The sequence below is a fragment of the Vibrio sp. 10N.286.49.E11 genome, from assembly GCF_041469505.1.
GTDB classification, from domain to species: Bacteria; Pseudomonadota; Gammaproteobacteria; order Enterobacterales; family Vibrionaceae; genus Vibrio; species Vibrio crassostreae_C.
This window is the reverse complement of record NZ_JBFRKQ010000054.1, coordinates 1-100,938: the sequence shown is the minus strand read 5'-3', so window position 1 is coordinate 100,938 and position 100,938 is coordinate 1. Positions and strand designations below refer to the sequence as shown.

The following is a 100,938-nucleotide window of genomic DNA, read 5'->3' as shown; positions in this document are numbered from 1 at the left end:
ATCCGCGATGAACCTTTTTTGTTGGCGATCTATGACTTCTTCTTTGTACTCGACAAAGTAAACTGATTAATCAGCGATTCAAGATGATCAGATAGCTCTTCTAAGTCATTGCTGATGTTGCGAGTTTCAGCCGCGGATTGCGATGTGTTGTTGGCGTGAGAGGTGATGGTTTCAACCTTTTGTTGAACATCTTGAGTCGCTTGTGTGGTGGATTGCGTTTGCTGCTGAATATTCTGTGCGTGAGCCAGCACCTGTTTCATCTCTTCGACCACACCATTCATTTCAATTGAAAGTGCGTCGATATCGGTTGAGCTTTGATGGGCTTGTTCGCAAACGCGATCGGCAGAAGTCAGCGACTCTTCGCTGCCTTGCTGGAACTGATGAATGATTGACTCAATACTGCCTGTTGCTTCAGCGGTTCGTGATGCAAGATGGCGAACTTCATCAGCCACCACCGCAAACCCACGACCTTGTTCTCCCGCACGTGCCGCTTCAATTGCTGCATTCAAGGCCAGAAGATTGGTTTGGTCAGCAATGCCACGAATCACACTCAATATTGAAGAGACCTCTCCGGTTTGCTCATTGAGTGTCAGTATTTTGTGTTTCACTTCTTCTATGCTGCTAACGAGGTTTTTTATCTCACTGCTTGCTTCGTGTGCTTGGTTGGCACTCTTACACGCCACATCAGCGGTGTGATTGATAAGCTCTGAAGCTGTTAAAGTCGCTTGTTCTACATTGACTTGCTGTGCCTGTATTCCTTCGACATTATGTTGCACTTCGGCGGTTTCGCTTTGCTGGTCACTGGCGGCTTGCTCGGTAATTTGCGCGACACTAGTCAGTTGGTTGGCAGACGCATTCAGTTTGTGCGAGGTGTTTTGTACCTTTTCTAAGCTGTCGGATACGGTTCCCATGAACGAGTTGATGGAGTTAGCCAGCGTGCCAATCTCATCCTTGCTTTGTTCCGGCAGGCGAGTGGATAGGTTTTTATCGTTGCTGACTTGGGTCATAAAGCGAGAAGTCTGTTGCAGCGGGCGCACGATAATCTTACGAATTAATCCCATCGTAAGGACAAATCCGGCAAACGAGATCACTGCCATAATGCCAATAGCAGCCATGGTTTGAGTGTTAATCAGCGAGTTAACATGGTTAAGGTTATATTCGAGACGAATCGCACCCAAGACTTCACCTTCTGGTGCCATATGACAGGCGACACAATTGGTTCCTCGGTAATCTTCACTCGACTTCATTGGCAGAGCAATAACCAAGCCTTTGCCCCAATCAGCAGAAAAAGGTTCGATAACGGTTTCGCCCGCTAGCGCTCGTTTATCAATATCGTCAACCGGTGTTTGGTTGTCATTACCTGGGCCATATAACTTGCTGACAGCGTCGGCGCGTAAAACACGAACGTCTTCAATGCCTTCTTGAGCCAGTGCTTTCTGACGAAGGGTCTCTTTTTGTGCCATGGTGCCGGTGAGCATCATCATATTGAGGCTATCGAAGTAGTTACTTGCTTTGTCGTGAAGCTGCTCACTTAACACTGAGTTTACAAGTTGCTTTTGTTGCGAATATTGGAAATAGGTCGATATTGCCAGCAAAAAGGTGAACACGATGGCGAGGGCCACTAGGATTTTAAAGGTGATTGTTGAGCGCATAAGGTGTTTGTTTTTATTAATTATAATGACGCAAATACTGTACTAGTAAGAATTCCTACCACCTATGGGGTATAACGAATTGTGTGACCACACTCCGGTTGTGGTTATGTTTCTGTGATGTAGCGAGTTTGTGTCGTGTCTGATGTTGAAATGGAACGCGCTTCAAGCTCCTCGTTGTTCTTAAAACAGACTGTTGTTTTGGGAAAATTGAAGTGCAGCATCGAGTTTTGATTGTGCTGATAATTAGAAAAGCCTAGGTTGTTAATTAGCTCGATGTATTTGTCCGCTTGTCTTTTATCAATAAAGACTATTGTTTTAGACGACTTAGTGGTCAATTTATATCCAAATGGTTGTTTTGTTCAATTTAATAGCAAAAATTGTGGTTATAGCGTTGTGTTTCGAGGCTCATTCGATAAGATGAAAAGACCTCTATGATAGAGGTAGGGCAGCAACGGATACGCTGCTTCAAATACTATGGAATGTGACTTATTGGACACATACATGAAATTCAAGATTACATCACCGATTATTGAACCTACGGAAGGTTCACCACATCAGTTAATGCTTACTCACGCTTCTCGTTTTACCTCTTTTAAGACAAGCTCCCCTTTGAACGCCCTGTTCGACAACGTCTCTGCACGCTTCTTTACCGCTTATCGCTCCTATTGTTATTCGTTTTATAACTTTATTTCTATCTGAACTCCTTTGTCATCCGCTCGATGAACGAAGACTCACATCTATAAAAACTAAACAAATAAGTTAAAAACAATGAATATTAAAATGATGGGTAGCTCCCTAATTATCGCTGGTACCGCTCTCGGTGCTGGTATGCTTGCGATCCCAATGGTATTAGCTCAATTCGGATTGCTTTACGGCACACTGCTTATGGTACTGATCTGCTTCGGTACGACTTACGCAGCATTACTACTTCTAGAAGCGACCATCAAAGCGGGTGGCGGTCTAGGATTAAACTCTATTGCCCGAAAAACCTTGGGTAAACAAGGTCAGTTGCTTACCAACGGCTTGCTATACGCGTTGTTGATTTGCCTATTAATGGCTTACATTCTGGGCGCAGGTGACTTGCTGAGTAAGTTACTGTCTAACTTTGGCGTCGAAATTACCGCGACTACCAGCCAAACCGTGTTTACCTTGCTTGCTGGCGCAGTAGTCGCAAGTGGTACTGGTGTGATTGATAAGCTCAATCGAGCATTGTTCTTCGTGATGCTTGCTAGTTTGTTTGCAACCATGGCCTTCTTAGCGCCGAGCATGACTCAAGAAAACTTGATGCAGGTAACCAGCCATGACCACGTTGACCTAATCAAAACCAGTGCCATCCTGTTTACGAGCTTTGGCTTTATGGTGGTGATTCCAACCTTGGTTTCTTACAACCACGAAGCGACAGACAAACAGCTGCGTAACATGGTGATCATCGGTTCTCTGATCCCATTAGTGTGTTACTTGTGTTGGTTGTTTGCGGTAGTGGGCAACTTGAGTGAAGAGCAATTCAGAAGCTTTGAGAACGTATCAGATTTGATGGCGGCGTTTGAGGCTCAGTCTCCTTGGGTGGGTAACGTTCTGTCTACCTTCACAGGCTTGGCGTTGTTGACCTCTTTCTTTGGTGTGGCGATGGCGTTGTTCAACCAGAACAAAGACATGTTCAACCAAAATACAGCGGTAACGTACTGCATTAGCTTTATCTTGCCGTTGGCTGGTTCATTGCTTGCGGCAGACAAGTTCCTACAAGTACTGAATTACGCAGGTATCATCTTGGTGTTCCTAGCGGTGTTTGTTCCTCTGGTTATGGTCCACAAACAGCGTTTCATGAAAGTTGCTGATGACCGATACCGAGCAGAAGGTGGCAGCGCAATGATGTTGTTCTCACTGCTGTTTGGTTGCTTCCTGCTTATCTCACAAGTGATCTAGTTCTTTGGTCCATTATCTAAGATGCGAATCGAGCATCTTAGATATAAGTGGCCGGAATTCAGATACAAAAAAGGAACGCATCGGCGTTCCTTTTTATTATCTTCTGATTAAAAACAGATTGATTCAAAGGCTATCAACAAACAACCTTAACAGCCAAACCACCTTGAGAAGTCTCACGGTATTTAGCGTTCATGTCTTTACCTGTTTCTAGCATTGTTTCGATAACTTTATCTAGAGAAACAGTAGGAGCAGAAGAACGACGAAGTGCCATACGAGTCGAGTTGATTGCTTTAACTGCAGCAATACCGTTACGCTCGATACATGGTACTTGTACTTGGCCAGCAACTGGGTCACATGTTAGACCTAGGTTGTGCTCCATGCCGATTTCTGCAGCCATACATACTTGCTCAGGGCTACCACCCATAAGCTCAGCAAGACCAGCAGCAGCCATAGAGCATGCCACACCAACTTCACCCTGACAGCCAACTTCAGCACCAGAGATTGAAGCGTTACGCTTGTAAAGACCACCGATCGCGCCAGAAGCTGCGAAGTAACGGATGTAATCTTTCTCTGTCACTGTTTGGATGAACTTATCGTAGTAAGCCAATACAGCAGGGATGATGCCACATGCGCCGTTTGTTGGTGCCGTTACTACACGGCCGCCAGCTGCATTTTCTTCGTTTACTGCGAAAGCAAACATGTTTACCCAGTCAACAACCGACATTGGATCATTGGTTGTTTTTTCTGAAGTCATTAGCTGTTGGCGAAGTGCTGCTGCACGGCGAGGAACACGTAGTGGACCAGGCAGGATACCTTCAGTATTCATACCGCGATCCATACACTCACGCATAGTTTTCCAGATGTTAGCGAAGTAAGTGCGAGACTCTTCGTCTGAGTGGAACGCTGCTTGGTTTTTCATAACCAGTGTACTGATAGAAAGACCGCTTTCTTTGCACTGATTAACCAGCTCTTCAGCTGTTGTGAATTCGTAAGGTGCTTTGATTGGGTTTTCTTCTTCTTTGCCGAAGTTCTCTTCGTCAACGATGAAACCGCCGCCAATTGAGTAGTACGTTTTTGAGTATGCAACTTCGTCACCAACCCATGCATGAATGCTCATGCCGTTCTCGTGTAGAGAAAGGTTGCTAGTGTGGAAGTTCATACCGCCATCGCGTGGGAACGATACTGTATGACAGTGCATGCCAACAGGAAGGCGCTCAGTTTCTTCTACGCGAGCAATGAAGCCAGCAATAGAATCGATATCAACACGCTCAGGAGTATTGCCAGCAAGACCCATGATGATTGCGATATCTGTGTGGTGACCTTTCCCTGTCAGTGATAGTGATCCATATACGTCCACGGTGATTTTAGTGATGTCGCGCAATTTTCCCATTGAACGTAGGTCATCAATAAATTCTTTACCCGCTTTCATTGGTCCAACTGTGTGTGAGCTCGATGGACCAACACCGATTTTATAGATATCAAATACACTAATCATAGCGATTACCTCAAAAAGAGAGCCTCCCAAGGGGGGGCGGGAGGCTCATTTATTATCATTATATTTTTTGTCTAATCTCGCGATATAAGATGGATGCCATCTTATAAAAACGGCTTGAGATTAAAGAGCGCCGTAGATTACAGAACTAATAGCCGCTAGACCACATAAAGCTGTAAAGATTTGTACAGGTGCTGAAGTTTTGTACTTAGCCATTGCTGGTACTTTTTGCATCGCGAATACAGGCATTAGGAACAGGATAGCTGCAATCATTGGAGCACCCATTGTTTCAATCATACCTAGGATACTTGGGTTAACTACCGCAACAATCCAAGTAGTAACAACGATGAACGCTAGAGATGCTTTTTCGATAGTGCTTACTGAAGAACCAGAGCGAGACTTGATTAGACCAACAAGACCTTCGTGAGCACCTAGGAAGTGACCGAAGTAGCTAGAAGTAATCGCTGCGAACGCTACTAGAGGACCCATGTAAGAGATAAGTGGAGACTCATGTACGTTTGCTAGGTAAGAAAGAACAGAGATGTTCTGTGCTTGTGCTGTTGCTAGTTGCTCTGGAGATAGAGAAAGCACTACAGAGAATACGAAGAACATTACAAAACCCATCAGCATCATTGCTGCGCCACCAGTGATCGCGTCAGTTTTCTTAACTGCGTCATCACCGTATACACGACGTTGCTCTTTAGAGAACTGTGAAATGATTGGGCTGTGGTTGAAAGAGAACACGATGATTGGAATAGCAAGCCAGATAATAGAAGGCATTGTTGACCATTCTGGGCTTACGTCCATCATTGAAGTGTTCCAATCAGGAACTAGGTAAAAAGATAGCGCTAGTAGGATGAATACTAGTGGGTAAACCATTGCTGAAGTTGCTTTAAGCATCAGCTCTTTACCGAATACAACACCTGCTGTCATAGCAAGGATAAGTGCACCAGAAAGAAGAGGACGAGGAATAGATTCCATACCCATTTGGTTTACTAGGAAAGAATCAACTGTGTTTGTGATACCAACACCGTAGATAAGAACGATCGGGTAGATAGCGAAGAAGTAAGCAAAAGTAATAATGTTTGCGCCAGTCTTACCGAAGTGTTCTTCTACTGTATCTGTAATGTCAGCTTCAGGGTTTTTAGCAGACAGTACGAAACGAGCTAGAGATTTGTGTGCGAACCAAGTCATTGGTGCCGCAATTAGAGCTAGGATAACTAATGGCCAAAAACCACCCGCACCAGCTTTGATTGGAAGGAATAGTACGCCAGCACCAACTGCTGTACCGAATAGTGATAAACACCAGGTAAAATCTTTATAGTTAAACTTGCTTGAATCTTTAACGGCATTTGCCGAAGAAGTTGTTGTGTTCATGTTAAATTACTCATTTTTTGGGAACAGGAAATAAGTCGGGGCTAATTCTGCAGAATTTTCTTCTGCAAAAAATAGATCTAAATCATGTAATGAAACGGCGTGTCACATGATATGCGAAAAACGAATTTTTGATCACGAAAATAGCGTGCTACATGTGATTTATGTTTATGCATGGTATTAGTTTTATTTATGCGAAAGGCGGGGTTGTATAGATTTATACCAGGGAAACGTTTGCGTAAAATTGCATTAATAAATCTGTTCCATAGAAAGTCTGGATTTTGTTAACAGAGATTAAACAAAACGTAGTTGCTATGTGATTCATTGCAGTACTTGTTGCTGCAGCGATTGGATAATTTGCGCCGTAACGCCCCAAATTAGGTGCTCTTGGAAAGGCATCGCAAAAACCCGATGCTTGATTTGTTTAAAGTTAACAGTGTGGCTGTGTAACTTGGCTTGGTCTAAAACATAGCTAGCGGATACCTCAAAAATTGAGGCAACTTCGTTCTCATCAATGATGGCTTCATAGTCAGGATCGACCATGGCAATAATCGGCGTCACAGAAAATTTACTAATAGTACTCAATGCTGGTAATTGCCCAATAATTTTAACTTGATCCGATCGAATTCCCACCTCCTCATGGAGCTCTCTGAGTGCAGTGAATTGCATAGAAGGGTCAGAAAGTTCGTGTTTACCACCAGGAAAGCTGACTTGGCCGGGGTGATGCTTTAAATGAGCCGCTCTTTTAGTAAAAATGACATGTAAACCATCTTCTCTTTCAACTAAACCTACCACCACTGCCGCTTTACGTAATTGCTCGCCACTGATGTGCGAAACACGCTCTACTGACTCAGGATGATAGCCAACGGTAGGGTTAAGTTGGAATTGCTGAAGGAAGTTTTCTTTATTCATATCAAGCCAATATATTGATTATTATGATTTTAAGTATAGACATAACCGTGGGTTGATTACCAATATCGAGTTTTTCTTCATTCACTTTCCCTCTTTTAGTTATCAATTGGGCGTCATGAGAGGCTGTTTACCGATGAATCTCCTCAAAATGACGATTTTTGCTATATTCAATATGTGCATACAGGCGAGTAAGCGTTACCCATGTCATAAAATTGGGTGACGAAACGTAGATTTTTTGTTTAAGAATTTGATAACAATAACTTAGTGGACCATTCTAAAAAGAAATAGAAGAAAAGGTATGAGATGAAAGGAATCATATTCACCGAATTTTTAGAGCTTGTTGAAGACAAGTTTGGGCTAGAGCTTTTGGAAGAAGTTCTAGAAATGTCAGAAGATGAAGGGATCTATACGTCGGTCGGCAGTTACGACCACAAAGACCTTGTCAGGTTGATTATCAACTTGAGTAAGAAAACCGATATTGATGCGGCAAGCTTGCAACGCGTGTTTGGGCAGTCTGTATTTAAGAACTTACTGGCCTCATTACCGAATAAAGCGAGCCTTGCTCACAGCAATACCACCTTTCAATTTATTCAGCACGTAGAGCGTTACATTCATGTTGAAGTGAAGAAGCTCTATCCAGATGCTGAGCCACCTGAATTCAGTTTTATCACCACGAACGAAGCACAACTTGTTTTTGACTACAAAAGCGCAAGGTGTATGTCTCATGTTTGCTTAGGGCTTATTGAAGGATGTGCTGAATACCACGGTGAATCTATCGCGGTGGAGATGACGCCACAAAATGATGACCAAAGCGTGGTTAGGTTTAATCTCAAAGTAGAAAAGTAATATGGATCTGGCATCTGCCCTAGAGAAGAAGCTTAAGCGTCAAATCGCGGCAAGGAAAGCGGCTGAAGGATTGTTGGAACAGAAGAGCCTCGAACTGTTCGAGGCTAACCAACAGCTTGAGCTTGCTTTGCGTCAGTTAGAAAAGCGCTCCAACGCGAATATACGCCGCATTGAATTCCAAGAACAAATCGACAACCTGTTGATTGATTTTGGGCGCGCGTTTCTAAGAAATGATCTCGATGATGTCATGCTATCTGAACTAACGACCAACGTGACTAACAGTTACTTAATCGAAGCCAGTCGTTTGATTCTACCTCCCAAGCTCATCCCTCAGTTACAGACCTATGATTATGGCGATGAGACTGTCGAGGTGTTAGAGCAAGACATTCAAGAACCTCATTGGCAAGACAACCTACTGACCGTGCCCTTAGAGGTTGAAAAAGTCATAGTTGGTGCGTTAATCGTCAGAGTCAGGTTGTTAGACCAAGACTACGAGTTTATCCAAAGCCAACTGTTGTTGGTCACGGACCTTATCTGCAGTGCCTTAACCCATCAACTAGCAATCAACCGAAATATTGAATCACGTAAACGAGCGGAAGAGTCCGAAAGGGCAACGCGTGACTTTGTGGCCATGATTAATCATGAGTTAAGAACTCCACTTAATGGCTTACTAGGCAGTGCCGAGTTGATCAGTGATACCGAACTGAATAGCTCTCAGCGTGAGATAGTGAACAACCTGAGCCAATCTGGAGAGTTTCTCCGAACCATCATTAATGATCTATTGGATTACAGCAAAATTAACGCAGGGATGTTAGAGCTTATTCCAAAGAAATTTGCCCTACGTGATTTGAGAAACACGATTGAAAGCATCTTCGTCAATCGAGCAATTGAGAAGCAGCTCGAATTCAATATCAGTGTTACGTCAAACGTTCCCTCCCATTTCCAAGGCGATTTAGAGCGCATCACACAACTGTTTGTGAACTTAATAGGTAATGCGATTAAATTTACAGAAGAAGGGCATGTGAATGTTGATATTGAGTGGGACAAAAACCAATTTGTTTTCTCTGTAGAAGATACCGGAGTCGGAATCGCTGAATCGGCGCATAAGACGCTGTTTGAACCTTTTACGCAGGCAGATAACTCAAGTAGTCGGAACTATGAGGGTACAGGACTTGGGTTAGCGATTTGTCGCAAACTGGTGGCTCTGATGAATGGTGATATTGGGGTGACCAGTGTCGTTGGTTCAGGCACGACGTTTACCATCTCGATTCCTCTTCAAGTTGTCGATGTTCCGGCAGAGAGTGATAGTGTCGCCAAGGGCTTTGAGTCTGAAGCGGAATTGTCACTACTTAAAGTGCTGGTGGTTGATGATATTAAGATGAACCAGATCATCATCCAACAGATGCTTCGTAAACATGAGATTGAACCAGCTATCGCAAGCAATGGTGTCGAAGGGTTTGAGCTCGCGTCAGACAACGAATACGACATTGTATTCATGGATTGCAGAATGCCTGTTATGGACGGGTTTGAAGCAACAGAGAAGCTAAGAGAGAAGGGTTACGTTAAATCTATTGTGGCACTGACCGCCGGAACGACATTGGAAGAACGCGAACGTTGTATTCAGTGTGGAATGGATGACATTTTGAGTAAGCCTTACACCGCCAACGATCTGAAAGAGATGCTCAAGAAGTGGGGTGTCTCAGCGGTGAAGGTCGCTTAAACACGCGAATAAAGCGTTGTGAGTTATGTACTCTAACTTACAGACTAAAAAACCGAAGTGATCTTACGATCCTTCGGTTTCTTTTTATATCGAACTTTTGCTAGCCGTTAAGCTACGGAACTCGTCATTAAGTCGCGGAACTCGCAGTTAATGACACTAGGTTTAGCAATCTTCAAGTACCGGTAGAATTCGACTCAGCTTATCCAGTGTTTCTTGGTATTCAGAAGCACAATCACTATCAAATACCACACCACCGCCAGCCCAAGCATAAAGCGTGTTGTTCTCGGCGACTAATGTACGAATGGTAATACTGGTATCCATTCTGCCATTTCGGCTGATGTAGCCAATACTGCCGCAGTACGCTGAACGTCGATGCGGTTCTAACTCTTCAATGATCTGCATCGCGCGAACTTTTGGTGCGCCAGTAATCGATCCTCCAGGGAAACAGGCTCTCAGAAGGTCAGTTGCAGAGTATTGGTCATCAAGGTCCGCTCGTATCGTGCTCACTAAGTGGTGCACGGCAGGGAAGCTTTCAATATCGAAGAGCTTTGGTACATGCACTGTGCCCGGTTTTGCTACTCGGCCAATGTCATTACGAAGTAGGTCGACGATCATCAAGTTTTCCGCCTGATCTTTATCGGCGCTTGCTAGGTCTTGCGCGTTGGCATTATCAATCATCGGGTCCTCAGAACGAGGTCGTGTGCCTTTGATTGGCTTGGTTTCAATGACGTTGTCTTTGAGTTCTAAGAAACGCTCTGGCGAAACACTGATGATTGCGCAGTCGGCCAAACGGATAAAACCCGAAAAGGGCGCTGAGTTGTACTGTTCTAACTTGTCATAAGCCAGCCATTCACTACCTTGGTATTGGGCATTGAAGCGCTGAGCTAAGTTAATCTGATAGCAGTCCCCGGATAACAGGTACTCTTGAACACTATCGAACTTAGTGGCGTAGCTCTCTTCGCTCATATTGGATTGCCACGGTGTGGTTAACCCAAAGGGCGCATGTGATAGGTGTGATTGAGCCATCTGCTGCATTAGCCAATCATGATGTTCATCGATATTGCTACCGACAATACACGCCGTTTTCAATTGGTGGTCAACGATAACAGCCCATTCATACAAGCCAACTGCCATGTCAGGTGCTTCAATATCACGCTTTGCGAGTGATGGAAGTGTCTCGACTCTGCGCCCTAAATCATAGCTAAAATAGCCTAAAGCGCCGCCAACGAATGGCAACTGAGTGTGCTCTTTAGTCGCAGGCAATAATTGTTGCTGATATTGGTCGAGTAGTTCGAAAGGATCAGAGTCTGAAACCTCGCACGTCTCATTAACATTAACGGTCGTTTCTGCACCGATTGTCTCGAAGGTGGCGATGGGTTGAGCAACTAAAATATCGTATCGACTATCAACGTGGCTTTCTGAAGCGGAGCGTAATAGCATTGCCCACGGCAGGTTTTCAATATGGAAAAACAGCTGTTTAGCTAAAGTTGATTGATATTCAAGCGGCTTGATTTGGATAGAGCGAAATTCGTTGTTATTCATTTGTTTAATTTGTGACAAAGAGTTCGATCACTGCATGGCGTGTGAGAGGAAGCAAGAGTATCATAAATTGAAAATAAAATGGGTTCTTGATTAGAACGGAGTAATCCAAGTGGTTTAGTTTAAAGCTATGCAAGCGATTGCTAAAGCAACTAAATACAGCTCAACACAATAAAAAGCTAAACCACCTAATTCGATTTGGCACATATAGTCAAACTGTGAACCCACATGGAACCAGAACAATAAAGAGGCATGCAATGACGGTTATTCGTAAGCAAGATGTGATCAGCAGTGTCGCTGACGCACTTCAGTACATTTCTTATTATCACCCTTTAGACTTTGTCCAAGCCCTAGAAAAAGCGTACGAGAAAGAAGAGAGCCAAGCAGCTAAAGATGCGATCGCTCAGATTCTTATCAACTCGCGCATGTCTGCGGAAGGCCATCGTCCAATTTGTCAGGATACGGGTATTGTTACTTGTTTCGTGAACATCGGTATGGATGTTAGGTGGGAAACGGATCAAACAGTACAACAGATGGTTGATGAAGGCGTTCGTCAAGCTTACAACAACCCAGATAACCCATTGCGTGCATCTGTCCTAATGGACCCTGCAGGTAAGCGTATTAATACCAAAGACAACACACCAGCGGTTGTCCACATTAATATGGTTCCAGGCAACAAAGTTGAAATTCAAATCGCGGCTAAGGGCGGCGGTTCTGAGAACAAAACCAAGATGGTTATGTTGAACCCTTCTGATGATATTGCAGAATGGGTAGAGAAGACGCTGCCAACAATGGGTGCAGGCTGGTGTCCACCGGGTATGCTAGGTATAGGCATCGGCGGTACGGCTGAGAAAGCAGCTGTGCTAGCGAAAGAATCTTTGATGGAACACATCGATATCCAAGAGCTTATCGAGAAAGGTCCTGAGAACGCAGAAGAAGAGCTTCGTTTAGACATCTTCAACCGTGTAAACAAGCTTGGCATTGGTGCACAAGGTCTTGGCGGTCTCACTACTGTGGTTGATGTAAAAATCAAAACAGCACCAACTCATGCTGCTTCTAAGCCTGTATGTTTGATCCCGAACTGTGCAGCAACGCGTCACGTTCACTTCACACTAGATGGCAGCGGCCCAGCAGAGCTAACGCCACCTAAGTTAGAAGAGTGGCCAGACATCACTTGGGAAGCGGGCGCAAATACACGTCGTGTTAACCTTGATGAAGTGACTAAAGAAGACGTACAAGAGTGGAAGACCGGCGAAACGGTTCTTCTGTCAGGTAAGATCTTAACCGGTCGTGATGCTGCTCATAAACGTATTCAAGGCATGCTAGAAAGCGGCGAAGGCTTACCAGCCGGCGTTGATTTCAAAGGCAAGTTCATTTACTACGTGGGTCCTGTTGATGCTGTAGGTGATGAAGCGGTAGGTCCTGCGGGCCCAACAACTTCAACACGTATGGATAAGTTCACTGACATGATGCTGAACGAAACTGGCATTATGGGCATGATCGGTAAAGCGGAACGTGGCCCTGCAACGGTTGAATCAATCAAAGAGCACAAAGCGGTTTACCTAATGGCGGTTGGTGGTGCAGCTTATTTAGTCGCAAAAGCAATTAAAAAAGCACGCGTTGTTGCGTTTGAAGATCTCGGTATGGAAGCGATTTACGAGTTTGAAGTTGAAGATATGCCTGTAACGGTAGCGGTTGACTCTAACGGCGTGAACGCACACCAGATCGGCCCTGACACGTGGAAAGTGAAGATTGCTGAAGCTGAGACAGCGTAATTAATCGACGCCAAAAAATCGTAATTGTCGCTAACTTCAGCGTTTGAATTGCAATTTTTGACAGAAAGTTAAAGACAAAAGTGCAGCATTATCTGCACTTTTGTCTTATTATCAATGATATAGTGATAAACACATAGTTTGATATAAGAACATAGGAGAGAGGAATGCCTCGTTTTATTCAGATCCTACAGATTATCTTGGCAGTGGTGATTGGTGCTTTTGTTGGCTACGACCTGATCTTGAAAGGGATCAGTATCTTTGATAATAAATACGTGACGATTACATGTGCGCTTTGGCTAATTGCAGAGATTGCGCTGTTTGTTATCTACAAGTTGATTGAAGACGATTAAACGTCGGATATCGTGCAAAAATTCTAAAGCCCCTGATTATGAATGTAGTCAGGGGCTTTTATTCATCTAGCATTAAGAATGTGTATTGCATACTCATCAACATCAACATCAACATCAACATCAACATAAGCAAAAGCATACAAACTATCCCAACGGGGAAAGAACATAGGCTTGCCTTTCTATTATCATAACCAGCTAGCCTAACTATCACGGAGTCGTTCAAATGAAACACCTAACTCAAGAAATGAGTGACTTTATAAGCAGAGGAACGGATTCTCATATTCGAGTAGCGGTCACGGGGCTCTCTCGTGCGGGTAAGACAGCATTCATTACTTCGCTGGTTAATCAGCTTCTTCATACGTCTACCCACAAAAACTTGCCACTGCTTGCATCTGCGAGAGATGGAAGAATTATTGGCGCAAAGCGCATCCCGCAACACAACATGATGATTCCACGCTTCTCTTATGATGAAGCGATGGAGTCGTTGAATGCACAGCCACCAGAATGGCCGGTACCAACGCGTGATGTCAGTGAGATTCGTTTAGCCATCAAATATAAGCCTGCGAAGGGCGCAAAGAAGCTACTGAGTAAAAACAGCACCCTTTATCTCGATATTGTCGATTATCCAGGTGAATGGTTGCTTGATTTGCCGTTACTGGATATGGACTTCGATACCTGGAGCCAATCTCAGTTTGCCGCATTGAAAGGCGACAGAGAAACTTACTCGCAACAGTGGAACGTAATGCGTGGTGATATCGATTTGCTAGCAGAAGCGGACGAAAAGAAACTGGTCGCGATTGCCGATAGCTACACCCAGTACCTTCATACTTGTAAAAGTAACGGACTGCATTGGGTACAACCGGGTCGATTCGTATTACCGGGTGAGCTTGAAGGCGCGCCTGTGTTGCAATTCTTCCCGTGTCTCGCACCTGAGGGTAAGTTCTCAAAAACAAGTAACTATGCGGTACTGAAAGCGCGTTATGAAGAGTATCAACAGAAGGTCGTGAAAGCGTTCTACAAGAATCACTTCGCGACGTTCGACAGACAAATCGTGTTGGTGGATTGCTTACAGCCACTTAATGCGGGCTATGACTCTTTCATGGATATGCGTGGCGCGTTAGAACAGTTACTTAAGAGCTTTAAGTACGGTCGAAGCAATATCTTAAGACGTTTATTTGCGCCGAAGATCGACAAGATCTTGTTTGCAGCCACCAAGGCTGACCACGTGACACCGGATCAACATCCGAACTTGGTGTCACTGTTACAACAGATGGTACATCCGGCTTGGCAGCAGGCGGCGTTTGAACACATCGACATGAGTTGTATGAGTATCGCGTCTATTCAAGCGACCAGCGCGGGTTATATCTCGTCTGGCTCAGACAATGTTCCGGCGTTGCAAGGTGTGACTTTGGATAATGTCCCTCAAACCATGTATCCGGGAGAGGTGCCGCGTAAGTTGCCCAACAAACAGTATTGGGAAACCAACCAGTTTGATTTCACGAGCTTTAGACCGATGGAGCAACATTCCGATGAGCCTTGCCAACATCTAAGAGTCGACAAGGTTTTAGAGTATCTCATTGGCGACAAGTTGAAGTAATTGAGGCAATCAAAATGAGTGAATTAAAAACAAAGCAGGTCTTTAATGAACCGTTGAAGACCTCTTTTGATGAGCAAGACAAGACCGACGTTGGCCCGGATTTAGGTGCTCAACAACTGTTCACAGAGCAAGAGAAATTTGTCCCTGTCGCACCGCAAGTGGAAGCCGAACTTGATGGTGAAGCTGAGCAGCAATTGGAACAAGTGATTCGACCGAGCAAAAAGAAGAAGTGGTTTGGAACGGGTTTATTGGTCGCTTTTTCTGGCCTAGTTGGATGGCAAGCAATTGAATCGGTCATTACCGCAATTCAAACTGCTGATTGGCTTGCGTTAGGTTGGGCAGGCTTTATTGCTGCCATTGCTTCATTGGGTTTAGGCGCAATAGGCAAAGAGCTGTGGAAACTGCGTTCACTTAAAGATCACTTTAGTGTGCAAGAGCAGAGTGAAGAGCTACTCCAAAGTCAAAGTGTCGGCAAGGGCAAAGCGTTCTGTGAAAACATCGCCAAGCAAGGTGGCATTATCGCTGAGTCTCCTTCGTACGATAAGTGGCGAAACAGCATTAACCCAGCACACAGTGATGCAGAAGTGTTGGATATGTACGATGCGTTAGTCGTGAGTCAACAAGACAAAATAGCGACTCAAATCGTCACTAAGTTTTCGACCGAATCGGCGGCTTTGGTTGCAGTGAGTCCATTGGCGGCGGCTGATATGTTGCTGGTGGCTTGGCGAAATTTCACCATGATCGACAAGCTTGCTGATGTGTATGGCATTGAGCTTGGCTACTGGTCTAGGATTAAGCTATTTAAATTGGTGTTAATCAACATGGCAGCAGCGGGAGCCAGTGAACTCGCAATTGATGCAAGTATGGATCTCGTCTCGATGGATCTTGCAGGCAAAGTCTCAGCTCGAGCAGGGCAGGGGCTAGGTGTCGGTATCCTTACTGCAAGACTGGGCTTAAAAGCCATGACATTGCTGCGTCCTATGCCTTGGCATAACGAACGAAAAGTAAAATTGGCAGACCTCCGCAAAGCCGTCCTATCTGAAATAAAGCGTATCACTCTCAAATAACAATACCGCACCCACAAAATGGGTGCGGTTTATTTAAATTGTTCTTTTGGCAGAGACTAAAAATGCATGATGAGCTGAGCAGAAGCCCCGTAGTTATTATCTTTGCCTGCTTGTGCCGCTAAATCGAATCCAAAGATACCGAATGGTTTAAAGCCTAAGCCTACAGTGGCTAGGTCATCTGCATAGTTAGTTAAACTATGCATATAGCCTAAACGAAGTTGAGCCCAACTGAATGCATCAAGCTCAGCGCCCACTTTTGCATACTGAGTTTTGTAGTCGTACTCTTTAAAGTGCTTGACGGCGTTTAAATCAATATCCGCTGTAAGGTTGTACCACGATTTATCATAGGAAATACCTAATACATATTCTGGTTCAACAAGTACCGTTGCTTTTTGTCCCATGTGAGTTTTAGTTTTTAGCTTTTGTGACAGGAGGTTCTTAGCAGACAACCCAATAATGGTGTTATCTCCCCATTCATAAGCAGCACCAAAATCTATGTTGAATGCGGATTTTTCTACGTAATCCTCTTCAATATCAAAGTCGTCATCTAAATCATCCAGTGTTTCAACGTAGTTCAGACCATAAATTCGTTGGTATTTGGGTGAAATACCCAACATAAAATCGTGTTCTTGAAAAGTAAATGTATCAGCAAAAGTAAAACCTACATCAACAATTGCTATACCAACCGCTTGACCACTTGAGAGCAGTTCTGAATCTGTAGGGTTATCATTTTGTAAGTCATCATCATTCACATTGAATCTAGCAATGGTGGCTACTTGAGATTTAATGAAGAAGTTGGTGCTCAGGTGTTTATTTGGAATAGCGAATACTGTACCTAGATTAGCTTCTACGTTTAAGTTTCCGTTATCTAGTTGTTTTAAAGCTTTGCGCCATTCCTCTAATAGTTCTTCATTCCCGGGATCAAATTGCAATCGATCATCAATATCTTGGAAGTGATCCAACTTGTCGATCATGTCATCTGCATCATGAACCCTTGCTCCGAGAACGGGAAGAATTAACCCAAAGTTATCTCCTTCTTTATAACGAGCCGCTAAAGCAGGATTATGAAAACTGGATGTTAGGTAAGAGGCTGACGCAGCTCCAGTGCTGCCCATGCCAACACTTCTTGTATCGAAAGAAGTCATTGCAAAACTAGACGCAGAGAAGGTACTGATTATTGTGAGGAATAGTTTAGAGTATTTCATATTTAAGCCGATGTTTTTATACGGAACAATATAGGCTATGGGTGATTTGACTTTAGTTCCATAAAATAACCATTTATAAAGTAAGGGGATGTTGCGATGTGTTACGGTTGGAAATGTTGATAAGTGTGGTGAATGGTTTTAGATCTTTCTAAGGTGTTGATATCTAAAAATTGAATAGATATATGATAACTCTTCTTCTTGACTGAACTCAGAGCTTAATCCACACTACTGTCAACTTATCCTGACACCTATAATAGGACTATTTGTGCGTCTCGAAGTATTGTGTGAAGACAGACTCGGCTTAACGCGTGAGTTGCTCGATATCTTGGCCTCAAAAAGCATTGATTTAAGAGGAATCGAAATTGATGTTAAAGGTATTATTTATCTAAACTGCCCTGATATTGATTTTGATGCTTTTAGTGAACTTATGGCTGAAATTCGCCGAATTTCAGGTGTGAAGGATGTACGTAAAATCCAATTTATGCCAAGCGAAAGGCATAACACAGAGCTGATTGCTCTGCTGGCAAACCTACCTGATCCTGTTATTGCGATTGACCTTAAAGGCTCAGTCGATATGGCTAACCACGCTGCATTGAACCTTTTTAATAAGCAAGAAGACGCAGTCATCGGTGAACCGCTAGCGACGTTTGTTCCTAGCTTTAACTTTGCTCGCTGGATCGAAGGCGATGTAACGCGTCATCGTGAAGTTGTCGTGTTAGATGGTTTAGATTTCTCTATTGAGATCCTGCCGATTTACCTTGGTGGTGATGTCAACGAAGCGGTACTGGCAAGCGCAGTAATGACGATTCGCTCTTGTAATCAAGAGATGAACTCGCCAGATTCAATCCCAGAACAGAACAACCTAGGTTTCGAACACTTTGTTGGTGTCTCTAATCGCCATAAAGCCTTGATCAGCCAAGCTAAGAAATTGGCTATGCTGGATCAGCCTCTATTAATTGAAGGCGATACAGGGACAGGCAAAGAGATGTTGGCAAAAGCGTGTCATAACCGTTCAAATCGATCGTCTTTCCCATTCTTGATTCTAAGCTGTGCATCGATGCCTGATGACGTAGCGGAAACGGAATTGTTTGGTCATGCGCCGGGTTCATTCAACCATGAGCAAGGTCATAAAGGTATTTTCGAACAAGCGAATGGCGGTACGGTATTTTTAGATGAAATTGGCGAGATGAGCCCGCATCTTCAAATCAAGCTGCTGCGTTTCCTACAAGATGGTTCATTCCGTCGTGTTGGTGAAGAAGAAGAGATGCACGCGGATGTTCGTATTATTGCATCAACGCGCCACCGTCTTTCTGAATTAGCCGACTCGGGTTCGTTCCGTGAAGATTTGTTTTACCGCTTGAATGTACTGACTCTGTCTATCCCTGCATTGCGTGAACGCTCAAACGACGTAGCGCCACTGTTGGAACTGTTCGTTGCAAAGTACGCGCAGCAGTTAGGTATGTTAAAACCAAAACTGACTCAAGAGCTGATCGACCAGCTTGGTAATTACCAATGGCCGGGCAACATTCGCCAGTTAGACAACATGGTTCTACGTGCACTAACAGAGCTAGATTCAGACACACTAACGGTTGAGCAATTCCATTTGCCACAGCTTGAAACAATGACGGCTGGAATGGCGAACCTGAGCTTAGACGGCTCGCTCGATGAAATCATGAAAGACTATGAATCTCAGATTCTAGAGAAGCTTTATCAGTCTTTCCCATCAAGCCGTAAGCTAGCAAAACGTTTGAATGTATCTCATACCTCAATTGCGAATAAGCTTCGTGATTACGGTATCAGAAAGAACTGATCGAATAAGAACAAGATTATGGAAGATTTGAGTACACCAGAGCGCATTTATAAGCATGATGGTAATCTGATTCTACGCACGGCTGAAATCGATGATGCTGGCATGATCAGCGAGTACTTTCAGGTTAACAGAGAGTATCTGAAACCTTGGGAACCGATTCGCGAAGACGCGTTCTTTGATAGAGCGAGTTGGGCGCAGCGACTGATCAAGTTAAACGAGCTTCATAAAATGGGGCTAGGCTATTACTGTTTACTGATTAACGCTGACTCTAATGAAATGTTAGGCACCATATCGTTCAGTAATTTGTCTCGTTTCCCGTTCTACGCTTGTAATGTCGGTTACTCATTGGCGCAAAGTGCACAGGGCCACGGTTACATGCGCAGAGGTTTGAACATGGCCAAAGACTACATGTTTGATGTGCAGAACATGCACCGCTTAATGGCGGGCTACATGCCTCACAACGAACGCAGTGCTGGCGTATTAGAACATCTTGGTTTTGTCCGAGAAGGTTTTGCTAAAGACTACCTACAGATTAACGGTAAATGGGAAGACCATATACTGACAGCATTAGTTAACCCAAATTGGGAAGATAGACGCGTTATTTAGCGGCAATATTGCTAAGACGTAGTACTAGTTAAAGGCAAATAGCTTTTAAACGTAAACAAAATTTAGACGCAGCGTATATCAAGCTTTGCTAATCGCCGCTGCATCAAAAAGAACAGATAGGCATGGTAAATCCATCAGCCTGAGCAGATATTTGAGGAATTTTGATGTCATACACAACTTTGGACGAATACCAAAGAAAATGGATTTTCACACACCAGTCAATGCCGCTTCCGGCAGAGGACTTGGAAAAGATTAAGCCAATGACACAGGCGAGAGCATCTCAGTTCTGGAAAGAGAACGTGAGCCCTCAAAGCCCAGACGCAGAACGACTGAGCTCGCAAGACTGGCCAAGCAAAGCATCGAACTGGAATGAAGAGATCAGTTGGATGGCGCATTGGGAAGCGGATGAGCCTGAAATGCCAGAAGAGATTCTTAACTTTATTGATTGGCAAGATGACGTAACTGTTTATTTTTGTTACGAAAAGTACAATGTTCTTGAAACCAAATGGGCGATTTTCAAGAAGCATTGGAAGAACTTCTTGTTCTACGATGATGGCCCGATTCTAATCGGTCGTCGTCGTTCAGAAGCCCTTTGGTTTGCTACCAATGGCAAGGTGAAAATTGGTAACCGTGCTTAACCTCGGTGTGATTTAATCGAGCTAGTGCTGGTAATCCGAGCAACAGATAGATAAACAAAAAGCGAGCATCGAGCTCGCTTTTTTTGTGCCTAATGATCTTCGAAGATCATGGGGAAAGACCCACTATTTGAGCCCAACTAAAGGTGACCATATCCACTCATTTAAAGCGAGTGAATTACGAAATTGAGATCGCTATCTCATTGGGTTAGTTGAAGTTTCATGGGGTTGAGCTATGTTTATATTACTGCCTTAGTGGAGGTGAAGTATTATGATTTGGGATACTCTCGAACGTGTAAATAAACTTCGCAAGGAAGCAATGGAGGATCCAGAGTTTTTGGATTCAGCAAAAATGCATGAGGAATGGCTTTTAAGCGAAACTCATAATCAATCGAACAAAGGAGCAAAAGAGAATAAACCGAAAAAACTATCTGACATTTATGAAAATACGGATTTTCCTATCAACCCAACTGGAACCAAACATTAACAATGATGAACTGCAACACGGCTAAGGCTCTTAACCAAAAAGCTATAAGTCGATTACACATACCAGCCTTAAGCCACCAATAAAAAAGCCACTTTCAACGAATCGAAAGTGGCTTTTTCTTTTCTTGCTAGCTTCTTTACCATTAGCAACGAAAGATAATCGTTTTCAAACCTAGTTATTGATTAGGCTTAATCCGCTTGGTAACGCATCACCAAACACACGCTTAGATTCACTCTCAGAAAGCTCAGTCACTTCACTCACTAGTGTTAACCATGAGTCAGGTACCTTGCTTTGCTTAAGCTTCTCAATAACTTGATTGCGATAGTCGTCAGAGATATCAAACTGACGGTCACCGGTTTTTCGACAAATCATCACCGCTGCAAAGGCAATCATCTGCTCTTTATGCCAGTTCTGCTCAAGTAGTTTCGGCAACCACTGTTCAGCTTGTTCTCTAGGAATCACGCTGTGTTGGCTACCATACAAAGGTGTTCTTGAAGCCAATCGACCCAGAGCCCACCAGTGCGCTTGTTCAAATTGGTTATGGTTGATCGCTTTGCTTAAGAACCAACTTGCCAGCAGAACTTTGTCTTCCACTTCAAGTTGCTCAAGTGATGCCGCTAAACGAACCATGGCTTCATAGCCATTGTCTTGTGCATCTTTGGCTGTCTTAGGGTTTTTCATTGCCCCTGGATGAAGGTATTTAGCGATGTCAGCCAAGATACTCTCTTGCTGCTCTTGGTTTAATCCACCGGCAACACGACGCCAGAATACCCACCAGTCCGTCCAACCTTGGTGGTTCTGGAATTGAATGTTTTGTTGGTAAAGGCCCCAAATTTGTTCGATACGCCATGAGTCAGTCGGATCGCCAAAGCCTGGACGCAGCGAGTAACCCGCCAAACGCAGCCAGTTCTTCTCGTGTGCTTCTGAACGACGGCGGCGTTTACGACCTAATGAGAAGGTATCAAATAGATGACGAAGGGTCGTGAAGTCCCATTCATCGCGTTTACCTAGTCGCTTCTCAAGATCTTTCGATAGTGTTTTGATCTCTTTCGATTCAGCACTCTTCTTGTTGCCGCTGTACAGGCGAGAAATCAACTCCTTACACTCTTCCAATCTTGGGTGAAGCGCGGAGGTATCAGATTCATCGCCTTGCTTGTTTCTTACTTCAAACTCAAGCAACCAACGCTTAGAGTCATCTTCTATACTCACACACTCCATTTTCAATGTGCCGACTTCGGTTAACTGACAAGCGAGCAGTACTTCAACACGCTCTTTTTGGTTGGCTTGAAGTTCTGCAGTACCTGAGCCTTCCAGCGTAGAAATATACGGTGGGAGAGGGGAGAACAAGTCGGCATCCACATTGACCATCACACCGTTTTGAATGGCGGTGTCATGAGCAATTTGATCGTGTGTTGAAGTCAGAAGATTAAATCGTACTGGCTCACCTAAAGTCAGCGAGAAACGACGGCTGTTCAAGCGTATCTCTTGGCCTTCTTCGGTTCCTTTGGCAAGCAGACAAAGCGCTTTACCCATCTTGTTTTTCTCTTGCAGATGCAAGAAGTAAGAACGGGCAGCACCGCCACCGATTTTCAGCTGTGCACCGCGGCGTGCTTTACCAAAGGCAACCGCGCCAAGGGCAACAGACCAATCTGGATGAGGGTTATCAAGCACTGTGATAGGAGAACCGTTCCAGTTGCCCAGTAGCTGAGTAATTCGCTCTGTTACCAGTTCACTGTTAAACACACCACCATTGAGCAGCACGCCAACTGGAATTGCAGGTTTGGTATCATCAAACTCAACAGAGTCTGACTTTTCCAATGCGGCTTTAGATACTTGCTGATGTGTCGCTAGGAATTCGGCAACGTGCTTACTTACCGCAGGATCTGCTGCGTAGGGTAGGCCGAACTCTACCACCGCGCTGCGGCGTTTGTCGGGTACTTCCGTAAACTCAGAAAGCGGGAAGAAACCTTCCAGTGCAATCTGATGAACTTCTTGTTTGGTTAAACCAATACTCTTGGTACCGCCAAGTAGCTTTGAACCGCTGCCCAGCATGGTGATCTTCACATCGTCTGGCGCGTTAGCAGAAAGCAGGCTCTCTTTTGCGGCGCGAGTCTGTTGAATCAGTTTGGTTAGGCTCGAAGCATTCAGCTTTTTGTTTTGATTGAAGCGTTGCTCTGCAAGGTGGGCAAGGGCTAAATCTAGGTTATCACCACCGAGCATTAAGTGCTCGCCAACGCCGATACGGTCGAGTGCGAGTTCTTGGTCATCGCCATTGTTTGAGTTGAAGCTTGCTTCGATCAAACTTAAATCGGTGGTACCACCGCCGACATCACACACTAGAATCAGCGGGATCTGTTGAAGTTCATCGGCTGCGGTTTGTTGATGACGGGCATACCAGTCATAACAAACGGCTTGCGGCTCTTCGAGTAATAGAATCTTACCTAAGCCAGCAAGTGCTGCCGCTTCGAGTGTTAGCTTGCGTGCTGTCTCATCGAAGGAAGCAGGAACGGTAACCACAACATCTTGGTCTTCAAGCTTGTTGCTCGGGTTACGGTAGTTCCATGCTTGGCGAATGTGGTTGAGGTAGCTTGCACTCGCCACAACTGGCGAGACTTTATCGACATCTGCTGCGCCTGCCCAAGGCAGAATGTCGGAGTTACGATCCACCGCTTGGTGTGACAGCCAACTCTTAGCACTCGATACTTGGCGGCCTTCAACCTTAGCGCCTAATTCACGTGCCCATTCACCGACGATAACGTTCTTAATATCGCCTTCAACGGGGCTTGGTTCCCACGGCATTGTCAGGTCAGAAGGGGATATTTGACCTTGTGCTGGGTGGTAACGAAATGATGGAAGTAGGGGCTTGCGAACCACTTCACCGGGGCCGATGAGTTGGTCAATATCGAAAAGAGAAACGGGAGCATGTTGTAGGTCGTCGTTGATTTCACAGTAAGCGACAACCGTATTGGTTGTGCCTAAGTCAATGCCGACTAAAAAACGAGGAGTTGCCATACAAAACCTTATTCTTCCAGAGTGATGACCAGTTTTTTGATAGCTTTGGTCTTATTGTTGTTATTCGTAAACGTCATTCCTGAGAAACAGGCAGGACTAGATTGAGAAATGCATTGATAAAGTAACGGCACCCGCTAAGGTGCCGTTGATTCATTATGCTTGTTCGTTTGAGTTGTTATTCGAGTCTTCACGAACATCGAACTCAACGTGCCACTTCTGACCGTTGTCAGTAGCAATCGCTTCTAGGTGTAAGGTGCCTAGCTCAGTAACGCGAGAAGCCAAAGTCACTGGAACCACTTCACCTTCGCGACGGCCTTCAGAAACCGGCAATGTCACTTGGATTTCAGGAAGCTCATCAAGCTCTTCAGGCGCCCAGTGATCAAGGTGCGTACCCGCTTCATCTTCACGACGAATGGTTGAACCGAAGAACTGGAAGTGTACTGGCTGACCAATCACTAGACCGAATTCTTGGCTAGGTACTTGTACGCTTGAACCTTCTTCCATACCAAATGGTGCAACACACAAAGCTTCCATCGGAGGAGCCATACCTGGGATAGCTGGCATCGCGCTTTCAATTCCTACGTAGTAAGAAGAAGCGATACCACCGCGGATACGAACGCCTTGGCCACGACGAACTGCGCCGTAGTATGAAGCGCCACTTGCAACCGCAAGGTCTAAATCTAAACCTGAAAGCTGTTTTGCGAACTCTTCGTCAGCATTGATCAACCATTCGTTGATCGTATCTGAAAGACGATCAGCAAGTAGGTTCGATTTTAGAACACCACCATTGAACAGGATTGCTGTTGGCTTGATGAAGTCTGCCGCTGGCGCTTCTGACCCTTGCGTACCGGGCATACCGGGCATGTTTGCAAACGGGTTGAAATCTTGCTGAGCCGTTTCGCTATTTCCAGAAAGCGCGTTCGCTTGCTTAGAAAGGAATGCGGCAATGTGACGAGTAATACCTGCGTCTTGAGCGTAAGGCAGACCCATTTGAGTCAGTGCGCCACGCGTCTTTTGTACAGGGTGCTCAGTTACAGCAACTTTAGGGAAGAAGCCGTCCACTAATGTTTGTTGAACTTCTTGCTGAGTCAGTTCTGTTTTCAGTGTTGCTCCAAGCAGTTTAGAACCACGGCTTGGAACAACGATAGGCACAGATTGCAGTTCAGCATCGTTAAGCAGTGCTTCTTTCGCATCACGACATGCGTGAGTCATTGCTTGAACCTGCCAAGGAGCCAGTTCTTTGCCTTCTTGCGCCAGTTTCATCTTCAAGCGGTAAGCCAGTGCTAAGTCCATGTTGTCGCCGCCAAGTAGGATATGTTCACCTACTGCGATACGGTTCAGGCTTAGGTTGCCGTCATCTTGTGTTACTTCAACTAACGAAAGGTCGGTTGTACCACCACCGATATCGACAACAAGAACGATGTCACCAACGTTTACTTCATCACGCCATGTGTCGTTGCTGTTATCAATCCAGCTGTACAGAGCCGCTTGTGGCTCTTCAAGAAGCGTTAGGTGAGTGAAACCAACATTACGTGCAGCTTCTGCTGTTAGGTCACGAGCCGCAGGATCAAACGAAGCTGGAACCGTGATCGTTACATCTTGGTCTGCCAGTTTGTGTTCTGGGTTTGCGTGGTTCCATGCGTCTTTAAGATGCTCAAGGTACAATTCAGTTGTCTTAAGCGGAGATACTTTTTCAACTTCTTCAGGGCTGCCTGCAGGAAGGAAAGCATCGCGACGGTTAACACCACCGTGGCATAACCAAGATTTTGCACTTGCTACCAAACGGATAGGGGTTTTAGAACCAAGGTTACGAGCAATTGCACCCACTAGCGCTTTTGGCTCTGAAGACCAAGGAAGAACGCGAGAGCCCGCATTCATTTCATGTTCGTGCGGTTGGTATAGGAACGAGCCAAGTTGGCTGCGAGTTTCTACTGTACCTGGCGCCGTCAGTTGAGGGATTTGCATCACCTCAACGCGAGCGTCTTCATTGCTTGTGTCTATGTAAGACAAAACGCAATGTGTAGTACCTAAATCGATACCAACACTGAACTTGGGTACCTGGTTTTGCTCTTGAGAAGATGGCTCTTGAGCTGAATGACTTTGGTGTTCCATTATAGCTCCACCTCTGCCGGTGCAATTACAGATGCATCGTAGTTTTCAGCAAGCTTAGGCAGGTTCATGTCAGTTGCTTTCCAACCTTTGTGAACTAGTGTGCCGTTGAATGGTGCATTGCCTGTTACGTTGCCAGTTAGGCGAATTTCTTGAGGGTTGAAACCTTCAGCGATAGTGATACGTGTTTCTTCATCTTCAGTGCGGATGTGAGACAGCGTTACGTAATCAGCCAATACTTTTTGACCGCCAGTGTGAATAACACGAGCTGCTGCGCCAACTTCTTCATCAGAGAATGACGTTAGGTCTTCTTTTAAGAAGTCGATAAGGCGCGCTTCTTGCTGCATGATAGACAGTAGCTGCATTGCAGAGTCTGTTGGTGCTGTAGCAAGCTTAGATTCAACTTCTACTACTTTTTCGATCACACGTTCAACTTCTACTACTTTCTCTACTTCGACAATTTTCTCAACTGGCTTTTCAACTTCAACGACCTTTTCTACTGGTTTTTCTACGACTTTCTCAACCACTTTGGTTTTACGAGAAACGGCAATTAACAGTAGTAAAACGCTTGATGCAGTTAGGCCTGCGTGAAGCATATCAAACGTTTGTGGGATTAGGTTCAAATCAACGATCATAGTGATTTCTCTTTAAAATTGATTTAACGGTATATTCGTCGGTTCAAAGGAATATACAGGTTGGAAAGAAACTCATTGGCACTAAGCCGAAACGGTCACTTTCAAGCTATAAATATGGATGGATACTAGCATATTCAAGGCTTAAGAGTGGTATTTAATGTTTTTAATCAAGTGGGTTTTTGGTGTGTTAGCTTGAAATTTAGTCGAGATTCGGTCGAATATTGGTCGTCGAAGTGAGGGCAAGGTAAACAATGCCCGTTTTATGTCAGTTTTAAGACTAAACAGAAATGGAGCATGATTCCCTTCCGTTATATACTTTTAACTCATTAGAGGCTATTTGGAAGCCACATGCCGCACACTACCGACCCACTTACAGGGTTGAAGAGACGAACTCTCCCATTGGTCGTATTTTTGGTCAGTTTTTTGATTACTGTGTTGTGTTTTATATTAGTCGCGTTAAACCAAAACCGCGCGTTAAATATGAATTTGGATAGCTTTGCTACTCACCAGACACTGAGTTTGGAAGCGTTTATCGCTAATGACGTGGCTTACATTGGTTCTGGTGCTAATTTTTTCTACGCAAATGATCCTGAAAACTGGGATAAGTTTGATCGTTTTGCACAACAAACGATTAATGTTTCAAAAAGTCTAATTGGCTTGCAGTGGATGCAAAAAGTGGCAGCAGACGAGATTGCCGAGCATACCGCTAAGATGAAAGAAAAATACCCGTCTTACGAGCTGTTCACTATTCCAAAACACGAAGCCAAAGTCTTTGGTTACATCTTAGATGGTGAGCCGGCGTTCATTGCTAGTGACCTGTATCCCAACACACAAGCAAACGACAATGTACTTGGCTTTTATTTTTCTCGTGAGCGCTTCAAGCTGGTTTTAGATAATATTAAACAGACACGTAAAGCGAATATTTCAGACAAAGTTCGCTTGCTTCAAGACGGCTTAGATCAAAATACACCAAAGACCGGCATGTTGGTCTATCACCCTGTGTTTGAAGGCGAAAGCGATAATCTACTTGGCGTTGTGATTGGTGTGGTTCGAACGACTTACTACTTTGAAAATCTACTGGCTTCGGCAGTGGGAGACATGGATGTCTATATTCGTGTTACCGATACGGGTTTCGAAGCAGAAAACTCCCCAATATTGTTTGAAACCGAGGGTTATGAAGCGGTATCTGGGCACCACATTACCAAAACAATCTCACTGACCAATCGAGATTGGAAGGTCGATTACAAAATAGATTCATGCATCTCTTTCTATGGTTATCTGGTGTTAACCGGAATCGCGTTAGTCGGAACAACTATCTCATTGCTGTTGGCGTATATCGTTAATATGCAAATCCGAGAGAAAGAGCGCTTGTATCAAATGCTTGATAAAAGAACAGAAGAGCTTCGTTTTCTAGCCAACCACGACAGCCTGACCGAGGTTTATAACCGACGTGCTTTCAATAAGATGTTAGATAAAGCGATACAGCGAAATGAACCCTTTAGTCTCATCGGATTTGATGTCGACAAGTTCAAAGGCATTAACGACCAATTCGGTCACCCTGCAGGGGATGCTTTACTCATTCATGTAATTAAATTGATTTCAGTGAGCTTGAAAGAGGGGGATAACCTGTTTCGTATAGGTGGAGATGAGTTCTGTATCATTTCTAGTATTACAAACCATGAAGCCCTAGAACGATACTTACAATGTATTCTAAGAACAGTGAGCCAGTCTCATTGTGAGCACAAAGGTCGACAGCTCAGTTGTACTTTGAGTATTGGTGCTGCTATTTACGCTAATGAAAACACGGAAGAGATTCTGCAAAAAACAGACAGTATGCTCTATCAAAGTAAGTCGAATGGCCGAAATCGAGTGACAATTGCAGGCTAAATGAGCACTTGATACAACTAGGGTCGAGTTCTGTATTGGGCTCATGTACAATTTCACAAAATTTTTGACGAGAGAATTAGGCGACGTATGAATCACAATCGAGTTGTGTGTTTCGATTTGGAAATGTGCTGTTGGAGCGAAGACGGTGTGGGAACAACAGGAGAGATCATTGAAGTTGGTCTTGCTGAGATTGATCTAGCATCCGGTACTATCGTGAAGCGAGCACAATACTACGTTAAGCCAGAGAAAGACGAAGTCTCTCTATTCTGTGCCGAGTTAACGGGCATTACACCTCGTAAAATCGAAAAGCAGGGTCGCCCATTAGAGTCTGTCATCAAGTCGATGATTAAGAACTTTGGTGGTCCCAAAAAAATCTACGCAGCGTGGGGACGTGACGACCTCATTTTACACAAAGAGTGTATTGAAAAAGGCATTGAACCTCCGTTTAGCGAGTTCTTAAACATCGCAACGCTTTACCGTGTTCAGAATCGCTTGAAAGACAAACGCATTGGTCACCGCGCTGCTCAAGAAGCCAAAAATATTGAGTGGGAAGGTCGTCAGCACTCGGGTTATGTCGATGCTTACAATCTTGCGAAACTCACATTAACTATGTTGTAGCTAAATTTTTAGCTCCTCTCAGCCCTGTTTAGTCAGCTTTCAGTTTACCGATTCAAAAAAGCGACCGGTTTCTTAACCCGTCGCTTTTATTTATTTCAGTTTCCAATTCATTATTTCAGGCACTAATTTTCGCCTAAAACACTTAACTTACTCTTGATGAAGTCACAGTGGTCGACGTAGAGCAGTTCTGCTGTTTTACGGATCACAGAATCTTCGATAGGGTCAATTTCCCCGTCGGCATGCGCTACTTCCCACATCGCTTTGATTAAGTCGATTCGCACTGGCTGAGATAGGTCTCTGAGTTGCGATGTAAAGTCATACAGCGATACTGATTGCTCTACTTTCGGCTCTGCTTGCGCGAGCAGTACCTTTGCTTGTTCTTCATCTAAATCCAGCAAACGCTGCAGAAGCTGTAGCTTAGCGACTCTTTCTGATTCATTGATCTGATGGTCGGCACCCGCGACTTCACACAACAAACTCGCGATGGCGATATTAGGTGATGTGCCTTGGTTTTTGCTTAGGTCCTGACCTTCAATCAATTGTTTAAACATTGATGTGAGAGAATTGAACATAACGAGCTCCAGTTAAAATTTGTATCGAGTTCCGTAACGCTGATAGCTATTAACTATAATTATAACTATTGGGTCTACAGAGTGTGATCGCAAGCGTCTTTACTAAAAACTGACATTACGGATACGCGAGCGATAAGGAGCATTTTATCAATCGGGCTCTGGGAAACGGGTAATTTTACCGTCGCCACTGAGTGTCGTGATCGATTGCGGTTTCCCATCAGTGTCTAGCCTCAATTCTCCAATCGCACTGCGGTTTGAAAGGCGATAGAAGGTCTGATTGTCAGGGCTTCGCTTTTCGATCTTCAAGCGTTTACGCTTAGTGAAGTAGTTCAAAACTGAGCGAGGGCTGTATAACAGACGGTCCCATACATCGCAGAATTTAAGCAGCGGAGCAGGGAACTGATTTTTAATACCACTGCAGGTGATTTGATAGATGTTCGGGCTGTTGCGACGATACCTAAGCTTGATGTCATAAGCGAAGGAGTAGTGAACATCGCCAGAAAGTACCACGAAGTTGGTCGGTGTTTTGGTATGGGTAAAGATGCTGATCAGCGTATTAGCACTGCCCGGATGTGCCATCCAGTTTTCAGCGTCAATCACTAATGGCTTGCCGATTGTGGTCGCCATCTTTTGCAGTGTTTCAATAAACTTCACGCCAAACATCGGTGCAGCAGAAACGATCACCACTTTATCTTGATTCATTAACTGATGTTGAAACTCAATCAGGGCTTCCCAGTCCATCAAACCTGAAGGTTTATTCATGCGTGACTCTGAACGCCAACGACGCGTACGAGTATCCAACACAATGACTTTGGGTGAGGTATCTATTGTGTAATGCCACTCTTCAAAGCGACTCAGCATCTCAATAAAGGCTTGATGCTTGTCTGGCTCGATGTTGCCAATAGAGTGAGTAGTCGCTGCATTGCCGGCTTCATTATGAGTTTGTTTACTAATGCGCGGTTGTTTAGTAATGAGCGGTTGAGCGACAAAAAGCTGTTTTGCTTGATCGATGAACGTTTCGTCGAAGCTCTCCGGTTTGTTACCCCAACCCTGACACATCCAGTAAGCCGCAAGGCCGTTACCAATGACTTGGGTCGCGAACTGGTTTTGGTCGACGGCATGCTCCCAACCCACGGTAAGGTTCCAATCATCCGTCACATCGTGATCATCAAAGATCATGTACGTTGGAATATGCGCGAACAGACGTTGCACTTGCGGTAAGCCAGCAATGAAATCATCCATGATGACGCTTTCATCACGCCATTGTTGCTGCTCAGTCGGTGTTAATTGGCGTCCACCTTGAGTGAAGTTATTCTCAATTAAACGCTCTCGATTGACGCATTGCCACAGTGTCGGAGACCAAACCAATAAGTACATCGCGATAAACTCAGACAGCGTGACCAAGTGGTTTTCACAATCGGTAGAGCTAAAAATCGGCACGCCACGGTTCGGGAATAACTTATCGAGCATGGATTCTGAAGCAGTGTGGTGCGGCAAATAGTGATGACGCTGGTATAAGTGGTATTCACTGTTATACAGAGCGTCACTGTTGTTGATTTGTTTAATTTGCGAGTCAGTCGGTAAGCTTTCGCCTACAAGGCCAAGCAGGTGAATCACTTGTTGAATAGCATCAAGTGTTGGGCCTGCCACATGGTCGGCGTAGATCTGATCGCCGCTCATCATCAGCATGTCGGGTCTTTCAGCGACGGTTTGATCGGCCATCTTGTTATCGGCTGCAACTAGGCTGTCTTTGCTTGGATGATGCGGGTTGCGGCAAGAGCCATGAAGAATGTAATCAGCTGAGGTCGATATCTTAAACTCAACGCGAGATTTACCGTTGTAAACAAGGTGAGGGGCGAGCTCTTTTAGTGAACCTGACTCTGTGTGAATGTCATATTCAAGCAGCGTATTAGTCGGAAACTCACCTTGTAAGCGAATTAGCGTTATCCACGCATGTGTACCGATTTGAATCGAATCATGTTCTTCAAGCGATGAGGTATAAAACGGCTGGTCTTGTGCTGCTTCAGAATCGTCTATTTCTTGAGTATGAAGCTCGGCTCTGCCTGTAAGAGGCGAGCTGGTGGCTAACCAAAGTACCACTTCAGTCGCGGTGGTTTTTCTTAAAATGGGTCCGGCGAGTAACAGGGGAAGAGATGATGTCGTAGAGGGTTTCAATACGGTACCTAAAATCGTTGGTGGCTAGTCGTCGTGGTGTTCTTTTGTTTCGATCTTATTTGTGTCTGGCTTTGTGGTTTCAAGCGTTGATGCTTCAAGTTCTACTGAGTCAGATTCTGTTGTTTTAAACTCTGCAATCTCAGGCTCTGCCATTTCAGATTCTGTTGATTCAAGAACTTCGATAACTTCTGAGCTAGAAAGTTCATGGCCCATTAGAAATATTGCCAAAAGGGCATCGGCTTTGGTCTTGGTATCGGAAGGCTCGTCTAATAACAGTTCGAGCTTTTCTCGAATCATAGCAATCTCGTGCTCAACAAAGCCACGGCCTTCTTCATCCCCTTGATTGTCTTCAGGGGCATTATCGAATTCAAGAAATAGCATGTCACCGTCTAGGTTGGTATCCACCAAACGCTCAGGCAACCACGCCTCACCCATAACAATATCTGGATCGGAATCTTTGGGTAAGTGATCTATAATGTTTTGTAATTCGGAGACTTTCACAATACTTTCATTTAACCGAGAATATTCTACATTGTAACGGTCAATGCCGAGCAAACCTAAAAATAGTTAGCCGTCATGGTTAATAAATGTCTAATCAGTAACACAATATTTTTTCAAAGAGTAATTACACAAGAATGAAGCTCAAATATTTACCGACTCTTCCTTCATCTGGATTGGTTTTACTAGGTAGCGCTTTCCTAAGTGGCATTTTCGTAAGTGCTAATGCGTGGGCCGCTGAAGAGCAAGAGTGGGGCATCGCTGCAATGTTCCGTACAGCAAGCATCCCTTATGACACGTCTGGTGGCGACCAATCGGTTAGCTCATTCGTACCGATGCTGTTTTTCAAGAACGATTATGTGTTTATTGACGGTACTGAGATGGGGGCATACCTCTATCAAACTGACGATGAGAAGTGGTCTTTCAATGCTATCTCTCGCATGCGCTTTATTGATATTCCTGCATCTGAGCAGAACGCGATTGAAGGCGATACGGCGGACTTTGGTGCTCAACTGACCTACCAACTTGATGATTCTTGGTCTGTCGAGACGGAGTTAATGAGCGACAGTGAATACAACTTCCACGGTAACTTACGAGCTAAAGCCAAGTATGAAACTGGAGATTGGGAGTTTTACCCGAGCGCGACGCTGCGTTATAAAAGTGCTGATTTCAACAGTGAGTATTACTCCGCATCTAATGAAACCATTGGTGCTGGTGTTGACTTAAATGTTGGTGTTGAAACGCGTTACCATGTGGTTTCTAACTTGTACTTATTGGGTTCAACCAGTGTGACTCGATTGGACGATAACGCTTACGATTCTTCGATTGTTGAAGACCGTTATCAGGGGGAATTGTACCTTGGCTTTGGTTTCTTTAACGACAAAGAGAAAGCGCCAAAACCTAAACTGAGCAATGCGCCTTACTTACGTGTCGCACACGGCTGGGGAACGCCATCCAATATTGGCGACATCATGAAGTTCAATAGAGAAAAAGACGAATACAACAACCAGTTGACCTCGTTCTTCTATGGACACCCATTAACTGATGAGATCTTCGGCTTGCCATTGGATATCTATTTGACCCCAGGTATTGCCCACCACTGGAGCTCAGACGTTCAATCAAGCAGCACCGAATACATTATCGCAATCAAAGCGTATTACACCTTTGATTGGCCAACTCAGTGGCGTGTTGGTGTGGCAGAAGGTATGTCTTACATCGATTCGATTACCTACATCGAAGGCTCTGAGATGGAGCGTAAAGGCTACACAGCCAGTCATCTGTTGAACTACTTAGACTTCTCATTCGATGTCAACGTTGGCGACTTGATTGGCAAGAATGACTTGAACAACTTATGGTTCGGTTATTCATTGCATCATCGTTCTGCGATCTTTGAAAAATCCTCTCAGTATGGTCGTATCAAAGGCGGCAGTAACTACAACACGGTCTACTTCCAATATGAGTTTTAAGCGCAGTTTTTAACGTTAGCTTTAAACCAGAGTTGACTAAGTACGAATTACATTTGACCGCGCTTTCATAGCTCCTGCGAGTGTTAGCGAGATTAATCAGCCTGATAGCTAAAGGTTTTCCCTTTGCTGTCAGGCTTTTTTGTTTGAGACTTGTGATATAATCGCGCGAGTTTAATAAGTACAAGAATAGGACACGCTTTGACTTCGTCTCCGGAAAAAGCAGATAACAACAAGAATGCAGCACAGCCAAGTTCTTCACAGAGCAAAGCGAAACCAAACCAAGCTGCATCGAAAAAATCTGCTGAACAATCAGCGAAAAACAACAAATCATCTCAGAATAGCCCAGCCTCTCTTCGTAAAGCGCTCAACGAATGTATGATACGCGATCGCTTCCGTTTGAGTAAGCGAATTGCTGGTGCGAGCAAAATTAAGAACGAACAAGCTAAGCACGCTGTCTTTGATGAGATTGCGTTAGACATTGCTAAGTCGATGATGACGGCAACTCAGCGTGCGGCACAGAAACCAACGATTGAATACCCAGAAATTCTCCCGGTTAGCCAAAAGCGCGAAGACATCGCGAAAGCCATCGCTGAAAACCAAGTGGTTATCGTGGCGGGTGAAACGGGTTCGGGTAAAACCACTCAGCTACCAAAAATCTGTTCTGAGCTTGGCCGCGGCCGCTTTGGCTTAATTGGTCACACTCAGCCCCGTCGTCTTGCGGCGCGTTCGGTTGCGAACCGTATTGCTGAAGAGATGGAAACACAGCTGGGTGAGTTCGTTGGTTATAAGGTTCGATTCAACGACCAGATTTCTGACAATACCCAAATCAAACTGATGACCGACGGTATTCTACTGGCGGAGATTCAACACGACCGTTTCTTAAATCAGTACGACACCATCATTATCGATGAAGCGCACGAACGTAGCCTGAACATCGATTTCATCATGGGTTACCTGAAAGAGTTACTGCCAAAGCGTCCTGATCTGAAAGTGATCATCACGTCGGCAACCATCGATCCAGAGCGTTTCTCTAAGCACTTTAACAATGCACCGATCATTGAAGTGTCTGGTCGTACTTACCCAGTTGATACGCGTTACCGCCCATTAGGTGGTGATGAAAGTGATTCAGACCGCGACCAAATCGAAGGCATCTTTGAAGCCGTTGATGAGCTGTGTGATGAAGGCCTTGGCGATATCTTGATCTTCATGAACGGTGAGCGAGAAATTCGTGATACCGCAGATGCATTAAGTAAACGCAACCTTCGTGATACCGAAATTGTCCCGCTTTACGCGCGTCTATCGGCGGGTGAGCAGAACCGTATCTTCCAGTCTCATACTGGTCGACGCATCGTTCTGGCAACCAACGTGGCAGAAACCTCGTTAACCGTTCCGGGCATCAAGTATGTTATCGACCCGGGTACGGCGCGTATTAGCCGCTACAGCTATCGTACTAAAGTACAACGTCTACCGATTGAGCCAGTGTCTCAAGCGAGTGCAAACCAGCGTAAAGGTCGTTGTGGTCGTGTTGCAGAAGGTATCTGTATTCGTTTGTACTCTGAGGAAGATTTCGAGTCACGCCCAGAGTTTACTGACCCAGAGATTCTTCGTACTAACCTAGCATCGGTTATCCTTCAGATGACAGCGCTAGGCCTAGGCGATATTCAAGCGTTCCCATTTGTTGAAGCGCCCGATAAGCGCAACATTCAAGACGGTGTAAGGCTGCTTGAAGAGCTTGGTGCGATCGCCACCGTTGAACCGTCAGCGAACAAAAACAAGAACCACGGCGACGACAAGAAGAAGCTAACCGCGATTGGTCGTAAGCTGGCAAAACTGCCTATCGATCCACGTTTAGCGCGTATGGTAATTGAAGCGCCACGTAACCGATGCCTACACGAAGTGATGGTGATCGCGTCTGCGTTGTCGATTCAAGATCCGCGTGAGCGTCCATCAGATAAGCAACAATCGTCTGATGACAAGCACAAGCGCTTCTTCGATAAAGAATCTGACTTCATCACGTTTGTGAACTTATGGGATTACATCAAGCAGCAGCAAAAAGCGCTGTCGAGTAACCAGTTCCGCAAACAGTGTAAGCAAGATTACCTCAACTATTTACGTATCCGTGAATGGCAAGATGTGTACTTCCAAATTCACCAAGCAATGCGTGAGCTGGATACTAAGTTGAATACAGAACCGGGCAGCTACGATGGCATTCACATGTCACTGCTATCAGGTCTGCTTTCGCACATCGGTATGAAAGACCAAGAGAAGAATGAGTATCAAGGTGCACGTAATGCGCGCTTCCATATCTTCCCTGCGTCTGGCCTGTTTAAGAGGCAACCTAAGTGGATCATGTCTGCTGAGCTGGTGGAAACCTCAAAACTTTGGGGTCGTGTTATCGCGAAGATTCAACCTGAATGGATTGAACCACTAGCGAAACACCTGATTAAACGCAGCTACAGCGAACCACATTGGTCGAAGAAACAAGCAGCGGTAATGGCACACGAAAAAGTGATGCTTTACGGAATCCCAATCGTAACTAAGCGCCTTGTGAACTACGGCGCGATTGATGCCACCGTCAGCCGTGAGTTGTTTGTACGTAGTGCATTAGTAGAAGGTGAGTGGGAAACCAAACACGCTTTCTTCAAGCAGAACCGTAAGCTTCTACAAGAAGTCGAAGAGCTAGAGCATAAATCGCGTCGTCGTGACATCTTGATCGACGATGATGAACTGTTCGATTTCTATGACCAGCGTGTTGGTGAAGAGGCGGTTTCTGGCCGTCACTTTGATACATGGTGGAAGAAGACCAGTCAGAAAACCCCTGAGCTGCTTAACTTTGAAAAATCGATGCTGTTCCGCGGTGATGCTAGCCACGTTACCGATCTGGATTACCCGAACTTCTGGCACCAAAACGGTATCAAGCTCAAGCTGAGTTACCAATTTGAGCCGGGCGACGATAACGATGGTGTAACGGTACACATTCCGCTGCCTATCTTGAACCAGATCGACCAGAACGGTTTTGATTGGCAGATCCCGGGTCTACGTCAAGAGCTAGTAATTAGCTTGATTAAGTCGTTACCTAAAACGCTACGCCGTAACTTTGTACCTGCGCCAAACTACGCAGATGCATTCTTGGCACGTGTGACACCGCTTGAAGCACCGTTACTGGATTCTCTTGAGAAAGAGCTACGCCGCATGACGGGTGTGGAAGTGGTACGTGATGACTGGAAGTTAGACCAGATTCCAGAGCACTTAAAGGTAACATTCCGCGCTGTAGATCATCGCAAGCGTAAGCTGAAAGAACAGAAAGATCTGCATGAGTTGAAAGAGAGCCTGAAAGACAAGGTTCAAGAAACGCTTTCTAAAGTGGCAGACGACGATATCGAGCAGCAGAACCTGCACACGTGGAGCTTTGGTGAATTACCAAAAGTCTACCAACAGAAACGTGGTGGCTACGATGTTAAAGCCTTCCCTGCGCTGGTGGATACCAAAGACAGCGTAGAGATCAAACTGTTCGAAACCGAGCAAGAGCAAATCTCGGCAATGAAATCGGGTCAGCGTCGTTTAATCTTGTTGAACGTGCCATCACCGATCAAATACTTGCACTCGAACCTGCCGAACAAATCGAAACTTGGCTTGTACTTCAACCCATACGGACAGGTACTCGATCTTATCGATGACTGTATCGCTTGTGGTATTGATAAGCTGATTGAAGAGAAGGGCGGTTTGGTTTGGGAACCAGAGCAGTTTGAAGCTCTGAAAGAACACGTACGTGCAGAGCTGGGTGATACCGTAGTAGAGATTGCTCAACAGGTTGAAACCATCCTAACCACGGCATTCAGCATCAGTAAAAAGCTGAAAGGACGCGTGGATCTTTCTATGGCATTCGCACTTTCTGACATAAAAGCTCAAGTAGAAGGTTTGATTTTTAAGGGTTTTGCCACAGAATGTGGGTGGAAACGCCTGCCGGATATTCTACGCTATATGAGAGCGATTGAACGCCGCATGGAAAAACTGCCAATTGACCCGAATAAAGATCGTCTTCACATGATCAAAGTTGAGTCAGTAATGAATGATTACAAAGAACTGCTGAATAAAATTCCAAAAGGGATCGCGGTTCCAGAAAATGTAAAAGAGGTGCGTTGGATGATAGAAGAGCTTCGTGTAAGCTTCTTCGCACAGCAGCTCGGTACGCCTTACCCAGTATCAGATAAGCGTGTTAAAAACGCGATTGATGCTTGCTAAAGGAATAAAGCTAGACGCAATGGCAAGGTTTGGGTATAAATCTTGCTTATTGCATTACTAATTGAATAGTTATTACATACAGGGCGACTTGGTGGCAATTTATTACCACTCAAGGCCTGCCACTAGGACGAAAAAGGTCGAATATGAAAAAAACGTTATTGGCACTAGCACTACTAGGTGCATCTTCAACAGCAATGGCTGATTCTTGGTTGTACGGCGGTGTAATGGGTGGTCAAAACTCATTCGCTGGTGAAGATGAAAACGCGGTGGGCATCCACGTAGGTACAGGTATCCTTCCACTAATCGGTGTTGAAGCGGGTTACTGGGATCTAGGTTCTTTCGGCAGCGTTAATTACGGCAACCGCGATCTTAAGAATTTAGACGCAAGCACTGCTTACCTAGCGATTAAACCAAGCATCGATTTTGGTCCTCTTCACGTATACGCGAAGGGTGGTCTTCACTCTTACGAGCTTAAAGCTGATGGCTTCAAGCAAGACGATGTTGATATCATGTACGGTGTAGGCGCTGAATACTTCATCTTTGGTCCACTATCTGTAGGCGCTAGCTACCAAAACTTCAAAATGAAAGATGACGACTCTGGCGTATTCACGCTAAACGCAACTATCCACCTACTGTAATTACTTGCAGTCAGTGACAGACGTACCGTTGGTCACGGATATTTGTAGAGTTCGTAAGAATTCGTAAAAAATGCCAGCTTGATAGCTGGCATTTTTGTATCTGTTAACCGTGTAATCGCTACTCTGTTTTCTTATAACAGATAGCAAGCGGATGGTTACTTTTTACTGTTCAGAATACGCTGAATTCTTGGGTTAATCGCTTTACCGTGTTTACTTTCGTACTCTTCACGTTTTAAATCGTTCAGGTTCTTTACAGAGTTAGCGGCAAGAAGGAATTCTGGTAACTCAGTTTCAAGCATGCCTTTCTCATCTAAACGTTTCGCTTCCAAGTAATACTTCTTGAACAGGCCATCGAGTTTGTTTTCAGCCGTGCGCTTTAAATCGTACAGTTTATTCTGGATTAACCATTGTTCAATCTTATTATCTGCAGAGCGTGACAACACTCGAATACGGCTATCCAACAACTCCTCTTCAGTCAAAGAATCTTTCAGGATCCAAAGCTCACCCATTTGCGGCGGCCAACTGTTGCCAAGTTGAATACGTTCATGACAGTGCATTAGCACGCGGTTAAGGCCGTCTGAATCGACTGAGTTGGCAAACTCAATGAACTTACCGCTTGGCTCACTACCGTACTGATATTCCCACTGCGTTTCGTACACGCTCAAGAAAGAGCCGAACACGTGAATACACCAATCGGTTAGTTCCAGCTCTGCAGGATCTTGATCAACAACAGGTACTTGTTGAGACGCACCAGAATCCGCAGCTTGTGCAGCCGCTACTTTCACTTCGGTACTTTGCGCTTCAATCACTTCAGGTACTAATGGACCTGTAGCGTCAGGTACAAAAGGTTGAGCTGGCTCAGAAGGTTGGCTTTTTGCCTTTTTGAATGAGCTGCTGCCTGAAGCGTTCAGATGGGCTAAGCTTTTGTCTATACCCATTTCCTTGAGCTTGTCCTGCATTTCCTGAATATTGAGAGGTCTTCTGCTGTTGTTGTCTTTCATTTTGCTTCTCGTTAACTAGCCAGTACTGCAGCTTGGATTCAATCCGAGATAATGGCATTAATTCATTGGCTTTGGCTTTATACCAGAGGACAAATTTCTTCCATACTAAACTATGGTCACCGGTCAAACCGGAGAATTTAAACGCACGTTCTGCCCATGATGGTATCTCTTCTTCGTTGAGATCATGAGTAGAGACGGTGTTGCTGTTCATTGAGCCTCGACCTTGTGGGCGAGGGGCCTGCTGCATATGTTGCATTGGTGCCGGAGCAGGCTGAAACTTAGGTGCAGGTGCAGGTGCAGGTGCAGGTGCCGTAGAGTAGACCGGAATACTATTGGTCGGTTGAACCTCAACGTGCGCCGCAGTTTGCTCTTGCTCAATGAGCATTTTGAAAACGTGAATCTCTTTTTTATCCCGATAATCTACTTTTACCTTATCGAGAAAACCTTGGTCGACTAAACACTTAAGACAGTCGGCTAAACCAAACGTAGAGAGAGCACAAAGTTGACCTGCTGTTTGTAGGCACACATTGGTGTAGCCGAATTCGTCAGCACCGTCTGCAAGCATCAATAAAACCAGCTTTTCTGCAGGGCTAGAGGTATTCACTTGCCAAGCTAAATAAGAATATTTGGCGCTCAATATCGTGTTCTCAAAAAAGGTAAGTCGTTGTCACTATTGTAAGTCACCCCTTACCGAATTTATAGCAACTTAACAGAAAACGGCATTAGTAAGCCAAATATTGACCATAAGGAGACGTCTGCCCCATAAAGTAAGCCTACAGTCATTCATTCTTGTGGTTTAAGCTAGGAATCATTGGGCATGAATACGCATAGCAGCTTAAAGTGCCGACATTCTTTGTTAGGTTAAGAATGCCCAATTCGCGTCCACATTCTGTTGGTCACAATACAGGTCTTCTTTTAAAGTCTTCTCTTTAGGTCAACTATTGATGATTTTCTTAGCTATATCCCATTTATTCTCTTTCCATTCACAAAATGTATTTAATTTATAAAACCCCTTGATATGATCAATATTTGCGCTATTATGACGATAAGTCAGAAATGACGAAGCGTCACAAAATGGTTAACTACATGAATTTACTATTCGTGTTAATATATTGGATAGGAGTGTTTTAAATACTGGCGAAGCTTAGATAACGGCTAAGCTCATATACGGACTAAAAAATTATGTTTGGCTTTGGTTGTAAAGGCGATAAACAAGGTATCTTTGGTTGCAAAGGCGTGTTGTCTAAAAAGCAGCAGTCTATTGCAGACCGAGAAGTAGAGTTGATGTTGTTAGCAAAAGATCTAGTTCGAGAACAAGGGTTCGGAAACCTCACGATGGACAAGCTAACGGCAGCGAGCTCTTATTCTAAAGGTACGATATACAATCACTTTTGCAGCAAAGAAGACGTCGTTTTAGCGTTATGTATTCACTCTCTCAAGACAGAAGCAATGATGTTTGCTCGCTCTGGAGAGTTTGAAGGCAACACACGTGAAAAGATCGTCGCATTGCACGTTGCTTACCGAATCTATGCTCGCATGGAACCGGTACTATCAACCTGTGCGATCATGGCTAAAAGCCCGTGGGTACTAGAGAAAGCGTCTAGTGCACGCGTCGCCGAGATGAATGAACTGGAAGAGTTGGTGATTGAACAATGCGACTCTATGGTTAACCAAGCGGTAGAAGCGGGTGACCTAAAGTTCTCTTCTGGCGTTGGCTCAGATGCCATCGTTTTTGCTAACTGGTCAATCGCATTTGGTTCAAATGCCTTGTCACAGAACGCATCAAACAGTCATTGTATTAAGCGGTTACAAGACCCGTATTCAGTATTACACAACGCGAACATGATTCTAGACGGCCTAAATTGGCATCCCCTTTCTAGTGACTGGGATTACCGCAAAACTTGGCGTCGTGTAGAACAAGAACTGTTCAGTGAAGAGATCGCTTACTTAGAGTCTGTAGGTCGATAGCTTCCGTTAAGCCCACAATGTGGGTTTATTAATAACCATTTTTGACGATTCGTCACAAACTTGAGACTGACCGACTGTGGTTGCTGTTTTCTTGAGTGTTTGACTAAGCATTGTGTCTTTTGTCAGCTTCGGCTGGCTTTTTATGACACAAATATGACGAATCGTCACAAATGGAGACTGTGATGAAACATGACAGCCAGAAGCCCACGTTCGATCAGCAAAACCGAGATAACCCTAATGCTGATAGCGCAAACACAGATCTAAACAGTTGGCACTCAATACCTACCAAGCGTTCGTTTATCGTTCTGCTGGTGGTGTTTTCAATCATCATTCTCTCTGCATTAGGGGCTAAGAACCTCTACTTTAGAGGGGACTACAACATCTTCTTCGAAGGCACCAACAAGCAGTTGATGGCGTTCGATGAAATCCAAACCACCTTTGCAAAAACCGACAACCTTGCGATTGTTGTCGCACCTGAAGATGGCAATGTCTTCACCCCTGAAACTCTCACCCTGATTCAAAATCTCACGGTTGATGCGTGGCAGATCCCGTATTCAAGCCGTGTCGATTCCCTTGCTAATTATCAGCACACCGAAGCCATTGAAGATGATCTTTTGGTAGAAGACTTGCTGTATGAAGAGTACGAACACACACCAGAACGCATCGCCAAAGTAAAACAGATCGCCCTTAACGAGCCGTTGCTTAAGAATGCCTTGGTGTCGGCCTCTGGCGATGTGACGATTGTGAACGTCACCGTGCAACTGCCAGAAGTGGACAAAACCGCAGAAGTGCAAGAGGTGATTGCGGCAATCAATACCATGATCGGCAAGTACCAAGCTCAGTATCCTAATGTCGAATTCCATAAAGCGGGCATCATAGCCATGAACAACGCATTTATGACTTCGGCTCAAGAAGACAGCTCAACGCTCGTTCCCTTGATGCTGTTGGTAGTACTGGTGTTCCTGACCTTTATGCTGCGCTCGTTCTTTAGTGTGGTGGCGACGCTCATTGTGATCATCTCTTCGATTGTTGCCACCATGGGATTGTCTGGTTGGGCAGGGATGTTCTTGAGTACCGCAACCGTGAATGTGCCAACCTTGGTTTTAACTTTGGCGGTGGCCGATTGTGTTCACGTGATTGTGACCATGAGACAAGCTATGCAGCGCGGTATGGAGAAAGCACAAGCCATTCAATACAGCATCAAGCTCAATGCGATGCCGATTCTGATCACCTCGGTGACCACTGCGATTGGTTTCCTGATGATGAACATGTCGGACTCACCAGTGCTGCGTGATTTCGGTAACTTGTCGGCACTGGGTGTACTTATTGCGTGCTTCTTGTCTGTGACTATGTTGCCAGCGTTGCTAAAACTGCTGCCAGTCAAACGTCTACCTGCCAACCCTCAGTATCGCAGTGAAAACTAACGAGTCTCAAGCGATTGCTGATCCTGTGTTCTTGCAAGCAATTGGTGACTTTACTAAGTGGCTACGCGTTCAACCAGAAACTGACCATGTGGCAACGCTTTCTGATGTTTATATGCGTTTGAACAAGAATATGCATGCCGACGACGACAGCTACTACAAGCTACCGCTGAACCGTGAACTTGCCGCGCAATATCTGCTGCTTTACGAAATGTCTCTGCCGTACGGCTTGGACTTGAACAACCAGATCAACGTCGATAAATCATCGATCAAAATGGTACTCACCGTCGATAACCTTGGCAGCGTTGAGCTAGTCGAACTCGAAGAGCGCATTTACTCATGGTTTGCAGCCAATGCACCGCAATATGAAGTGGTGGCTTCGAGCCCGTCACTGATGTTTGCTCATATTGGCGAAACCAACATGGCGAGCATGCTATCAACTTTGCCTATCACCCTAGTGCTTATCTCTGGCTTGATGATCTTTGCATTGCGCTCGGTTCGCTTAGGCATGATCAGCCTAGTGCCCAACATTGCGCCTGCGATCATTGGCTTTGGTTTATGGGCGCTTATCTCAGGTGAAATCAACCTCGGTTTGTCAGTCGTGGTCACGCTCACGTTGGGTATCGTGGTTGATGATGCGGTGCACTTCTTGAGTAAATACCAGCGCGCAAGAATCGAAGGGAAATCAGCAGAAGAAGCGGTTCGATACGCTTTCCACACCGTAGGTCGCGCTTTGTGGATCACCACTGTTGTGCTAGTGGCCGGTTTCTCTGTACTGGCGATGTCGAGCTTCAGACTCAACTCCGACATGGGCTTACTCAGCGCGATTGTGATTTTCATTGCGCTGGTGGTCGATTTCATCTTGCTACCAAGCTTACTGATGATCTTCGACAAACAGACCCACTATTCAGCTAAAACTCAGCACGAATCAAAGCCAGATACCAAGTCGCAGCCTAGATCGACAGCCGAACTGACTACTTCGACCAAATAAGGAAACGTCGGCCTGCTGCGGTGGGCTGACTCAAGGAGATATTTATGAAAAGCGTTAAACAAACATTCGCTACTACATTACTTACTGTTAGCTCGTTGGCACTGAGCACATTCGCCGCTTTCCCAGCATTAGCAGACCCAGCGAAAGGCTTAGAAATTGCCGAACAACGCAAAGCCGTCGATATGGGGTGGGGCGATTCTGTCGCAACCATGGAAATGCTACTTCGCAACAAACAAGGCGAAAGCAGCTCGCGCCTAATGCGATTGAAGTCGTTAGAAGTGGATGATGATGGCGACAAAGGGCTGACCATTTTTGATGAGCCGCGTGACGTAAAAGGCACGGCTTTCTTGAACCATTCACACATCTCTAAATCGGATGACCAATGGCTGTACTTGCCTGCGTTGAAACGTGTAAAACGCATCTCTTCGCGCAACAAATCTGGCCCGTTTATGGGCAGTGAATTTGCGTATGAGGACTTAAGCTCGTTTGAACTTGAAAAGTACACCTTCAACTACATTGAAGACGCGAAACTGGAAGGCGTAGACACCTTTGTTTTAGAGCAAGTACCGACCGATAAAAACTCAGGCTACACCATGCAAAAGGTATGGCTAGACCAACAGCACTACCGCCCAATGAAAGTCGAGTTTTACGACCGCAAAGGCGCACTGCTTAAAACTCTATCGTTCCAAGATTACAAACAGTACCTAAACCAATACTGGCGCGCACACACCATGGCGATGCAAAACCATCAAACAGGCAAAAGCACGGTACTAACCACGACAGATTTAGTGTTCCAGACAGGTCTTAAAGACAAGGATTTCCAAAAGAACACACTAAAACGTGCGAAATAAGGCAGGAATATGAAAAGGATTGTGGCAACAGGAACCCAATTATCCTTAACCTTGGCGGCGACCGTCGGGCTTATGCAGGTGTCGTTGCCTTGTGTGGCGGCAGGCTTTAGCTCTGAGTTCGTAGAACAGGTCACCCCGGAGCTAGCAGGGCAGGTTAACCTTGAACATAGGCAGTTCTTTAGCGACGGCTTACAAGGGCAAGACAAAGGACAAAGCTCACTGGTGTTGCAGCCAGAGTTTTACTGGGAGCAACAAGAGGGCAACGGCAGTATTACCTTCACCCCGTTTTATCGCCTAGACAGTGAAGACGATGAACGAACTCATGGTGATATTCGCGAAGCCTTGTATTTAACCTATTGGGATGATTACGAACTGCGAGCGGGTGTTGGAAAGGTATTTTGGGGCGTAACCGAATCGGCGCATTTAGTGGATGTGGTAAACCAGACCGATGCCATTGAATCGGTCGATGGCGAATCCAAGTTAGGTCAGCCTATGGTGCACTTCACCTCGATAAAAGAGTGGGGCACCATAGACGCCATGTTACTGCCGTATTTTCGTGAGCGTACCTTCGCAGGCGAAGACGGTCGATTAAGGCCAACCGTGCCAGTATCGGACGATGCGCTTTACGAATCTTCACGAGAAGAAAAACACGTTGATGTGGCATTGCGTTACAGCCAAATGTACGGTGATTGGGATGTCGGTTTAAGCTACTTAGGCGGCACAAACCGCGACCCTTATTACCGTGTGGAAGGCAATCAACTCAAGCCATACTACGCCCAAATGCAACACTTCGGATTGGATGTTCAAGGCATTATCGGTGACTGGTTATGGAAGCTGGAAAGCATTTATCGCGACAGCTACGACAACCATACCGGCGTGGCGACAGGCTTTGAATACACTTGGGTAGGGGCGCTTGAATCGTACTGGGACATCGGCTTCATCGCTGAATACCTGTATGACAGCCGAGGCAACAATGCCCAAACCATCGGCCAAAATGATGTGTTCCTTGGGGCACGTTTCGCTTTGAACGATGAAGACGGCACCGAAGTGCTTACTGGTATCACTCAAGACTTAGATAACAGTGATGTCTACAGTGCCAAGCTAGAGGCATCGAGCCGTATTAACAACAATCTCAAGTGGCGACTGAATGCTTGGTTGTTTGAGAACGAAACCCCAGAGGACTTGTTGTTCTTCGCACGCAAGGATGAATTTGTTGAGATGGCGTTGGAATATTATTTCTAATGTTAGCTTCGTGGGGCGTTCCTGTTGGGGGGGACGTCTCAAATTTAAGATGAGCCATATTTAGAATGTTCAAAGTCGTCTTTTTATAAAGTGGATCAAACAATCGAATAAACCTACAGGTAAAATGGTTATATTTTTCAGTATCTATAACCTCCGAATATGCATGTAAATCGTGCTGGTGGTATCGGCCTTAAGGGATTTATGAATTCATTTAATTGGGATAAAAACTTTGAAACAGGTATTGGTGTTGTAGATGAACAGCATCAATATCTTGTTGGTATTATCAACCACTACGGAAATCTGTTGTCAGAGAACACTATCTCTATCGACGACATAAACGTCGCTTTACTCGATCTCACATGCTATGCCGAATTTCACTTTAAAGAAGAAGAATCTTTGATGAGAGATTGCGGTGTGTATGAGCGACACATTGAAGAGCATATCAAAGTGCATCGTGTATTTATGCAAGATATCTACAGTATGCAAGCTTTCATCATGGAAGAAGATCAGTCGTCAGCACGGCAGTTACTTGATTTATTGATCCACTGGCTTGCTTACCACATCCTCGGCATCGACCAAAACATGGCGCGACAAATGACCGCGATAGAAGAGGGCGCGACACCTCTGCAAGCCTTTGAAGCGGAAGAAAAGCAGCAAGATTCTGCGACTGTCCCGCTGTTGGCTGCGCTTAACGGCCTGTTTGAACAAGTCTCTGAACGAAACAAACAGTTGTTACGCTTCAACCAGTTACTCGAAGATAAAGTTGAGGAACGTACGGCAGAATTAAAACGAGCGAATAAGAGACTTGAAGAACTGTCATTAACCGACTCTCTTACTAATTTGCATAACCGTCGTAGTGCTTTTAAACAGTTAGCGCTGCATTGGCAAGACTCCAAAGAACTGGGCATGCCTTTAGTGTGTATTATGATTGATGCCGACCACTTCAAGCGCATTAATGACACCAGCGGCCATGATGCAGGCGACTTGGTGCTACAAACCCTCTCGCGTGAACTGAAAAACACGTTCCGTAATGATGATATTGTTTGCCGGTTAGGTGGCGATGAGTTCTTGGTTATTTGCCCAAACACCGACCTTAAAGGTGGGATGTACATCGCGGAAACCGCTCGACAGAAAGTGTCTGAATTAGAGGTTGAAACCAGTCATCAAGTTTGGATTGGCAGTATTAGTGTCGGTGTCGCTGAAATGACCCAAGAATTCGAAACCATGAACGAATTGATTAAAGCGGCGGATGAGTCCGTCTATTTAGCAAAAAACGCAGGGAAGAACAGCGTTTGTTCTATTCAGATCTAGCCTTCAGGTCATTTCCAAATTAAGAAGTGGAACCTGTAATTGTTCCACTTCTTCCTACTCCTCATTAATATCCTGTTAAATTTGCCGTGTTTTTAGTCAATAACTTGCTCTTTTAACGATTCAATTTGGCATTGGTTGCGTGTTTGATTACTATGTGTAGCTATCTAAAAAAACTAATCATCCGATACGGACACTACCAACTGGTAGATGAGGAAATGATGCAACATCTAGAAGAGATCATTGCTAATGCAACGACTGCTATTGATACAGCAGATTCGTTAGTCGCACTTGATGAAGTGCGAGTTCAGTATTTAGGTAAGAAGGGTGAACTAACTCTTCAACTACAAAGCCTAGGTAAACTTCCACCTGAAGAGCGTCGCACTGCTGGTCAAGAGATCAACAAAGCGAAAGGTGCTGTTCAACAAGCGATCGCAGCTCGCAAAGACGCACTACAACGTGCAGAGCTTGAAGCGAAACTAGCTGAAGAAACTATCGATGTGAGCCTACCAGGTCGTCGCATTGAGAACGGTGGTCTTCACCCAGTTACTCGCACTGTTGAGCGTATCGAACAGTTCTTTGGTGAGCTTGGCTTTAGCACTGAGTCTGGCCCTGAGATCGAAGATGCATTCCACAACTTTGATGCACTAAACATCGCAGACGATCACCCAGCTCGTACTGATCACGATACTTTCTTCTTCAACCCTGATCTAATGCTACGTACGCACACTTCTGGTGTTCAAATCCGTACGATGGAAAACGGCAAACCGCCATTCCGCTTCATTGCTCCGGGTCGTGTTTACCGTAACGACTACGATCAAACTCACACGCCAATGTTCCACCAAGTGGAAGGTATGTTAGTTGATGAGAACGTAAACTTCGCACAACTTAAAGGCATTCTTAACGATTTCCTTTGTAACTTCTTTGAAGAAGAAGTTGAAGTGCGTTTCCGTCCTTCATTCTTCCCGTTCACAGAGCCTTCAGCTGAAGTTGACGTGAAACGTAAAGATGGCAAATGGCTAGAAGTTCTAGGCTGTGGCATGGTTCACCCTAACGTACTTCGCTCTGTTGGCATCGACCCTGAGAAATACTCTGGTTTTGCATTCGGTATGGGTGTAGAGCGTCTAACGATGCTTCGTTACGGCGTAAATGACCTTCGTGCGTTCTTCGAGAACGACCTTCGTTTCCTTAAACAATTCAAGTAATCCGGGGCAGTCGAAACTATGAAATTCAGTGAATCTTGGCTACGCGAGTGGGTTAAACCTGCAATTAACAGCGAAGAGCTAGCTCACCAAATCACTATGGCTGGTTTGGAAGTTGACGATGTAGAACCTGTTGCTGGTGAATTCACCGGCGTTAAAGTAGGTAAAGTGGTTGAGTGCGGTCAGCACCCAGACGCAGACAAACTACAAGTAACTAAAATTGATATCGGCGAAGAAGAGCTGTTAGACATCGTATGTGGTGCATCTAACTGTCGTCTTGGCCTAACTGTAGCAGTAGCAACAGTTGGCGCAGTACTGCCTGGTAACTTCAAAATCAAGAAAGCAAAACTACGTGGCGTTCCATCGCACGGCATGCTTTGTTCTTTCTCTGAGCTAGGTATCGACGTAGAGTCTGACGGCATCCTTGAGCTACCAGAAGGCACAACGCTAGGCATGGACGTACGTGAGCTTCTTGAGCTTAACGACGTAACTATCGACGTAGACCTAACAGCAAACCGCGCAGACTGCTTCAGCATCCGTGGCCTTGCTCGTGAAGTTGGCGTACTAAACCGCGCAGACGTTACAGAGCCAACAGTTGACGCTGTTGCAACAAGCATTGAAGACACAGTATCTGTTGAAATCAAAGCAACTGATGCTTGTCCACGTTACCTTGGCCGTGTGGTTAAGAACGTAAACGTGAAAGCGGAATCTCCAATCTGGATGCAAGAAAAACTGCGTCGTTGTGGTATCCGTTCAATCGACCCAGTTGTAGACATCACAAACTACGTGATGCTAGAGCAAGGCCAACCAATGCACGCATTTGATCTCGCTAAGATCGAAGGCGGTATCGTGGTTCGTCTAGCAGAGCAGGGCGAAAAGCTAACACTTCTAGATGGCAACGAAGCTGAACTAAACAGCAACACGCTTGTTATCGCTGACCAAAACAAAGCACTAGCAATCGCTGGTATCTTTGGCGGTCAAGATTCAGGTGTTACTACTGAAACGACAGACGTACTTCTTGAAGCAGCATTCTTCGCACCGGATCACATCCGTGGTCGCGCACGTGCTTACGGCCTTCACACTGATTCTTCTCTACGTTTCGAACGTGGTGTTGATTCAACGCTACAAGCAGCAGCTATGGAGCGTGCAACACAGCTTCTAGTTGAAATCTGTGGTGGTGAAGTTGCGCCAGTAAACGGCAGCGAATCTGAAGCTGATCTTCCTAAAGCAAACGTAGTTGCTCTACGTCGCGCTAAGCTAGATAGCCTACTAGGTCACGAAATCCCATCTACAGACGTAGTGGAAATTCTTACTCGCCTAGGTTGTAACGTTGAAACGACAGACGCTGGCTGGACGGCAACGTCTCCATCTTGGCGTTTTGATATCGCAATCGAGCAAGACCTAATTGAAGAAGTAGGTCGTATCTACGGTTACGATAACATTCCAAACCAAGCGCCTAAAGCGGCACTTAAAATGAATGACCACAAAGAAGCTGACCAACCGCTTAAGCGCGTTCGTGACCTTCTTGTAGACCGTGGCTACCACGAAGCAATCACATACAGCTTCGTAGAACCAGAGCAGCAAAAACTTGTTGTACCTGGTGTTGAGCCGCTAATCCTGCCATTCCCAATCTCTGCGGATATGTCAGCAATGCGTCTTGGCCTAATCCAAGGTCTACTAAACACAGTTGTTCACAACCAGAAGCGTCAACAGTCTCGCGTTCGTCTATTCGAATCAGGCCTACGTTTCATCCCTGAAGCAACTGCTGAAAACGGCATGCGCCAAGAAATGATGCTTGCGGGCGTTATCTCTGGTACTCGTGGCGAAGAGCACTGGGACATTGCAACTAACACTGTAGATTTCTTCGATCTTAAAGGTGACCTAGAAGCAGTTCTTGAGCTTTCTGCAAACGAAATCGCATACAGCTTCAAAGCAGCTAAGCACCCAGCACTTCACCCAGGTCAAACTGCGGCTATCGTCGTAGACGGCAAAGAAGTGGGTATCATTGGTACTGTTCACCCAGAACTAGAGCGTAAGTTTGGTCTTAACGGCCGCACTATCGTATTCGAAATCGAATGGGCAGCTATCAACACTCGCGTGCTTCCAGAAGCAGTAGCAGTATCTAAGTTCCCTGCAAACCGTCGTGATATCGCAGTAGTTGTTGACGAAGCAGTCGCTTCTGGCGACATCGTAGAAGCGTGTATCGCTGCTGGTGGCGAATTCCTAACAGGCGCTAAACTGTTCGACGTATACGTTGGTCAAGGCGTTGAAGAAGGTAAGAAGAGCCTAGCAATCGCACTTAGCCTACAGTCTGTAGAGCGCACACTTGAAGATGCAGACATCGCTGGTTCAGTAGATGCTATCGTAGCTTCAATCTCAGAGAAATTCGGCGCAGCACTTCGCGACTAATCTCTTCTGATAGATAGAAAACCAAAGGCCTCGCATTGCGAGGCCTTTTTTGTAATAGTTCAAAGAGTATCAGTTTTGGTTTTGGGGGACGGTTAGTTATCAGTTAATATTTTTTTGATAAGTGTATCTAATTCTTTTTCCCACTCTCCGCTATTGGCTGTTCTAGATACTGAGAGGTGTTGTTTGTGGGTAGATAATTGATATTCTATTGTCTCTACCCATTGTTGATCTCCTTTGTTTGCAATCAGCACTTGCTCAAAAGTAAAAAGAACTTGAGATACGAACCATCGGTACTCTCTCTTGTTGTTTTGTGTGTATATTCCTTGTGCGAAATTAGGATTATCGATACAAAGCTGCAAATACTCTTTATAAAAAGATGCTGCATTTTGTTTACGACTAGCAATTAATTGTTGATAGGCAATATATCCTGCAATCCCGGCTATGATTGCTGCGGAAATGGTCGCTATGTTTGATAATACACTTAGAATGCTGTCCCACAATGCGGCATCCACTAATGGGTGTTCCTTTAGCTTGATACAAACTTCACTACTAATCATGTGTTTTTGTTCTTTTGTTAATTACGGTTTTTAGATAATTTGAATCCAATAGGTACAGGTTTGAATTCATCATTATTGCTATTTCGCGACGATTTATTCTGAAAGCTTCGTAAGCTACCATAATCAATCTTGGCTAACACAAAGTAATCTGAAACTCCTCCCTTAATACGAACCGAGTCTCTTTTGTAGTCGACTTTGTAGGGTGCTCTTACCCTACTATCGCCATATCTTCGGTTGTTTACTTGAACAACAAATGTATGAACGTCATGAGCTGCCCCTTCAACTAAAAAACTAAAAGTTTTTACGTCGGGGTTCCATTCTAGAACAAATAGGCTATCAACCTTTCCTTGAAACCTAACTCGGTTCTGTGGGTTGGTGAGATCGCTACATACTATAACTCCAAATTGATAAGAGCCATGTTTATAAATTGGTAGTGCTTTATCATTACAAGGAGGTACATAGAGTTTTTTACGTTTTTTGCTTAGAGTTAGGCTTTCTTCATGAGCGGGCATGAGTTTCGGCTGCATGAATACCAAATTACTTAAATATCCTGTGGCGCGTGTTGTCAGAGAAACTAAGCAATCATTCCGAATAATATTGTTTCGATTGTTGTGTTGATAGTACTCCAGGCCTGCGATGAATGATATATTTTGCCTAGCCAATCGGCTTGCTATGTTAAAGCCCCAACGTCGTGGCATAGAGCATTCTGGGAAAACGATGTAATCAGCTTTCGGCTTAGTTTTTAGTATGTTATTTATTAGGCGGTTTACTGACTCATACCTTTCAACGCTCCTATCAGGAGTACCTTTTAGAGCATTCATAAATTGTTCGTCAGTAGTCTCAAAGTTTGTGAGAGCTACGATTACCTTTCTTTCGCTATATTTAGGAACGGTGTAGCATTCGCCATCTATCTCATCGGTATTGAGCCCAAGGTTGCCGAGACTATAAGTTCCTGCTCCTCTCAGCCCTAAAATAGAATCTTCGAATAACTTAGAATCACTCAGAACTGTAGGGCAGATTATTGCTATTTCTTGGATACTTAATGGCCGTGTTGGAAATGCCAATGCAGGCCAATGGGGTGTCTTAAGATTGGCTTCTTCCCGAAAACGTTTGATTAACTTGAGTCTTAGTACTTTCTGAATACTTTTAGCACGAGGGAAGCGTCTAGTTCTGAATTCTCTTTCTTGGTCATAATACCAAAAGTCTTTATATGGGCGACTTCCCAAGTCAGATATTAGCAATAGCCTACTATATCGTCGTATGTCTTCAATTGAGGTATTTTTTCCCCCCGAAGTTGTGCGTAACTCATCTAAGCTTTCTAGGGTAGAGTAAAGAGACTTCCAATTACTAAACCCTTTAGATGTTGATGCTTTTAAAGCTGTCTCTTTGAGTGATAAAAATAGATATTCTCTGCAAGAGAGGAGTTGTTCTTTTGAACTAGGTTGGGTTGTTTTCTCCAAAAGTTCAAGGCATTTGTTCAACTCAGAAAGAAATGCCTTAGTCGCATTAAAGTCCTGATTCGAAATCATTAGACTAAATACACGAGGAAGATAACCGGATAAATCAAATAGCCCTTTAGGCGTTAATAGATAGCGCTCGACAAGACCATAGAATTCTTCTCTAATTCCTATCCAGTCTTTTGCAACTAAGTCAGATGTATAGTTTTCAATATCTCTAATTAGTAGAGAAAGCCCCATTCTCTTAACTGAAACCACGTCAGCTTTTCTAAGAGCGTCAGCAATCAAAGATGCGTCAGGAGAAGCGAGTAGTGTCTTTTCGGCCATAAGAGCGGAAGAATGAGGTACTTCTGGAAGTAACCGATACTCACTAGACTGTTCTCTAATTTGGCTTTCAATTTGATTGATGAAATCTTCGCCATGTTCAGATGACAAACTAAAAATCTTTTGCTTGCTTGCGGTAAAGGTCAGATCTGAGTCTTGCGCGTATATAAACCTAAGTCTTAAGCTTGGTTGTTGCCCTTTCTGCCGAGATATTTTTATACAATCTACTTTTTTGCTTATATGAGAAATTATTGTATCACCAGTATTAGTATTCTCGGGCGTTTCAAAGACTAAAAAGATATCGTCAACATATCGACCATAATATGCTGGTTTGAGATTAGAATGAACTTCTTTATCTAGTTGGTATAGGAGAACGTTGGAGATTACTTTTGACGCTGAAATACCGACGGGTAAAGCTCCCTCTGGTCTTTTTTCAAAATCAGGCGTGAGTGAATACCAATATCTCATCGAAGAAAGTAATTGCTTTGTAAATATCTTTTGGTCTTTGGTCAAAGTGATATCAATTTCAGATAAGAAAGAAGGTTTCAACAGAAAATTCGGTGAAGCATTGTGGTAAAACCCAGCGAGATCCATTGTTACTGCAGTCGCATTTTTGCCTTTTTCGAGAAGACCTCTCATTGCAGATAAGCCATTTTCTCGCCAAGCTTTATAAGCTGAAAAATATGGAGAAAACAGCCCTGACGAATCATGATTTAACTCACCATTAGATGAATTGTGACGTTTTCTGCGAAGCCTATTCCCATATGACAGATTTTTGTCTAGTTTTGACTCGAATTGGTGTCCAACTTTAAGAATCCAGAGCGCTGAAATTATTTGGTAGTTTATAGTTGGTTTGATAACTAATCGGTACTGAGCATCTAGCTTCTTGTTACCACTTTCATTGAATCTCAACTTCCAATCTACTGAAGGGTCAACAGAGCGGTAATGAACTTGTTGATCATCGTTCCATGCAGTGTCATCAAGGTTTTTAGGGACGTAGTAATAGTCGCCGATGAAGTTTTTTGTCTCCCACCATGTACAGGTGCTTTCTGTGATTTCCTTAAACAAGGCCTCAATGTTTTCTTTGATGTTTTGCTCAAACTCAGCAAAATCCAATGCTGTTGGTGCGGAGTTATCGTAGAAAGCTTCCGATTTGGCTTTTCTGTAAGCGATATATATATCCGCTAGAGTAATAAACGTTTTATCAAATTGTTTTCTAGCCATACTGACTCTAACTGTTTGTGTTATTTATGTTTATGGTAAAGCTTCTTGGTATTTAGTAAAGGAATGCAAATCAAATAAAAGACTATTTCAGCCCTTAACTTGGTTCAACTACGCATTATTTAGACTAGTAACCAACCTCATCGATAGCTTTCTCCTAGATTTTCCTTTACCCGTCTACAGCTTCACACTTTATAGTGACTATATTGATTGAGAGGCGCTTTCTGCGTCCCCTCTAAAGTAAGTAGAGAGACACTATGAAACGTTTAATTCTAAACATCACACTCTTGGTATTCATGGCGATTGGCAGCTTTAATGCCATGGCTCATGATTCAACGGTTAAGTATGGTATTGCGATATCTCACGATGGTGAGCAAATTGCGTATGGCAAAAGTGGGAGTGGGGGTACGGCGCTGATTTTCATTCACGGTTGGAGCTTAGACAGCAGGCTATGGCAAAACCAAGTGAGTGAGTTTTCAAAGCAGTACCAAGTGATCACCATGGACTTAGCAGGCCACGGTAACTCATCGTTTAATCGTGAAGAGTACACCATGGTTGCATTCGCTGAAGACATCAAAGCAGTCATCGAGAAAGAACAACTTGAATCCGTCATCTTGGTCGGGCATTCCATGGCGGGTGGTGTTATTGCAGAAGCTGCCAAACTGATGCCGAAAAGGGTGAAGGGCATTATTGGTGCCGACACATCGCAAAACGTCGCACTAGCCGTTTCACAAAGCGACCTAGATGCAATGACCAAACCGTTTGAAGAAGACTTCCAAGCGGGTATCACTGCGTTCGTGAAAGACTCGCTACCAAAAGAGGTAGACGCAGATTTACTTTACTGGGTAACGCAAGACATGGCCTCAGCGCCGCCAGCTATCGCGATAAACCAGTTCCGCCACTATCTAGGCCAATACGTAACAGGTGAAGCACACCGCGTGTATGAGAACGTGAATGTACCAGTAATATTGGTCAACGCTCGCCTATGGCCAACCGATTCAGAAGCGAACAAGAAACACATCAAGGATTACAGCATTTACTACATTGAAGACTCAGGCCACTTCCCAATGCTAGAACAACCACAACAGTTCAACACAACGTTGATGAAAGCGGTGAAGTCAGTGAAGTAGGGTGGTTGTACGTGAGAGTAGGCTGATAATCCCCTCCTAACCTCCCCTTGGTTTACATCTCCAATCTCTTGTTGGTAATTGGAAAGGGGAGGAACTGAATACCGATCGCTACATGTACTGGCATATGTTCAGCGACAAAGAATGTTCTCCCCCTCGGACGTTAATCTAAAGAGATCGGTGAACTCCATTTGAGGGGGAGTTAGAGGGGGAGTTAGAGGGGGAGATTTTGGTCTACTAGAACCATTCCCCAACGTTGATGAAAGCGGTTAAGTCAGTTAAGTAGGGCGCTGTAGTTGTTAAAGGATATTGGTTAATCGTTCAGAGAAAAAACTGAGGCTTCGCGTGTGCGAGGCCTTTTTGTTCGTTGGAGGTTTTTGCTAGATACATTCATTTCAATTTGCGAGTCATACCCGCGTCGTTCACTCTTTTATGGTCCTTAAACGACGGCCTCATAGTTATATAAATGCTCTACCAACCACCCCTAGATACGTAATTAGCACCACTTTTATTAGCAAGGGCTGACCGAATCTAGGGGGGCTTTCTAGTGATAATCACTTTAACTATGTGTTTAGGACGTTCTGCTATGGCTAAGAAAATAATATTCATTCATGGTCGCGCTCAAAAGCCCGATAAAGCTCCCCTTCAAGCACTCTGGTACGAGGCTATAGAACATGGTTTGCAGCGAGATTGTGGAGACTCAAGCTCATTACAAGCTTTTAAAGATGTCGATAAACGGTTTGTCTATTACGGTGAGCTATCAAACACATTGTTAGACAAACCAACGGAAGACCCTGCAAGTCGTCAGCAAGCGTTGTCTGAACTCAAAAAGTACAAGACAAGCCAGTTCAATAAAACAACGTATAACAAGGTATCTAAAATTGGTTTTCTGAAAGAGGCGTTAGCAGATACTTTTTCATCGCTTTTTGGAAAGCTGGGTGTGGCTGAGACACTCATAACAAAGGTCGCGCCGGATATGGCGCATTATTGGTATGAAGATACCTATTTCGGTAGCGATGTCAGGCATAGGCTAATGGTTGAACTGAAGGAAGCGCTTGATAATCAGGATGATGTGATGATTGTGTCGCACAGTCTTGGGTCGATGATCAGTTATGACGTGTTGTGGAAGCTGTCTCATTACGGAGAGTATAGACACGACTATGGTGCGGACAAGAAGGTCAACTTATTGCTTACGCTCGGGTCACCGTTAGGAGATGAAAACGTAAAAGATAGGCTAAAAGGGAGCCGCTTGAAAGATGAGAAGAAGTACCCGTTAAACATTCAGCAATGGATAAACATATCGGCAGAAGATGATTTTATCTCTCATGACAGCAAAATTAAAAATGACTTCAAGGATATGCTCAAACTGGATCTAATACCCGGTGGAATGAAAGATATCCACCCGATTTATAACCTCAATATTCGCAACGGGAAAAGCAATCCACATGCTTCCATCGGTTATCTCATTAATCCTAAATTCATCAAAGTACTGGATGAATGGCTCTCGAGTTGATTTGGTTTACCATCGTAAATTGCTTCGGTGCTCGTTCATTGAAACTTAGATAAAACAAGGCCTCGCGTGTGCGAGGCCTTAGTTGTTTGTGGGGGAATTAAAAGTAGGGGTGTGAACACAGAATTGGACAAAAATGGCGAGGTTAAATGTACTCATGATTCAGAAAAAAATAACGAAGTCTAACCTATCCATTACTACGAAATTACAGCTTTACGATGCCACGAGTCACTTTAATGCCACCAATTAAAGTAGAACCACCGTAGTCTTTCGCTAATCTTAATAAAGTGTCATGAAATCCATGATTTGGGAAAGCTTGTTCTACTTCTGCAATCATGGACTTAGGGAGCCCTTTTTTAACCATTCCTTTTGATGCATCAATCCAGTCCGCTTTTCGACAAGCTTCTATAACTTTTTCATGTGGACCTTTATACGGTGTGATTTTGTGATGCCAGTGAATAGCGCCTTTTAGAGCATCAGGGTCTAATCCCCAATTTTCCTTTTCATTGTCATTTAATGCCACTGCTTCTGATGGCTCAAGGTAAGCGAGTTCATGGTCAGTCCACAGGCCAATATCATGATAGACAAATGCGGTTTCGACTAACTTTTCAAATTGTTCATCATAATCTAGAAAGTGCATTGCATAAGTGATTGTTCTATAAACATGATTACGATAGCCAAGATAATCTTCCCCAATCAGCTCTTTATAACGCTCAAGTAGTAACTCTACCCGTGGTCTCTCTAGCTTTATTTGAATCTTACTGCCCATGATTATTTCCTTATTAAATCATCCTGTTGTTCATTGAGGAGTTTAGACCAAAAATCGATATTAACGAAAACTCGGGATAATCGCTGGTATGCCCGGTAGAAGGCCAACCAACGCCATTACGCCACTTAGCACAATAAACATAGTGCCAGGCAACACCCAGCGGCTCATTTTACTCAGTTCACTACTACGTTCTTTACAACCGACTAAGCCTAAGTTATCCAACAGCATGGTGAGAGCCCAACCAAATGCTGGGTTAACGAGCGCTGAAGAAAATACAACAATCGCTGCCGACTGTGTGGTTTTTCCTTCACGCGTCATTTCCATTCCAGCTTCTAGCAATGGAACAAATACCCCAACAATCAGCGCCACACACAGTACAGGTTGCCAGATAGCTAAATCCATCGGGTAACCCCAAACTGCGGCGATGATACAGAACAGAGCTGTGAGCAGCGCGCCAGCAGGAATAGGGCGTTTAGCTATCGCCGCTGGTACGATATAAGTCCCCCATGAAGACGTAAAGTTAGTACCGCCAAGCAGAGAACCGAACGTTTGACGAATTGATGCCGTGGTCATGGTGTCGTCGATGTTCATGTGTACTTTTTCGGTACGTTCTGGGTAGCTGATCTTTTGGAATACTTGATGCCCTAAGAAATCCGGTGACCACATCGCTACGGCTAGAATCGCAAACGGCAATACCACCATGAAGTGTTCAATCGTCGGTAGGCCTAGCATCCAACCTGTATTTTCTCCCCACCAATACATAGGGTTCATGTTGGGCAAGCCTGGCTCAGTGTGGAAAGCAAATGGGGCGCCCATGGCAAATGCAATCGTACCACCCAACAAGCAGCTAAGAGGTACTGCTAACCAACGTTTGCGGAAGTGTTCCAGTAGCGCGTACAAGATAATGGTGCAAAAGATCACCACAAACGCGATGTGGCTCATACCGATTCCTTCAGCCCAAGCGAAAAGCTTTTTCACTTGAGAGGCGGTTCCAACAAAGCCGAGGTAGAGCAATAAGCCGCCACACACGCCTTTACTGGTGAGGTTGGCCAACATGCTGCCACCTTTACTGATGGCTAAGATGAGGCCAAAAGCGCCAATCAACAGGCCAAACGCCATCGGGTGTCCACCTGCTGCAACCACAATCGGAATCAAAGGGATAAGTGGGCCGTGGGTCCCTGCGAGGTTTGCAGTCGGCAATAAAAAGCCAGAGAAAATAATAATGAAAACAGAGGCGATGAGCAGTTCATAACGAACGTTTTCTAGAATGAAGTCTTCATTTAATCCGAGAGCCCCAGCAAAGGTGGCTGCAATCGCGCCCACCATAACCACTTTACCAATGGTCGCCGCCATCGCTGGGATGGTGTCTTCTATCTCAAATCGATAATCTTTAAACGGCAAATTTGGACGCCAGCGCTTAGGCGACATGATTTGCAATTCGTGTTCTAGATACTGTTCTCGGGATTCAAACTCTGAGCTTGGTTTATGTTGTTGTTCATGGGTGAGTTCATCCTCATTGGCTTGAGGCTTCTCTGTTTGTATATGTGCGGACTCTAAAGTAGTGCTCATTTTGATTCCTTTCGTTCACACTCTTAGGTGTGTTATTCCAACAAACGTTGTTGACTCACGGTATGAAGCGCAAATAATGCGTCAACTTATAATTAAAAACTCATTAACATTTAGTTGTTAGTACCTTATACCAAACCAAAAAAACAAATAGACTCAGTCGGTTAGACATTAGTCGTAGAGTCGGACGACTAGTATTAGACCCTGTAGATAGTATGTGTCTGGTTATTTGTAGTCCCTTAATTTCTCCCACGTTCTGCACTTGATAGTGATAGAATCTCCGCATTAGAGTTATCGAGAAACTAGGTATTTATAAACAATGTTTATCCATCACGTAAATGGCATCGACTGGCTGGTAATTACAGCCTTTGAAGAACTGAAAACTATGTTTATCGAAGATGCAGGCCAAATCCCAGCTTGCTTTTCTACCGCCAGCGAGTTGAGCCTGATTGATCAAGCCAAACGCAGTTATGGATTTTTGCCTAAACTCCGTGGTGTGATCACCGATACCGGCACTTTTCAAAGTAGAGATATTGAAGAAGATTTGAACCCACAGCTTGCGTGTATCGTTGAAGGGCGTGGTCGGGTTTTTATCTATCACGGCGACTACGTGGCTTTTGTCGATGACGAGCAAACCTTCATTACCCGTATGGACTGAGAGTGATTCAGTGAGTTGAGATCGGCGAATTGGTAAATCGGCGAGTTAGCCCACCTAGAATTTAAAACTAAAGGATTAATATGATGGCAAAAACGATCTCATTGGTACTTGGCAGTGGTGGCGCAAGAGGCTTGGTTCACGTTGGAGTCATCCGCTGGTTAATTGAGCATGGCTATCAGATAAAATCCATTTCTGGCTGTTCAATTGGTGCACTTATCGGTGGTGTCTACGCTGCAGGCAAGTTGGATGAATTTGAAGAGTGGGTCACCAGTATCGACCAAGGTGATATGGCGATGTTGTTAGACTTTTCATGGCAGTCGAGTGGTATGTTCAAAGGGGACAAGATCATCGACACTCTGCGTGGACTGATCGGCGAGATTTCAATTGAAGATCTGCCCATCCCTTATACCGCAGTTGCCGCTAACGTCGCCGATGAAAAAGAGGTTTGGCTGCAATCAGGTTCTCTGTTTGATGCCATTCGCGCCTCTATCTCTTTGCCACTGTTCTTGACCCCTCACGTTATCAATGGAGAAGTGCTGATTGATGGCGGCGTTCTTAATCCCGTACCGATTGCGCCTACCTTTGGTGATAATACAGACTTTACACTGGCTGTGAATTTAGGTGGTGAACCTGAAATGGTTAAACAGGAAGTGATACCGGTTTCCCTGCCAACAAAAGAGAGCAACCTGCATGAGAAGGTTGTGCATTTTATCGATAACCTCGGTAGCAGTGTAAAAAGCAAAATGAGCTTCAACTTTGCTTTTTACGATATTGCCAACCAAGCATTTGATGCGATGCAATCGACCATTGCTCGCCAAAAGTTGGCCGCTTACCCCGCCGATATCACGCTTGAGATCCCACGCAATGCGTGTGGCACCCTAGAGTTTGATCGCTCACAAGAGATGATCGACAGAGGCTACCACTTAGCACAGGCTAAACTGGGCAATCGACTTTAATGTATTTGCTGCTGAATGAGGGTAACTATGGAAACTGAACTCAAACTATCTGAACTCAAAGAATTGGTCACAACAAAAGATGTCATCGTGCTCACCAGCATAGAAGAGCCTGCTGTATCTTGGTTGATAGATTGCTATAAAGAGAATGCTGATATCCAAATTATCGAGAACGCACACCAACTAGATACTGAAGCGATTTTGTCGCAATGCAGAAGCAGCCTTAACGAAAGTAAAAAGGTCATCCTTACAGCGCAGTTTCGTAGTCAACTGCCTATCATCAATATCGCTTCACTGTGTAATGAGCAGCGCAAATCATTGATCAATATTGAGCTATCAGGCTGGGATGAAGACAAACGCGTTCCTCATTCTTACAGTAGTTTCTAGCTTATATTTGTTGCTAGGTAACTGCAGTTTTTAGGTAACCGACAGCGTCTCTATAACCAGAGCAGTTCAACACAAGGTTGATCAAAGCGGTTAAGTCAGTGTCCGGAATTTGTTGACCACTACAGGGTGGTTGTATCGAATCAGGAGTAGAAAAGTCTCTTGAGATTTTACTTGTCTAAATTGTGCTTAATTATTTGTTCCACCACACCATTCATCGTCCTTGAGCTAATCTCCGGTTTCAAATACAAGGAATGATACTCAACTCCTGTTCGGTCTATATAGGCTGCTTGTAAGCCAGCGGATAGCGCACCATGAGTGTCCCAATCATGAGTAGCGACAAGACGAAGGTTTTCGACAGGCTCTTTTAAAGTTTCGGCTGCAAAGTTATACACATCTGAATTGGGTTTGAAACTGCCTGTTTCTTCAACGGAAATGACGGTGTCGAAATAATCTTCTAAGCCTGAGTTCTTGATTTGAGAAGTGATGAGATCGAGGGATGAGTTGGAAAAAGCGACGGTTTTAAACCCGTTCTCGCGCAATTTGAGCAAAGACGCTTTGATATCTGTGTGCGGTGGTAGATTGGCAAAAGAAGTTAACAAGGCACCTTTGCTTTCCGCCGTTAAATCACACTTGTACCGTTGTGCAATAGCGTTGAGCGCTGCATTCGCTAATTCAGAAAAAGTAGATTTTACGTTTGTTGCGATGCAAACCGTTGAAGAGTGTAAAAGCTTTGAAAACCAAAGTGATAATGCATCCTCCTTTCCAAACACCGCTTTAAATTTAGGCTGTAATGACTCCAAATTTAAAACCGTTTCGTTTATATCAAAAAGTATCACTTCTTTTTTCATGCAAAGCCCCCAGATTTAATTGAATTTTATGCTTACATAATCTGCTCTGACGATATGGTTTTCAACCTCCATTCAAGTAACTAAAGCTTTGCTCTCTAATTTGAAAAGAAGCTGGAATGCGTCAACGACAACCCGCCAACTCAAATCTGGCGTTGCTTTATGAGTATCATGCAACGCCAAATCTGAAACGATTTAGCTTAATTTGCGGCTTCGATGGTGCCTTTGAAAGTGCTGTCTAAAAAGTCATTGATCTCTTGTGAGTGGTAAATTGAGATAATCTTTTTATACGTTTCATTATTTTTGTCTTCTTCTCGCGCCGCAACAACCATCACTGCTAAAGGTGCGTCTTTTTTCTCTAAGTAAATGCCTTGTTTCTTAGGGTCGAGTCCAGCCGACATTACATAGTTCATGGTGATTGCAGCAGCATCTACATCGTCAAGAGAGCGGGGTAGCTGCGCGGCATCCACTTCAACAAATCGAATGTTCTTCGGGTTGCTAACAATATCGTTTAAAGACGCGTTGAAACCAGCGTTGTCTTTTAATGAGATCAGCCCTGCATCTTCAAGCAGTAATAGTCCACGCCCGCCATTCGTTGGATCGTTTGGAATCGCGATTCGAGCGTTTTCGGGAATAGAATCAAGCGAAGTGTACTTGTTCGAGTAAACGCCCATACGCATCAAAATTGAACGTCCGATAGAAACTAACTGGCTATCGTGATTGGCATTAAAGTTATCGAGGAATGGCTGATGCTGGTAACTGTTCAGTTGGATACTTCCATCATCTAATGCTGCGTTAGGGGTGATATAGTCTGAGAACTCGACGAGTTCAATGTTTATCCCTTGCTTTGCTGCTTCTTTGGCAACAGCTTGTACAACTTGTGCATGTGGGCCAACTGTCGCCCCAATCTTGATGACAGCCTCGTCTTTTTTTCCACATCCTGTTACACCGAATACGAAAGCTAATGCCAACAGGGATGCTGTGATTTTTTTGTAGCTGTTCATGATAACTCCATTTAATAAATAAAAGACATGTAGACGTCTAGCTATCTATATTATCTATTTGCGCGATCGGGTCAATAGGTTTGTTTGAAGCGAAGTTACATTGATGAGCGGTTAAGTCAGTGAATCAACGAGGCTTCTGTACGTGAGACTCGACCGACAATCCCCTTCTAACCCCCTTGGTTTACATCTCAAACCTATTGTTGGTAATGGGAAAAGGGAGGAACTGATTACCGACCAACAAAGGCCTCGCGAGTGCGAGGCCTTTTGGGTTTTGTAGGGAATAGGGCAGTCACTCGGAATCTAAAGAAAACGGGTTCAGTAAAGCTAACTATTAAGAAAGCTTTTGGTTAAAGAACTCAAGTGTACGTTTCCAAGCTAACTCTGCTTCTTCTTCAGCATAGCGGCCAGTTGAATCGTTATGGAAGCCATGGTTCACGCCGTCATAGATGTAAGCTGTGTAGTCTGCTTCGTTCTCTTTGAGTTCGGCTTCATAATCTGGCCAAGTCGCATTCACGCGTTTATCGATTCCCGCAAATTGGATGAGCAAGGGGCCTTTTACATTTTTTCTTAAATCTGGTGCGGCAGGAGTACCATAAAATGGAACGCCTGCATCGAGTTGCTCTGGCATGACAGCGGCCAACATATTCACGATATAGCCACCGAAGCAGAAACCGACTGCGCCTAGCTTACCGTTACTTTTTTCATGGGACTTCAAGAAGTTTGCCGCTGCGATAAAGTCTTCTTCGATTTTCTCTTTTGATAGCGACTTCTGCATCGTTCGACCTTCATCATCATTACCTGGATACCCGCCAAGCGAATAGAGTGCATCAGGTGCAAACGCAATAAACCCCGCCGCTGCGAGTCGTCTTGCCACATCCTTTATGTATGGATTGAGGCCTCTATTTTCATGAATGACCAATACAACAGGCGCATTGCCCTCTAACTCTTTGGGTACAACCAAGTAACCATAGCCTTCGCCGTGTCCTTTAGGTGAAGGAAACTTCTCGTAGGTTGCTTTGATGGAAGGGTCATTGAAAGAGACTTGCTCTGCCTGCGCATAATTAGGAATCAGTGCAGAAGTTAGCGTCGTCATGGTTAAGCCAAGTACAGCTAGCCCAGATAGACGAGCCATAAACTCTCTGCGATCAATCAGGCCGTGTGCATATTCGTCGTACCAATCAAATGCTTCTTGAGGGATAGATCGAGTCGGCGTTGATTGAGATTCGGTATTTGGATTCATAACTTTTCCTTGTTGTGAGTTGTTTGACCAATCAACTATAGTGGAAAATTTGATGTAATTGAACGATCGCTCAATAATTTTTGAGCTATTTGTTATATCAAAGTACAAAAATTAGATGACAGTCCGATAAAACGATCACTTCGAATCGATTTCCATCGCTTTGGTTTGTTTTACGGAGCAATTCAATACAAGGTTGATTTGAGGGTTAAGTCAGTGAAGTCGGGTGTGATGATTGTTTGTTTTTAGGGAGGCTCTAAATCGAAGTTGGGCACATTAGAGCTAGGCTTATTTTCCGCAGACATGGACAAGTAAGTTTCAATGCAAAACGCTTGATTTTACTCTGGTATAATCTTTCCTTATAAGGGAAGCCATAGCGTTATTAGAACCGTTTTGATGAGAGATAAAAAATAGATGTTAAGACTTTTGCGTCAGATAGAAAAATGGAAACTTGCATCGTTTAGTTTACTCATGCTCATTGCCGCATTTTTTATCTACAACCAGATCGGTAATCGTATTTCCCGTGTCGATGAGGCAACATTTTTGATCGGGCAACTGAATACTGTCTTGGATGCAGCGGAGCAATATTCTCGTGATAATGGCTCTCTGCCTCCTATTGCTTCCGATACCGATACGAACTTCGGCTACTTAAACATCAATCACTTAATTGCAAATCCGGGCTTATCCACATGGAAAGGGCCGTACCTACCTTATGAAGATACATGGATAGGTGGCGATCAGTACATCGACCACCCAGATTACATAGCAACGCAATTACTGCTTAAGGAAAAGGATAGTCTTTGGATAAGAGGAAGCTCCGAGACAGGTTGCGAATCGTCATCATCCACTTGCTCTGTTGCAGCTTGTATCTGGTTGGTACCAACAAAAGTCGCACAAGAAATTAATAAGATTGTGGACGGCAGTTCGAGTATAGAAAGCTCAGATGCGACAGGAAAAATACGTTACGAAAAAGCTTTTGGTGGCGCTCTTATCTGTATGATTGGAGATGATTATCCAATGCCTTCAGCACAGACAAATTAAGTCGTTTCTAATTACCTCACTGGCAACTTGGTCTTAGTTTTTACCTGACCGAAGGCGAAGCTGGATTCAATAGAAGCAATATTAGGCAGGCGAGTTAGTTGTTTACGGATGAACTGCTCGTAGCTTTTTAGCGATTCACTGACTACATGCAATAGGTAGTCGTGATTGCCCGTCATCAGAAAACACTCTAACACCTCGTCAATCACTTCAATGTGCTGCTCAAAGTCTCGCATGTTCTCTTCTGTCGGCTTTTCAAGTTTCACCAACACAAACACATTGACTGGCAGGCCACACGCTTCTTGGTCGACACTGGCGTGGTAACCACGAATTATCCCTTGTTTCTCTAATGCTCGAACTCGGCGTAAGCAAGGAGAGGGCGACAGTGCTACTCGATCGGCCAACTCTTGATTAGACAGCCGAGCGTTGTTTTGCAGTTCAGCCAGTATTTTCTTGTCGATCTCGTCCATTGGCATAATCCATCAATATTGAATTTAGTTTGGCAATATTATTGCTCAAAGTGTATGTCTTACTTCGCAAATAGCAATTTTTAACATCTGCCCAAAACTAAAATTAAAGAAGGAACAACAAGCATGGAATGACTTAGGAATTATGAATACTTCAACTCAACTTAGCCCGCTGCGTAAAACCACCAAACACGAACAAGCAGAAGCTCTTGCCGTTGAGCAAGCAAAGCATTTTGGTATCGACCCAAATAGCGATTACGGCATCACGCTGATTGAACTGGCGACGACACTGTACCAAGCCAATACCAAGACACACGATCTTTGGGCATTGACGGTTGATGGACTTTCAGAGCTCGATAAAAGTGACCGAATCGCTTGGTTTAACGCCAAACGTTTTTTGTCATTCCAGATCGCTAAGATCCTCGATAATCTGCAAAACCCAATGCGCGCCACTTACCAGTCTATTGCCACCAATAATGGTAATTTTGCGTCTAAAGGTGCGTATCCAATTTTCGATAATGTCGCTGCTATATTTTCTGCAAGCCCTGTGATTACACGTACCGCGACCTATTTGTTTGCGTGTACAGAATGGATTGAAGATGCGTTTAACGGTAAAGAGCCGTTGCACGATATATATTCTCGACTGCTTAACCCTACATCGATTTCACTGGCTAACCATATGGTTGATATCGAGGCAGGCTCTAGAGCCAACGAATACCTCGCATGGAACTTTAATTCGGGTATGGCGGCCATTGATGGATTGTTGAGCCATTTACTTGGACATGAAGACATAGTCTTGGCTTCACGTAATATCTATGGCGGTTCTTACCAGTTGTTGGAAGATTGGTTTGGGAAACCGTCTAACCTAAATGTCGCGGTGGAGTGGGTGGATGGTTACTCCGGTGATGAGTTTGCGACGCGCCTTGATGAGGTTGCTCATAAATACGCAGATCGCATCGCTGCGGGTAAGAAAATCTACGTCTACCTAGAGTCACCGTGTAACCCGCATGGATACGTGTTGGATGTTGCTAGCATTAGTAAAGCTGGTCACTCTCGTGGTTGGGACGTAATTGTTGACTCGACAGTGGGGACTCCATTGCTGCATCCAGTACTAAAACGCGACGATGTGGCTGAAAGACCCGATTATGTGATTCACTCCTACACCAAAGAACTGGCGGGTTCTGGCACCACAACGGCTGGAGTTGTGATTGGCCGCAACGAGACCATGTTTATTCCAAAAGGAGAGGAGGTCACTTTCACCAAGCCCAACGGTGATGAGGCCAAAATCCTATGAAACGAAACGCTGTTTTGGAATGTGTACTACATTAAGGGTGCATTCCTAGATGCAGATAAAGCGTTTGAAGTGCTCAATGGTATGAAAACGTATGAGATGCGAGTGGTGCAAAAAACGATTAATACACTGACTCTCGCGAAGATCTTTGATGCTCACCCTGACATCAACGTATCGTGTCCTGCTTTGCCAGACAGTGACAACTATGAACACTGCCAGAACAACATGTACTTGGGTTTGCCAGCGGCGCTTTTCACAATCGATATGGAAGGTAACGGCGATCGTGCGCCAATCAATCGAGATGGATTCAAACAGTTCTTCGACATGCTTGAGCCAGCAATCGGCATGCAAGTGAGCTTAGGGCAAACCAATACCGTGGCGCTGTGCCCAGCCCTGACTACGCATTCAGAACTCAGTGATGAAGCGCTTAATGAAACAGGCATCAAACCGACCACAATGCGTATCTCTATCGGCTTGGAAGATCCGAGAATGTTCATCGCTCATATTGTCGAGGCCGCTAAATTGTCTATCGACCGCAACCACGTAGATTTCTCATCCAGCTTCCCGAGTGGTGACAATATCGATGAAATCTATATGCAAACTTATATGGATGTACACCAGAAGTTTGTGAAAAGCTTGCCGAAGTTCAGTCAGCTGAGTCAGTAACTTAGGTCAGTTAACAAGATTAGTCAGTTAAAGGCCGTCAATAAAAAAGCACCCAGCTGACTCAATAGTCGGTAGGGTGCTTTCTCGATGATCATATTGGTTTACCAAGTCACTTACTATTTTGGCTGGTGGCCTGTCTTTTTCGCAAGCTCTTGCATAGCTTCGGCAAACGTAGTTGTTCCGCCTTTCGCTTTAACCTGAACCACCTTATATCCTCGGCTTTCTAGCGCTTGACGCTCTTCTAAAACGGCTTTGTCATCTGGTTGACTGCCTTGCACAGGCTGATGAATGTAACACCCTTCTAATTGACCATCTTCGACCAGTTGGTGGTGTTTCAGTGCATTGATATCAAAATTCATAGTAAGTCTTTTCGCTTTAAATGGAGAGTCTCTGTGGCAAAGGCCGCGAGTCTTTATAATTTTATGGTTTGTACAATAGGCATTTTAACCATAAGAAGCTAGCGAAAATTAAGCAATCCAATGGAATGAAGTCGGGTGGTCTTACTTCTTCAATCTCTTATTGAACGCTGGGAAGGAAAGGGGAGGAACTGAATACGAACGTTTCAATACACCCTTATCTGACCTTTTCGTTCAACCATTGAGCGAAATCGGTACAAATCATCAACCTTTCCAAATGTGGAATCCTCACTTCTTTTATTGGCTCTGTTTTCCATTTGTGAATGGTTATAACCTAGTTTTCGTAGAAAAGAGAATCGAATAAGCCGTGAGCGCGGCGCTTTATAACGAATGAAAACTAGGTACAAGCATGAACGAAAACTTTTATAGATACGCGATTTACACTGTTTTTTCAGCGGCAGCATTGTTCTCCGCTTTTTTAGTCACCTCAGATAATGTTTCCCCCTTCACCACTCAAGCGACTTTGTATCGTAACGTAGCGACCATTGCGCCAGAAGTGTCCCGCGTAATTACCGACGTCATGGTTAGTAATGGCGAGTTGGTTGAAAAAGGTCAGCCATTATTTGCTATCGATGCCAGTAGCTACCAATTGAAAGTGGCACAAGCGAAAGCCGAACTGCATCAAGCGCGTGACTCTGATTCAGCAAAATGGCAGCAAGTACAGCGTTGGTGGTGACTGAGGTATTTTCACAGCATCCGTTTGTGGTGTGGACCATCAGCCTGTTCTTCTTCGACTTTATGCGCCGTCGAGCCACTACGCCAGCGAAGAAAGGTAAAATGTTGATGCCAACCTTCAACTGGATTTTGATTGTGGTGTTTGCTCAGCATACCACCATGGATATGCCGATGCGTATTCATGAAATTTTGGTATCCATGTTGATTACCATGGTAGTAGCAAAAACCATGGTGGCTCTGTTCCCTGTTGAGCAAGGAAACAAGCCTCCTGTATTTAAAGAACAGCCTGTCACATTTGAGAGCAGAGCAATTTCACTCGCGTTGATTGGTCTTGGTTTGGCATTCTTGATGATTGTCGACATTATCTCTGCAACGTTCTGCATGGTGCCAGTGATTGCTGCTGCAACCCAAACCACACACAAAAGCTTTATCGACGTGGTTGACCGCCGTTTTCAAACTCAAGTGGGCGGCTGTGCATTCGCCGTGGTGTTCACCTTGTTGATGGCAGGGCATCAATCTACATTCGGTTACTACACCATAGTGTTGGGTTTATTTGCCTTTATGATCACCGCATCAATGGCCAAAGCGAAAGGTTCAGCCAGAGACATTCATGCCGATGCGTTATTGGCGACTATGCTGCCGATTCAGTTGTACATGACCAGTAGCAATTTAGGGTTGGAAAGTACCTTCCTACGCGCTTGGGAGCTGACTGTGACTTTGTTTGTGCTGTGGGCTTTGTGTCATTTTGTTCGTAAGCCTAATGGTGAAGAGCCGGCACTCGTTCGCTAATAATCAAATCCGGCCAACCGATTATGGTCTGATTTGATTGCGCCTTTCATAAAATTAAAAAATGCTTTTACTTTGGCTGAATCTTCTAAATCTTTATGAGTCATCATCCATAGGTCTGTATTTTGGTGCATCACTTCCATATCTACTCTTTGCAGAGTTCCCTTACTGTTACCTAAAAAGCAGGGTAAGTAGGCTAACCCCATCTGATTTTCAGCCGCGATGATCAGGGGCTCAAAAGAGTCGGCTTTCATGACAATTTTGTCTTCCGAAATCAGTTCAGAAACCTGTAGCGAAGCACTGCCTCTATGCATCATTAACCAAGATGCAGACTTTAAGGGGTGCTTACTCTTAAGGCCATTTATATATTCTGGCGATCCGTAAACACCAAAGGCAATTTTACTTAACTTGGTCCCAACTAAATGGGCTGGCAACTCATTTGCCGGGCGAATCGCGATATCTGCATCTAGGTGTGAAATATCCAATTGACGAGATGTGAGGCTGAGTTCTAACTGAATTTTTGGATAAAGCCGATGAAAAGCAGCCAAATGAGTACCCAGAATGAGGCGAGATAACGCATCGGTCGTCGTTATTCTTAGCGTACCTTCTAGCTTCAATTCCTGTCCAAAAACCTTGTGCTCCAATTCTCTTACTGTGGATTCGATAGCGAGAGCTGACTCCAGAAGCTTTTGCCCTTCAACCGTTAGTTTGTATCCGGTAGGAAGTTTATGGAAAATTTGTAATTTGTGACGATACTCAAAGGTGTCAATACGACGTAAAACGGTGCTGTGGTTTACACCAAGTGCTCTTGCCGCGGCCGACAGGGATCCTTCATTCGCCACTGTTAGAACATATTGCAGGTCATCCCATCTTATGTTGTGCATTTGCGCATATCCAACGTGTTCAATTAGTGAGTTTACCAAAAATTTAGCACAGCTATAGTTATCTCAACAAGGCAACAAACAGAACTGAAGTTCAAAGCATGCACTGATGGCACTTTTAATCTCCCACGCATTGAGCTTCAAAATTGACAATCAGGAGAAAGAAAATGTTAAAGAAAAATCTACTTATCGGTCTAGCGAGTCTTCTGGCTTTCTTTCAATTCACTCCAGCCCTTGCAGATGAAACAAAAGCAGTCGATTCAGCAAAGACACTAGAAACGGCTCAAGCATTCTTATGGGCGGCAGGCTCAGGTGATATGGCAAAACTCGAGTCATTAATGGCCGATGATTTTGTCTGGCACAACGAAGGTGACGCCGACATCCCTTGGATCGGTAACTGGGAGTCAAAAGAAAAAGTGCTCAACACTTTCTTTCCTCTATTTGGCGCAGGTTTGAAAGTCACAAGCTGGTCAACAGACTATAGTTTTGTAAACGGCGACCAAGCAGTATTCATGGGCAGCATGAGTGCCATTGCGAATGAATCTGGTGTAGACACGGGTAAATTCAGCTGGGCGGTTCGAGTTCAGGTTGAAGATGGCAAAGTGAAGAGTTGGAACTGGTTTGAGGATAGCTACGCAGTATCTAAAGCTTATCACGCCAAACAGTAACCACAGTGACCAATTAGGTTGTAAAGGCTCGATATGCTGTAGACGTATATCGAGCTTAACTTGGTTTTGAATAGCGACGCGAAGAGCCTATTCAACAATCCGACAGTTAAAAGGACACCTGAGACAATCTAGTTCTGAGTTTCAGTGTACGAGCCAAATAACGTACTTTGGCACTATTAAGTTTGGAGAAACTATCTATGAGCAATAAGCTAGCGAATGCGACTAATCTGTATATGGAAGGTATCCGAGATGGTCATGCATTAGAGGCGGTAACGAAGTACACCGGTCAACGTTATACTCAACATAGCACTGGGGTTCGCAACGGTATTGATGGTTTTGTTGAGTTCTTCGAACCGTTCTTAAAACGCTGCCCTGTTAGAGACATAAAGATCATACGTTCAATCGTCGATGGCCAATTCGTGTTTGTTCAAGCATTCCAAGATATTAATAATGGCGAATATAAGTGGGTGACTACGGATCTATTCGATACCGATAATGACGATAAAATTATTGAACATTGGGATGTGATTTCTGCCTTCGAAGCTCAACCGACGGAAGGGGAAGGTCGACTGCAAGGGCCAATCAATCATACTGACTTAGATAAAACAGAGGAGAATAAGAACCTTATCCGTGATTTTTTATGTGATGTCATGGTACTAGGGCAGAAAGACAAGCTATCAAAGTATCTCCAGCACGAAGAGCTAGCCGTTTATCAAGCCTCAGATGTGAGCCCTTTAGATAGCTATATTGGTGGCTATGACCAAGTGTTCAAGATTGTCGGTCAAGGTAACTTCGTAGCAGCTTACAGCCGAGTTATTGATAATGGTCTCGAGGTTGCGCGTTTTGATCTATTCCGAGTTGAGGGAGGTCAAATTAAAGAGATATGGGTAAACCAAGAGCCCGTGCCACCAAAAGCAGAATGGGTAAATGGCGGGAAGTTCTAGAGTCGCTTTAAGGGAGTTACGCCAATAATGCTATCGCTAAAACAAACCGAAAAAGCGCATCCTTGCTAACCTTACTGGTTGTGTGTGTTTAACCTCTTGAATCTTAGCCAACATGTTTTGTGATGGAAGAATATTTACACTGTTTTACAACTCGGCTTAACGCTCCACAATGCAATCGCGCCCTTGAGATTTTGCGTCGTATAGGGCGTTATCCGCTCTTTTAATTAATGAATTCCAGTCATCGTTTATGAGGGCTTGAGTCACTCCAATGCTGACAGTATACGTGCCAGAAGAGAGCTCTTGATTGGAGTTGTGTTTTGCGTGGTTTCTTATTCTTTCTGCTATCTGCATTGCTTGAACTTTATTCGCTCTAGGTAACATGACAACAAACTCTTCTCCACCATAGCGAAAACAGAAATCGCTTGTGCGGCATGTATCTTCAAGAATTTGACCAAAGTGCTTAATCACATCATCTCCCTTGTCATGACCATAGGTATCATTAATTTTTTTGAAGTGATCTAGGTCGGCAATCAGTACAGAAATGTCACTCTCTCGGCCTGGTTGAACAAGCTTGGGTATCAGTTCTGCTAGGCCTCTACGGTTATAAAGGCCGGTTTGTTCATCAGTGATCGATGAACGATAGGTCTGCTTCAACAAACGATCAGTTAAGATCCAAAACACTGAAAATGCGAGGCTAACAATTGTGATTGTCATGATAACGAAAGACAATTTATGAATATCTGATATCAGGTAATAGTTCGAGTTCGTTCCTTTGGTATGAGCAAGTACGCCCCGAATTGCCATATAGAGAATGTTGATGAACAGGGTCAGGTTCAACAGGCACTTTGCTTCTCTGTTATCGTGCTTTTCCCCTGAATTGTTTGCACAGAGGGCTAAGATACAGATTGTCACAACGAGAATACTTCGAGCCTCGATCCTAGAAGTAACAGAAGGCGCAATTATGGCGCTATAAAGGAAGAAGCTAATGCCAAGGGAGCTAATGATGATTGATATTACGAGAAAAGATCGACTTGCTCCTCGTAACACGGTTATGCCGACGAGTAGTAAACCAAAAGCCGTTGCGTATGCACCCTGAAGATTGAGTAACGCCGAACGAAAGTGGGGTAACACTGGCTCCTAACAGCAAAGCAGCATAAGCAATATAATTCACCCCTAACGTGGTGCCTGCGAGTATATATTTATGCGTTAACAACATAGCGCTCGCAACCGTGGCTGCTAACAAAGAGGTATATATAGCTAAGGTGTGAACATCCATGAAATCACCAACAACGTAAAAAATGAACTCCTCAATTCAGTATTGCGCAATTTGTATTATGAATGTTTAGTAGTTAATCATTATTAAACCATATGCTGATGCAGATCAATTTATGCTCAGGTGTGTTTGTAAGTGTCGGCAAGGTACGAGTTATTCCAGACCCCAACTTTGGCTTTGTTATACCTTTATTTTAAATTCTCTAAGCCTGATGTATCGACGCCTTTTAAGGTGTCTTTTGCTACTTCACCTAAATCCGTCGTTGTAGATTTTTGAGGATAACCAGCAGCGGCACCTTTACCGATCGCTGTTGCTTCTGCTTGTAGTTTTTTCCCCTCAGATTCACCCGCGATCCAGCCTTGTTTGTAGTCACTGTCTGATTCAAAACGCTTTCCATCTTTTATGTAGTTTTCGAAGCTATTGCCGCTTTCTTGCATGCCGCTATGCCTACCGTCATGAAAACCTTGTATCTAAGAGGTGTTGTGACCACTCTCAATCAAAGCACTATCACTTGTTCCGCATCCGGACAAAAGAAAAACCAATAAGATTAAAAACAGTTTATTCATACTCAAAGCCTCGGAACTCAGTCGTCTAAATGATAAGAATAGACCAAGATCATCTCGCAAAGGCATAACAGCGCTCTAGGCGGGAAAGCTTGTTTGAGAATCATGATATTCAAAACTTGAGAGAGTAGAGTTACTACTGCCTTATTAGATCTAGAACGATAGCAAATCACTGGGTGGTAATTTGCTATCAATTACAGAGTGAATATCCGTTGTGCATATTGGTAAGTTCAAGAATTAAGACGAGGTGACTTATTGCTTATTTGAACGGTTAACGATAAAACTCAATATCACGACTGCAATACTAAAGCCCACAACACCAATCCAACCCGCACGTTCAAATACCTGAATTCCCACAAATGAACCAAACGCACCACCGAGATAGTAGCCAAGCATATAGATTCCGTTGATACGACTTTGAGCTTGTGGGTCAATTGAGAATACGCGTACTTGGTTCGATACTTGAGCGCTAAATACCCCAAGGTCGATGAGAATGATACCGACGATCAATCCAGCCAATGTGTCAGCGAAAAGCCCCGATATAATAAAACCAGCAGTAATAATAACTAACGCCATACTGATCATGTTTCGAGAGCCAAACTTGCTCACCAGTGACCCTGAAACTTTTGCTCCAATGACTCCAGCAAGAGCAATAACACCAAACATTCCTGCCTGTTGTGCATTGTAGTTAAACGGAGATTCACTGACATGCAGAGCTAACGTCGCCCACAGCGCATTGAACGAAGCAAACCAAAGCGCGCCAGTTAAAGCGGAAGTACGCAGTGTCGCATGCTGCTTGATTAACGTGGCCATGCTCGCAACCAGTTTAAGGTAAGGTATTTTCGTTGTCGGCGTGTTCGTCGGTAAAAAGGCATACAGCAACACACCAAAGACCATCGCAATAATTGCTGACATCATAAATACCGCGCGCCACCCAAACTGCTCACCGATGAACCCACTGAGTGTACGCGAAAGCAAGATGCCCACAGTTAGGCCTGTCATTAATGTGCCAATGACTTTTCCTTTCGTTTCTGGAGTACTTAGTGACGCTGCAAATGGAATCAGCTGCTGAGTGATGTTGGCACTCAAACCAATCGCAAAACACGCAACAACCAGATCCACTAAGCTAGATGCAGTAAACGCGACAAAAGATGACAACACCAACATGACAGACAAGATCGCTATTAGGCGTCTGCGGGGTAACGTGTCTCCTAAGGGCGATAAGAATAGCAATGCCACGGCATAACCAATCTGACCGGCAGCTGGCACTGCGCCTAGCTGTTCGCTTGTTAACCCTAGCTCTGCGCCGATCTTAGGTAAGATGGGTTGGTTATAATAAAGGTTTGCAGCAGTTGCCGAGACTGCGCTCGACATCAGTAATAAACGTCCTGTGCTCAACACTTCTGTAGTCAATTTTGACATGGTGACACCTTAACTTTGGTTCATCGTTTTAATGAATGATTTCGATGAGCTAAGTCTAAGGTTAGCGATTGAATAACAAAAATAACCATTTGATTTAAATTCTATACGAATATGGTATAGATAACTTTCTAAGCCATGTTTTGTTGAATCGCCTCAATTTCACTCTGTACGACAGCAACAAAGACACTGGCTGTAGGGGATAGAGTATGCGAATGGTGTGTCATCACTAATGGCATTTGTACGTCCACAGATTCAAGATTAACAAATACACATCCCTCACTGCGTAAATCACGAATTGCATGCGGTGCGATAGATACACCTAAGCCAGAAGAGACTTGGGTTAACACGGTTTGCATGTTGTTGGGTTGTTTTTTTATATTTGGAGAGAATCCAGATAGGTCACATTGAGTAATGATTGAGTCAAATAATCCTACCGCTTGTTCACGTTCAAATAAGATAAATTGAATCGCCGCAAGCCTCTTCTATTGGTATAGCTCTATATAGTTTGGTTTATTTGAAAGCTAATCTATGAGGTTTAAGACAGTAAGATAGGGTTCAAAAATAGACAGCTTGGTAGTTGATGGAATCAGTACAGAACGAGATTCGACTTAATCCTATCTTCTCGCTGCGATTGTATTCATTGATCGAGTGGTCAAAGCCATAGGCTGTCGACGGGGCCATATATTGAGTTATGCCTTGCTGTGTCGCTGTTATTTCATCATGGCCATGACCGCAGAACACGTCACGAACGCGATATTTTCGAAGCACTTTCATCACATCAGTATCGTTCTCTAGGCGGATCGCTTTCATCCAATCTGCACCGACTGGAATGACAGGGTGGTGAACAACCACGATAGGATCATTGGCCTTTCTCAATTGTTGTTTTAGCTGAGCCATGCCGCGGTTATCAATACGCCCTGAACCAAGTGGGTGGCGGCTGTCTAGCGGCTTGAAGCTTGAGTCTAGGAACACAAACTCTCGTTCACCGATGGTGGCTTTGTCGGTGACATAAATCGTCGAGCCTTTTAGCTCTGTGCGCATTAAGCGAGAGTCATCATGATTACCCGCAATCACGTAAATGGATTGGTCGCTAATGTGTTGCCTAATGAATGCCTCTAATCGAACGTAGTCGCCATACTTTGGGTTACAACAAATATCACCAGTCAGAAAGATGGTCTTGCATGCCGTGTCTTTGTTGACGTATTCCAGTGCTCTACGCAGGTTCTCATAGCTGGATTCATCGGAAAGGTGGCAATCACTGATTTGGTACACGGTATTCATTGTTATTGTCCGGTAATTCGATACGTAGAATTAAAAGTGATAGAAAAATGCCTGCTAAATCAGCAGGCATTTATTGGTGTTATTTCGCTTTTGATGCGGCGTGGTGTTCAATCATGAAGGCAATGGCTTCATTGCTTAAACAAGATTTACTCACATATTGGCGCTGTTTACCGATATGCAGGATAAAACCAAGATTGGTCTGCTCAAGTTGGTCGATGTCACTCCACGCGATGGTGTTGGTCGCTTTGTGGTTTTTGTAACTTACTCCGTTAGCGTCACCTTGAAAGACAATTTTGCTGCCTGCGCCTGAGCTGATCTTTTGTCGCCATAACCACCAGGTTCTTTTGCAGTACACACTGAATGCTTCAATCACACTCAAAACGATAAAGAACCAGCCAACATAGCCGTTAGGTAATAGTTCAAACTCCAGTAGAACCACACCAAAAATAAGAAACAGTATTCCTTTTAAGTAGGCTTTTGGAAATTGAGTCGGAAGGCTAGTTTGATCATAACACTCCGCGAAAAACGTCTTGTCGAGTTTGTATTCTGTAGTGAAACCGGGTTCTTTAGACATGTGAGGCTACTTTATGGTTCTCTGTGAATGGGCTGTCAGTGGGCAGGTGTCCCACGCTGCAATTTTGCAACTTGATTATTGTATCGCTTCTCACTGTTTTTATTTAGATATTTTGGCTCTGTTTTGTAAATCGATGATACTTAACGGGTCTATTCTAACTTTAGCTATCAGACTAGTGTAGGGGCATCTTTAAAGTCACCTAAAAAATTGGTGATGGGATGGATAGACCTGTGGAGTCACCCGGTTGTTGGGACTACTGGCATTTTTGGATAAAACTTCGATCTCATTTTGTTGGTTGATGGAGTCTATAGTGATTAGTGTGCTTTATCACTGCTGTTGAGGGTGCTCTAACAGAATAAATATATGAAGCTTGCAAGGTTCATCACCGTTCACTCTGAGAGGCCATACCCAAAGCGATACCTTGGGCATGGCCTTATTCTATTTCAGTTTTAGGATCAGTACTCGATGAATAATGACACCTGCTTAACGTTAATGAAGAAACTTCTTTCATAGGGAGAAGAGGTAAGAGCAATATCTAGTTTGTTCAACCCAGACACTCTCTTCTCATTTAATGCTTCTAATAGTTTAGAGTTGGTAAACCTAAGCGTTTGACCGGCTTCTACGTTGTTGAATGTAGTGAGTGGATTACTCCATGCTGCACATATTGTAAAAGACTCACAGAACGTGTCGTAATCCAGTGTGTTTGGAGACCAAGTTTGATTAACGATATGCGCAGTTACATTGTTGAATGGAAATTGAAGAGTTGAATCTCCGAAATCAACAATAAGCGTTGCCTGTTTAATTTTCCCTCGAACCTCACTTAAGTCAAAACTCGCTAGTGTTTCGTAGTCGTATGGGATTGAAGCCCCCGCTCTTAAGTAACCACCGACACGATGTTGCGTGACATGTGTTGCCGGGGTTGCTTGCCAGTTTTCTCTTTCCAAACCGAATAGGTTAGAGGGGAGGGTCACATTCACTGGCGGACTGAAATCAGAGGCTTGGTATGGTGGAGTTTGACCGAGAACTCCTTGTCGATAGGAGTCAACGCCACTGTAGATTAGCAGTGCGTTCAGTTCATAAGGACCATCGGCTTGCTTAAACGTGTCACCAGGAACGGTAAACTTGATGGTGTTTTCGCCAGCCTCAAGCGGTTCTTGGAAACTCACTAGCTCTAAATACTCTCCGGCTGCACCAACGATATTTACCGAACCTGTGTAAGTTCCACTGCGCGTAACATGGATAGGAAACTCAAAACTCAGCGAATCAATGTAGGTTCCATCTTGCGACATAGTCGGTGTGGTGACTAAACTCCCCGTGACTTCAATCGGTTCGCGGCAACGCTCAAAAGATGCTAAATCAATAAATTCTTCAAACTGAATTCGAGGGGCTGAAATTCGTATGTCATCTTGAGTGATTGCGTAGATGATCGTCGGGTTGGAGGTCAAAGTAGACGCTGAATCAAACGCGCCAAAAATATCTTCAGTTGAGTACTGTAGAGTGACGATTTGCTTCGCAGGTTTGAGTTGCAGACGTTTGCTTGTGTTCAGCTCGTCAATTCCATCGGTGAGGTAACCATGAATGGCAAAATCCCCCGCGGATTTAACATCAAGTTCCAAGCGCTGCTCTAAGGCAATAACACAGCCTTCAGAGGAAAACAGTGGAGCGAGTGAGAGGCTGACAAATTCAATGTCAGAGGGTAGTACGTGGATTTTTTTACTTGTCTGGCGAGTGATAGTTGTTCCATATTCTTCAAAAGACGTTATGCCTTCAATTAGATAATCCCCTTCAGCGGGTGGAACGAAAATATTGCTGTAGACACCATCTTTAGCAATAGCATCGAAATTGACACCCTCATCTTTAAGCGTCAGGCGTGTTTTTATTCCAGCTTCATCAATGATCACTGCGCTGGTTTGGGCACCTGTGATTGGATTCCCTTTGTTTGTCAGTAATGCAGAAACGGGAACTGGTTCACCGACCACAAATTGGTTTGCAGCTATCGCCATGCCAAACGCAATAGGGGATTGGATCGCAACCTGAGCAATAATTACTGTGTTGTAACTTGGGTTTGGAAAATCAACGACGATCTTCCATTCGCCAGGTTCAGGGTTAGTTACTTCAGGCAAAAATAAATAGCTGCCCGGTAGCGGCGGACTTTGTGTGTCACCTGAAAGTATGTTCGCTTGCACATCATTGGATGATGTTGCGACTTGCCCGTTAGGCTTGACTAAGTATACGGTTGCATCATCCAACGGCACGATGATTTCTGCTTTTAGGGCTTCCGCTTTGTCGATGGTAAATAGCATTGTGACTTCGTTATCGTTACTAGTCACTGGTTGAGATAGTGTCGTGCTTGTACTCATCCCAACGGGTATTGCATTACTGGCGATAGCCGGTGTGATGAAGGTACAGAAAAGACTGAACACCATCACTAATTGCTTGATGAATTTCATTGTGGCCACTCCTTAGCGCATTGAAATAATTTGTTGTAGAAAACGTTCAACGTTTTGTCCCGTTTTCATTGTTGAGTGGTTAGCCAATGCGTTACCCAATGCATTGGTATAACTTGGGTTAGCGCTTGCCAAGGTCACAACAACATCATTTTCTTGCGGTACTGTTTGAATGGCTTGGTAACTGACTATGGTGATTGGATGAGCTTGTGGTCCATGCACACTTGGCATTGTGACCGATTGAGTTTGAGTATCGAGGTAGGCCGCAGAACTAAAGCTTCTTAGCGCCTGCCAAGCGGTAACGCCTGCCCAACGCGATCCCCACGGGAATAGGCCAACGATATCGGGATCTTTCTCAATAACACCGTCTTGGTTGAGATCGGCATTTGCCCCAATAGAAAATGTATTTGCAATATTGCCGCGAGTACGCATTTGGATCGCGTTTGATGCTGTATCCGTTGTTAGATCACGGATACCAGGCATTTTAGGACCCGCAAACGGAATATTTGGGAGTTGCATGTACTTGCCAGCGTAATTATTTGGATCGGTACTGACGTTACTGTAGATATCGGCGTAGTGGTCCATTTTTATCACCGACAAATCTGCTGCGACGCTACCAAGGTGAGGTGTGGAGAAAGTAGAAAGGGAGGTTATCTCAAAGGAAGGGCTAAGTGCTTTGAGGTTTTGGGTATCTAGCCCGCCTTTACTGTGTGCAATGACGTGAACTTTGTCGGATTTCAACTCATCGAGAAAACCCTGAATTTTGTTGTTCAAGATATTAGCGTTAGTCGCTGTGGTTCCATTTTTGTCAGCAGAGAAACGAGTATAACGAATGCCATAGTCATCAAGTGTAGAAAGCACGCCTGGAGCCGTATCATCATCCCAAGTGTCTGATTGTGCAGCAATGCCATGAGCAAGAATCACAGGAATGGCAACATCAAACTCGATTGAGACCCAATCGACAGACATACACCAGTTGTCTCCCGTATTGCCAGTATCAATATCGACGCGAATCTCATTGTTTTGGCCGAACTTGACATCACTGATATCGACTTGAAGGTTAGTATCCGTCCAACGGTTATCAGCGCCTTGCAGTGTACCTAAAGACTTTCCGTTAAAAGATACGATATCTATTTCTGGAGCAATATTACTGACGTTGGCATTGGAGTCTATGTCGAAGACCGGCAGGCTGATCCTTGCGTTAGAACCGATAACGCCTTTTTGCTGCATATCGCCCAGTTTACTCGGAGCAATTCTCCCGTCACTTTGTAAAACGTTGGGGCTGACGACCATAGGAACAGGTAAAGAGATAAGTAGAGGTCCGCCAGAAGCATAGGTACAACCGGTATCCAGACCAGGACCCGAATTCACAACATAAACGCCGAGTTCTTCTTGCGGTGGGGCTATCCCAGAGCTTTGTGAGCGCATCGAAAAATTACGCAATTCGTATGAATCAGGTATATCTTCGGCACTCGCGAAACTCGGAGAAAGTAACAAAACACTGAGCGTGGCGCTCGGAATGTATAGTTTCATTTGTTTACCTTTGAGTATAGGTTATCCAAGAATTTGGTTGAAGAAAGCTCTATCTGTAGTTGTAAGGTAAAGGCTTGGAGTTTGATGTGAAATTTATTGGGTATAATTTCGGCTTGTTACTCAATTGATAAAACTGCTGCTCTATTTTTTTTCAAAATAGGAAGAGTGCGATCGCAGTTTCTGGATTGCGGAAGTTATGTCCTTATTTTCAAAAGGAGGGGGATAGTGCTCTAATATTGTTAGAACAATCTAAGTTAGTTTATGAAAGAGTAGCTAAGAATAGGAAAATCAAAGTTGGATGTAGGTTTGTTACAGAACTACATAGAGCGCGCTGTTCTGAATGGCTGACTACTAACCTAACTGGCTGTGCAAAGTTAGGTTAGTAGAAATTATGTGGCTGTTAATTCAGATTTGAGAGATAAGGGCTAGTGTTTTTTAGTAAAAATGGTAAAGGTCGCAATAAACTGAGGTTTGTTATTACATCGTTCGCTACATAGTGAAAACAGGCGACATACCGCTGTCTTGTCCACTCATTAGCAACAAGCCAATTAAGACAAGTAAAACACCACCGAATAGCTGTAAATAATGACCTGCGGCTTTTAGTGAAGCACTGTTATTCTTGTTACCTGCTGCCAAATAGCGTTTTACCAAGTTCTTGCCTGTTAGTGTCATTATAGCAATCGTCGAGGTTGTGAAAGCAGTACCAATCGCCATGGCAAAAGCACTGACAACACCCATCCAATATAGGCCAACCATGTTTGCGAAAAGCAGTACCATGATGGCTCCGGTGCACGGTCTTACGCCAATCGTCACTATAATTCCAGCATATTCTCGGAGCGTTGAGGCTTTGTTGATTGCGTCTGCATCGGCTACATGCTGGTGGCCGCACCCACAGTCGGCATGAGAATGATCTGCATGAGTGTTAGCTGCGGCTTGCATTGTGCTAGTAGCGTCGATTATCGGAGAAGGGGCTGATATTGATGAACGAAGTGCCATTGGCGAACGCGCTGAAATTGTCGCAGCTGTGTCTGTTGCGAGTGTAGTGATGGCTTTCACTTTCAGCTTAGGCTTACGCATAGCGGTGTAGATGTTTTTCAAAGCCTTCCAACATATAAGTGCGCCGACGACCGCGACTAAGGCAAAGCTTAATGAAACAAACATATTCGCTTTGTCATTCACTACTCGCATGGAAGCACTAAAGCCCCACAGCAACACGCTTACTAGTAAGATTGCGACCAATGCTTGTAAAAAAGCGGAGACGACCGTAAGCACTAAACTCGCCTTGGCTTTGGTTGGGTGAGTCGCTAAGTAAGTCGACACGATAACTTTGCCGTGCCCAGGCCCCAAAGAATGAAGCATGCCATAGATAAAGCTGAACCCGATAAGGTAACTGCCTGCGCCCCAAGGGTTGGATTTAGCTTCATAGAGCAGGTCTGCAAGTTCTGAATTGACTTCTCTTTGCCATTGAATGCTAGAGATAACTAACGATGGCCACATGGACCACAGTTGATACGCACCAATAGCAATAAGCACTAACGCGCCAGCACCAATGAGGTAGTGATTGATTTTGGATTGATTTTTCTTCATTTAACAAGAACCTATATCTGAAATCTTTCTGTTAATTAGTTGCCATGCTTAATCAGCTAGACGCTGACTTAAAGGCTGAAACGAACCACTGCGACTAAGAAGCGGGAACCGCCGCACAATGAAGCTCAACCGATTGTGTAAACAGTTGGCCTAGCGTGTTATCTGGATCTGCATCGACAGGTAAAGACATTGCATAACTCATTTGCTCTGGCGTCGGGTTAGGCTCGATTAATTCTAAATGGCATTGTCTTGCTAGTTCAGGTGACAATGTCACGTCGCTGTTGGATAGCCACGACATGTCGACAAAGTAACTAGGGTCAAAAATCAATACGCGAAGCGAGTTTCGTGTCACAGGCTTAGGTTTAGAAAGTGGTAGGTCAAATGTTAGAACCATCTTGGCTTTATCACGCTCAAACTTTGCGTTCTCAACCCCCTGATATTTGATGGGCTCTTCACCATCATAAAAGTACGTGAAGTAGTGCTCGTACATCATGTTTTCGATTACAGACGCAGCGAGCTTTTTGAATGTTTCAGTTTCTGTATCGGCAGAGACGTCTTCTCCATCCAACATGTACATCGAGGTCATTGCATCAAAAGACCACTCCATAGAGAGACCGGTGATCATGCCATTCTCTCCCTCAATATGAGTTTTCATCTCTATCCAAGAGTGAGGGTGGGCATATAGATTTGGCGCAAAACACAATAATGCTAGGCCAACAGTCAAGCCCTTGAGAGAGCGAAAGCATGTCGAGAAACGGCTTACATAGCGTGTGGAGAGGCGATTGATGACATCGATTAGAATAAATGGCTGTTTCATGAGAAATGATGGTAATTTAGTGTGATGTTATATCATAACAACTCGATGCGTTGTTCACTTCAAATTATAAGCTTGTTTACATTGAAGCCGACTGCAATTCTTGATTTTCAATCCAACCTATTTTTCCTATAAACATCTTTGATTGGTCCCTAGTTCGACATTATTCAGACTAGTGTGTGACGTTGAATAGTCGATTAAGCTCTCGGTTGTGCGAGGCCTTTTTGTAATGGGTTTGAGCTTGGCTCTTGATAACAGGCATTAACAACGCAAAAAATACCCCCAGTAAAAATACTACCCCCTAGTATATATGGTTATTTGAAAGGTAACTGAGATAGGCTGAAGATGACGGTAAGTTTGGGTGCTTGTGATCTTCGTTATCGATCCAGTAAATCTTATTTTTCACATGATAGTTATTGGCATATGCCAGCAATGGGGCGTATGCTGAACTCCTGATCATCAATAACAGGAAGTTACTATGTTATACGCAGTACCTTGTCGCGACCTTCATGTTGGCAACCACTTTGCTCGTTCCCCACAGATCGCGATTGTCGATGAACAACGACAGATAAAACAGATTGTTCCTTTGATTGACTCCGACACCTCTTGCAATAAAAAGAAGCAATGGATTTCGGTTCTCCGTTCTTACGATGTGAAATCTGTGGTGGTTCGTTATATTGGTAAGAAGATGCTGGCGCACTTGTTCAATAACGATATTCGAGTCTTGGCATTGACAGGTAAGGCAGAAATCGGGGCTTTGGATTTCGACAATCTACGGGAAGTGACCGATCTCGATTATGGTCGCGAGCCGAGAAATAGTGGGTGTGGCAATAAAGCGTGCGGCGAAAACGGGCACAAAAAACAAGCTTCGATTCTAATGGTACAGCCTAATCAGCTAGGTGCTATTCGAGGGTTCCGACAATGACCTTTTTGTTGACGCTATTGGGGTTTGTCGGAGTCGTTACATTGATGGCGATAGGCGTGATTTTTTCGCGCAAGCCAATCAAATGCAGCTGTGGAGGATTGGCGCAGTTAGATATTGAGCGTGAATGCAATTGCAAGGATGTGTGTGAAGGGCAAAGCAAAAAGCTGTATCAGATTACTGAGCCATCAAGCTAAGTATCGAAGTAAGCATCAGAGTTCTCGCTCACTGAGTTAAATAACTTCTGGCTAACACGTTAATTAACTACTTTGAATCACCAACGCGTGACCATTGACTATGCACTTGGCGACTTTAGCTCGTGCACGCTTGATAATGTTGCCGAACGTTTGGCGAGACACCTGCATTTGTTCAGCGGCTTCAAGCTGGCTCAGGCCTTCTTGATCAGCCAAGCGCAAGGCTTCGAGCTCTTCCAATAGCAATTCTTCTTTATGAAGCTCGTCCATAGGAACACCATTGGGCTTAAAACAAGAGTAAGCCGTACGGGTACACAACTGGCGATGTTTTTTTGGTCGAGCCATATCAATCTCTAGCAATCTATGGGTAAAGGTAAGTATGAAGCTTTTCATTCCACACAATCATCGGCGTTGCCAAGTGTGCAGCCAAGGTTTTTTCAACGACAGCGCCATTTGTTTTGAAGCTATTGGCGAGCATGACACTTTAACTAAGCATGAGGCAGTAGCTAAATATAAAACCAGAGCCAAGATTGTACCAACAGATAAAGCTGAGGGCTACGATGGCATCATGCAAGGTGGCATTGTCACTACACTGCATGACAGCGCGATGTTGCATTGTCTATTTCAGAATGATATCAAGGCGATGACGGTGAGTTTAACCTCTCGTTTTCATCATCCGATTTTGATTGGTCAAGAACTGGAAGTTCGTGCCCAGTGGGTGAAAATTAGACGTAATATCTACTTCCTAGAAAGCCAAATTACTCAGTGCGGAAAGTTATGTTCGTCGGCACAAAGTCAGTTTATGTCAGTTTCTAGCTATCAAACTTAAGCTTGGTATAGCGGTGTTGTTTTATCAGTTATAAAAGTCCAACTACGGTTTCATAATCACTGAAAATAACGTGTACGAAGAAGAGATTAACCGCGCCCTGTCGAAGATTCGTGAGTCACGAAAGTGGCGTAAAATCTTGGTCGATTATTTCGCAGATCAGTAATCGAAATTAGAGGCTTATTCAAAAGCTTTTGGACTTTCGCCGTTACAGTTGATCTGAATCTGAGGCCTTGATCTTTTTGAAGTATTTAAATGCACTCCAAACCGCGTAAGCCGCAACCCCTACAATCAATGCCGAGCGAAGGAGAATAGGCGCATCATGCTCAAGTTGACCAACATGAGGAACAATACTGGCAAACAATCGACTGGTAAAAAGCAGCCCCATTACTAACATAATTACTTTATTCATGTGACCTGCCATTCAATTGAGTACGTTGCACAGAACGAGTTTTGGGGCGATTACACGGTTAACACGCCAGACAACGATTCTGCTCGAGATAAAATCATGCGCTTCTCAAACGTAACCGTCAATGCGATATCGGCGTTAAGCCAGTAAGCTAAAATTTCGTTTTTGGAAGGGGGCTATTCTGGTGCTGGAGTTTCGAGTTCGAGACTGTGGGAGGGCTATGACATCTTCCCGTGAAATTGATTTTCCGGATTTAATATTCTGATTTATGATCGCATGCATTCTAGGGGGGACAAATGTCCTCCTTTTTATTTGGAGAGGCGCAATAAAATAGGTGCCACTAAAACAAATAATAAAGGACACATCTATGGACCTATTCGCTCTACTTGATATCAACAATACTTTAGTTAATATCCCAATAGGGGATGGCTACGCAATGAGCTGGATTGAAGCATTCGGCACCGTGTTTGGTTTGTTGTGTATTTGGTTTGCAAGCCAAGAAAAAACCATTAACTACCTGTTCGGATTGCTGAATGTCACCTTATTCGCGGTTATCTTTTTCCAAATTCAGTTATACGGACTGCTACTTCTTCAATTATTCTTCTTCTGTGCCAACATTTACGGTTGGTACGCATGGACACGTCCTAATGAGCAAGGTGAAACGCTAGAAGTTCGTTGGTTGAGCCAAAATAAACTAGTAGCAACGGCCGTAGCGTGTGCGATTTCTATTGCTTTGTTAACTATGTACATCGACCCATTCTTTTTTGCGCTAGCAAACATCGCGGTAGATAGCTTGAATCTATTTGGTGCGGATTTAGCGGAGCCAGTGCTTGAACCGGATGCGTTCCCATTCTGGGATGCCACGATGACCATTCTATCTATTGTTGCTCAAGTTCTTATGACACGTAAGTATGTTGAAAACTGGATACTGTGGATTGTGATTAACATTATCAGCGTTGGTATTTATGCGACGCAGGGTGTGTACGCAATGTCTGTTCAATACGCAATCTTAATGTTTATTGCGGCAAACGGTACTCGTGAGTGGGCACGCACAGCTAAACGAAACAGTGATAAATCGTTAACTCAAGCAACGGCTTCTTAGGAGTGAAGATGGCAAAGCAACCTCATATCTGCGTTGATGAAACGCAAATTGCTCCGTTAGTTATTGTTTGTGGTGAGCCAGATAGAGCGAATCGAATCGCTAACTTGCTTGAACATGCTGAACTGGTCTCTGAAAACCGTGAATATCGAATCTTCACTGGTCAATATCAAGGTAAAGCGATATCGGTTTGCAGCACGGGCATTGGTGCACCTTCAATGATCATTGCGGTAGAAGAGCTTAAGTTTTGTGGTGTGACTCATATTGTCCGAGTAGGGTCTGCAGGCGCAATGCAGTCACATATCGGGCTTGGTGAGCTAATTATTGCAGAGGGCGCGGTTCGTGATGAGGGGGGATCTGCGGCTTACGTTAAACCGTCGTATCCCGCTTATGCAAGCTTCTCCCTGCTCAAAGAGCTAGATGGGTTCTTGCAGCAGCAGTCAACACCTTACTATTTAGGAACAGTGCGCTCACACGATAGCTTTTATACCGATGATGAACAGGCGCTTTGTCAGTACTGGAATGGCAAAAGCATTTTAGGTGCAGACATGGAAACATCCGCGTTGTTTACCGTGGGACGCTTGAGAGGGCTTAATGTCGCTTCTATCTTGAACAATGTTGTCTTGTATGAACAAGATGTAAAAGAGGGCGTTGGGCAATATGTCGATGAGGCTGAGGCAATGATGCAAGGAGAGCGGCTAGCGTCATTAGCGGCACTGGAAGCATTAATTACTCAATAAGAGCCTGAATAAATGCAAGACGAAAGCGATGGGAGACCGTCGCTTTTTTATTGGGTTCTCTCCTGTGGTTTAAGTGGTTACAATCGTTTGAATATAAACAGCAGTAATGCAATGAGAGAGTAAGTATGAAGATTGCACCATACTCAAGCGGACGCTTTAAAAACTACTTAGAACAAAAAAGCTCTGAATTTAGAGATCTCATCTACCAACACCAAGTTAACTCTCGTTACTTCAATCAAAATGATGAAATCCTACGTCAAGGTGAGCAGCTTCAGTATCTTTATGTAGTGCCCGCAGGAAGAGTCTCTATGAGTATTTCCGCGGCTAATGGGCGACGCTTTCAATTGGGCGAAGTGAATTGTGATTACCATATCTTCGGTGAGATGGAGTTTTTCACGCAGACCCCTTGTCAGTGGAACGTAGTGGCTGATGAACACATGCAAGTTGATGTTATTTGTATCCAGAAACTATCAGAAGCGCTACATGAAAATCCGGAGATGATGTTCTTTTTCGCCTCTGCATTAGCGGAAGATTATCAAGACTCTATGGGCATTTACACTAACCGTCTTTTACACTCAATTACCTACAATATTGCGTATGATTTATTGGTTCAAAGCGAGACTAACACTGTGTTAGGCGGTTTCGATAAAGTGAATCAAGAAGCAGAACGATTTGGTACATCGAGCAGAGTGTATCGAAGAGCGGTTAAAGACCTATTAGACAAGGGTTTCATCAGAAAAGGAGATCAAGGGTTAGAAATTGTCGATCAGCGAGCACTGCAAGCTTTTATTGACTCCTACGAATAATAAAAGAGCTTGGCACTTACTAAAATGCCAAGCTCGGTTTTTCAATGTTTACTATTAACTACTCGCATCTATTTATGAGCGACTTTCTCTCAGCAACTAGCAACTAGCCCGTAAGTGTCCGCGCACCATTACCGGCGACTAAGTATTAATCCTTAAGCTTTTGCATACATGAGTGTTCTATAACCACCGATTAAGTTGCGTGCTTTAAAGCCGTTGTTGACGAGTTGGCGATAAGCCACGTTACCACGTAACCCGACTTGGCAGTAGATTACAATCTCTTTGTCTGCTGGGAGCTCACTCATTCGATCACGCAGTTGGTCGACAGGAATGTTGATTGCGCCTTCAATAAAGCCACCATTTTCTAGTTCGCTAGGGTTACGAACATCGAGTAGGAGTTGGTTGTCGCTTAATGTTGCAATCTCATCGAAATGAATAGGTGTCGCGTCACCTTTAATAATATTGTTGGCAACAAATGCGGCTTGGTTAATCACGTCTTTGGCACTCCCGTAAGGTGGTGCATAGGTTAATTCAAGGTGTTGAAGCTGATCAACGGTCATACCTGCACGTTGAGCTACTGCCATAACATCAATGCGTTTATCAACGCCATCTTTACCGACGGCTTGCGCACCTAGTATTTTCCCTGTCTTAGGGGCGAATAACATCTTGAACGAGACAATCTCAGCGCCAGGATAGTAGCTAGCGTGGCTTGCGGTATGCACATAGACTTTTTCATAGTCGACGCCTTCACGCTTCAACTGTTTTTCGTTTTTCCCTGTTGAGGCAACGGCTAGGTCAAAAATCTTACAGATAGCTGTGCCCTGTGTACCTTGATAGATTTCATTGCGTCCGAGCATGTTGTCGGCAGCCATACGACCTTGACGGTTAGCAGGGCCAGCAAGCGGAACTAGAGTTTGTGCACCTGTGACAAAGTCTTTTTCTTCGACCACATCACCCACAGCGTAGATGCTAGGATCGCTAGTCTGCATCATTTCATTGGTGTAGATACCACCTAGTTCGCCAATTTGAAGTCCTGCTTCTTTTGCTAACTTAGTCTCAGGACGCACACCGATAGCCATGATTAAGATATCAGTAGTTAATGACTCGCCATTATTAAGTGTTAATTCCAATTCACCCTCTATGTGTTGGTGCTTCTCGCTCTCGCCTGAATCAAAACTTGCGATGTGTTCGTTAGGTATATATTTCACAGACTCAAGCGCGACGCCGAGTTTTAGGTCGATGCCTTTGTCACGAATCTCCGCATGGGCAAAGCCGGCCATTTCCCGGTCTACTGGCGTCATTACTTGGTCAGCCATCTCAATCAACGAAGTCTTGATCCCAAGCTGATGAAACGCTTCCATCATTTCCAAGCCGATAAAGCCACCGCCAACAACTGTCGCGTGCTCAGGTTTATTCATTTGGATTGTTTCGATGATGCGATCCATATCTGGAATATTGCGTAGTGAATGGGTTAGGGGGTTATCGATTCCTGAGATGGGAGGAACGACGGCACCGGCTCCAGGGCTGAGTAATAAGAAGTCGTAACTCTCGCTGTAGTGATTACCATCAACAAGATTTTTGACTGTAACGGTTTTATTGGTGCGATCAATAGAGGTAACTTCGTTCATCACTCGTGCGTCAACGTTGAAGCGAGCTAAGAAGCTTTCAGGTGTTTGTAACAGAAGCTTGCTTCTATCCTCGATATCGCCACCTATGTGGTATGGCAATCCACAGTTGGCAAAAGAGACGAATGGTCCTCGTTCAAACATTATGATTTCGGCTTCTTCACTAAGACGACGAGCGCGTGCAGCAGCTGAAGCACCTCCAGCTACGCCACCGATGATTACAATTTTAGTCATACGTTTACCTATTACTGTCTCTAAGTTTAACTATACAAATTGCCGAGCATAGAGCTTGTATCTTCTTAATGATCAGTACTGGCTGGTCGCCGGCGATTGAGTAGTTTTCGAAATACCTAGATACTATAAAGATGTAAATTAGCATTGTCTAATATTTATTTTAAAGCTATCACCTCGGGATTGAGCGTTTGGTCCAAGGGCTGTGATTAGACTAAAGCACGCTAGTAAAGGTAATACGCGTTAGCGAGTCGAGTACAGGTTAGCCAAATTAACTGTCATGAGCATAATGAACAGGATCATGGATGTGCTGACTGATTACGTTCTTCAGATCTTGTTCATACAGATCTAGCCAGGCATAACGCTCGCGATACAACTTACGCTTTTGACGTTTTAGAGCTTCAAGATCTTTCCTGTTCGGGTTTGTCGGGAGACGATAGAAATAGTTATCATGCACCTGTCCATCGTGCTCTTCCCACAGACTGTCGTATTTAAGGCTGATGTCTTTGTTTTTCTTACCGTAGCGTAATGAGTTCGAGACATGACCAGACTCTTTTACCGCATAGATATTGTCGATACCCAAGTTAATAGCGAGCAGTCGTAGTGTTTCTACCATGAAGGATTTAGGTCTTAAACCGTAAAAAGCTTTGGTGAATGTGCGGCTAAATCCATTGTCATTGGCGCCACCCTGTATACCGCCGATGTAGATGTTGTTGTCGAAAACAGTAAACGAAATGGTATACATTTTTTCGAGTTGAGAGTTGGTCAATGAAATTGTCAGTTCACCTTCTTTTCTCGCGTTTCTTTCGAAGCTGAGATTAACCAGATAAACGTTGTCATCTATCTCAAGTTTTAAAAGATTGAGCCTTTCGTTATAGATTTGGTGTCTAGCTTCTGTTGCGAAGGTGTTTTCAAACCAGTCGTAGTGTTTGGATAAGATATCGATCTTTTCTTTATTGCTAAAGCCAGTACATAAGTAGGGAGTCACAAATTTAGAAAGGAAGTTGGGTTGCTTGATAAATAATAACTTTCTCTCTTCAGAGTTGAAATTATTACTCATTTTTCGAGTAGCTGAATAATAAAACAGGGCTCGAATAGTAAACTTAACTATCGCTTTGTACTTACCCTTATTTTTATGGGTATTTGCTTCAATCCCCATGCGAACGACATTCATAATCACCTCAAAGAAGAAGGATTGCTCGAACATAGTCGTGTCATGAACCCTTCCAATAATCTCACCAATAACAAGAAAATGATGATAGTGAAAAAGGTGATTTGGGTAAGTATGGATATGTATAGCTATGTAACTCAATCAGTTACTTAGCGTTCAGATTTTGGACAGATGTGTTTGTCGCTTTAGTGGGGAGGGGTATCAATGTTATTTATTAGAGGCGCTTGCTCCTAAATCAAAAATGCCACTACAAATCTGCAGTGGCATTAGAACGATAACAAACTATCACCTTGCTTAAACCTAAACATTAGTTCTTATATAAACTAAAGTTCTAACAGTTTAGCCAGTTCACGCTCTTCGAGAAGCTCTTCAATGCGTTGACGAGTCTTAGGCGTTTCGGCTTGCGCTTTAGTCGACTTGCCTGCTTTTTTGCTTCGGCTCGTTTTCGCTTTTTCCTTAGTCGTCATCGTAATCTTCCTTGTGTTTTTTGTGTTACAGGTTGCACGTCTCTTTTAGTGCCTTGCCCGCTTTAAATGCTGGCGTCTTTGATGGGGCAATCTGAATCTCTTCTCCGGTTCGCGGGTTACGACCAGTGCGAGCAGCTCGAGAGTTAACTTTAAAGCTACCAAATCCAAGGATCGATACGTCATCACCGTTCGCAAGCGAAGTAGAGATACCTTCAACTAGCGCATTTAGTGCTGTGCCTGCTTGGTCTTTTGAGATGTCTGCAGAAGTCGCGATGTGTTCAACTAATTGAGATTTGTTCATAATCTATATTCCTTATTGAGTACGGCTGGCGTCTACCTTTAGCACCTAGCTTATGCGATCTTATCAACAGCAACTGAAATAATGTCAGTGATTGGGTAGAGCTTTGTAAAGTAACCAACAGAATTGACTATAAAAGCATCTGTCGGTTCAATCAATGCAATTCATTGATTATTATTGGTTTATAGACATGTTGCCCAAATTTACGTGAGAAAAGAGCATTAGGGTTGCCCGATCGATTCATAATCCAAATTGAGGCTGTCATCTATCACGTTGACAAACGAAACTGCAAAAACAAAGAAGCCCAGCTTAATTGCTGGGCTTCTTTGTTGTGCAGTCAGAGCGATTTGTTAATTCAGAACTATTTAGTAATAAAAATTTGTTCTGTTTCTAGTGATGTCATCGTGCGAACTTGACGCCAAATGTAGTAGAAAATACCTAACATCATCAGCATGCTTGGGATGGCGATTGCTGGGTAGCTGTAAAGTGTCAGCTTGCCAAGTTCTTCATTAAAGGCAGCGGTGCCAGCAGGGCTAGTCACAATCCAAGTCGCTAGGAAGTAGTTCATAGCTGAAGAAAATGCGAAAGTACTCGCGAATAGGTAGTTGGATGTCATTAGACAACGATCAAACTTTGCTTGGTTACCGAGCTGCTTTAGGCGCTCTTCAATAAGAGAGATATTTAACAGGGCCGGTGTGAAGATAACTTTCTGGATAAACGGGTAGCGGGTGAAGGTAGAGCCAAGAACCGCCAAACCAATTAGACCAGGGATTAATGCTTCTTTTAGTGCTAACCAACGAGTGTCTAGCTCAAAGAAACCAATACCGCCCGTTAATAGCACGCTGACGAAGCCAAGCGCCGCTATGAAGTTGAACTTCTTGTTGCGGATCAACTCCATGCCACCGTAAGCAATAGGGAAGGCTAGTGCGACAAGTAATGCTAAGCCTGTTCCGAGAAGCTCATCTCCACTGAACTTCATTAAAATGAATGAAGGAAGAAAGACGTTAAACACGACTTCGAAAAGAGGACTCGATTTTTTGTTTTCTGTGTTACTCATAATTTCTAAATACATTATGTTATGGATTTATTCTCAGGGATTGTTGTTTACCTTGCCCAAGATGTAAAGCCTTAAGGCGTCATGCTGTGTAACGACATGTGACATCAACGACATCTCTGAGCCTATATAACGCTCAATTTAATACTTTGTGAGGGATGTTTATCTGGCCGACTTGGGGAAATCGAGTGGAAATTTTGGTTTAGTTTATTCAAACCTAATTCAGTTTATTGCGTTGTCGCGTACTCTTACTCACATTCACCGCTCTCAAACGATTGATGAATGTGAAATGAGGGAGAATAGAAAGGAATAGTTATAAGTCCATTATTGGTCGAAAAGTAGGTTAAAGCTTAAAGGGATTTGGTCGGAAATCGCTAATCCACCCACGGTCGCTGAAAGTTTGTTTAGATTCTCTGTAGATATCCCAAAATCAGCGCCATTGACGATGATTGTCGAAGCTGAGCTAACCATGACAAACCCTGAGGATGGAACCACCACAACTGGGAAGTCGATCGTTTTGGTTACGCCGTGTAAAGTAACTTCCGCTGCTACTGTTGTTCTTTTTGGATCACCAGATAGCATCGACGGTTCAACCTTCCCAGAGATCTTCACTTCAGGAAAAGTCATCGATTCAAAGTAGAGTTCATTCAGTCTCTGGTCACGAATAGCGACTCCGGTGCTCACGCTTTTCAAGTCCAATATTATTGAAAACTGACCCTCTTCGGTAAGCCCTCCAGACATAGGTTTGATGGATGCGGGCTCGACAACAAACTGCTTTTTAATGGTCGCGAATGTGATGTTCGATAACTTCGGATCTAATGTGTAGCCCGACTCCGCGAAAGATTGAGCGGAGATAACGGTGCATAGGAGGCCGAATGTAGAGATTAGTTTTTTCATAAGTTGTCACCAGATTGATGAATTCACAGGTTTACGTTCTTGAGTCGTACGTTTTTAAAATGACTTTTTGGAAAGAGTGATTGAGAGAAGCTTAGTTCAGCATTCGAAAAATTACCGCAGGAAAAGAAGAGCGTCGCTGTATTACTGGAATCATGATCGACGAAGTGACTTGTTTATTTTTGGTTATGTTATAACGTAACCAAAAGCACTCTTGCCAAGAATAATTATTCTGTTGGTAAAAGGGAAGCGATGAGCATGTATCAAGGAGACGACGTAATGAATGCCGTGTTAACCAAGCCTTTGGCTACCAATAGCAGCCAGCCACTCAACATTAGTTCAGCTGTGAGTATTCAGGATAAGGCAAATCACAAGCCAAGCTCGAGTGCTTCTGAGCAGCCAACGGTATTAGCGGATATCTACCAAAGTGATATTAATATAGCGGTATGGCAGCGACAGTTTGATGAAGGCTTAACGACGGCAATTAGTGAATTTATCGCCTTTAATCCAAACTTTAGTAAGTCTGTTAGCGTGTCACCTGAAAATGCTTTCGATAAGTTGGAATTTGCCACCGATGGCACCGCCTCTAAAGCGCTGTTAGAAAACATGGCAGAGCTGGTGGATATGTTCTGTTGTTTGTTTGAGCTTGAAGAAGTCGGGTTACGTTTAGCCGTTCTGAATAAAGCGATGTGCCCACGTTTCCATTTTGATCAAGTGCCTTGCCGCTTGGTGACAACTTATCATGGTGTTGCGACTCAATGGTTGCCAAACGACTTAGTCGACCGTTCTAAGCTAGGGCTAGGGGCTAACGGAAAGCCTGATTCTGTTTCAGGCCTGTACAACGACGAATCTGACATCCAGAAAATGGCCAGTGGTGATGTTGCGTTATTAAAAGGGGAGCGTTGGAGTGGCAATGAGAATAGAGGCCTTGTTCACCGTTCACCAGTCACTTCATCTGACGAAACACGATTGCTGTTAACGTTGGACTTTGGTTGATCAACTTTTGACTATTTAGTTCGCAACCTGTTTCTATTCAGACGTTCAACTCATTTAAATACCTTCCTAATGAGCTAACGGCATGGCGCGATCTGTGCTGTTATTATTCTCAAACAGAGACACTCATCAGCTGACCATGTTTAGCACATTAATTCAAAATTTAGAGTTTACCATTCTCTAAATCAATGGGTTACGATGCGTGCACTTACTCACATATATCAATATTTTAGTTCCTCATCGGTTTCTTAATTTATTTTAAAGCGTAAAATATATCCCGCTTGCAAACCGCTTTGGCAATCAATTTGTTCGCCACGGTTTATTACTTCCAAATTATAGGTTTCCTATGTTCAAGAAACTCTCGCTTAAAAATAAGCTGGCGATTTCAGCCAGTATGGCCATTATCCTGGGGGGGATTTTGGTCGAGGCATTGTCTTTTCGTGCTTCACTGCAAAGGTTGGATATTGAAGTTGAACAGCGCTTAGAGGGCGCATCGGCTTCGTACAATCAATATGTATCGGATTGGATCTTATCCAAAGAGCGTGCGCTTACTTCTCTTTCGAAAGAATCCAAACAAGAAAGCTTGGTGACTCACCTAAAACAGGTTCGTGATTCAGCCTCTTTTGATAATGTCTTCTTGGCGTTTCCAGACGGTTCGCAAAAGAACGCAAACGGAGTGGTATTGCCGCCGGGCAATGATGACCCACGTCTATGGGGTTGGTACACCAACGCGGTAGCAAACCCTAGTAAGGTGTTCATGGATAATCCAACGGTTGCAGCTGCAACTGGGGCGAATGTTGTGTCGCTGGGTACTGCCATGCAATTACATGGTCAACAGGTTGTGTTAGGCGCGGATGTTGAAATTACCGACATTCTTAATAGCCTAGAGCAAGTGATTCTTCCGGGTGAAGGTTACATGTTCATCGCGACCAATAAAGGCACGGTTTATACGCACCCTGACACCAAGTTACTGAACAAAAATATCAGCTCACTTGGGTTAGATTTTGCGGACGTACAAAAGGCGCTGACTAGCGGTAAAGACACTTCTATCGAGTTGAATGGCAGCGACTATGTTCTGTACGCACGTGCGATTGATGGAACGAGCCTGATTACTGTGAGCGTTGTTAACCATGACTCTCTGGTTGCGCCACTATTTGATGCAGTGATTGGTCAAGTGTTGGTGACGCTACTTGTGGTGATCGTATGTACCATACTGTTTAACCTGTTGTGTACGATTCTATTCCGCCCGTTGAACCACGTTTCTCAAGCACTGGCGCAAATCGCGAATGGTAGTGGTGATTTAACTCAACGCATTCATGTTGAAAACCAAGATGAAGTGGGCGAGTTGGCTCATAACTTCAATACCTTTGTTGGAAGCTTACAGCAGTTGATTGGCCATATCCGTGGGCAGTCAGAACAGCTAAACAGCCAGTCAGAGCAAAGTGCTCAGCGTGCGAACCGTTCGGTGGATGAGCTTAATCATCAGCAGCAAGAAATCACTATGGTCGCGACGGCCGTAACTGAAATGGCGAGCGCCACGCAAGAGATAGCATCGCATGCCGAGCAAACAGCAAAAGCGGCGCAAGATTCAGCGACAAGCACTAACAGTGGTCACGCTCTGGTTGTGGATACCAAAGGTTCAATCAATAACCTAGCCAATGAAGTTAATGAAGCGGGTAGTGTGATTAGCGAACTTAACAAGCATGCTCAAGAGATCTCGACTGTACTCGCAACGATTCAAGGCATTGCAGAGCAAACCAACTTACTTGCTTTGAATGCTGCGATTGAAGCGGCTCGTGCTGGTGAACAAGGTCGTGGATTTGCTGTGGTAGCGGATGAAGTACGTGTGCTTTCACAGCGTACCCACTCTTCAACGGAAGAGATCAAATCAACAATTGATATCCTGCAGCGTACAACGGCGCAAGCGGTTGAGCTGATGGAGAGCAGTTCTAAGTTGGCAATACATTCAGTAGAAGATGCCGATCGAGCTTCGCATGCGCTTGAAGAGATCAATACTGCAGTTGCTTTGATCAGCGATATGGCGACTCAAATCGCGACGGCTGCTGAAGAGCAAACACATGTGACGGGTGAAATTACCCAGAACGTGACGACCATTAAAGATGTTACCGACCACTTAGTTGTGGGCGCACAGGACAGCTTAACTGAGTCGAACGAACTTAAGAGCCAAGCCGCTGGCTTAAGTGACAAAGTGGCGACTTTTAAGCTTGCTTAACTGGTTCGCTCACTGATGCCTGATCAGTGAGTGCACGTTAAGCAATAAGCCAAAGCGACGTAGATTACGTCGCTTTTTTTGTGTCTGTGAACAATCGAATTCTTTACTAATCCGCTTCTGAAAATTCTCTAAGCGCACTCATTGCGGCTTCAGCTTTGTCTTTCTGAACGAAGATATGGTCGTGATAAAAGCCAGCAATCACGTTGGCGCTAATGCCGTAAGAACCAAGCTTGGTGGCAAAGGCTGCTGTTAATCCAACCGCTTCAAGACTGGAATGTACCGACAATGTAATCAGGCTAAACACACCATCGAAGTTTAGCTGAGCTTTGGTCGCAACGTCTTCTTCCAGAACCAGCGTTAAACCTTCTTTCTCACGAAAAGTTGAGATTGGATTGAGCTGAACATAGTCTGTTAACGCTCCGTCGACAGTACAGAAAACATAGTTGCCTTCAATGAGTTCTGGTGACATGGACTTTAACAAAATGTCTAAATCGGTAATGGCAGTCATAGTCAGTTTCCCTGCGTTAATAAGCTAATTGATGATGTATGCAGTCACGATAGAAGCAACTGACAGTTAAGTAAAATTAATGATTTTAATTCTGCATCAGTTTTACTAATGGCAAGTTTTCCTCCTTAGTGATGGCATCGTACTTCTACCAACTTGTCGATTGTTCCATCTCGTCAGATAAATGGTCGATAAAGGCTCTTAACAGCGGTGTGACTTGTTTACGCGTTCCATAAATAGCATGAACACCGAGCGTTTTAGGTTGCCATTCAGAAAGCAGTGGCACTAATAGACCATCACGCATCAAGGTTTCCACTGAAGGGAAGGGCAGTAAACAGATACCGTTGCCTTTGAGTGTGGCAGAAAGCAGAACCTCTGAGGTGTTTGCACTGATATTCCCTTTAATCGGAACCGATTCGAGCCCATTGGGGCCATTGAACGTCCAAGCGGTTTTGCCAAAGTAACTGAACGATAAACAGTTGTGGTGCGCTAGATCTTGGGCTTCTGTGGGTGTGCCTTTCTCTTTTAGATATTGAGGCGATGCGCAAATCACGGAGCGGCATTCACCGATCTGCTTCGCGACAATATTGGGCGTCAGTTCGTTGGTTATGCGAATGGCCAAATCGATGCGTGACTCAACCAGGTTGACGGTCTGATCAGTCGAGATAATGTCGATAGAAACCTCTGGCCATTTGGCGATGAAGCGACTAATTGATTCCATCAAGAAGCTATCGACAATCGAGTAGCTCGCAGTAATACGCAGCTGACCTTTTAAATGCTCTCGGTTTTGGTTTCTGATCCCAGCTAGGGATGTTTCCAGTGCCAAAAGTTCTCTGGCGACCTCAAGTGTTTCTTTACCTGCGCTGGTTAAACTCAAGCTTCGTGTTGTTCTGTGAAGCAAGCGTGTGTCCATCCATGTTTCTAACTCACCCAAATAACGAGTGACCTTGGTTCGTGAGAGATCAAGGTGCTCTGCCGCTGCGCTCAAACTGCCACGTTCCACTATGGTGACAAAGACATTCATTGCTTCGAGTTTATCCATTGTTTTATTGCCTAGAGAATTAAACCGACCTCAGTATATGTCCGAAAACTGCAATAGTTAAAGTCAATTTGATATCTATTTCATCTAAAAACAATCAAATAAGATATTTGGACATTCAACGAGTTGGCAGGTGTTCAACTCCAAGTATCGGAATAAAGCCATGAATACGTTATCCAAAAACCTGTTATTAAAAAGCATGCTTTTAGGAACCATAAGCCTAGGAACCGTGCTGGCATCAAGTGTTGCTTTAGCTGTGGATCTGAACATCACTCACTATAACCCCGGTGAGAACGCGATATTCCCTGCAAGCTCGGTATTGGTTTCGGGTGAGAAAGAAGTGATTCTATTTGACGCACAATTCAGTGTCGCAGACGGACAAAATTTGGTGGAGCAAATCAAAGCCACAGGCAAAAAATTATCGATGGTTTACATCAGCAGCGGCGACCCAGATTACTACTTTGGTTTGGAACCGATAGTTTCGGCATTTCCTAACGTTAAAGTCGTTGCCAGTGAAGCCGTTGTCGCGCATATCAAACGCACCAAAGATGCAAAGCTTGAATACTGGGGGCCTATATTAGAAGGCAACGCGCCCTCTAAGGTGATTGTTCCAATGGTGATGAACGACACAACATTAAGCATCGAAGGTGAAACCATCGAAGTGAAAGAGATAAATACACACCAAGCTTACCTATGGGTTCCGTCTGAAAAAACGGTGTTTGGTGGCGTGTCGGTGTATAGCGGTGTGCATGTATGGATGGCAGATACTGCATCGAAAGAGATTCGTAGCCAGTGGTCACAATCGTTGGAGCGTATGAAAGCACTAGAGCCAGAGGTTGTAATTCCGGGTCACTATTTAGGTGAAATGCCAACAGGAATAAATGCAGTTCACTTCACGAAGGATTATGTGGCTGATATTGAAAAAGCGTTGGCGAGCAAAAGTAATCCAACATCGGTCGAGATCAGTGATTACATGAAGAAAGCCTACCCGAAATTTGAGGCTACGGAAGGCGATTTAGAACTTGGCGCGAAAGTGCTAAGCGGCGAAATGGCTTGGCACTAGAGTTGATTATCTCGGTTGTGTCCCAGAACAGTCTGAAGATTGTATGCTAGATTTATTGGTGATACACAACTGGAGATATCGATGATCTGGCTTTCAGTGAAAGTACTACAGATTGGATTTGTCTATGGATACAGGAAGTATCAAAAAACGAAAAGAGCTCCAGCTTAGGAGCTCTTTTTTTGTTGTGCGCCGAGCA

Annotated in this window: 83 protein-coding genes and 6 pseudogenes; 45 read left to right on the top strand and 44 right to left on the bottom strand. The window is 44.2% G+C overall.

The genetic code is table 11. From position 1 onward, the window contains the following. Positions 1 to 29 precede the first annotated feature (29 nt). Entirely contained in the window at positions 30 to 1,652 is a 1,623-nt protein-coding gene (locus AB4167_RS12605) for a methyl-accepting chemotaxis protein (RefSeq protein WP_136982513.1), read from the bottom strand. Positions 1,653 to 2,153: 501 nt separating this feature from the next. Here AB4167_RS12605 and AB4167_RS12600 point away from each other — a divergent pair. Both AB4167_RS12600 and AB4167_RS12595 read left to right on the top strand, forming a co-directional pair. Further along, complete coding sequence (locus AB4167_RS12600; protein WP_048611631.1) at positions 2,154 to 2,351, top strand: hypothetical protein; 198 nt, start codon at positions 2,154 to 2,156, stop codon at positions 2,349 to 2,351. 81 nt (positions 2,352 to 2,432) lie between these two features. Further along, the gene (locus tag AB4167_RS12595) at positions 2,433 to 3,575 is read left to right on the top strand and encodes an amino acid permease (RefSeq protein ID WP_017060419.1); all 1,143 of its coding nucleotides are present in this window, start codon (positions 2,433 to 2,435) and stop codon (positions 3,573 to 3,575) included. A gap of 133 nt (positions 3,576 to 3,708) precedes the next feature. On the opposite strand, the gene AB4167_RS12590 is transcribed toward AB4167_RS12595, so the two are convergent. The 3 genes from AB4167_RS12590 to AB4167_RS12580 all read right to left on the bottom strand — a co-directional run bounded on the left by AB4167_RS12590 (position 3,709) and on the right by AB4167_RS12580 (position 7,353). Further along, a complete protein-coding gene (locus AB4167_RS12590) occupies positions 3,709 to 5,070 on the bottom strand; it encodes an L-serine ammonia-lyase (protein WP_017060420.1) in 1,362 nt (453 codons plus the stop codon). A gap of 120 nt (positions 5,071 to 5,190) precedes the next feature. Then, entirely contained in the window at positions 5,191 to 6,444 is a 1,254-nt protein-coding gene (locus AB4167_RS12585; protein WP_102320452.1) for an aromatic amino acid transport family protein, read from the bottom strand. A 318-nt stretch (positions 6,445 to 6,762) separates the two neighbouring features. After that, positions 6,763 to 7,353, bottom strand: coding sequence for a CoA pyrophosphatase (locus AB4167_RS12580; protein WP_372136606.1), 591 nt, complete (start codon positions 7,351 to 7,353; stop codon positions 6,763 to 6,765). Between the two features lie 303 nt (positions 7,354 to 7,656). On the opposite strand from AB4167_RS12580, the gene AB4167_RS12575 reads away from it, so the two are divergent. After that, a complete protein-coding gene (locus AB4167_RS12575) occupies positions 7,657 to 8,199 on the top strand; it encodes a heme NO-binding domain-containing protein (protein WP_065584176.1) in 543 nt (180 codons plus the stop codon). A 1-nt stretch (position 8,200) separates the two neighbouring features. Continuing rightward, positions 8,201 to 9,919 (top strand): ATP-binding protein, encoded by a 1,719-nt coding sequence (locus AB4167_RS12570; protein WP_017065652.1) that lies wholly within the window; start codon positions 8,201 to 8,203, stop codon positions 9,917 to 9,919. 162 nt (positions 9,920 to 10,081) lie between these two features. On the opposite strand, the gene pabB is transcribed toward AB4167_RS12570, so the two are convergent. Next, positions 10,082 to 11,461, bottom strand: a complete 1,380-nt coding sequence (gene pabB / locus AB4167_RS12565; protein WP_372136605.1) for an aminodeoxychorismate synthase component I — start codon at positions 11,459 to 11,461, stop codon at positions 10,082 to 10,084. 254 nt (positions 11,462 to 11,715) lie between these two features. On the opposite strand from pabB, the gene AB4167_RS12560 reads away from it, so the two are divergent. From AB4167_RS12560 to AB4167_RS12545, 4 genes are all read left to right on the top strand, one after another. Then, a complete protein-coding gene (locus tag AB4167_RS12560) occupies positions 11,716 to 13,233 on the top strand; it encodes a fumarate hydratase (RefSeq protein ID WP_372136604.1) in 1,518 nt (505 codons plus the stop codon). A gap of 164 nt (positions 13,234 to 13,397) precedes the next feature. Then, positions 13,398 to 13,583 (top strand): hypothetical protein, encoded by a 186-nt coding sequence (locus AB4167_RS12555; protein WP_004734731.1) that lies wholly within the window; start codon positions 13,398 to 13,400, stop codon positions 13,581 to 13,583. Between the two features lie 223 nt (positions 13,584 to 13,806). Continuing rightward, positions 13,807 to 15,180: a YcjX family protein gene (locus AB4167_RS12550; protein WP_372051713.1), complete on the top strand. Its 1,374-nt coding sequence runs from the start codon at positions 13,807 to 13,809 to the stop codon at positions 15,178 to 15,180. A 14-nt stretch (positions 15,181 to 15,194) separates the two neighbouring features. Further along, positions 15,195 to 16,247, top strand: coding sequence for a YcjF family protein (locus AB4167_RS12545; protein WP_372136603.1), 1,053 nt, complete (start codon positions 15,195 to 15,197; stop codon positions 16,245 to 16,247). A 56-nt stretch (positions 16,248 to 16,303) separates the two neighbouring features. On the opposite strand, the gene traF is transcribed toward AB4167_RS12545, so the two are convergent. Then, positions 16,304 to 17,452 (bottom strand): conjugal transfer protein TraF, encoded by a 1,149-nt coding sequence (gene traF / locus AB4167_RS12540; protein WP_029236450.1) that lies wholly within the window; start codon positions 17,450 to 17,452, stop codon positions 16,304 to 16,306. Positions 17,453 to 17,717: 265 nt separating this feature from the next. On the opposite strand from traF, the gene tyrR reads away from it, so the two are divergent. From tyrR to AB4167_RS12520, 4 genes are all read left to right on the top strand, one after another. Continuing rightward, positions 17,718 to 19,262: a transcriptional regulator TyrR gene (gene tyrR / locus AB4167_RS12535; RefSeq protein ID WP_372098401.1), complete on the top strand. Its 1,545-nt coding sequence runs from the start codon at positions 17,718 to 17,720 to the stop codon at positions 19,260 to 19,262. Between the two features lie 18 nt (positions 19,263 to 19,280). Next, positions 19,281 to 19,868, top strand: coding sequence for a ribosomal protein S5-alanine N-acetyltransferase (rimJ, locus tag AB4167_RS12530; protein ID WP_017065430.1), 588 nt, complete (start codon positions 19,281 to 19,283; stop codon positions 19,866 to 19,868). Positions 19,869 to 20,032: 164 nt separating this feature from the next. Further along, positions 20,033 to 20,506: a DUF2947 domain-containing protein gene (locus AB4167_RS12525; RefSeq protein ID WP_017060433.1), complete on the top strand. Its 474-nt coding sequence runs from the start codon at positions 20,033 to 20,035 to the stop codon at positions 20,504 to 20,506. Positions 20,507 to 20,774: 268 nt separating this feature from the next. Beyond that, positions 20,775 to 20,990: a hypothetical protein gene (locus AB4167_RS12520; protein WP_017065431.1), complete on the top strand. Its 216-nt coding sequence runs from the start codon at positions 20,775 to 20,777 to the stop codon at positions 20,988 to 20,990. A 171-nt stretch (positions 20,991 to 21,161) separates the two neighbouring features. On the opposite strand, the gene AB4167_RS12515 is transcribed toward AB4167_RS12520, so the two are convergent. The 3 genes from AB4167_RS12515 to AB4167_RS12505 all read right to left on the bottom strand — a co-directional run bounded on the left by AB4167_RS12515 (position 21,162) and on the right by AB4167_RS12505 (position 26,746). Further along, positions 21,162 to 24,002: an Hsp70 family protein gene (locus tag AB4167_RS12515; RefSeq protein ID WP_372136602.1), complete on the bottom strand. Its 2,841-nt coding sequence runs from the start codon at positions 24,000 to 24,002 to the stop codon at positions 21,162 to 21,164. Between the two features lie 153 nt (positions 24,003 to 24,155). Continuing rightward, on the bottom strand, positions 24,156 to 26,114 hold the full coding sequence (locus AB4167_RS12510; RefSeq protein WP_372136601.1) for an Hsp70 family protein: 1,959 nt from the start codon (positions 26,112 to 26,114) through the stop codon (positions 24,156 to 24,158). Beyond that, complete coding sequence (locus AB4167_RS12505) at positions 26,114 to 26,746, bottom strand: DUF2760 domain-containing protein (RefSeq protein ID WP_017060436.1); 633 nt, start codon at positions 26,744 to 26,746, stop codon at positions 26,114 to 26,116. Before AB4167_RS12505 ends, AB4167_RS12510 begins: the two co-directional genes overlap by 1 nt. Before the next feature lie 348 nt (positions 26,747 to 27,094). Between AB4167_RS12505 and AB4167_RS12500 the strand changes: the two genes are divergently transcribed. After that, positions 27,095 to 28,633 (top strand): sensor domain-containing diguanylate cyclase, encoded by a 1,539-nt coding sequence (locus tag AB4167_RS12500; RefSeq protein ID WP_136979638.1) that lies wholly within the window; start codon positions 27,095 to 27,097, stop codon positions 28,631 to 28,633. Between the two features lie 87 nt (positions 28,634 to 28,720). Beyond that, a complete protein-coding gene (locus AB4167_RS12495; protein ID WP_017068784.1) occupies positions 28,721 to 29,251 on the top strand; it encodes a 3'-5' exonuclease in 531 nt (176 codons plus the stop codon). A 122-nt stretch (positions 29,252 to 29,373) separates the two neighbouring features. Here AB4167_RS12495 and AB4167_RS12490 read toward each other — a convergent pair whose 3' ends face one another. From AB4167_RS12490 to AB4167_RS12480, 3 genes are all read right to left on the bottom strand, one after another. Further along, positions 29,374 to 29,823, bottom strand: a complete 450-nt coding sequence (locus tag AB4167_RS12490) for a TerB family tellurite resistance protein (protein ID WP_017060439.1) — start codon at positions 29,821 to 29,823, stop codon at positions 29,374 to 29,376. Between the two features lie 147 nt (positions 29,824 to 29,970). Beyond that, complete coding sequence (locus AB4167_RS12485) at positions 29,971 to 31,998, bottom strand: alkaline phosphatase family protein (protein WP_372136600.1); 2,028 nt, start codon at positions 31,996 to 31,998, stop codon at positions 29,971 to 29,973. A 24-nt stretch (positions 31,999 to 32,022) separates the two neighbouring features. After that, positions 32,023 to 32,553, bottom strand: a complete 531-nt coding sequence (locus AB4167_RS12480) for a hypothetical protein (protein WP_029235374.1) — start codon at positions 32,551 to 32,553, stop codon at positions 32,023 to 32,025. Positions 32,554 to 32,633: 80 nt separating this feature from the next. Between AB4167_RS12480 and AB4167_RS12475 the strand changes: the two genes are divergently transcribed. The 3 genes from AB4167_RS12475 (at position 32,634) to AB4167_RS12465 (ending at position 38,842) form a co-directional block, all read left to right on the top strand. Continuing rightward, positions 32,634 to 33,962, top strand: a complete 1,329-nt coding sequence (locus AB4167_RS12475; RefSeq protein ID WP_102428590.1) for a MipA/OmpV family protein — start codon at positions 32,634 to 32,636, stop codon at positions 33,960 to 33,962. Between the two features lie 198 nt (positions 33,963 to 34,160). Beyond that, complete coding sequence (gene hrpA / locus AB4167_RS12470; protein WP_372136599.1) at positions 34,161 to 38,204, top strand: ATP-dependent RNA helicase HrpA; 4,044 nt, start codon at positions 34,161 to 34,163, stop codon at positions 38,202 to 38,204. A 143-nt stretch (positions 38,205 to 38,347) separates the two neighbouring features. Next, positions 38,348 to 38,842 carry an outer membrane beta-barrel protein gene (locus tag AB4167_RS12465; protein ID WP_017065440.1) on the top strand — a complete coding sequence of 165 codons (495 nt, stop codon included), beginning with the start codon at positions 38,348 to 38,350 and terminating at the stop codon, positions 38,840 to 38,842. 155 nt (positions 38,843 to 38,997) lie between these two features. Here AB4167_RS12465 and AB4167_RS12460 read toward each other — a convergent pair whose 3' ends face one another. Both AB4167_RS12460 and AB4167_RS12455 read right to left on the bottom strand, forming a co-directional pair. Beyond that, the gene (locus AB4167_RS12460) at positions 38,998 to 39,780 is read right to left on the bottom strand and encodes a hypothetical protein (protein WP_136982515.1); all 783 of its coding nucleotides are present in this window, start codon (positions 39,778 to 39,780) and stop codon (positions 38,998 to 39,000) included. Further along, positions 39,701 to 40,480: a hypothetical protein gene (locus AB4167_RS12455; protein ID WP_017068790.1), complete on the bottom strand. Its 780-nt coding sequence runs from the start codon at positions 40,478 to 40,480 to the stop codon at positions 39,701 to 39,703. Before AB4167_RS12455 ends, AB4167_RS12460 begins: the two co-directional genes overlap by 80 nt. Before the next feature lie 545 nt (positions 40,481 to 41,025). On the opposite strand from AB4167_RS12455, the gene AB4167_RS12450 reads away from it, so the two are divergent. From AB4167_RS12450 to pheT, 7 genes and pseudogenes are all read left to right on the top strand, one after another. Next, entirely contained in the window at positions 41,026 to 41,811 is a 786-nt protein-coding gene (locus tag AB4167_RS12450; RefSeq protein ID WP_372136598.1) for a TetR/AcrR family transcriptional regulator, read from the top strand. 170 nt (positions 41,812 to 41,981) lie between these two features. Beyond that, a pseudogene (locus AB4167_RS12445) lies at positions 41,982 to 44,223 on the top strand (efflux RND transporter permease subunit). A 44-nt stretch (positions 44,224 to 44,267) separates the two neighbouring features. Beyond that, positions 44,268 to 45,074 carry an outer membrane lipoprotein-sorting protein gene (locus AB4167_RS12440; RefSeq protein ID WP_372136597.1) on the top strand — a complete coding sequence of 269 codons (807 nt, stop codon included), beginning with the start codon at positions 44,268 to 44,270 and terminating at the stop codon, positions 45,072 to 45,074. A gap of 9 nt (positions 45,075 to 45,083) precedes the next feature. Further along, positions 45,084 to 46,316 carry a hypothetical protein gene (locus AB4167_RS12435; RefSeq protein WP_372136596.1) on the top strand — a complete coding sequence of 411 codons (1,233 nt, stop codon included), beginning with the start codon at positions 45,084 to 45,086 and terminating at the stop codon, positions 46,314 to 46,316. A 201-nt stretch (positions 46,317 to 46,517) separates the two neighbouring features. Beyond that, positions 46,518 to 47,627 carry a GGDEF domain-containing protein gene (locus AB4167_RS12430; RefSeq protein WP_029235308.1) on the top strand — a complete coding sequence of 370 codons (1,110 nt, stop codon included), beginning with the start codon at positions 46,518 to 46,520 and terminating at the stop codon, positions 47,625 to 47,627. Positions 47,628 to 47,845: 218 nt separating this feature from the next. After that, positions 47,846 to 48,829: a phenylalanine--tRNA ligase subunit alpha gene (pheS, locus tag AB4167_RS12425; protein WP_004734764.1), complete on the top strand. Its 984-nt coding sequence runs from the start codon at positions 47,846 to 47,848 to the stop codon at positions 48,827 to 48,829. Positions 48,830 to 48,847: 18 nt separating this feature from the next. Continuing rightward, positions 48,848 to 51,235, top strand: coding sequence for a phenylalanine--tRNA ligase subunit beta (pheT, locus tag AB4167_RS12420; protein WP_372074243.1), 2,388 nt, complete (start codon positions 48,848 to 48,850; stop codon positions 51,233 to 51,235). 92 nt (positions 51,236 to 51,327) lie between these two features. On the opposite strand, the gene AB4167_RS12415 is transcribed toward pheT, so the two are convergent. Beyond that, positions 51,328 to 51,792, bottom strand: coding sequence for a hypothetical protein (locus AB4167_RS12415; protein WP_372136595.1), 465 nt, complete (start codon positions 51,790 to 51,792; stop codon positions 51,328 to 51,330). A gap of 17 nt (positions 51,793 to 51,809) precedes the next feature. Beyond that, entirely contained in the window at positions 51,810 to 54,797 is a 2,988-nt protein-coding gene (locus AB4167_RS12410) for an RNA-directed DNA polymerase (protein ID WP_372136594.1), read from the bottom strand. 254 nt (positions 54,798 to 55,051) lie between these two features. On the opposite strand from AB4167_RS12410, the gene AB4167_RS12405 reads away from it, so the two are divergent. Beyond that, positions 55,052 to 55,924, top strand: a complete 873-nt coding sequence (locus AB4167_RS12405) for an alpha/beta fold hydrolase (RefSeq protein ID WP_372136593.1) — start codon at positions 55,052 to 55,054, stop codon at positions 55,922 to 55,924. A gap of 583 nt (positions 55,925 to 56,507) precedes the next feature. Next, complete coding sequence (locus AB4167_RS12400; protein ID WP_372136592.1) at positions 56,508 to 57,434, top strand: hypothetical protein; 927 nt, start codon at positions 56,508 to 56,510, stop codon at positions 57,432 to 57,434. A gap of 202 nt (positions 57,435 to 57,636) precedes the next feature. Here the strand turns inward: AB4167_RS12400 and AB4167_RS12395 are convergent, their stop codons facing one another. Next, positions 57,637 to 58,200 carry a hypothetical protein gene (locus tag AB4167_RS12395; protein WP_050645430.1) on the bottom strand — a complete coding sequence of 188 codons (564 nt, stop codon included), beginning with the start codon at positions 58,198 to 58,200 and terminating at the stop codon, positions 57,637 to 57,639. A gap of 60 nt (positions 58,201 to 58,260) precedes the next feature. Further along, entirely contained in the window at positions 58,261 to 59,769 is a 1,509-nt protein-coding gene (locus tag AB4167_RS12390; RefSeq protein WP_372136591.1) for a DUF3360 domain-containing protein, read from the bottom strand. Positions 59,770 to 60,085: 316 nt separating this feature from the next. On the opposite strand from AB4167_RS12390, the gene AB4167_RS12385 reads away from it, so the two are divergent. From AB4167_RS12385 to AB4167_RS12375, 3 genes are all read left to right on the top strand, one after another. Continuing rightward, on the top strand, positions 60,086 to 60,424 hold the full coding sequence (locus AB4167_RS12385; RefSeq protein ID WP_372136590.1) for a cytosolic protein: 339 nt from the start codon (positions 60,086 to 60,088) through the stop codon (positions 60,422 to 60,424). Between the two features lie 83 nt (positions 60,425 to 60,507). Further along, positions 60,508 to 61,380: a patatin-like phospholipase family protein gene (locus AB4167_RS12380; RefSeq protein ID WP_017070388.1), complete on the top strand. Its 873-nt coding sequence runs from the start codon at positions 60,508 to 60,510 to the stop codon at positions 61,378 to 61,380. 15 nt (positions 61,381 to 61,395) lie between these two features. Beyond that, entirely contained in the window at positions 61,396 to 61,764 is a 369-nt protein-coding gene (locus AB4167_RS12375; protein ID WP_372136589.1) for a hypothetical protein, read from the top strand. 167 nt (positions 61,765 to 61,931) lie between these two features. On the opposite strand, the gene AB4167_RS12370 is transcribed toward AB4167_RS12375, so the two are convergent. From AB4167_RS12370 to AB4167_RS12360, 3 genes are all read right to left on the bottom strand, one after another. Further along, complete coding sequence (locus AB4167_RS12370) at positions 61,932 to 62,612, bottom strand: haloacid dehalogenase type II (protein WP_017065459.1); 681 nt, start codon at positions 62,610 to 62,612, stop codon at positions 61,932 to 61,934. A gap of 197 nt (positions 62,613 to 62,809) precedes the next feature. Next, positions 62,810 to 63,613, bottom strand: a complete 804-nt coding sequence (locus AB4167_RS12365) for a MetQ/NlpA family ABC transporter substrate-binding protein (RefSeq protein ID WP_017059075.1) — start codon at positions 63,611 to 63,613, stop codon at positions 62,810 to 62,812. 331 nt (positions 63,614 to 63,944) lie between these two features. Next, the gene (locus AB4167_RS12360) at positions 63,945 to 64,853 is read right to left on the bottom strand and encodes a dienelactone hydrolase family protein (protein WP_017059076.1); all 909 of its coding nucleotides are present in this window, start codon (positions 64,851 to 64,853) and stop codon (positions 63,945 to 63,947) included. 411 nt (positions 64,854 to 65,264) lie between these two features. Between AB4167_RS12360 and AB4167_RS12355 the strand changes: the two genes are divergently transcribed. Next, positions 65,265 to 65,891 (top strand): type II secretion system protein, encoded by a 627-nt coding sequence (locus tag AB4167_RS12355; protein ID WP_372136588.1) that lies wholly within the window; start codon positions 65,265 to 65,267, stop codon positions 65,889 to 65,891. A gap of 11 nt (positions 65,892 to 65,902) precedes the next feature. On the opposite strand, the gene AB4167_RS12350 is transcribed toward AB4167_RS12355, so the two are convergent. Continuing rightward, positions 65,903 to 66,358, bottom strand: a complete 456-nt coding sequence (locus AB4167_RS12350; RefSeq protein ID WP_017059083.1) for an Lrp/AsnC family transcriptional regulator — start codon at positions 66,356 to 66,358, stop codon at positions 65,903 to 65,905. A 142-nt stretch (positions 66,359 to 66,500) separates the two neighbouring features. On the opposite strand from AB4167_RS12350, the pseudogene AB4167_RS12345 reads away from it, so the two are divergent. After that, a pseudogene (locus tag AB4167_RS12345) lies at positions 66,501 to 68,312 on the top strand (PLP-dependent transferase). Positions 68,313 to 68,428: 116 nt separating this feature from the next. Here the strand turns inward: AB4167_RS12345 and AB4167_RS12340 are convergent. Then, on the bottom strand, positions 68,429 to 68,671 hold the full coding sequence (locus AB4167_RS12340) for a hypothetical protein (protein WP_017068564.1): 243 nt from the start codon (positions 68,669 to 68,671) through the stop codon (positions 68,429 to 68,431). 406 nt (positions 68,672 to 69,077) lie between these two features. Between AB4167_RS12340 and AB4167_RS12335 the strand changes: the two are divergent. Beyond that, a pseudogene (locus AB4167_RS12335) lies at positions 69,078 to 69,389 on the top strand (biotin/lipoyl-binding protein); the annotation flags it as partial. Then, a pseudogene (locus tag AB4167_RS12330) lies at positions 69,377 to 70,192 on the top strand (DUF2955 domain-containing protein); the annotation flags it as partial. The pseudogenes AB4167_RS12335 and AB4167_RS12330, both read left to right, overlap by 13 nt. Here AB4167_RS12330 and AB4167_RS12325 read toward each other — a convergent pair. Further along, the gene (locus tag AB4167_RS12325) at positions 70,189 to 71,073 is read right to left on the bottom strand and encodes a LysR family transcriptional regulator (RefSeq protein WP_372136587.1); all 885 of its coding nucleotides are present in this window, start codon (positions 71,071 to 71,073) and stop codon (positions 70,189 to 70,191) included. The pseudogene AB4167_RS12330 and the gene AB4167_RS12325 sit on opposite strands and share 4 nt — an antisense overlap. Positions 71,074 to 71,237: 164 nt before the next feature. Here AB4167_RS12325 and AB4167_RS12320 point away from each other — a divergent pair, with 164 nt between their 5' ends. Continuing rightward, positions 71,238 to 71,738 carry a nuclear transport factor 2 family protein gene (locus tag AB4167_RS12320; RefSeq protein ID WP_017059088.1) on the top strand — a complete coding sequence of 167 codons (501 nt, stop codon included), beginning with the start codon at positions 71,238 to 71,240 and terminating at the stop codon, positions 71,736 to 71,738. A gap of 197 nt (positions 71,739 to 71,935) precedes the next feature. Beyond that, the gene (locus tag AB4167_RS12315) at positions 71,936 to 72,682 is read left to right on the top strand and encodes a nuclear transport factor 2 family protein (protein WP_017059089.1); all 747 of its coding nucleotides are present in this window, start codon (positions 71,936 to 71,938) and stop codon (positions 72,680 to 72,682) included. Positions 72,683 to 72,838: 156 nt separating this feature from the next. Here the strand turns inward: AB4167_RS12315 and AB4167_RS12310 are convergent, their stop codons facing one another. The 10 genes and pseudogenes from AB4167_RS12310 to AB4167_RS12265 form a co-directional block, all read right to left on the bottom strand. After that, complete coding sequence (locus AB4167_RS12310) at positions 72,839 to 73,813, bottom strand: GGDEF domain-containing protein (RefSeq protein ID WP_136982574.1); 975 nt, start codon at positions 73,811 to 73,813, stop codon at positions 72,839 to 72,841. A 330-nt stretch (positions 73,814 to 74,143) separates the two neighbouring features. Beyond that, positions 74,144 to 74,392, bottom strand: coding sequence for a hypothetical protein (locus AB4167_RS12305; RefSeq protein ID WP_372104626.1), 249 nt, complete (start codon positions 74,390 to 74,392; stop codon positions 74,144 to 74,146). 378 nt (positions 74,393 to 74,770) lie between these two features. Beyond that, positions 74,771 to 75,940: an MFS transporter gene (locus AB4167_RS12300; RefSeq protein WP_372136586.1), complete on the bottom strand. Its 1,170-nt coding sequence runs from the start codon at positions 75,938 to 75,940 to the stop codon at positions 74,771 to 74,773. 128 nt (positions 75,941 to 76,068) lie between these two features. Beyond that, positions 76,069 to 76,407 (bottom strand): annotated as a pseudogene (locus AB4167_RS12295) (LysR substrate-binding domain-containing protein); the annotation flags it as partial. An 88-nt stretch (positions 76,408 to 76,495) separates the two neighbouring features. Then, on the bottom strand, positions 76,496 to 77,221 hold the full coding sequence (locus AB4167_RS12290) for a metallophosphoesterase (protein WP_372133197.1): 726 nt from the start codon (positions 77,219 to 77,221) through the stop codon (positions 76,496 to 76,498). A gap of 79 nt (positions 77,222 to 77,300) precedes the next feature. Beyond that, positions 77,301 to 77,795 (bottom strand): YcxB family protein, encoded by a 495-nt coding sequence (locus AB4167_RS12285; protein WP_102320053.1) that lies wholly within the window; start codon positions 77,793 to 77,795, stop codon positions 77,301 to 77,303. A 455-nt stretch (positions 77,796 to 78,250) separates the two neighbouring features. After that, positions 78,251 to 80,245, bottom strand: a complete 1,995-nt coding sequence (locus AB4167_RS12280) for a choice-of-anchor X domain-containing protein (protein WP_017059098.1) — start codon at positions 80,243 to 80,245, stop codon at positions 78,251 to 78,253. 12 nt (positions 80,246 to 80,257) lie between these two features. Continuing rightward, positions 80,258 to 81,775: an esterase/lipase family protein gene (locus AB4167_RS12275; RefSeq protein ID WP_372136585.1), complete on the bottom strand. Its 1,518-nt coding sequence runs from the start codon at positions 81,773 to 81,775 to the stop codon at positions 80,258 to 80,260. Between the two features lie 489 nt (positions 81,776 to 82,264). Then, positions 82,265 to 83,362: a nickel/cobalt transporter gene (locus AB4167_RS12270; RefSeq protein WP_372136584.1), complete on the bottom strand. Its 1,098-nt coding sequence runs from the start codon at positions 83,360 to 83,362 to the stop codon at positions 82,265 to 82,267. A gap of 94 nt (positions 83,363 to 83,456) precedes the next feature. After that, positions 83,457 to 84,179: a DUF1007 family protein gene (locus tag AB4167_RS12265; protein WP_372136583.1), complete on the bottom strand. Its 723-nt coding sequence runs from the start codon at positions 84,177 to 84,179 to the stop codon at positions 83,457 to 83,459. 475 nt (positions 84,180 to 84,654) lie between these two features. Between AB4167_RS12265 and AB4167_RS12260 the strand changes: the two genes are divergently transcribed. Beyond that, positions 84,655 to 85,101 (top strand): NifB/NifX family molybdenum-iron cluster-binding protein, encoded by a 447-nt coding sequence (locus tag AB4167_RS12260; RefSeq protein WP_372136582.1) that lies wholly within the window; start codon positions 84,655 to 84,657, stop codon positions 85,099 to 85,101. Next, positions 85,098 to 85,295: a (Na+)-NQR maturation NqrM gene (gene nqrM, locus AB4167_RS12255; RefSeq protein WP_372136581.1), complete on the top strand. Its 198-nt coding sequence runs from the start codon at positions 85,098 to 85,100 to the stop codon at positions 85,293 to 85,295. The genes AB4167_RS12260 and nqrM overlap by 4 nt, the downstream gene beginning before the upstream one ends. Positions 85,296 to 85,358: 63 nt before the next feature. Here nqrM and AB4167_RS12250 read toward each other — a convergent pair whose 3' ends face one another. Beyond that, entirely contained in the window at positions 85,359 to 85,637 is a 279-nt protein-coding gene (locus AB4167_RS12250) for a DUF134 domain-containing protein (RefSeq protein WP_029235478.1), read from the bottom strand. Positions 85,638 to 85,671: 34 nt separating this feature from the next. On the opposite strand from AB4167_RS12250, the gene AB4167_RS12245 reads away from it, so the two are divergent. After that, positions 85,672 to 86,121, top strand: a complete 450-nt coding sequence (locus tag AB4167_RS12245; protein WP_372136580.1) for a PaaI family thioesterase — start codon at positions 85,672 to 85,674, stop codon at positions 86,119 to 86,121. Between the two features lie 34 nt (positions 86,122 to 86,155). Further along, positions 86,156 to 86,284 (top strand): annotated as a pseudogene (locus AB4167_RS12240) (ABC transporter substrate-binding protein); the annotation flags it as partial. A gap of 42 nt (positions 86,285 to 86,326) precedes the next feature. On the opposite strand, the gene AB4167_RS12235 reads toward AB4167_RS12240, so the two are convergent. Continuing rightward, entirely contained in the window at positions 86,327 to 86,530 is a 204-nt protein-coding gene (locus AB4167_RS12235) for a hypothetical protein (RefSeq protein ID WP_017059106.1), read from the bottom strand. 364 nt (positions 86,531 to 86,894) lie between these two features. Between AB4167_RS12235 and pnuC the strand changes: the two genes are divergently transcribed. From pnuC to AB4167_RS12220, 3 genes are all read left to right on the top strand, one after another. After that, a complete protein-coding gene (gene pnuC, locus AB4167_RS12230; protein ID WP_017069647.1) occupies positions 86,895 to 87,629 on the top strand; it encodes a nicotinamide riboside transporter PnuC in 735 nt (244 codons plus the stop codon). Positions 87,630 to 87,637: 8 nt separating this feature from the next. Then, the gene (locus AB4167_RS12225; RefSeq protein WP_372117419.1) at positions 87,638 to 88,366 is read left to right on the top strand and encodes a nucleoside phosphorylase; all 729 of its coding nucleotides are present in this window, start codon (positions 87,638 to 87,640) and stop codon (positions 88,364 to 88,366) included. A 125-nt stretch (positions 88,367 to 88,491) separates the two neighbouring features. Then, a complete protein-coding gene (locus AB4167_RS12220) occupies positions 88,492 to 89,172 on the top strand; it encodes a Crp/Fnr family transcriptional regulator (RefSeq protein ID WP_372115188.1) in 681 nt (226 codons plus the stop codon). A gap of 152 nt (positions 89,173 to 89,324) precedes the next feature. Here the strand turns inward: AB4167_RS12220 and AB4167_RS12215 are convergent, their stop codons facing one another. The 6 genes from AB4167_RS12215 to AB4167_RS12190 form a co-directional block, all read right to left on the bottom strand. Then, on the bottom strand, positions 89,325 to 91,028 hold the full coding sequence (locus AB4167_RS12215) for an FAD-dependent oxidoreductase (RefSeq protein WP_017067877.1): 1,704 nt from the start codon (positions 91,026 to 91,028) through the stop codon (positions 89,325 to 89,327). Between the two features lie 268 nt (positions 91,029 to 91,296). Continuing rightward, positions 91,297 to 92,199 carry a VirK/YbjX family protein gene (locus AB4167_RS12210; RefSeq protein ID WP_133151375.1) on the bottom strand — a complete coding sequence of 301 codons (903 nt, stop codon included), beginning with the start codon at positions 92,197 to 92,199 and terminating at the stop codon, positions 91,297 to 91,299. A gap of 320 nt (positions 92,200 to 92,519) precedes the next feature. Then, complete coding sequence (locus tag AB4167_RS12205; protein ID WP_017059112.1) at positions 92,520 to 92,663, bottom strand: hypothetical protein; 144 nt, start codon at positions 92,661 to 92,663, stop codon at positions 92,520 to 92,522. Between the two features lie 25 nt (positions 92,664 to 92,688). Then, a complete protein-coding gene (locus AB4167_RS12200) occupies positions 92,689 to 92,964 on the bottom strand; it encodes an HU family DNA-binding protein (protein ID WP_065584244.1) in 276 nt (91 codons plus the stop codon). Positions 92,965 to 93,322: 358 nt separating this feature from the next. Beyond that, a complete protein-coding gene (locus AB4167_RS12195) occupies positions 93,323 to 94,018 on the bottom strand; it encodes a VC0807 family protein (RefSeq protein ID WP_136974849.1) in 696 nt (231 codons plus the stop codon). Positions 94,019 to 94,339: 321 nt separating this feature from the next. After that, positions 94,340 to 94,912 carry a YceI family protein gene (locus tag AB4167_RS12190; protein ID WP_372136579.1) on the bottom strand — a complete coding sequence of 191 codons (573 nt, stop codon included), beginning with the start codon at positions 94,910 to 94,912 and terminating at the stop codon, positions 94,340 to 94,342. 276 nt (positions 94,913 to 95,188) lie between these two features. On the opposite strand from AB4167_RS12190, the gene AB4167_RS12185 reads away from it, so the two are divergent. Then, complete coding sequence (locus tag AB4167_RS12185; protein WP_372136607.1) at positions 95,189 to 95,905, top strand: DUF1826 domain-containing protein; 717 nt, start codon at positions 95,189 to 95,191, stop codon at positions 95,903 to 95,905. Between the two features lie 343 nt (positions 95,906 to 96,248). Beyond that, positions 96,249 to 98,135 carry a methyl-accepting chemotaxis protein gene (locus AB4167_RS12180; RefSeq protein WP_372136578.1) on the top strand — a complete coding sequence of 629 codons (1,887 nt, stop codon included), beginning with the start codon at positions 96,249 to 96,251 and terminating at the stop codon, positions 98,133 to 98,135. Between the two features lie 106 nt (positions 98,136 to 98,241). On the opposite strand, the gene AB4167_RS12175 is transcribed toward AB4167_RS12180, so the two are convergent. Both AB4167_RS12175 and AB4167_RS12170 read right to left on the bottom strand, forming a co-directional pair. After that, on the bottom strand, positions 98,242 to 98,643 hold the full coding sequence (locus tag AB4167_RS12175) for an ACT domain-containing protein (RefSeq protein WP_136982154.1): 402 nt from the start codon (positions 98,641 to 98,643) through the stop codon (positions 98,242 to 98,244). A gap of 145 nt (positions 98,644 to 98,788) precedes the next feature. Further along, positions 98,789 to 99,682 (bottom strand): LysR family transcriptional regulator, encoded by an 894-nt coding sequence (locus AB4167_RS12170; protein ID WP_017059121.1) that lies wholly within the window; start codon positions 99,680 to 99,682, stop codon positions 98,789 to 98,791. Positions 99,683 to 99,842: 160 nt separating this feature from the next. On the opposite strand from AB4167_RS12170, the gene AB4167_RS12165 reads away from it, so the two are divergent. Then, a complete protein-coding gene (locus AB4167_RS12165) occupies positions 99,843 to 100,742 on the top strand; it encodes a Vmh family MBL fold metallo-hydrolase (protein ID WP_102393121.1) in 900 nt (299 codons plus the stop codon). The last annotated feature ends 196 nt before the right edge of the window (positions 100,743 to 100,938 follow it).

What these genes read in the sequence shown, in the direction of transcription:
- AB4167_RS12500 (WP_136979638.1), top strand. Translation starts at nt 27,095, where the DNA reads ATGCCGCACACTACCGACCCACTTACAGGGTTGAAGAGACGAACTCTC.
- AB4167_RS12575 (WP_065584176.1), top strand. Translation starts at nt 7,657, where the DNA reads ATGAAAGGAATCATATTCACCGAATTTTTAGAGCTTGTTGAAGACAAG.
- AB4167_RS12265 (WP_372136583.1), bottom strand. Translation starts at nt 84,179, where the DNA reads ATGAAACAGCCATTTATTCTAATCGATGTCATCAATCGCCTCTCCACA.
- AB4167_RS12550 (WP_372051713.1), top strand. Translation starts at nt 13,807, where the DNA reads ATGAAACACCTAACTCAAGAAATGAGTGACTTTATAAGCAGAGGAACG.
- AB4167_RS12245 (WP_372136580.1), top strand. Translation starts at nt 85,672, where the DNA reads ATGAAGCTTTTCATTCCACACAATCATCGGCGTTGCCAAGTGTGCAGC.
- AB4167_RS12505 (WP_017060436.1), bottom strand. Translation starts at nt 26,746, where the DNA reads ATGATCGTTGATTTGAACCTAATCCCACAAACGTTTGATATGCTTCAC.
- AB4167_RS12515 (WP_372136602.1), bottom strand. Translation starts at nt 24,002, where the DNA reads ATGGCAACTCCTCGTTTTTTAGTCGGCATTGACTTAGGCACAACCAAT.
- AB4167_RS12475 (WP_102428590.1), top strand. Translation starts at nt 32,634, where the DNA reads ATGAAGCTCAAATATTTACCGACTCTTCCTTCATCTGGATTGGTTTTA.
- AB4167_RS12205 (WP_017059112.1), bottom strand. Translation starts at nt 92,663, where the DNA reads ATGACGACTAAGGAAAAAGCGAAAACGAGCCGAAGCAAAAAAGCAGGC.
- AB4167_RS12340 (WP_017068564.1), bottom strand. Translation starts at nt 68,671, where the DNA reads ATGAATTTTGATATCAATGCACTGAAACACCACCAACTGGTCGAAGAT.
- AB4167_RS12380 (WP_017070388.1), top strand. Translation starts at nt 60,508, where the DNA reads ATGGCAAAAACGATCTCATTGGTACTTGGCAGTGGTGGCGCAAGAGGC.
- AB4167_RS12260 (WP_372136582.1), top strand. Translation starts at nt 84,655, where the DNA reads ATGTTATACGCAGTACCTTGTCGCGACCTTCATGTTGGCAACCACTTT.
- AB4167_RS12365 (WP_017059075.1), bottom strand. Translation starts at nt 63,613, where the DNA reads ATGAACAGCTACAAAAAAATCACAGCATCCCTGTTGGCATTAGCTTTC.
- AB4167_RS12305 (WP_372104626.1), bottom strand. Translation starts at nt 74,392, where the DNA reads ATGCAAGAAAGCGGCAATAGCTTCGAAAACTACATAAAAGATGGAAAG.
- AB4167_RS12360 (WP_017059076.1), bottom strand. Translation starts at nt 64,853, where the DNA reads ATGAATCCAAATACCGAATCTCAATCAACGCCGACTCGATCTATCCCT.
- AB4167_RS12195 (WP_136974849.1), bottom strand. Translation starts at nt 94,018, where the DNA reads ATGAGTAACACAGAAAACAAAAAATCGAGTCCTCTTTTCGAAGTCGTG.
- AB4167_RS12390 (WP_372136591.1), bottom strand. Translation starts at nt 59,769, where the DNA reads ATGAGCACTACTTTAGAGTCCGCACATATACAAACAGAGAAGCCTCAA.
- AB4167_RS12370 (WP_017065459.1), bottom strand. Translation starts at nt 62,612, where the DNA reads ATGAAAAAAGAAGTGATACTTTTTGATATAAACGAAACGGTTTTAAAT.
- AB4167_RS12510 (WP_372136601.1), bottom strand. Translation starts at nt 26,114, where the DNA reads ATGGAACACCAAAGTCATTCAGCTCAAGAGCCATCTTCTCAAGAGCAA.
- AB4167_RS12320 (WP_017059088.1), top strand. Translation starts at nt 71,238, where the DNA reads ATGTTAAAGAAAAATCTACTTATCGGTCTAGCGAGTCTTCTGGCTTTC.
- AB4167_RS12435 (WP_372136596.1), top strand. Translation starts at nt 45,084, where the DNA reads ATGAAAAGGATTGTGGCAACAGGAACCCAATTATCCTTAACCTTGGCG.
- pnuC (WP_017069647.1), top strand. Translation starts at nt 86,895, where the DNA reads ATGGACCTATTCGCTCTACTTGATATCAACAATACTTTAGTTAATATC.
- AB4167_RS12585 (WP_102320452.1), bottom strand. Translation starts at nt 6,444, where the DNA reads ATGAACACAACAACTTCTTCGGCAAATGCCGTTAAAGATTCAAGCAAG.
- pabB (WP_372136605.1), bottom strand. Translation starts at nt 11,461, where the DNA reads ATGAATAACAACGAATTTCGCTCTATCCAAATCAAGCCGCTTGAATAT.
- rimJ (WP_017065430.1), top strand. Translation starts at nt 19,281, where the DNA reads ATGGAAGATTTGAGTACACCAGAGCGCATTTATAAGCATGATGGTAAT.
- AB4167_RS12180 (WP_372136578.1), top strand. Translation starts at nt 96,249, where the DNA reads ATGTTCAAGAAACTCTCGCTTAAAAATAAGCTGGCGATTTCAGCCAGT.
- AB4167_RS12285 (WP_102320053.1), bottom strand. Translation starts at nt 77,795, where the DNA reads ATGTCTAAAGAACCCGGTTTCACTACAGAATACAAACTCGACAAGACG.
- AB4167_RS12525 (WP_017060433.1), top strand. Translation starts at nt 20,033, where the DNA reads ATGTCATACACAACTTTGGACGAATACCAAAGAAAATGGATTTTCACA.
- AB4167_RS12300 (WP_372136586.1), bottom strand. Translation starts at nt 75,940, where the DNA reads ATGTCAAAATTGACTACAGAAGTGTTGAGCACAGGACGTTTATTACTG.
- AB4167_RS12290 (WP_372133197.1), bottom strand. Translation starts at nt 77,221, where the DNA reads ATGAATACCGTGTACCAAATCAGTGATTGCCACCTTTCCGATGAATCC.
- AB4167_RS12560 (WP_372136604.1), top strand. Translation starts at nt 11,716, where the DNA reads ATGACGGTTATTCGTAAGCAAGATGTGATCAGCAGTGTCGCTGACGCA.
- AB4167_RS12190 (WP_372136579.1), bottom strand. Translation starts at nt 94,912, where the DNA reads ATGAAAAAACTAATCTCTACATTCGGCCTCCTATGCACCGTTATCTCC.
- AB4167_RS12250 (WP_029235478.1), bottom strand. Translation starts at nt 85,637, where the DNA reads ATGGCTCGACCAAAAAAACATCGCCAGTTGTGTACCCGTACGGCTTAC.
- AB4167_RS12350 (WP_017059083.1), bottom strand. Translation starts at nt 66,358, where the DNA reads ATGGACGAGATCGACAAGAAAATACTGGCTGAACTGCAAAACAACGCT.
- AB4167_RS12440 (WP_372136597.1), top strand. Translation starts at nt 44,268, where the DNA reads ATGAAAAGCGTTAAACAAACATTCGCTACTACATTACTTACTGTTAGC.
- AB4167_RS12355 (WP_372136588.1), top strand. Translation starts at nt 65,265, where the DNA reads ATGTTAAGACTTTTGCGTCAGATAGAAAAATGGAAACTTGCATCGTTT.
- AB4167_RS12600 (WP_048611631.1), top strand. Translation starts at nt 2,154, where the DNA reads ATGAAATTCAAGATTACATCACCGATTATTGAACCTACGGAAGGTTCA.
- AB4167_RS12405 (WP_372136593.1), top strand. Translation starts at nt 55,052, where the DNA reads ATGAAACGTTTAATTCTAAACATCACACTCTTGGTATTCATGGCGATT.
- AB4167_RS12465 (WP_017065440.1), top strand. Translation starts at nt 38,348, where the DNA reads ATGAAAAAAACGTTATTGGCACTAGCACTACTAGGTGCATCTTCAACA.
- AB4167_RS12235 (WP_017059106.1), bottom strand. Translation starts at nt 86,530, where the DNA reads ATGAATAAAGTAATTATGTTAGTAATGGGGCTGCTTTTTACCAGTCGA.
- AB4167_RS12165 (WP_102393121.1), top strand. Translation starts at nt 99,843, where the DNA reads ATGAATACGTTATCCAAAAACCTGTTATTAAAAAGCATGCTTTTAGGA.
- AB4167_RS12490 (WP_017060439.1), bottom strand. Translation starts at nt 29,823, where the DNA reads ATGTTCAATTCTCTCACATCAATGTTTAAACAATTGATTGAAGGTCAG.
- AB4167_RS12590 (WP_017060420.1), bottom strand. Translation starts at nt 5,070, where the DNA reads ATGATTAGTGTATTTGATATCTATAAAATCGGTGTTGGTCCATCGAGC.
- AB4167_RS12555 (WP_004734731.1), top strand. Translation starts at nt 13,398, where the DNA reads ATGCCTCGTTTTATTCAGATCCTACAGATTATCTTGGCAGTGGTGATT.
- AB4167_RS12200 (WP_065584244.1), bottom strand. Translation starts at nt 92,964, where the DNA reads ATGAACAAATCTCAATTAGTTGAACACATCGCGACTTCTGCAGACATC.
- AB4167_RS12185 (WP_372136607.1), top strand. Translation starts at nt 95,189, where the DNA reads ATGAATGCCGTGTTAACCAAGCCTTTGGCTACCAATAGCAGCCAGCCA.
- AB4167_RS12270 (WP_372136584.1), bottom strand. Translation starts at nt 83,362, where the DNA reads ATGAAGAAAAATCAATCCAAAATCAATCACTACCTCATTGGTGCTGGC.
- AB4167_RS12325 (WP_372136587.1), bottom strand. Translation starts at nt 71,073, where the DNA reads ATGCACAACATAAGATGGGATGACCTGCAATATGTTCTAACAGTGGCG.
- AB4167_RS12460 (WP_136982515.1), bottom strand. Translation starts at nt 39,780, where the DNA reads ATGGGTATAGACAAAAGCTTAGCCCATCTGAACGCTTCAGGCAGCAGC.
- AB4167_RS12415 (WP_372136595.1), bottom strand. Translation starts at nt 51,792, where the DNA reads ATGATTAGTAGTGAAGTTTGTATCAAGCTAAAGGAACACCCATTAGTG.
- AB4167_RS12385 (WP_372136590.1), top strand. Translation starts at nt 60,086, where the DNA reads ATGTTTATCCATCACGTAAATGGCATCGACTGGCTGGTAATTACAGCC.
- AB4167_RS12605 (WP_136982513.1), bottom strand. Translation starts at nt 1,652, where the DNA reads ATGCGCTCAACAATCACCTTTAAAATCCTAGTGGCCCTCGCCATCGTG.
- pheS (WP_004734764.1), top strand. Translation starts at nt 47,846, where the DNA reads ATGCAACATCTAGAAGAGATCATTGCTAATGCAACGACTGCTATTGAT.
- AB4167_RS12210 (WP_133151375.1), bottom strand. Translation starts at nt 92,199, where the DNA reads ATGAATGTCGTTCGCATGGGGATTGAAGCAAATACCCATAAAAATAAG.
- AB4167_RS12215 (WP_017067877.1), bottom strand. Translation starts at nt 91,028, where the DNA reads ATGACTAAAATTGTAATCATCGGTGGCGTAGCTGGAGGTGCTTCAGCT.
- AB4167_RS12430 (WP_029235308.1), top strand. Translation starts at nt 46,518, where the DNA reads ATGAATTCATTTAATTGGGATAAAAACTTTGAAACAGGTATTGGTGTT.
- AB4167_RS12580 (WP_372136606.1), bottom strand. Translation starts at nt 7,353, where the DNA reads ATGAATAAAGAAAACTTCCTTCAGCAATTCCAACTTAACCCTACCGTT.
- AB4167_RS12595 (WP_017060419.1), top strand. Translation starts at nt 2,433, where the DNA reads ATGATGGGTAGCTCCCTAATTATCGCTGGTACCGCTCTCGGTGCTGGT.
- AB4167_RS12170 (WP_017059121.1), bottom strand. Translation starts at nt 99,682, where the DNA reads ATGGATAAACTCGAAGCAATGAATGTCTTTGTCACCATAGTGGAACGT.
- traF (WP_029236450.1), bottom strand. Translation starts at nt 17,452, where the DNA reads ATGAAATACTCTAAACTATTCCTCACAATAATCAGTACCTTCTCTGCG.
- AB4167_RS12375 (WP_372136589.1), top strand. Translation starts at nt 61,396, where the DNA reads ATGAGGGTAACTATGGAAACTGAACTCAAACTATCTGAACTCAAAGAA.
- AB4167_RS12450 (WP_372136598.1), top strand. Translation starts at nt 41,026, where the DNA reads ATGTTTGGCTTTGGTTGTAAAGGCGATAAACAAGGTATCTTTGGTTGC.
- AB4167_RS12280 (WP_017059098.1), bottom strand. Translation starts at nt 80,245, where the DNA reads ATGAAATTCATCAAGCAATTAGTGATGGTGTTCAGTCTTTTCTGTACC.
- AB4167_RS12315 (WP_017059089.1), top strand. Translation starts at nt 71,936, where the DNA reads ATGAGCAATAAGCTAGCGAATGCGACTAATCTGTATATGGAAGGTATC.
- AB4167_RS12410 (WP_372136594.1), bottom strand. Translation starts at nt 54,797, where the DNA reads ATGGCTAGAAAACAATTTGATAAAACGTTTATTACTCTAGCGGATATA.
- AB4167_RS12570 (WP_017065652.1), top strand. Translation starts at nt 8,201, where the DNA reads ATGGATCTGGCATCTGCCCTAGAGAAGAAGCTTAAGCGTCAAATCGCG.
- AB4167_RS12495 (WP_017068784.1), top strand. Translation starts at nt 28,721, where the DNA reads ATGAATCACAATCGAGTTGTGTGTTTCGATTTGGAAATGTGCTGTTGG.
- AB4167_RS12220 (WP_372115188.1), top strand. Translation starts at nt 88,492, where the DNA reads ATGAAGATTGCACCATACTCAAGCGGACGCTTTAAAAACTACTTAGAA.
- AB4167_RS12545 (WP_372136603.1), top strand. Translation starts at nt 15,195, where the DNA reads ATGAGTGAATTAAAAACAAAGCAGGTCTTTAATGAACCGTTGAAGACC.
- AB4167_RS12175 (WP_136982154.1), bottom strand. Translation starts at nt 98,643, where the DNA reads ATGACTGCCATTACCGATTTAGACATTTTGTTAAAGTCCATGTCACCA.
- pheT (WP_372074243.1), top strand. Translation starts at nt 48,848, where the DNA reads ATGAAATTCAGTGAATCTTGGCTACGCGAGTGGGTTAAACCTGCAATT.
- AB4167_RS12400 (WP_372136592.1), top strand. Translation starts at nt 56,508, where the DNA reads ATGGCTAAGAAAATAATATTCATTCATGGTCGCGCTCAAAAGCCCGAT.
- AB4167_RS12275 (WP_372136585.1), bottom strand. Translation starts at nt 81,775, where the DNA reads ATGAAACTATACATTCCGAGCGCCACGCTCAGTGTTTTGTTACTTTCT.
- nqrM (WP_372136581.1), top strand. Translation starts at nt 85,098, where the DNA reads ATGACCTTTTTGTTGACGCTATTGGGGTTTGTCGGAGTCGTTACATTG.
- AB4167_RS12520 (WP_017065431.1), top strand. Translation starts at nt 20,775, where the DNA reads ATGATTTGGGATACTCTCGAACGTGTAAATAAACTTCGCAAGGAAGCA.
- AB4167_RS12395 (WP_050645430.1), bottom strand. Translation starts at nt 58,200, where the DNA reads ATGGGCAGTAAGATTCAAATAAAGCTAGAGAGACCACGGGTAGAGTTA.
- AB4167_RS12225 (WP_372117419.1), top strand. Translation starts at nt 87,638, where the DNA reads ATGGCAAAGCAACCTCATATCTGCGTTGATGAAACGCAAATTGCTCCG.